Source organism: Cedecea davisae DSM 4568 (assembly GCF_000412335.2).
Classification (GTDB): domain Bacteria; phylum Pseudomonadota; class Gammaproteobacteria; order Enterobacterales; family Enterobacteriaceae; genus Cedecea; species Cedecea davisae.
The window spans coordinates 2,518,526-2,631,337 of record NZ_KE161030.1; the positions used below are offsets into that span (position 1 = coordinate 2,518,526).

The 112,812-nt window shown below is 55.3% G+C and carries 107 protein-coding genes and 1 riboswitch (1 of these 108 running past the window's edge); of the genes, 42 read left to right on the top strand and 65 right to left on the bottom strand.

What is annotated here, in order from left to right; genetic code table 11:
• Positions 1 to 229 precede the first annotated feature (229 nt).
• From tli1a to HMPREF0201_RS11495, 14 genes are all read right to left on the bottom strand, one after another.
• Entirely contained in the window at positions 230 to 766 is a 537-nt protein-coding gene (tli1a, locus tag HMPREF0201_RS11430; RefSeq protein WP_039898309.1) for a Tli1a family immunity protein, read from the bottom strand.
• A gap of 23 nt (positions 767 to 789) precedes the next feature.
• Entirely contained in the window at positions 790 to 1,008 is a 219-nt protein-coding gene (locus HMPREF0201_RS11435; protein ID WP_016536816.1) for a YceK/YidQ family lipoprotein, read from the bottom strand.
• The gene (gene tla1 / locus HMPREF0201_RS11440) at positions 1,008 to 1,784 is read right to left on the bottom strand and encodes a toxin Tle1 chaperone Tla1 (RefSeq protein ID WP_016536817.1); all 777 of its coding nucleotides are present in this window, start codon (positions 1,782 to 1,784) and stop codon (positions 1,008 to 1,010) included. The genes HMPREF0201_RS11435 and tla1 overlap by 1 nt, the downstream gene beginning before the upstream one ends.
• A gap of 3 nt (positions 1,785 to 1,787) precedes the next feature.
• Positions 1,788 to 4,166, bottom strand: coding sequence for a type VI secretion system Vgr family protein (locus HMPREF0201_RS11445; RefSeq protein ID WP_016536818.1), 2,379 nt, complete (start codon positions 4,164 to 4,166; stop codon positions 1,788 to 1,790).
• Positions 4,163 to 6,817, bottom strand: a complete 2,655-nt coding sequence (gene tssH, locus HMPREF0201_RS11450; RefSeq protein WP_016536819.1) for a type VI secretion system ATPase TssH — start codon at positions 6,815 to 6,817, stop codon at positions 4,163 to 4,165. Before tssH ends, HMPREF0201_RS11445 begins: the two co-directional genes overlap by 4 nt.
• Before the next feature lie 170 nt (positions 6,818 to 6,987).
• Entirely contained in the window at positions 6,988 to 7,479 is a 492-nt protein-coding gene (gene hcp / locus HMPREF0201_RS11455; protein ID WP_016536820.1) for a type VI secretion system effector Hcp, read from the bottom strand.
• A 5-nt stretch (positions 7,480 to 7,484) separates the two neighbouring features.
• Positions 7,485 to 9,194: an OmpA family protein gene (locus tag HMPREF0201_RS11460; protein ID WP_016536821.1), complete on the bottom strand. Its 1,710-nt coding sequence runs from the start codon at positions 9,192 to 9,194 to the stop codon at positions 7,485 to 7,487.
• Complete coding sequence (tssL, locus tag HMPREF0201_RS11465) at positions 9,191 to 9,880, bottom strand: type VI secretion system protein TssL, short form (RefSeq protein WP_016536822.1); 690 nt, start codon at positions 9,878 to 9,880, stop codon at positions 9,191 to 9,193. Before tssL ends, HMPREF0201_RS11460 begins: the two co-directional genes overlap by 4 nt.
• Entirely contained in the window at positions 9,877 to 11,217 is a 1,341-nt protein-coding gene (tssK, locus tag HMPREF0201_RS11470; protein WP_039898311.1) for a type VI secretion system baseplate subunit TssK, read from the bottom strand. Before tssK ends, tssL begins: the two co-directional genes overlap by 4 nt.
• A gap of 11 nt (positions 11,218 to 11,228) precedes the next feature.
• Entirely contained in the window at positions 11,229 to 12,776 is a 1,548-nt protein-coding gene (tssC, locus tag HMPREF0201_RS11475; RefSeq protein WP_016536824.1) for a type VI secretion system contractile sheath large subunit, read from the bottom strand.
• 33 nt (positions 12,777 to 12,809) lie between these two features.
• A complete protein-coding gene (gene tssB / locus HMPREF0201_RS11480; protein WP_016536825.1) occupies positions 12,810 to 13,307 on the bottom strand; it encodes a type VI secretion system contractile sheath small subunit in 498 nt (165 codons plus the stop codon).
• 537 nt (positions 13,308 to 13,844) lie between these two features.
• Positions 13,845 to 14,723, bottom strand: a complete 879-nt coding sequence (locus tag HMPREF0201_RS11485) for a cycle-inhibiting factor (RefSeq protein WP_039898312.1) — start codon at positions 14,721 to 14,723, stop codon at positions 13,845 to 13,847.
• Between the two features lie 100 nt (positions 14,724 to 14,823).
• Positions 14,824 to 15,531, bottom strand: coding sequence for an SDR family oxidoreductase (locus tag HMPREF0201_RS11490; RefSeq protein WP_016536828.1), 708 nt, complete (start codon positions 15,529 to 15,531; stop codon positions 14,824 to 14,826).
• 92 nt (positions 15,532 to 15,623) lie between these two features.
• On the bottom strand, positions 15,624 to 16,991 hold the full coding sequence (locus HMPREF0201_RS11495; protein ID WP_016536829.1) for a formimidoylglutamate deiminase: 1,368 nt from the start codon (positions 16,989 to 16,991) through the stop codon (positions 15,624 to 15,626).
• Between the two features lie 107 nt (positions 16,992 to 17,098).
• Here HMPREF0201_RS11495 and hutC point away from each other — a divergent pair, with 107 nt between their 5' ends.
• Entirely contained in the window at positions 17,099 to 17,860 is a 762-nt protein-coding gene (gene hutC / locus HMPREF0201_RS11500) for a histidine utilization transcriptional repressor HutC (RefSeq protein WP_016536830.1), read from the top strand.
• Positions 17,857 to 18,411: a HutD/Ves family protein gene (locus HMPREF0201_RS11505; protein WP_016536831.1), complete on the top strand. Its 555-nt coding sequence runs from the start codon at positions 17,857 to 17,859 to the stop codon at positions 18,409 to 18,411. The genes hutC and HMPREF0201_RS11505 overlap by 4 nt, the downstream gene beginning before the upstream one ends.
• A gap of 31 nt (positions 18,412 to 18,442) precedes the next feature.
• Here the strand turns inward: HMPREF0201_RS11505 and HMPREF0201_RS11510 are convergent, their stop codons facing one another.
• The 8 genes from HMPREF0201_RS11510 to HMPREF0201_RS11545 are packed head-to-tail and all read right to left on the bottom strand — an operon-like array spanning position 18,443 to position 26,215.
• Positions 18,443 to 19,210: an enoyl-CoA hydratase-related protein gene (locus HMPREF0201_RS11510; protein ID WP_016536832.1), complete on the bottom strand. Its 768-nt coding sequence runs from the start codon at positions 19,208 to 19,210 to the stop codon at positions 18,443 to 18,445.
• Positions 19,203 to 20,099, bottom strand: a complete 897-nt coding sequence (locus HMPREF0201_RS11515; protein ID WP_016536833.1) for a 3-hydroxyacyl-CoA dehydrogenase family protein — start codon at positions 20,097 to 20,099, stop codon at positions 19,203 to 19,205. Before HMPREF0201_RS11515 ends, HMPREF0201_RS11510 begins: the two co-directional genes overlap by 8 nt.
• 16 nt (positions 20,100 to 20,115) lie before the next feature.
• Positions 20,116 to 21,312: a CaiB/BaiF CoA transferase family protein gene (locus tag HMPREF0201_RS11520; RefSeq protein WP_016536834.1), complete on the bottom strand. Its 1,197-nt coding sequence runs from the start codon at positions 21,310 to 21,312 to the stop codon at positions 20,116 to 20,118.
• Entirely contained in the window at positions 21,305 to 22,864 is a 1,560-nt protein-coding gene (locus tag HMPREF0201_RS11525; RefSeq protein ID WP_016536835.1) for an HAL/PAL/TAL family ammonia-lyase, read from the bottom strand. Before HMPREF0201_RS11525 ends, HMPREF0201_RS11520 begins: the two co-directional genes overlap by 8 nt.
• 10 nt (positions 22,865 to 22,874) lie before the next feature.
• Positions 22,875 to 23,759, bottom strand: a complete 885-nt coding sequence (locus HMPREF0201_RS11530) for an ABC transporter substrate-binding protein (protein WP_016536836.1) — start codon at positions 23,757 to 23,759, stop codon at positions 22,875 to 22,877.
• Between the two features lie 33 nt (positions 23,760 to 23,792).
• The gene (locus tag HMPREF0201_RS11535) at positions 23,793 to 24,473 is read right to left on the bottom strand and encodes an ABC transporter permease (protein WP_016536837.1); all 681 of its coding nucleotides are present in this window, start codon (positions 24,471 to 24,473) and stop codon (positions 23,793 to 23,795) included.
• Positions 24,474 to 24,476: 3 nt separating this feature from the next.
• Complete coding sequence (locus HMPREF0201_RS11540) at positions 24,477 to 25,121, bottom strand: ABC transporter permease (RefSeq protein ID WP_016536838.1); 645 nt, start codon at positions 25,119 to 25,121, stop codon at positions 24,477 to 24,479.
• The gene (locus HMPREF0201_RS11545) at positions 25,118 to 26,215 is read right to left on the bottom strand and encodes an ABC transporter ATP-binding protein (RefSeq protein ID WP_016536839.1); all 1,098 of its coding nucleotides are present in this window, start codon (positions 26,213 to 26,215) and stop codon (positions 25,118 to 25,120) included. Before HMPREF0201_RS11545 ends, HMPREF0201_RS11540 begins: the two co-directional genes overlap by 4 nt.
• 495 nt (positions 26,216 to 26,710) lie before the next feature.
• Here HMPREF0201_RS11545 and hutU point away from each other — a divergent pair, with 495 nt between their 5' ends.
• From hutU to gap, 5 genes are all read left to right on the top strand, one after another.
• Entirely contained in the window at positions 26,711 to 28,384 is a 1,674-nt protein-coding gene (gene hutU, locus HMPREF0201_RS11550) for a urocanate hydratase (RefSeq protein WP_016536842.1), read from the top strand.
• A 50-nt stretch (positions 28,385 to 28,434) separates the two neighbouring features.
• Complete coding sequence (gene hutI / locus HMPREF0201_RS11555; protein ID WP_016536843.1) at positions 28,435 to 29,643, top strand: imidazolonepropionase; 1,209 nt, start codon at positions 28,435 to 28,437, stop codon at positions 29,641 to 29,643.
• Positions 29,636 to 30,433 carry an N-formylglutamate deformylase gene (gene hutG, locus HMPREF0201_RS11560; protein WP_016536844.1) on the top strand — a complete coding sequence of 266 codons (798 nt, stop codon included), beginning with the start codon at positions 29,636 to 29,638 and terminating at the stop codon, positions 30,431 to 30,433. Before hutI ends, hutG begins: the two co-directional genes overlap by 8 nt.
• A gap of 41 nt (positions 30,434 to 30,474) precedes the next feature.
• On the top strand, positions 30,475 to 31,455 hold the full coding sequence (locus HMPREF0201_RS11565; RefSeq protein ID WP_016536845.1) for a GlxA family transcriptional regulator: 981 nt from the start codon (positions 30,475 to 30,477) through the stop codon (positions 31,453 to 31,455).
• Between the two features lie 78 nt (positions 31,456 to 31,533).
• Complete coding sequence (gap, locus tag HMPREF0201_RS11570) at positions 31,534 to 32,544, top strand: type I glyceraldehyde-3-phosphate dehydrogenase (RefSeq protein ID WP_039898315.1); 1,011 nt, start codon at positions 31,534 to 31,536, stop codon at positions 32,542 to 32,544.
• Positions 32,545 to 32,591: 47 nt separating this feature from the next.
• On the opposite strand, the gene HMPREF0201_RS11575 is transcribed toward gap, so the two are convergent.
• From HMPREF0201_RS11575 to HMPREF0201_RS11585, 3 genes are all read right to left on the bottom strand, one after another.
• Positions 32,592 to 33,902, bottom strand: a complete 1,311-nt coding sequence (locus tag HMPREF0201_RS11575; RefSeq protein WP_016536847.1) for a serine hydrolase domain-containing protein — start codon at positions 33,900 to 33,902, stop codon at positions 32,592 to 32,594.
• A 183-nt stretch (positions 33,903 to 34,085) separates the two neighbouring features.
• Positions 34,086 to 35,744 (bottom strand): malate dehydrogenase (quinone), encoded by a 1,659-nt coding sequence (gene mqo / locus HMPREF0201_RS11580; RefSeq protein ID WP_016536848.1) that lies wholly within the window; start codon positions 35,742 to 35,744, stop codon positions 34,086 to 34,088.
• Between the two features lie 298 nt (positions 35,745 to 36,042).
• Positions 36,043 to 36,603: an NADPH-dependent FMN reductase gene (locus tag HMPREF0201_RS11585; RefSeq protein WP_016536849.1), complete on the bottom strand. Its 561-nt coding sequence runs from the start codon at positions 36,601 to 36,603 to the stop codon at positions 36,043 to 36,045.
• A 98-nt stretch (positions 36,604 to 36,701) separates the two neighbouring features.
• Here HMPREF0201_RS11585 and HMPREF0201_RS11590 point away from each other — a divergent pair, with 98 nt between their 5' ends.
• Positions 36,702 to 37,472: a helix-turn-helix domain-containing protein gene (locus HMPREF0201_RS11590; protein WP_115586360.1), complete on the top strand. Its 771-nt coding sequence runs from the start codon at positions 36,702 to 36,704 to the stop codon at positions 37,470 to 37,472.
• Here HMPREF0201_RS11590 and HMPREF0201_RS11595 read toward each other — a convergent pair.
• Complete coding sequence (locus HMPREF0201_RS11595) at positions 37,436 to 38,857, bottom strand: MFS transporter (protein ID WP_039899334.1); 1,422 nt, start codon at positions 38,855 to 38,857, stop codon at positions 37,436 to 37,438. The genes HMPREF0201_RS11590 and HMPREF0201_RS11595 overlap by 37 nt on opposite strands.
• A gap of 111 nt (positions 38,858 to 38,968) precedes the next feature.
• Here HMPREF0201_RS11595 and HMPREF0201_RS11600 point away from each other — a divergent pair, with 111 nt between their 5' ends.
• The 6 genes from HMPREF0201_RS11600 (at position 38,969) to HMPREF0201_RS11625 (ending at position 47,692) form a co-directional block, all read left to right on the top strand.
• The gene (locus HMPREF0201_RS11600; protein WP_016536852.1) at positions 38,969 to 39,844 is read left to right on the top strand and encodes a helix-turn-helix transcriptional regulator; all 876 of its coding nucleotides are present in this window, start codon (positions 38,969 to 38,971) and stop codon (positions 39,842 to 39,844) included.
• A gap of 502 nt (positions 39,845 to 40,346) precedes the next feature.
• Positions 40,347 to 40,841 (top strand): SH3 domain-containing protein, encoded by a 495-nt coding sequence (locus HMPREF0201_RS11605; RefSeq protein ID WP_016536854.1) that lies wholly within the window; start codon positions 40,347 to 40,349, stop codon positions 40,839 to 40,841.
• 123 nt (positions 40,842 to 40,964) lie between these two features.
• The gene (locus tag HMPREF0201_RS11610; RefSeq protein ID WP_016536855.1) at positions 40,965 to 41,927 is read left to right on the top strand and encodes a hypothetical protein; all 963 of its coding nucleotides are present in this window, start codon (positions 40,965 to 40,967) and stop codon (positions 41,925 to 41,927) included.
• A gap of 38 nt (positions 41,928 to 41,965) precedes the next feature.
• Positions 41,966 to 43,348: a serine/threonine protein kinase gene (locus tag HMPREF0201_RS11615; protein ID WP_016536856.1), complete on the top strand. Its 1,383-nt coding sequence runs from the start codon at positions 41,966 to 41,968 to the stop codon at positions 43,346 to 43,348.
• Between the two features lie 177 nt (positions 43,349 to 43,525).
• Positions 43,526 to 45,265 (top strand): alpha,alpha-trehalase TreA, encoded by a 1,740-nt coding sequence (gene treA, locus HMPREF0201_RS11620; protein WP_016536857.1) that lies wholly within the window; start codon positions 43,526 to 43,528, stop codon positions 45,263 to 45,265.
• A 249-nt stretch (positions 45,266 to 45,514) separates the two neighbouring features.
• Positions 45,515 to 47,692 (top strand): TonB-dependent siderophore receptor, encoded by a 2,178-nt coding sequence (locus HMPREF0201_RS11625; RefSeq protein ID WP_039898319.1) that lies wholly within the window; start codon positions 45,515 to 45,517, stop codon positions 47,690 to 47,692.
• 63 nt (positions 47,693 to 47,755) lie between these two features.
• Here the strand turns inward: HMPREF0201_RS11625 and HMPREF0201_RS11630 are convergent, their stop codons facing one another.
• On the bottom strand, positions 47,756 to 48,007 hold the full coding sequence (locus HMPREF0201_RS11630) for a GlsB/YeaQ/YmgE family stress response membrane protein (protein ID WP_016536859.1): 252 nt from the start codon (positions 48,005 to 48,007) through the stop codon (positions 47,756 to 47,758).
• 236 nt (positions 48,008 to 48,243) lie between these two features.
• On the opposite strand from HMPREF0201_RS11630, the gene ycgR reads away from it, so the two are divergent.
• Positions 48,244 to 48,975, top strand: a complete 732-nt coding sequence (gene ycgR / locus HMPREF0201_RS11635) for a flagellar brake protein YcgR (protein ID WP_016536860.1) — start codon at positions 48,244 to 48,246, stop codon at positions 48,973 to 48,975.
• Here ycgR and emtA read toward each other — a convergent pair whose 3' ends face one another.
• Complete coding sequence (gene emtA, locus HMPREF0201_RS11640) at positions 48,976 to 49,587, bottom strand: membrane-bound lytic murein transglycosylase EmtA (RefSeq protein WP_039898321.1); 612 nt, start codon at positions 49,585 to 49,587, stop codon at positions 48,976 to 48,978.
• Between the two features lie 95 nt (positions 49,588 to 49,682).
• Between emtA and ldcA the strand changes: the two genes are divergently transcribed.
• Positions 49,683 to 50,594 carry a muramoyltetrapeptide carboxypeptidase gene (ldcA, locus tag HMPREF0201_RS11645; RefSeq protein WP_016536862.1) on the top strand — a complete coding sequence of 304 codons (912 nt, stop codon included), beginning with the start codon at positions 49,683 to 49,685 and terminating at the stop codon, positions 50,592 to 50,594.
• A gap of 105 nt (positions 50,595 to 50,699) precedes the next feature.
• Entirely contained in the window at positions 50,700 to 52,430 is a 1,731-nt protein-coding gene (locus tag HMPREF0201_RS11650; RefSeq protein ID WP_039899335.1) for a potassium/proton antiporter, read from the top strand.
• Positions 52,431 to 52,527: 97 nt separating this feature from the next.
• On the opposite strand, the gene dadX is transcribed toward HMPREF0201_RS11650, so the two are convergent.
• Entirely contained in the window at positions 52,528 to 53,601 is a 1,074-nt protein-coding gene (dadX, locus tag HMPREF0201_RS11655; RefSeq protein WP_016536865.1) for a catabolic alanine racemase DadX, read from the bottom strand.
• 11 nt (positions 53,602 to 53,612) lie between these two features.
• Positions 53,613 to 54,911 (bottom strand): D-amino acid dehydrogenase, encoded by a 1,299-nt coding sequence (locus tag HMPREF0201_RS11660; RefSeq protein WP_016536866.1) that lies wholly within the window; start codon positions 54,909 to 54,911, stop codon positions 53,613 to 53,615.
• 325 nt (positions 54,912 to 55,236) lie between these two features.
• Between HMPREF0201_RS11660 and HMPREF0201_RS11665 the strand changes: the two genes are divergently transcribed.
• Complete coding sequence (locus HMPREF0201_RS11665; RefSeq protein WP_039898323.1) at positions 55,237 to 56,769, top strand: SpoVR family protein; 1,533 nt, start codon at positions 55,237 to 55,239, stop codon at positions 56,767 to 56,769.
• 48 nt (positions 56,770 to 56,817) lie between these two features.
• Here HMPREF0201_RS11665 and fadR read toward each other — a convergent pair whose 3' ends face one another.
• The gene (fadR, locus tag HMPREF0201_RS11670; protein ID WP_016536869.1) at positions 56,818 to 57,537 is read right to left on the bottom strand and encodes a fatty acid metabolism transcriptional regulator FadR; all 720 of its coding nucleotides are present in this window, start codon (positions 57,535 to 57,537) and stop codon (positions 56,818 to 56,820) included.
• 228 nt (positions 57,538 to 57,765) lie between these two features.
• Here fadR and nhaB point away from each other — a divergent pair, with 228 nt between their 5' ends.
• Both nhaB and dsbB read left to right on the top strand, forming a co-directional pair.
• The gene (nhaB, locus tag HMPREF0201_RS11675; RefSeq protein ID WP_016536871.1) at positions 57,766 to 59,331 is read left to right on the top strand and encodes a sodium/proton antiporter NhaB; all 1,566 of its coding nucleotides are present in this window, start codon (positions 57,766 to 57,768) and stop codon (positions 59,329 to 59,331) included.
• Positions 59,332 to 59,476: 145 nt separating this feature from the next.
• Complete coding sequence (dsbB, locus tag HMPREF0201_RS11680) at positions 59,477 to 60,007, top strand: disulfide bond formation protein DsbB (protein ID WP_016536872.1); 531 nt, start codon at positions 59,477 to 59,479, stop codon at positions 60,005 to 60,007.
• Positions 60,008 to 60,057: 50 nt separating this feature from the next.
• Here the strand turns inward: dsbB and HMPREF0201_RS11685 are convergent, their stop codons facing one another.
• From HMPREF0201_RS11685 to HMPREF0201_RS11705, 6 genes are all read right to left on the bottom strand, one after another.
• Complete coding sequence (locus HMPREF0201_RS11685) at positions 60,058 to 60,297, bottom strand: putative hemolysin (RefSeq protein WP_016536873.1); 240 nt, start codon at positions 60,295 to 60,297, stop codon at positions 60,058 to 60,060.
• 24 nt (positions 60,298 to 60,321) lie between these two features.
• Positions 60,322 to 60,564 carry a cold shock small protein YmcF gene (ymcF, locus tag HMPREF0201_RS23365; RefSeq protein ID WP_371810769.1) on the bottom strand — a complete coding sequence of 81 codons (243 nt, stop codon included), beginning with the start codon at positions 60,562 to 60,564 and terminating at the stop codon, positions 60,322 to 60,324.
• A gap of 71 nt (positions 60,565 to 60,635) precedes the next feature.
• Positions 60,636 to 61,082, bottom strand: coding sequence for a YcgN family cysteine cluster protein (locus HMPREF0201_RS11690; RefSeq protein WP_016536875.1), 447 nt, complete (start codon positions 61,080 to 61,082; stop codon positions 60,636 to 60,638).
• 89 nt (positions 61,083 to 61,171) lie between these two features.
• Positions 61,172 to 61,831 carry a fumarylacetoacetate hydrolase family protein gene (locus tag HMPREF0201_RS11695; protein ID WP_016536876.1) on the bottom strand — a complete coding sequence of 220 codons (660 nt, stop codon included), beginning with the start codon at positions 61,829 to 61,831 and terminating at the stop codon, positions 61,172 to 61,174.
• A gap of 90 nt (positions 61,832 to 61,921) precedes the next feature.
• Positions 61,922 to 62,989, bottom strand: a complete 1,068-nt coding sequence (locus tag HMPREF0201_RS11700) for a lytic murein transglycosylase (RefSeq protein WP_039898324.1) — start codon at positions 62,987 to 62,989, stop codon at positions 61,922 to 61,924.
• Positions 62,990 to 63,064: 75 nt separating this feature from the next.
• Entirely contained in the window at positions 63,065 to 63,340 is a 276-nt protein-coding gene (locus tag HMPREF0201_RS11705; RefSeq protein ID WP_016536878.1) for a YcgL domain-containing protein, read from the bottom strand.
• A 126-nt stretch (positions 63,341 to 63,466) separates the two neighbouring features.
• On the opposite strand from HMPREF0201_RS11705, the gene minC reads away from it, so the two are divergent.
• From minC to minE, 3 genes are read left to right on the top strand one after another with little or no spacing between them, the layout of a single operon-like run.
• Complete coding sequence (gene minC, locus HMPREF0201_RS11710) at positions 63,467 to 64,177, top strand: septum site-determining protein MinC (RefSeq protein ID WP_039898325.1); 711 nt, start codon at positions 63,467 to 63,469, stop codon at positions 64,175 to 64,177.
• Positions 64,178 to 64,201: 24 nt separating this feature from the next.
• On the top strand, positions 64,202 to 65,014 hold the full coding sequence (gene minD, locus HMPREF0201_RS11715; protein WP_016536880.1) for a septum site-determining protein MinD: 813 nt from the start codon (positions 64,202 to 64,204) through the stop codon (positions 65,012 to 65,014).
• A gap of 3 nt (positions 65,015 to 65,017) precedes the next feature.
• Positions 65,018 to 65,293 (top strand): cell division topological specificity factor MinE, encoded by a 276-nt coding sequence (gene minE, locus HMPREF0201_RS11720; RefSeq protein ID WP_016536881.1) that lies wholly within the window; start codon positions 65,018 to 65,020, stop codon positions 65,291 to 65,293.
• 143 nt (positions 65,294 to 65,436) lie between these two features.
• Here minE and rnd read toward each other — a convergent pair whose 3' ends face one another.
• The 5 genes from rnd to yoaA form a co-directional block, all read right to left on the bottom strand.
• A complete protein-coding gene (gene rnd / locus HMPREF0201_RS11725; protein WP_115586359.1) occupies positions 65,437 to 66,558 on the bottom strand; it encodes a ribonuclease D in 1,122 nt (373 codons plus the stop codon).
• A gap of 69 nt (positions 66,559 to 66,627) precedes the next feature.
• Positions 66,628 to 68,313, bottom strand: a complete 1,686-nt coding sequence (fadD, locus tag HMPREF0201_RS11730) for a long-chain-fatty-acid--CoA ligase FadD (protein WP_147293949.1) — start codon at positions 68,311 to 68,313, stop codon at positions 66,628 to 66,630.
• A 203-nt stretch (positions 68,314 to 68,516) separates the two neighbouring features.
• A complete protein-coding gene (locus tag HMPREF0201_RS11735; RefSeq protein ID WP_016536884.1) occupies positions 68,517 to 69,107 on the bottom strand; it encodes a Slp family lipoprotein in 591 nt (196 codons plus the stop codon).
• A gap of 40 nt (positions 69,108 to 69,147) precedes the next feature.
• A complete protein-coding gene (gene tsaB, locus HMPREF0201_RS11740; RefSeq protein ID WP_016536885.1) occupies positions 69,148 to 69,843 on the bottom strand; it encodes a tRNA (adenosine(37)-N6)-threonylcarbamoyltransferase complex dimerization subunit type 1 TsaB in 696 nt (231 codons plus the stop codon).
• 68 nt (positions 69,844 to 69,911) lie between these two features.
• The gene (gene yoaA, locus HMPREF0201_RS11745; RefSeq protein WP_016536886.1) at positions 69,912 to 71,822 is read right to left on the bottom strand and encodes a DNA repair helicase YoaA; all 1,911 of its coding nucleotides are present in this window, start codon (positions 71,820 to 71,822) and stop codon (positions 69,912 to 69,914) included.
• 128 nt (positions 71,823 to 71,950) lie between these two features.
• Here yoaA and HMPREF0201_RS11750 point away from each other — a divergent pair, with 128 nt between their 5' ends.
• A complete protein-coding gene (locus HMPREF0201_RS11750; protein ID WP_016536887.1) occupies positions 71,951 to 72,295 on the top strand; it encodes a RidA family protein in 345 nt (114 codons plus the stop codon).
• A 21-nt stretch (positions 72,296 to 72,316) separates the two neighbouring features.
• Here HMPREF0201_RS11750 and HMPREF0201_RS11755 read toward each other — a convergent pair whose 3' ends face one another.
• Entirely contained in the window at positions 72,317 to 72,517 is a 201-nt protein-coding gene (locus tag HMPREF0201_RS11755) for a YoaH family protein (RefSeq protein ID WP_016536888.1), read from the bottom strand.
• Positions 72,518 to 72,588: 71 nt separating this feature from the next.
• Between HMPREF0201_RS11755 and pabB the strand changes: the two genes are divergently transcribed.
• The 4 genes from pabB to HMPREF0201_RS11775 all read left to right on the top strand — a co-directional run bounded on the left by pabB (position 72,589) and on the right by HMPREF0201_RS11775 (position 77,868).
• Positions 72,589 to 73,947: an aminodeoxychorismate synthase component 1 gene (pabB, locus tag HMPREF0201_RS11760; protein ID WP_039898329.1), complete on the top strand. Its 1,359-nt coding sequence runs from the start codon at positions 72,589 to 72,591 to the stop codon at positions 73,945 to 73,947.
• A 3-nt stretch (positions 73,948 to 73,950) separates the two neighbouring features.
• Complete coding sequence (locus HMPREF0201_RS11765; protein ID WP_016536890.1) at positions 73,951 to 74,547, top strand: CoA pyrophosphatase; 597 nt, start codon at positions 73,951 to 73,953, stop codon at positions 74,545 to 74,547.
• A gap of 183 nt (positions 74,548 to 74,730) precedes the next feature.
• On the top strand, positions 74,731 to 76,095 hold the full coding sequence (sdaA, locus tag HMPREF0201_RS11770) for an L-serine ammonia-lyase (RefSeq protein ID WP_039898330.1): 1,365 nt from the start codon (positions 74,731 to 74,733) through the stop codon (positions 76,093 to 76,095).
• A gap of 174 nt (positions 76,096 to 76,269) precedes the next feature.
• Positions 76,270 to 77,868, top strand: coding sequence for an EAL domain-containing protein (locus tag HMPREF0201_RS11775; protein ID WP_016536892.1), 1,599 nt, complete (start codon positions 76,270 to 76,272; stop codon positions 77,866 to 77,868).
• Here HMPREF0201_RS11775 and yoaE read toward each other — a convergent pair whose 3' ends face one another.
• Entirely contained in the window at positions 77,869 to 79,431 is a 1,563-nt protein-coding gene (yoaE, locus tag HMPREF0201_RS11780) for a CNNM family cation transport protein YoaE (RefSeq protein ID WP_016536893.1), read from the bottom strand.
• 475 nt (positions 79,432 to 79,906) lie between these two features.
• Between yoaE and manX the strand changes: the two genes are divergently transcribed.
• The 5 genes from manX to mntP all read left to right on the top strand — a co-directional run bounded on the left by manX (position 79,907) and on the right by mntP (position 84,079).
• Complete coding sequence (gene manX / locus HMPREF0201_RS11785) at positions 79,907 to 80,869, top strand: PTS mannose transporter subunit IIAB (protein ID WP_016536895.1); 963 nt, start codon at positions 79,907 to 79,909, stop codon at positions 80,867 to 80,869.
• 63 nt (positions 80,870 to 80,932) lie between these two features.
• Positions 80,933 to 81,730 (top strand): PTS mannose/fructose/sorbose transporter subunit IIC, encoded by a 798-nt coding sequence (locus HMPREF0201_RS11790; RefSeq protein WP_016536896.1) that lies wholly within the window; start codon positions 80,933 to 80,935, stop codon positions 81,728 to 81,730.
• A gap of 12 nt (positions 81,731 to 81,742) precedes the next feature.
• A complete protein-coding gene (locus tag HMPREF0201_RS11795; RefSeq protein WP_016536897.1) occupies positions 81,743 to 82,594 on the top strand; it encodes a PTS mannose transporter subunit IID in 852 nt (283 codons plus the stop codon).
• A gap of 61 nt (positions 82,595 to 82,655) precedes the next feature.
• Complete coding sequence (locus HMPREF0201_RS11800) at positions 82,656 to 83,114, top strand: DUF986 family protein (RefSeq protein ID WP_016536898.1); 459 nt, start codon at positions 82,656 to 82,658, stop codon at positions 83,112 to 83,114.
• Between the two features lie 198 nt (positions 83,115 to 83,312).
• Positions 83,313 to 83,500: riboswitch (yybP-ykoY riboswitch) on the top strand.
• Between the two features lie 6 nt (positions 83,501 to 83,506).
• Positions 83,507 to 84,079: a manganese efflux pump MntP gene (gene mntP, locus HMPREF0201_RS11805; RefSeq protein WP_016536900.1), complete on the top strand. Its 573-nt coding sequence runs from the start codon at positions 83,507 to 83,509 to the stop codon at positions 84,077 to 84,079.
• Here the strand turns inward: mntP and rlmA are convergent, their stop codons facing one another.
• The 7 genes from rlmA to mgrB form a co-directional block, all read right to left on the bottom strand.
• Positions 84,080 to 84,883, bottom strand: coding sequence for a 23S rRNA (guanine(745)-N(1))-methyltransferase (gene rlmA / locus HMPREF0201_RS11810; protein ID WP_039898332.1), 804 nt, complete (start codon positions 84,881 to 84,883; stop codon positions 84,080 to 84,082).
• Positions 84,884 to 84,938: 55 nt separating this feature from the next.
• On the bottom strand, positions 84,939 to 86,684 hold the full coding sequence (gene ftsI, locus HMPREF0201_RS11815) for a peptidoglycan glycosyltransferase FtsI (RefSeq protein ID WP_039898333.1): 1,746 nt from the start codon (positions 86,682 to 86,684) through the stop codon (positions 84,939 to 84,941).
• Positions 86,685 to 86,915: 231 nt separating this feature from the next.
• Positions 86,916 to 87,125 carry a transcription antiterminator/RNA stability regulator CspE gene (gene cspE / locus HMPREF0201_RS11820; RefSeq protein WP_001062678.1) on the bottom strand — a complete coding sequence of 70 codons (210 nt, stop codon included), beginning with the start codon at positions 87,123 to 87,125 and terminating at the stop codon, positions 86,916 to 86,918.
• Positions 87,126 to 87,138: 13 nt separating this feature from the next.
• Complete coding sequence (locus HMPREF0201_RS22535; protein ID WP_016536904.1) at positions 87,139 to 87,282, bottom strand: DUF2627 domain-containing protein; 144 nt, start codon at positions 87,280 to 87,282, stop codon at positions 87,139 to 87,141.
• A 546-nt stretch (positions 87,283 to 87,828) separates the two neighbouring features.
• Positions 87,829 to 88,824: an MBL fold metallo-hydrolase gene (locus tag HMPREF0201_RS11825; RefSeq protein ID WP_016536906.1), complete on the bottom strand. Its 996-nt coding sequence runs from the start codon at positions 88,822 to 88,824 to the stop codon at positions 87,829 to 87,831.
• 16 nt (positions 88,825 to 88,840) lie between these two features.
• Positions 88,841 to 89,125: a YebO family protein gene (locus tag HMPREF0201_RS11830; RefSeq protein WP_016536907.1), complete on the bottom strand. Its 285-nt coding sequence runs from the start codon at positions 89,123 to 89,125 to the stop codon at positions 88,841 to 88,843.
• Between the two features lie 55 nt (positions 89,126 to 89,180).
• Complete coding sequence (gene mgrB, locus HMPREF0201_RS11835; RefSeq protein ID WP_016536908.1) at positions 89,181 to 89,324, bottom strand: PhoP/PhoQ regulatory lipoprotein MgrB; 144 nt, start codon at positions 89,322 to 89,324, stop codon at positions 89,181 to 89,183.
• A gap of 159 nt (positions 89,325 to 89,483) precedes the next feature.
• Between mgrB and HMPREF0201_RS11840 the strand changes: the two genes are divergently transcribed.
• A complete protein-coding gene (locus HMPREF0201_RS11840) occupies positions 89,484 to 89,723 on the top strand; it encodes a YobH family protein (protein WP_016536909.1) in 240 nt (79 codons plus the stop codon).
• A gap of 42 nt (positions 89,724 to 89,765) precedes the next feature.
• On the opposite strand, the gene kdgR is transcribed toward HMPREF0201_RS11840, so the two are convergent.
• On the bottom strand, positions 89,766 to 90,557 hold the full coding sequence (gene kdgR / locus HMPREF0201_RS11845) for a DNA-binding transcriptional regulator KdgR (RefSeq protein ID WP_016536910.1): 792 nt from the start codon (positions 90,555 to 90,557) through the stop codon (positions 89,766 to 89,768).
• Between the two features lie 177 nt (positions 90,558 to 90,734).
• Between kdgR and HMPREF0201_RS11850 the strand changes: the two genes are divergently transcribed.
• Positions 90,735 to 92,108, top strand: coding sequence for an MFS transporter (locus HMPREF0201_RS11850; protein WP_016536911.1), 1,374 nt, complete (start codon positions 90,735 to 90,737; stop codon positions 92,106 to 92,108).
• A 45-nt stretch (positions 92,109 to 92,153) separates the two neighbouring features.
• Here HMPREF0201_RS11850 and htpX read toward each other — a convergent pair whose 3' ends face one another.
• The 4 genes from htpX to HMPREF0201_RS11870 all read right to left on the bottom strand — a co-directional run bounded on the left by htpX (position 92,154) and on the right by HMPREF0201_RS11870 (position 96,573).
• Positions 92,154 to 93,035: a protease HtpX gene (htpX, locus tag HMPREF0201_RS11855; RefSeq protein WP_039899336.1), complete on the bottom strand. Its 882-nt coding sequence runs from the start codon at positions 93,033 to 93,035 to the stop codon at positions 92,154 to 92,156.
• Between the two features lie 192 nt (positions 93,036 to 93,227).
• Positions 93,228 to 95,276, bottom strand: coding sequence for a carboxy terminal-processing peptidase (gene prc / locus HMPREF0201_RS11860; protein ID WP_016536913.1), 2,049 nt, complete (start codon positions 95,274 to 95,276; stop codon positions 93,228 to 93,230).
• A 20-nt stretch (positions 95,277 to 95,296) separates the two neighbouring features.
• On the bottom strand, positions 95,297 to 95,980 hold the full coding sequence (gene proQ / locus HMPREF0201_RS11865) for an RNA chaperone ProQ (protein ID WP_016536914.1): 684 nt from the start codon (positions 95,978 to 95,980) through the stop codon (positions 95,297 to 95,299).
• Positions 95,981 to 96,084: 104 nt separating this feature from the next.
• A complete protein-coding gene (locus HMPREF0201_RS11870) occupies positions 96,085 to 96,573 on the bottom strand; it encodes a GAF domain-containing protein (RefSeq protein WP_016536915.1) in 489 nt (162 codons plus the stop codon).
• 146 nt (positions 96,574 to 96,719) lie between these two features.
• On the opposite strand from HMPREF0201_RS11870, the gene yebS reads away from it, so the two are divergent.
• The 5 genes from yebS (at position 96,720) to HMPREF0201_RS11895 (ending at position 102,877) form a co-directional block, all read left to right on the top strand.
• Entirely contained in the window at positions 96,720 to 97,964 is a 1,245-nt protein-coding gene (yebS, locus tag HMPREF0201_RS11875; protein WP_371810706.1) for a membrane integrity lipid transport subunit YebS, read from the top strand.
• Positions 97,933 to 100,566: a PqiB family protein gene (locus HMPREF0201_RS11880; RefSeq protein ID WP_016536917.1), complete on the top strand. Its 2,634-nt coding sequence runs from the start codon at positions 97,933 to 97,935 to the stop codon at positions 100,564 to 100,566. Before yebS ends, HMPREF0201_RS11880 begins: the two co-directional genes overlap by 32 nt.
• A 75-nt stretch (positions 100,567 to 100,641) precedes the next feature.
• Positions 100,642 to 102,090, top strand: coding sequence for a 16S rRNA (cytosine(1407)-C(5))-methyltransferase RsmF (gene rsmF / locus HMPREF0201_RS11885; protein ID WP_016536918.1), 1,449 nt, complete (start codon positions 100,642 to 100,644; stop codon positions 102,088 to 102,090).
• 105 nt (positions 102,091 to 102,195) lie between these two features.
• On the top strand, positions 102,196 to 102,435 hold the full coding sequence (locus HMPREF0201_RS11890) for a YebV family protein (protein ID WP_016536919.1): 240 nt from the start codon (positions 102,196 to 102,198) through the stop codon (positions 102,433 to 102,435).
• Between the two features lie 250 nt (positions 102,436 to 102,685).
• Positions 102,686 to 102,877: a YdfD/YebW family protein gene (locus HMPREF0201_RS11895; RefSeq protein WP_016536921.1), complete on the top strand. Its 192-nt coding sequence runs from the start codon at positions 102,686 to 102,688 to the stop codon at positions 102,875 to 102,877.
• A 26-nt stretch (positions 102,878 to 102,903) separates the two neighbouring features.
• Here HMPREF0201_RS11895 and HMPREF0201_RS11900 read toward each other — a convergent pair whose 3' ends face one another.
• From HMPREF0201_RS11900 to yobA, 7 genes are all read right to left on the bottom strand, one after another.
• On the bottom strand, positions 102,904 to 103,434 hold the full coding sequence (locus tag HMPREF0201_RS11900; protein ID WP_016536922.1) for a GNAT family N-acetyltransferase: 531 nt from the start codon (positions 103,432 to 103,434) through the stop codon (positions 102,904 to 102,906).
• 17 nt (positions 103,435 to 103,451) lie between these two features.
• A complete protein-coding gene (locus tag HMPREF0201_RS11905) occupies positions 103,452 to 104,699 on the bottom strand; it encodes an MFS transporter (RefSeq protein ID WP_016536923.1) in 1,248 nt (415 codons plus the stop codon).
• A gap of 256 nt (positions 104,700 to 104,955) precedes the next feature.
• On the bottom strand, positions 104,956 to 106,452 hold the full coding sequence (locus HMPREF0201_RS11910; protein ID WP_016536924.1) for a SulP family inorganic anion transporter: 1,497 nt from the start codon (positions 106,450 to 106,452) through the stop codon (positions 104,956 to 104,958).
• A 144-nt stretch (positions 106,453 to 106,596) separates the two neighbouring features.
• Complete coding sequence (locus HMPREF0201_RS11915) at positions 106,597 to 107,052, bottom strand: hypothetical protein (RefSeq protein ID WP_016536925.1); 456 nt, start codon at positions 107,050 to 107,052, stop codon at positions 106,597 to 106,599.
• A gap of 535 nt (positions 107,053 to 107,587) precedes the next feature.
• On the bottom strand, positions 107,588 to 107,932 hold the full coding sequence (locus tag HMPREF0201_RS11920) for a YebY family protein (RefSeq protein ID WP_016536926.1): 345 nt from the start codon (positions 107,930 to 107,932) through the stop codon (positions 107,588 to 107,590).
• 29 nt (positions 107,933 to 107,961) lie between these two features.
• Positions 107,962 to 108,837 (bottom strand): copper homeostasis membrane protein CopD, encoded by an 876-nt coding sequence (copD, locus tag HMPREF0201_RS11925; RefSeq protein ID WP_016536927.1) that lies wholly within the window; start codon positions 108,835 to 108,837, stop codon positions 107,962 to 107,964.
• Between the two features lie 5 nt (positions 108,838 to 108,842).
• Positions 108,843 to 109,217, bottom strand: coding sequence for a CopC domain-containing protein YobA (gene yobA / locus HMPREF0201_RS11930; protein ID WP_016536928.1), 375 nt, complete (start codon positions 109,215 to 109,217; stop codon positions 108,843 to 108,845).
• A 141-nt stretch (positions 109,218 to 109,358) separates the two neighbouring features.
• On the opposite strand from yobA, the gene HMPREF0201_RS11935 reads away from it, so the two are divergent.
• The gene (locus tag HMPREF0201_RS11935) at positions 109,359 to 109,589 is read left to right on the top strand and encodes a DNA polymerase III subunit theta (protein ID WP_039898338.1); all 231 of its coding nucleotides are present in this window, start codon (positions 109,359 to 109,361) and stop codon (positions 109,587 to 109,589) included.
• A 113-nt stretch (positions 109,590 to 109,702) separates the two neighbouring features.
• Positions 109,703 to 110,362, top strand: a complete 660-nt coding sequence (exoX, locus tag HMPREF0201_RS11940) for an exodeoxyribonuclease X (RefSeq protein WP_016536930.1) — start codon at positions 109,703 to 109,705, stop codon at positions 110,360 to 110,362.
• Here exoX and ptrB read toward each other — a convergent pair.
• Together ptrB and HMPREF0201_RS11950 are read right to left on the bottom strand one after the other, a co-directional pair.
• Positions 110,359 to 112,416, bottom strand: a complete 2,058-nt coding sequence (gene ptrB, locus HMPREF0201_RS11945) for an oligopeptidase B (RefSeq protein ID WP_039899337.1) — start codon at positions 112,414 to 112,416, stop codon at positions 110,359 to 110,361. The genes exoX and ptrB overlap by 4 nt on opposite strands.
• A 128-nt stretch (positions 112,417 to 112,544) precedes the next feature.
• Positions 112,545 to 112,812 carry the 3' portion of a tellurite resistance TerB family protein gene (locus HMPREF0201_RS11950; RefSeq protein ID WP_016536932.1) on the bottom strand. The gene runs 404 nt beyond the window's last position, so the window shows 268 of its 672 coding nt (coding positions 405-672); the start codon falls outside the window, past its right edge — the gene reads right to left on this strand; it ends in the stop codon at positions 112,545 to 112,547.

The window sequence follows — 112,812 nt, forward strand, 5'->3', positions numbered from 1 at the left end:
CCGCCGCCGCTTTGTGTCTCCGCATGCGGCTGGCTGCAGCCGCCAAGTAACGCGATGCTCAGTACTATGCCGTAGCATTGTCTCTTCATTACCCTCTTCCTTTTGTTGTGCTGTCCGGTATCTGGAAAATCCTTTAACCCTGCCCGCTGCCGCAGGCACGGTTAAAGGATCTGGCTGACGTATTCAGCTATTGCCGGGAAAGGCGGCGGGTACCAGGCCAGATCTGTCGTTACCTTGGGCATACCTTCGGCTCCTTCATCTCAAGCGGCAGTTTAATTGGGTAGTTTGCATTGGTCGGCGACCAGCAGCTGGTGGTTACTTTCACCTCATCGCAGGGTAAAAAATGAACGGTAATGCCGCATACTTCCTGCCTGGTATAATCAGGTACTGGTACTGTTTTGCTGTGCTGACGACGTTGCGCCTTTATCTTTTCTGCCCATTCCAGAAATTTTTTTTCGTCAGCAAACCCGGGAAATCCGGCCGATGACCCTTGCCCAGTCTCCCAGTCAATCCGCACCGTCATACCCGGCTTCCAGACGCCAGGCACCCCGTAGCAGCAGCCTCCGCCCCCGCCATCGAATGGCCCGATAATATCGATCCCCGACTGGCCGTTAACGCTGAAGTTGTTGATGGCCCATTTGGTATGGTTTATCGCTTTGATTGTTCCGCCACCGCCGCCGCTTTGTGTCTCCGCATGCGGCTGGCTGCAGGCAGTAAGAGAGCAAATGCAAAGCACTGCGCTAATGATTTTTATATTCTTTACCATTACCTTGCTCTCCGCTGCGGTATTCAATGAGTGCCGATACAAACAGCGTCAACAGGTAAAGTCAGGGTGTCGACAACGGCAGAAAAAGGGACATCAATCCAGAGGATCCAGGCCCAGTGGCCCAGGTTTACCATCCTTTCAGTTCCCTGATAATATTCCCGGTAACAGCCTTCCGAATGGGTGGCTATAGAACCGCACCCGCTCAGAAAAAATACCGTCGCCAGTACAATAATGTTTTTCATCAATGAATAACCTCTTCCTTTTGGTGTTTACAAAGGTGTTCCATAACCCAGGTGTCTCGTTCCTCCTCAAAGAGGATCCTTTTTTTAGTTGCCGCCTGCATCGCGTTAAAACATGCTGAAAATGCCGCCTCTTTGGTTGCAAAGATATGAGCAGGCAAACTCTGAGTACTTAAAAAATTCTCGGCATCGCACAGGCACATAAACGCTTCGAACTGAGCGTCGCTAAAATCGATTTTCTGACATGTTTCCTTAGACGCGACTGCGCCATTTCCCTCAAGCATCGCGGGCCGCCGGTCCCTGTCCATCCAACTCCAGAAAAGAGCCGGCCGTTTAAGCTGCGCTTTCCCCGCCTCATCAAGAATATCGGTAAATAATTCAGGGAAAACACGCGTATCCCAGAAGCGGAACACTCCGGGTCGCCCTTCATGGCTGGCGTCTATACACCGCCTTAGCCAGTCCGCAAGGTCGGAAAACGGCCAGCAGGAAACCACCACAAGCAGGGGAGCCTTGAGCGAAACCTCCCGTGCAAGCTCATACAGCCAAAGAACCTGCTGCTGCTCAGCAAGATCGATGCGAATTAATAACGGTGCCTGCTCCCTGTAGATATCTTCAGGCAACCCTTCATAGAGGGAACACCATGTTATCTCTGGGGAAAACCCGGATAATGCCGGGATAACGGAGATCTCGCATTGATCAACGATGATGTCGATATACCCCTGGCCAAATTGCCTGCAGGTATGCTGAATTTTATCCAGCCAGATTTTCGTGCTGTCCATCAGTTAGCCCTCCCTTGTGACAAACCCCTGAGCGCGCTCCTGCGCTCGCTTCAGGCACTCTTTGCAAACAGACGATGGCAGCTCGGGGAGCGGAAATTCCTCGCTCGCCGGTGCCTCCATTTTGTGCTGCCCTTTGAAACTAAGAAGACCAGGGCCATGAATTTCCACCTCTCCCCCCGGAGCCAGGCGGATATATGCGCCGCCACAGCCCAGGGTGATGCCATTTTTTGCAGTAAGCTGCAAATGCCCCTGGGTAGATTGCACAACAACGTCTTTCAGGGAGGTCAGGGAGAGAGTATCGGCATGTGACTCAATGGCCAGAGGCCCCTTGCCTGAAACCAGCCGCATTCCCATTTGCTGCGCAAGAAGAGAAATTTCTTTACTTGAAACAACAGAATGCCGCTGAGCGGTAGTAATATTGACTTCGCCCAGACTTTGGAGGCTTAGCCCTTTACCGCTGTGTAACAGCGTTGACTGCGGCGTAACCGCAGCTATGCCATCTGGCGCGCTCATTAACAGCGCCGCCGACTTCAGGTCAGTTGCCCCTTCAACCAAAGCCTGAAGAGGCCCTTTATCGGGCACCACATTGTTATGCGACTGGGCAATGCTTCCCCATTCCGTTAGTTGATTGAGCGCACCTTTGAGCAGGCTAATAGCCGCCCCCATCTCCAGCGCTTCCCCCTGCGCTTTTTCCTGCCCGTCCGCGCTGATGAACATGCCGTTGCGGGCGCGGATGGCCCCCCAGCTGTCGGTTCTTAGCTCGAAGCCCTCGCCGCGCTTTTGTTTCTCGCTGTCGACAAGGTGGCCGAGGTTTAGCTGGCTCTTACCCCCGTATTCGGTCGAAACCTTAATGTGCTCCTGACCGCGGTTATCATCGAGGCGGATTTTGTTATTGGACGGGGTGCGCAGCACGTTGCGCTTATAGTTACGGATGGTGACATGGTCGCCGTGCGCCGAGTCGTGCAGCACGCCGGTGATGTATGGCCTGTCCGGGTTGCCGTCTTCAAACCCAATCGCCACCTCTGTGCCCGCCAGCAGCGGCAGATGCAGGCCGTAAGTGTCTCCGGCATACGGGCGGGACTGGCGTACCCACAGGCTTTCAAACCCGGTTTCCCAGTTGTCGCGGTCAAACAACATGTTAACGCAGTAGCGGCCCTCTTTGTCGATATGGCCATAGGTATCATTTTCGGTGGTGCTGGTGACGCGAGCGGGCAGCGTGCCCGCCATCACCGGTCGCCTGCCCGGCCGAGGGCGAAAGCCGTAGTCACCGCCGGCCGGAATAGCGCTGAAATGAACGTCAAAATCGCTGTCGCGCCGGGCGTGGCTGCTCATTCCGGTGATAACCACACCTTTAGCAAATACCTCCGTCACTTCATCCCCACCGCTGACTGCCAGCACCGCGCCCGGAGAGAGCGTCGGGCAACTGGTTATCCCTGCCAGCTTCGTCTGTCCGTTAAGGTAGCGCTCATGCCGCAGCCGGGCGTAAAACGCCCCCGACTCCGGGGCGGGGTTACGTTCCTGCGGGCTGCCCGGCGTCAGATAGTTGTCGGCATAATGGTAGGCGTCTCCGTAGGTTGTGCTGTCATCCCGGGTGGCATCCACCTGCACATTCATATCTTCGGTCGCCAGACGGTAGTTATAGTCCCGGGTGCTGACCTGCTTCTCGACCACATGGTAATGGCTCTCCATCCCCCACACCGAGTCCACGCCTTTAGCATGTTGCCCCGAAGGCGGAACGGACGGCAGCGCCAGGCTCTTCTCGTAACCCTGCTGGCTGTCGTAAAACTCAACCACATCAATATTAAGGCGGGTATCCGCGGTAAAGCGGAACCAGATACCCACCTCTCCCAGAAGGCGGGTGATGAAGTGCAGGTCATCCTCGCCGTACTGCATCACCTGCTCCCGCCGCGGGTACTCTTTGCTGAGAGAAAACAGAAAGTCCTGCCCCTGCATGCCGTGCCGCTCGCGGAGGATTTTCTCCACTATCTGCGGCACGGAAGCATCCTGGTAGATGGCGTTCTGGTGCGAGCGGCTGAGCAGCGCCAGGCGTGGCTGGAGCGTGAGCGCATAGTGCGTTTGATCTTCTGAGGTGGCAAAACGCTCGAAAGCCGTCACCACACCCTGAACCACTCTTACGGGCTGCTGGATTTTAATGCCCGCCCCCTGATCAACCGGGGCCTGCAGCGTCAGAGAAGCGGTTTTCATCAGCATGGCTTCCCGGCTGATGGCGTGATCCGGGCTGGTAAACTCTATGCGGTAGCTGAACGGCAGGCTCAGGTCTTCCCGGCCTTCAAACGCCAGCACGTCAAGAGAACCGTCGTAATCACGCACCGCAAGCAGGTGGTGGCTATGGCTGAACATCACTAAGGGATGGGTACTCATACGCTTTCATCCTCCGAAGGATCGAACTCCAGCACAATGCCCTGTTCTTCATCCCAGCCGAGCGCCAGTGATTTTGGTTTTTGTTTTGCCGCCATCCAGGTGAGCAGTTGCTGGCTAAGTACCGGCAGGATTTGCTGATTAAGCAGGCTGTCTACGTTGCGCGCTCCGGTGTCAGGCAGCAGGCAGGCGTCGGTCAGGGCGCCATACAGACTCTCTTCAATATGGGTTGCCAGACCGTAATGGCGATTCAGGCGTTTACTTACCTGCGCCAGCTTCATTTCGACTATGGTGCGCATCGCCGCCCGATCCAGCGGGCGGTAAATTACCGTCTGGAAGCGGGCAAGCAACGCGGGCTGGAAGTGATCCCTGAGGAGGGGGCGCAGCAGCTCCTGGAGATCTGACTCACCCGCTTCGGGCTGCTCATCCAGAAGCTGCATCAGGTGGTCACCGCCGAGATTGGAAGTCATCAGAATAACGGTGTTACGGAAGTCGATCTCACGCCCTTCGCCGTCGCGCATAAAGCCGCGGTCGAATACCTGATAAAAGAGGTTCATCACGTCGCGGTGCGCTTTTTCCACCTCATCCAGCAGCACTACGCTGTAAGGCCGCTTGCGCACGGCCTCGGTAAGAATGCCGCCCTGGCCGTAACCCACATAGCCAGGAGGCGAACCTTTAAGCTGGGAAACGGTGTGCGGCTCCTGGTATTCAGAAAGGTTGATCGTGATAAGCGATTTTTCACCGCCGTACAGGGCATCCGCCAGCGCCAGCGCCGTTTCCGTTTTACCCACGCCGCTAGGGCCAACCAGCAGGAATACGCCCTGCGGTCCGTTTTCCGAGGTCAGACCGGTTTTTGCGGCACGCAGCCGTTGAGCAATAGCGTTGAGGGCAACATCCTGGCCCACTACGCGCTTGGCGATTTCATTTTCCAGCGTCAGCAATTCCGTCTGCTGGTCCTTCATCAGCGAAGACAGCGGTACGCCCGTCCAGTCGGCAATCACGTTGGCCACCGTGCGGGTGTCCACATCCACGGAAAGCAGCGGGTTACCGGACTGCATCTCGTTCAGCTGTTGTTGCAGGCGGTGAGTTTCGCTCTGGCGGGAGATATCCTGTCGGCTTTCCAGCAACTGTTCCGTCAGCTCCAGCGCCCGGCCGTACTGCGTCTCCAGCTCATCCAGCTCAACAATCAGGCTCACTTCTTCCTGCTCGATTTCCGCCAGCCGTTCGCCACAGGCATCGTTGCCCACGGCAATGTCCTCCAGCAGCGCCTGTTTTTCTACTTCCAGGGCGGTGATCTGCACGCGGATTCGGGTTAGCGGTTCCGGCACGGTATCAAGGCTCATGCGCACGCGAGCGCTGGCGGTATCGAGCAGATCAACGGCTTTGTCCGGCAGCTGGCGGCCTGTTAAATAGCGGCGTGATAACGTAACGGCCGCTTTTACCGCGTCGTCGGTTATGTGCACGCCGTGGTGCTCCGCATAGCGGGATTTCAGGCCCCGGAGCATCAGGCAGGCGGTGTCGTCGTCCGGCTCATCCACTTTCACCATCTGGAAGCGGCGCTCCAGGGCAGCATCGCGCTCAAAATATTGTTTGTATTCGCTCCACGTCGTGGCGGCGATGGTCCGCAGCTCACCGCGAGCCAGAGCTGGTTTCAGCAGGTTTGCCGCATCCGCGCCGCCCGCCTGGTTGCCCGCGCCGATGATAGTGTGCGCTTCGTCGATAAACAGCAGGACGGGCGTGGGGGACTGCTGCACGGCATCAATCACGTTTTTAAGCCGCTGCTCAAACTCGCCCTTAACTCCGGCCCCGGCCTGCAAAAGACCGAGATCGAGAGTACGCAGGCTGACGCTTTTCAGGCTTTCCGGCACATTACCTTCGGCGATACGCAGCGCCAGCCCTTCCACCAAAGCCGTCTTGCCCACGCCGGGTTCGCCCACCAGAATGGGGTTGTTTTTACGGCGACGGGAAAGAATATCCACCATCTGGCGGATTTCCGTATCGCGGCCAAACACAGGGTCAATTTTGCCTTCTTTCGCTTTAGCCGTAACATCCAGAGTGAACTTGTCCAGCGCGTTTTGCAGCGCCGGGTTCAGTTCACCCTCTTTGATTTCCGCCCCCGCCGGGCGGCCAACAAACTCAACTTCACCGCCGTAGTTTTGCGCCAGTTCCGCTTCCTGCTGTACTTCAGGGCGTTCGTCCGACTGCATATCCAGCAGCGGGCGCAGCCGCTCCAGCTGGCTCTGCCCGAGGCTCAGCATCGGCCACAGGCCGTCGCAGCGCAGCAGTTTGGGTTTATCGACCAGCGCCATCAGCAGATGCACGCTGCGAATTTGCTCTTCCCCCGCCAGGGAAGCCCGCAGCCAGGCTTCCTGCATCAGAGCCTGAATGCCGTCCGAGAGTTTCGGGCGGCCGCGCACCGAACGAGGCAAATTATTCAGCCAGCCCAGCAACTCTTGCCAGAGCGTATCCATATTCCATTCGTAACGCCGGGCCAGTACCGTCAGGTCGCCTTCGCCCTGTTCCAGCAATTTCAGCAGCCAGTGTTCGGGCTGGATCTCAGCATGAGCGCGGGTCTGGCACAGGGAGGCGGCACCTTCCAGCGCGCGGGCGCAGTAAGGGTTAAGGCGGCGTAGCAGGATGGCTGAATTTTCCATAATTCTCTCTCTTTCTCGGTTCCGGGCACGCTACCGCCCATCGCTTTCCCGGTAATCAGGAACCCAAGCGCATCAGGTCAGGCAGGTGGAATGATGTGATTTTTTGCTCAACATCCGCACGGCAGACGCTGGGGAAAAAACTGCGGACGGGCTGCCCCGTCCGCATCGGCTTACGCGGTAGCGCGTTCGTTCCAGGAGTCGGAATGAATGATGTTGCCGTCTTTGTAGGTCCAGGTGATTTTTTCGTAACGCAGTTCAATGCGCTCGAGGTGGTTGTGTTTCTCTTTCGACGGGTCTTTCACGTCGTACATTTCAGGATTCACTTTCACCACCTTCACGTTTTCCAGTTTGGTGTTGAAATACTCCACTTCCTGGCCCGCATCGTTAATTTTGTACCACTTGAATTCAGCAGACTTGAGGGTCTGGCCGGTGGTTACCGCTTTGTAGAGATACGGGCTGGAAGAGTCGATTTCCTTGGTGAACAGGAAAGGCGTGTGGATACGGGTGCCGGTCAGCTTGCCGGTATTGTTGTCGGTTGGGATATACAGCTTATGCTCCTGAGCGACTACCTCGATGCTGCCCTCGCGGTCCTGCACATCAACGGACCCCTTAATGTCCGCACCGCCGTCGTCCTTCAGCCAAAGATAAACAGGAATTGCCATGAGATTTACTCCATTTCGTTTTTTAATACGCCATCATCCTGCGATAGCGCGAGGGTTTCGCCCGGTAACCGGCAGGCATCCGCCTGCGGAACCAGACTGATTTCGACACGGCGGTTAAGCGCGCGGCCTTCCGGCGTGTCGTTGGTTGCGGCAGGGCGGCCTGCGCCATAGCCCTGAACCGCAAAACAGCTTTCCGGTACGTCTCCGGTGTCACGCATCCAGTCACGCACCGCTTCGGCACGCTTCAGGGAAAGCGTCTGGTTCAGCTTTGCATTACCGGTATTGTCGGTGTGGCCGCTGACCACAATCAGCCAGCCGGGTTTGGCTTTAATGCCCACCAGCGAGTTAACCAGCAGCTTCGTGGAGCCGGGTTTGAGCAATGCTTTACCCGAGTCGAAAAGCGACATACTGTCCAGCCGGATGATTGCCGGAGCCGGTTTTGGCTTCGGCGCCTTAGGTGGCGGAGGCGGCGGAACGTAGCCGCGTAGAGCGTTAACCAGCGGCAGGCGCAGCTGTTCGCCCCTGTACAGCCCTAACCCCAAATGGACGGGAAGCCCGTTGCGCGCATAGTTATCAAACTGAAACGCATGCTCGCGCAACCGACCGACCGCCAAGGCCTTCGGGTCATAATCATTCATGGGGATCTGGCTGTAGTGCTGAATGTCGAAGCCCACCCGCAGCAGCAATTGCCGATTATTCCAGGCACTACCGCAAAGCGCCGCAATGGCGGCCAGGGTGAAGATCGCCCCGGCCCAGCAAAAAGCCCTCTCTGCGGGCGTAATGCTTCTGCGTACGGGCAGCAGGGGCAGGATAAAATCTGGCAAAATTGCTGCATCTGCCGCCCCGGACTCCACGGGATGCCAGCCCGCCACGTTTGGCATAGCCGTCTGCATGGTTAACCAATCGGACCATGACGAAACGCTCAGGCCGCGGGCAAGCACGGGGAATAACCCCCATAATTTTGCCGCAGGCGGGAGCACGTCAGCGTCCTGGTTTTTATCCGTAAAGATGCTTTCGACATAACGATGACACCAGGCTACCAGGCTATTTATCAGCACCTGAGATGAAATCTCCATCACGTTGCCAGTCGTTATCAAAGCAGCGGAAGCACCCGGTAATGAAGACGCTCTCCATACGCTGGCTCCTTCGCCCGGCACCACTGCCTGCCAGAGAACATCCTTAACAAGGGGGGTTCCGGCGTAGCAGCTAAGCACCAGCGGAAACGCATGCCCCGTATCGCGGCGGAGTTTGGCTATCTGCCAGCGCACCGCCAGCAGTTGGCTGGTAAGAGCCTCCGTATCGTTATGCCTCTGCGGGCAAACGTTAACCATTATCGAAAGCTGGCCGCCCCAGCCCGGCCGCCGGTAGAGAACCTGCCGTGCAGTCTCTGCCAGGGCCTGAGCCTCTTCGACCCGAACCCAACACCCCTGAGCCACCGTCAGGACGCTGCCCCCTTCCGGCCAGCCGTGCGGTAAATCACCGCAGACCAGAACGACGGGCTGCCTGTAGGTAGCGTCCGGCAGGTTGTCCAGTTGCTCCGTCTGAGCGGGCTTCGTTTTGCGGCTTAGCGCGAACCAGACCAGCGCCACGCAGGCCCAGGCAGCAAGCAAAATTAAAACTTTTGCCAGCACGGAGACCGTCAGGTATCCAACGCAAACGCAGCCAGCCAGCAACGCGGCCCACAAAGCCAGGAAACGGAGTTGATTTTGGCTCATCCCACTATTCCCGGTAGCAATGCGGCCAGAGTCCTGTCCAGCCAGCTATCCAGGCCCCACCACACCCCAACGAGCACCAGCACGCTCAGGAAAATCACCGCAGGCCATGAAGTGAGCCAGCCGCTTCGCCCTAAACTCAACGGGCTTTCCACCATAACCGGGTGGCTTTGCGGTAATGAAAATGGCGTCACTTTAGCTTCCAGGGCTTTCACCAGCTTGCTGCGTTCCGGGTCGTTCAGAGAGCTAAAATCGCCCACCAGGCCCAACATCATCACGCGATGAAAACAGGTCAACACCCTGTCGTTTGGCTGCGGCTCACGCAGAACTTCGCGCATTCGGGTAGACAGCGTGTCTCCGGATTCAATGGTGCCCAGAAAGTGGCCCTGCAAAGGAATGTCATACCACTGAACGCAGGCATCATCCTGGGTCCCACGGGTTTTGACTGCCTCATCCAATAAAGCGCATTGCGCCAGCAGAATATCCTTGCGGCTGACTTCATCCACGCCTTGTTCTTTTAGCGACTGCTGAATGTGCTCAACATTTGCCACGCAGCGATCCCAAAGCACTCGCCCTTCGCCATCCTGAAATACCGCCCCTTTCCGCAGGCTGATGACCTGTAACCAGGTATCCTGTAGCAGCATATCGATATCGCCATCGGCGGTTGTCGCTCGTTTGTTCTCTTTCATGATCTGAGTACCGCAAAGAGTTCAAGGCCAACCTCGCCAAGCGTACCGGGGGTGTAGAACATACAGTTGCCCTCCTCAAGCATTGCCTGTGCCGACGGATGAGAGAGATCCAGCGAGAAATACTGATTTTCCAGGCGCAGCGGGATGGCCGCAGGCACGTGCTGCATAGGTTTGAGCAAAATGCCCTGCCGGGAGGAATTGACCAGGCTTGTCACCTCGTCCGGGCTCCCAACTTTACATTGACGCGGGAACTGCTCTTGCAGTTGCGCCACCGGCAAAGAAGAACGCACCGAGACATAGTAATCAGCCCCTTCACGCAGGCGCGGCTCCTGAAGGCGAGCCAACCACTGGCGAAGACGTTTATCGTGAGTGAGTTCAATAGAAACCACGCGCGAAGGCAGGCTCGCTTCCAGCAGAGTACCGAGCAAATCGAAGAGCGGAGGAAATGTCGCATTCAGCTGTTCATGCTGGTAGACAGGAATGGCGCTGACCTGATGCTCCAGAGAGAAAGTCAGCAAGCTCCCCGCCAGCCGGGCAAGTTCAGTGAATAAACGCTCACTGGAACTTTGAGGGGCACGCTGGAACTGCCCCAGTACCGGCTCGGCGCTGTTAAGCGCATTCAGCAGCCAAAAAAGAGACACATCAGCGACGGCAAAATCGGCCATGCGCTCATTGCTTTCTCTACGCATAGCCATCAGCCGCTTAAGGCGCGCGCGTAACTGAGTCATCAGCTGTTCTAGCTGCATCATCAACCAGTGGCTGCTTTGTACCATCAGCACAGGGGGCAGGAAATGGCTATCCAGCTCCCAGCTTCCCTGCGAGTTCTGCCTCAAACGGGCAACGGGACAGGTCAAGTAATCACTGTTATTTTGATGAGCGTAGCGCAGCGTCAGCTCAGGCTGGAGAACGGCAATTTGCCGCGTATCTTCGCCAAATTGGTTGCGAACATCACGCCAGCGCTGGCGATAACGGATTGGGCGTTCGGCAACCTCATCGGTTCTCAGGCAGTTGCCACCGTTGGCGCGCAACAAAGGGAGCGCCAGCACAACCAGAACGTCCTGCTGTTCAGCGTTAAGCTGCAACGCCTCAGGGAGCGCGTCGGCATTGTCGGTATCAACCAGCGTTCCGTCCTGAAAACGCAGATGCAGCCTGCGGGCATGCAGGCGCCCCAGCTTCAACGCATCCGGTTCAAATGAAACATCAATCACCCCCCAGGGGTGATTGAGGCCCATCTGCGCAATGCATTCGGTGAACCAGGCCGTGTGGGCGGCCTGTTGTTGAAAATGCTGGGGCGAGACCATGATCCCTCTCCCCCATAGCGGCTGTTCTGTCTTCACAAGTAGCCGCCTTACGCTTTCGCTTTCGGCATTTGAGAAACCAGCGACAGGTTGACGTCCATCCCTTCCACCTGGAAGTGCGGCACGGCGTAGAGTTTCACGCGGAAGAAGCCCGGGTTGTCTTCGATATCTTCTACGGTCACTTTGGCATCGCGCAGCGGGTGGGAAGCCTGCAGGTCGTCGCCCGGGTCGGTCATCTCGGTTACCAGACTGCGAACCCAGGTGTTCAGCTCCAGCTCAAGCAGGCGGCGGTCTTTGGTGGTGCCGATATTTTCACGCTGGATAAGCTTCAGGTAATGCGCAATGCGTGAGAGCAGGAAGATGTACGGCAGGCGCGCGTTGATCCTGCTGTTAGCCGTAGCATCCGCCGTGTCGTACAGCGCCGGTTTCTGCGTGGAGTTAGCGGAGAAGAAGCACGCATAGTCGCGGTTTTTGTAGTACGACAGTGGGATAAAGCCCAGGTTAGCAAACTCGAATTCGCGGGTTTCCGGGATCATCACTTCAGACGGAATTTTCACCTGGTTGCCGGTGCCGAGATCGTAAAGGTGAATCGGCAAGTCCTGCACCGCACCGCCGGCCTGTGGGCCACGAATTTGCACGCACCAGCCGTTATTGATAAAGCTGCGCACCATATTGGCAGCAAAGGCAAACGAGGCGTTGGTCCACAGGTATTTATCGTGATCCGGGCCTTTGACCTCTTCCACATAGTTAAAGCTGCGCACCGGAACGGTATCCGGGCCATACGGCAGGCGGCCCAGCACGCGCGGCATCACCAGGCCGATGTAACGGCTGTCATCGGTGTCGCGGAAGGACTTCCATTTAATGTATTCCGCACGGTCGAAATAGTTGCCGATGTCTTTAATGGCCGCGACGTCTTCCATATTGTCTTTAAGGAAGAACTGCGGCCCGGCGGAGCCGATAAACGGCATATGGGCAGCGGCAGAAACTTTAGAAATATTACGCAGCAGCGCCACGTCCTGAGCGGAGGCGTCGAACTCATAGGCTGAGATCAGCGCGCCAATCGGCTCCCCGCCCGGGGTGTCGTATTCTGCCACATAGGTTTGCAGGTAGAGACCGCTCTGGATAATTTCCGGACTGTCTTCAAAGTCCTGACGCAGCGCGTCTTTAGACAGATCGAGCAGTTCAATTTTCACGTTCTGGCGGAAGTCGGTTTTATCCACCAGCGACTTCACGCCACGCCACAGGGACTCAACGGCCTGGAAATCGTCATGATGCATCACCGCGTCCAGCTGGCGACCAATTTGCTGGTCAAGCTCGGCGATATGATGGTCAATCAACGTCTTGTCCAGCTTATCCACTTTAGTACCCGCTTTGCTCAGGCACTCCAGGAATACCTGCATCCCGGCGGTAAGGCGCTCGTCGGCGGTAGCGTCAGACATCGCCTGGCTGTCCTGCCAGATATCCAGCGCGCTCAGCTCGGAAACGGGGCTAAGGTTAATTTTTTCAAACAGGGAAGCATAAACGCCGCCCGCTTCCGGGCGTTCCAGAACCACGCTTTCGCCGGAGGTTGCATTTTCATTTTTTACAGACATCAGCATTTTCTCTCGTTAATCCGTTAAACATCGCCGCCGCTATGCCTGTTTTGGCGCCAGGGCAGAAAGCTCGCTGCGCAGTTCTGCGCTCAGGGAAGAGTCGAGCAGGATTTTTTCCAGCTCTTTACGGAAAGCCTGGTTGTCCAACAGGTTGGCTTTTAAATCACGAAGGAGATTGCGCATGGCAAGCATGGCTTTTAATTGCGGGATCTGGCGGGCAACTTGCTCGGGTGTGAAATCATTCATATCACGGAAGTTCAGATTTACATTTTCTTCGCTACCGTCACCTGCCAACGTATTTTCAACCGTCAGGTTCAGCGCAGGAGAATAATCTGCCAGAACGCTGTTAAAGTTATTTTTATTAATGTTCATCTTGCTGCGTTCGGATAACGGAGCCGTTTCTCTTCCGTTACTGAAATCACCGGTAACCAGCAATTTCAGCGGCAGTTCAGTTTTTTTCTGTGCGCCGCCGGTATGTAAATCAAGTTTTAAATTAATACGCGCCTTGGGTATCTCTCTCTGGAAGCTGTCGCTCATAGTTCCCTCTTTTCATCGCCATGTGGTAGCCGTCTGACTACATTTCTTTACGCGCCGATGATAGAACATTGCTCTGCCAATGATAAAATACAAAGATCTAAGATCTGACATTTCACTTTATTAAGAATTTTCCACCAACAAGTGAGTAAATGATCACCAGATGAGACGCTTTTCATGGCACTTATCACCATAATGAAAATAAATAGCAGCAGACTAAGCTATAAAAAATCACAATACCGGAGAACAAAGCTTAACTTCACTTTTACTTGATCTAAATCAAAGATATATCCTTTCAGACATCAGAGTTAGGAATTATCTTAATATTTCCAGGATAATTACCGCCGAAAGAATAAAAACCATGAAACATCCGAACAAAAATGTGCAATGGATAAGCGTTTTTATATAGCTTCAGGAAATAACAGGATTAAAAACTCCAATAAAAATAACCTCAACGTTTCCACAAATAAATTTAACCCGCCACTTCCGCCATAAAAAAATCCACGCCAAAACGTGGATTTTTTCAGAGGTGATTAAAAATCAGGCGCAGCGGGCTTTAATTAATGTCATATTCTTTTCAAGATTTTTAGGAGAATATTCGGCCAGCTGAAAGTTGAAACTGTTGTTCTTATGCACGTTGAGGCGTTCCGGGCGCAGCATCTTCACGTTGCCGTCAATATCAAACAGCTTTGCGATATGCTCGGGATCCACCTTGCCGCTCGCCATGTTATTGAAATGCTTATTGATATCGTTAAGAGCGATTGGATGGGCGGCTTTGCGGCTCATCCAGTCCTCCAGACGAAGCGGCCGGGTAGCGCCGTCACCGAGATCGGACTGATAAAGAAAAGCGTCACGATGAGGTTTTGCGCTGGCCGGGAGATCGATAACGTAGGCGTGTCCCATCCCGCCGTCGTTTACCCGCAGAATAAAATGCTTATCGGCCGGCAGCTTCGCCAGCTGGTGTTGCAGTTGAGAAAGCGAAATAGAATGCCCTTTTTCAAAACTGTAGCTGTGCCGATCGTCATCAAGAAACAGTTTCATCACGTTGTTGGCGGTCACCCCACAGACCGGCGCGTTAAAGCGCTTACTGCTGCCCAGCATCGCCTCAACCTCCGGTTTGGAGCATCCCCAGTCGCGGGCGGTTTGTTCAATATTGTCATCAATGGCTTTCAGCAACGCTGAAGGGCTTTTGCGATGAATCGGCGTATCGCCGTCGTCGCTATTTAGCAATACGTTGGCCCTGAGGCTGGTAGCGCTCAGCTTTGCAAAGTCCTGCAAATGCCGGGTTGAGGGGTTATTGGCGCTCCGCGAAGCGGATGCCGGAGCGTTGGTACGGCCAACACGGCTATGCTGGCCGCTCTGGGTTTGCAGGCGTGGGTCAGGTTGCGATGGGCGAAAAGTGTTAATGAAGTTTCTCATAAGGTGGATTCCACTCGTTGTACTTGTCAGGCTGAGTGGAGTCTTGCCGGGGCAGGTTCCCGGCGGGAGAAACTAAAAAGCCACGCCGAAGCGTGGGCATCTAACGTAGGGTGTAACCGCCGTCGCAGTACAGCGTGCTGCCCGTCATGTTGCCGTTATCGAGTAAAAACAATGCCGAGGCGGCCTGCTCCTGCACGCTGGCCGGGCGGCCAACCAGCGCCAGGCTGTTCCAGTATTGATAAGCGGACTCGCGCTGCGCCGCATCACGGTTACGCCAGAGTTCGCTGTCGGTAGTCCCGGGAGACAGGCAGTTTACCCTGATGGGGTTAAGTTCAACCGCCAGCCCGCGAGCCAGCCCCTCTAACGCCGCATTACAGGCCGCATAGGCGGGTGCGCCAATAGGGCGAGCGGACGCCGCACCGGACATAAGCACCACCGCAGCAGACTCCTGCAAATAGGGCAAAGCTTCATAGACCGCCCAGTATTGAGCCCAAAATTTTGCCTGGAATAGAGCTTCAGAAGTAGCGATATCGCCGTCGCGGAAGTTACCGGTGGAGTAGGAAGCGGCGGGGGTAAACAGGCCGGTCAGCGTTGCGCTTCCGGAAAAGAAAGCTTTCAGAGAATCCCGGTCGGTGATATCAACCGTTTTCCCTTCCGCCAGCGGGCCAAGCTGCTCTATCGCGGCGTTCAACTTGCCTTCAGAGCGGCCACCAAGCAGCACTTTGTTACCGCGGGCGATGAGTTTATGCGCCAGCGCCAGCCCAATGCCCGAGCTGCCGCCGACGATAGCGTAAAGAGAGTCTGCCATGTTTGCTGCCTTGTTGAGTCGCAAGGCAGCATTAAAACCTGAAACCGGGAGGCGGGATATCTCAATAACGGATAAGCATTTTTACCCGCAGACTAACGGGTCAGCTGTTTCAGAACCAGGGTAAAGTCAGCTTTTATCTCTTCATCTTTTGCATGACGCCCATCGCGGATAACCCAGCTTCCGCCGGTCATCACATCCTTAATCGGGTTAGCCGCGCAGGCAAAAATCCAGCGATTAAGCAGCTCGCTATCCTGGGCGGTAGCAAGGAACGGGTCACCGCCGTCCAGCACCAGCAGGTCGGCGCGCCCGCCCACGGCCAGCTCGCCAATATTCTGGCCCAGCGCCATTTTCCCGCCTCGTAATGCCCCCTGGTACAACACGTTGCCCACATAAGGCTCGTTTGCCAGGTGGAGCAGGTTGCGGCGGCGGTTATTCAACCGCTGCCCGTATTCAAACCAGCGCAAGTCTTCGCTGACGCTGACGCTAATGTGGCTGTCGGAGCCGATGCCCCAATTCCCGCCCTGGTGCAGATAAGCCTGCCCCGGGAAAATGCCGTCACCCAGGTTTGCTTCGGTCGTCAGGCAAAGCCCGGCCACCGTACCGGAGTCAGCGATGAGCTTAGTTTCGCTCCCGGTAATGTGCGTGGCGTGTATCAGACACCAGTTTTCATCGACAGGCATATTCTCATAAAGCCACTCCACCGGGCGCAGGCCGGACCAGGCCAGGCAGTCGTCCACCTCTTTTTGCTGCTCGGAAATATGGATGTGAACAGGCTGAGGATGCGGCTGGCTTTCCAGTACGGCCCGCATTTGCTCGGGCGTAACGGCGCGCAGCGAATGGAAGCACAGCCCGGCGCGCTGCATGGGCTCGGCGGCAAGCTTAGAGACAATGCTGTCGTACAGCTTAAGGTAACCGTCAGTCTGGTTGATAAAGCGGCTTTGCCCCGCAGAGGCAGGCTGCCCGCCGAAGCCGGAATGGGTATAAAGTACCGGCAGCAGGGTCAGGCCAATTCCACTAGTTTTTGCGGCCTGAGAAATACGCAGCGCCAGTTCGGCAGGCTGGGCGTAGGCTTTGCCGCCGCTGTCGTGGTGCAGGTAATGAAACTCGGCCACCGAGGTATATCCGGCTTTAAGCATTTCGATATACAAATAGCTGGCGATGGTTTCCAGCTGTTCCGGAGTGATTTTACCCACCAGCCGATACATCAAATCTCGCCAGGTCCAGAAGCTGTCCGCCGGGTCGCCGACCACTTCCGTCAGTCCCGCCATTGCGCGTTGAAAGGCGTGGGAATGGAGGTTAGGCATACCGGGAACCACAAAGCCTTCCAGCCGGATGCTTTCGTCATCCGCTTTGGCGTTAACTTCAACGGCGGTGATAGTGCCCTGCCCTGAAACGCTTAATTTGACATTCTCTGCCCAGCCCTGCGGCAGAAGCGCCTTCGCCGCGAAATATACCGCCATATCAGCACCCCGGTTCGATGTTAATCAATTGTATATACATGCATGTATATATACATCCAAATAACGGTAGAGTAAACTTTAAAGCATACCCGGGCGAGGAATGATGAATGGCACAAAGCGACGTTTTTAAAGCAGCGGCAGAGACGGAAAGTCTGGAGCAGCCGGCCCCCTATTATGAGCGGGTCAAAAGCATCATTAAGACCAATATTCATAGCGGACTTTGGCCGGTAAATTACCGCGTGCCGTCCGAAAGCGAGCTGGTGAATCAGTTCGGTTACAGCAGGATGACCATCAACCGCGCCCTGCGCGAGCTGACCTCCGAAGGCCTTCTGGTGCGCATGCAGGGCATCGGCACTTTTGTAGCCGAAGTCCGCGGGCAGTCTGCGCTGCTGGAAATCAATAATATTGCCGACGAGATTGCCAGCCGTGGCCACCGCCACCACGCACGCGTTCTGGAGCTGACTCAAGTCTATGCCGACGCGCAGCAGGCGCTGGCGTTCAACCTGCCAAAAGGCAGCCGCCTGTTCCACTCGCTGATTTGCCACTACGAAAACGGCGTGCCGGTGATGCTGGAAGACAGGCTGGTTAACTCGCTCATCGTACCCGACTATTTCCAGCAGGATTTCACCCGCATTACGCCAAACGCCTATCTTTCTTCTATCGCGCCTATTGTCGAAGGTGAGCACATCATCGAGGCGGTAAACGTTACGCGCGAAGAGTGCGTTTATCTGGAGATAGACGAGCAGACTCCGTGCCTGCAAGTTAACCGCCGCACCTGGACCGGGCGGCAAAATAAAAAAATCGTCACCAGCGTGCGCCTCGTATATCCCGGCTCGCGCTACCGCCTTGAAGGGAGCATGCACAAATGATTCGCCTGCTGCCCTATGCCGACAGCCCGGAGATGCCGTGGAAAAACGGCCTGGGCGTAACGCGCGAGATCTCTCGCCATCCGGCTGTGGAGGCCTATGACTGGCGTATTTCGGTCGCCACTATTCGCGACGATGGCCCCTTCTCTCGTTTCAGCGGCTATCTGCGCAATATCAGCGTGCTGGAAGGCGAAGGCATGTTCCTGACTATCGACGACGAAGAAAGCGGGTTAATTGCGCCGTTTCAGGCCACCGACTTTAACGGCGAGAGCGAGGTTTCCTGCAAAATTCACGGCGGCCCGCTGCTGGACTTCAACGTTATCTATAAATCAGAAACAACTACGGCCGCCGTAAGCTGGCTGCGAGACGGAGAGTGGTCAGAGCAACAAAATACCCAGTTGCTGTTCAATGCCGGAGAAACTCTGGAGCTTGAGGTGAACGGCCAGCATTATGCTCTGGGGCATTATGACAGCCTGCTGATTGGCGCTCCGGCAAGCGTGGCGGTCGCATCAGGCCAGAATGCCCGGTTCGCCCGCGTAGTCATCGGGCAGTAAATACCGGCAGCCAGGCTGCCGGGCGCAATCTTCAGCGGCCTTTGAACTCGGGCCGCTGTTTGCTTTTAAACGCTTCAAGCCCCGCCGTGCGGTCCTCGCTGTCGGCAATCAACGCCGAAAGCACTCTTTCATAAGCTACGCCCGCGCTGAGCGGCATTTCGTAGCTGGCGGCCACCGCTTTTTTAATCATTACCGCAGCCAGCGGAGCCGCTTTTGCAACCTGCCCGGCGAGCGCCAGCGCCTGCTGTTCAAGTTCATCGGCGGCAACAATGCGGCTCACCAGTCCGGCCTGAATAGCCTCCTGAGCGTTGATCCTTCTGCCGCCGAGCAGCATCTCCATCGCCAGCGACTTGCCCACCGCCCGCACCAGCCTTTGCGTGCCGCCCGCGCCGGGGATAACGCCGATATGGCTTTCCGGCAGCCCGAACTGCGCCGCCTCGTCGGCGATGATGATATCGCACAGCAGCGCCAGCTCCAGCCCGCCTCCCAGCGCATAGCCGGAAACGGCGGCAATCAGCGGTTTTTCAATTTCCCCAACCCGGTCCCATTTTTCACTAAAGCCGCTGCGCCATAACTCAGTGGCGGAAGCGGAGGCCAGGGTGCCGGTGTCCGCTCCGGCGCTAAAAGCCTTCGGAGAGCCAAGCAGCACAATTGCCCGGACTTCCGGCTGCCCATCCAGCTGCTTTAAGGTGTTTACCAGCTCGTCCAGCATGTCAGCAGTCAGCGCATTGTATTTCTGCGGGCGATTAAGCGTGACGACGGCAACCGCGCCTTCGAGGCGGCATAAAATGTCACTCATCTGCCGCGCTCCCGCCGGTGAGTCCCTTCACAGTTTCATCACGCTTGCGCATTGCGGCGGCGGCCGTTTCCGGCGTCCAGGCGTAGAAACCTTCCCCGCTTTTGACCCCAAGCTGATTATCCGCAACCTTTTGCTTCAGCCACGCGGGCAGGCTGTCGCTATTGTCCAGCGCCGGAAGCAGAATCCCCGCAACCTTCTCAACCGTGTCCAGACCGGCAAAATCCATCAGCTTCATCGGCCCCATCGCCGCCCAGCGCGGAGCCAGCGTGCGCTGTACCGCCCGGTCAACGTCCTCGACCGAGCCGATCCCCGCATCCACCAGATACAGCGCCTCCCGCAGCATCGCGTATTGCAGCCGATTGATGATAAAGCCGGGAATATCCTGGTTAACGGTAATCGTCTCTTTACCCAACTGGCGGCAGATATCACGTATCCGCTCGCAGACCTCATCGGCGGTTTTCTCGCCGCGAACAATTTCAATCATCGGCATGGTATCCGCCGGGTTAAACCAGTGCATACCGATAAGCCGCTGCGGCTGGCTAAGGCCCGAAGCCAACAGCGTGATAGAAACGCTGGAGGTGTTGGTCGTTATCAGGCACTCAGGGCCGACCAGCTGTTCGACGGTTTTCAGCACGCTTTTTTTGAGCGCCACGTCTTCCGCCACGTTTTCAGAGACCAGGTCGGCCCCGGCGAGGCAGCTTTCAAGCCCGGTGGTAAACTCAACGCCGCCCTGCGCGCCGAGCGATGCCACAATCGAGCGAGCTTTATCCAGCGTCTGCTCCGAGCGTGACCACAGGCTTACGCTAAACCCCGCGCGGGCCATCACTACGGCAATCCTGGCGCCCATCGTTCCGGCACCCACAACCGCCACCTTTTTCATTTGAGCCATTTGCTTTCTCCGCCGCTTAAATCACGCCCTGCGCTCTTAGCTGAGTAAGAGTGGCCTGGTCGATAGCCAAAATTTCACTCAGCACGCTGTCGGTGTGCTCCCCAAGAGACGGCGGAACCAGGGACGGCTCGACCGTTACCGCGCTCATTTTTACCGGCTGCGGCACGATAGCGATATCACCCGCGGTTGGGTGCTGAACCCGCTTAACCAGTTCGCGCTCGCGCGCATAATCGCTGGTAAGGATCTCCTCAAGACGCAGAACCGCAGAGGCAGGAACCCCCGCGTTATCCAGCAGGGCCTGAGCGTCGCTAACGGTTTTATCTGCCAGCCAGCGTTCAATTTCTTTACGCAATGGCTGCTGGTTAGCCAGCCGCAGCGGATCGGTAAGGTAGAGCGGATCGGCTGCCAGCTCCGGCCTTTCCATCGCCGTACACAGCTGGCGGAACAGCTTGTCGTTAGCCACGGCAATTACGATATGCCCGTCCTGAGCCGGATAGCTGTCCATCGGGGCGCTGATGGGGTGCGCGTTGCCCAGCCGCCCGGCGGAAGGCTGGCCGCCAATCCACTGGGTCAGGGAAACCATTTGCAGCGTCACCATGGTGTCGAGCATTGAGACATCCAGATGCTGGCCTTTACCGCTAATTCCGCGCTGCAACAACGCGGCAAGTACCGCCCAGCTGCCGTATAGCCCGGCGACCACATCCCCGATGGCGTCGCCCACTCGGGTCGGCTCGCCTTGCGCCCAGCCGGTCACCTGCATAATGCCGCCGTAAGCCTGCACAATGTGGTCGTAGGCGGCCTTATGCGCCATCGCCCCCTGCTGGCCAAAGCCGGAAATACTGGCGTAAACCAGCCGCGGGTTAATCTCCTGAAGCGTCTGGTAATCAATGCCGAGACGCTTAGTCACGCCTGGGCGGAAGTTCTCCACCAGCACGTCGGCTTGTGCCACCAGCTGTTTAAGAATTTCCAGCCCTTCCGGCGTTTTTAAATCCAGCGTGACGCTTTTTTTGCCGTGGTTGAGCTGCATAAAATAGCTGCTCTCCCCGGCGATATGCGGGGTAAAGCTGCGCGAGTCGTCGCCGCTGCCCGGCATTTCAATCTTAATAACCTCGGCACCGAGGTCATTGAGCAGCGAGGCGCACCACGGCCCGGCCAGCACGCGGGACAAATCAAGCACCCGAATGCCCTTCAGCGGCTGCAAAGCTTCACTCATTTTCGTTCTCCTCAATCAGGGAGCACAGCCTGCGGCTGAGTTCACCGGCCGCAATCAGGTCGCGAACGGCATGCATATCAGGATAAAGCGCGGTGTCCGTTTCGCGGAACGGGACGCGTTCACGAACCATACCCAGCGTCAGCTCGCTGCCGACGGAAGCCCGCAGCGGCCGATGAAACTCCAGCGCCTGGCAGGCGCACAGCAGTTCAATGGCGACAATATCGACCGCATTCGAAACGCCCAGTAAAGCCTTACGCGCGGAGGAAACGCCCATGCTGATGTGGTCTTCCTGCCCGGCGCATGTGGTAACGGTATGCACGCTGGCGGGCGCGGCCAGGCTGCGGTTATCCCCGGCAAGCGCGGCGGCAACATAAGGCGGGATCATCATGCCCGAGTTGGCACCGCTTCTGCCGACAAGAAAGGCGGGTAGCCCGCTGAGATGCACGTTGGTAATGCGGTCGGAACGAGCCTGCGAAGCGGTACTGACCTGCGCGATAGCAACCGCCAACGAGTCCAGCGCCAGAGCCAGCGGTGCGCCGTGCCCGTTGCCGCCCGGCAGAATAACCAGCTCGTCGTGCTCAATTAAAAATACCGGGTTATCGGTGACCGAGTTCAGTTCGATTTCAACAATACGGCGGCAATGAGCCAGCTGGTCGCGCACCGCACCGTGAATTTGCGGAATACAGCGCAGGCTGAGGGCGTCCTGCACGCGGTGGTCGCGGTAACGAGCAAAAATTTCACTGCCGTCCAGCAGGCGGCGCAAAATAGCGGCCGTTTGCCGCTGCCCGTCATGGGGGCGCAGAGCGTGCAGCCGCGCGTCGTAACCGCGAGTATTGCCCTTCAGCGCCTCCAGGCACATGCCTCCGGCCATATCGGCCACCGGCAGCAGGCGTTCAAAATCATGTATCGCCAGGCAGGCAAGACCGGTTATTTCATAGGTGCCGCTGATAAGCGCATGCCCTTCACGCGGGCCGGGAATACGTGGCGCAATCCCCGCTTTTTCCAGCGCTTGGGCAGAGGGCAGCAGCTCGCCCTGATACCAACATTTTCCTTCGCCAAACAGCGACAGGCCAATATGCGCGGTAGCAATCAGGTAACCCACGGAGCCGCTGGCAGGTGACCAGGGCGTCACCCTGCGGTTAAGCATTTCGGCCATACGCTGTACCAGCTCAGGGCTAACCCCGCTGTACCCCTGCAACAGCGACTTAAGCATCACCGCCATCATGGCGCGCACCTCGCGCACCGGCAAATCTGGCCCCATCCCGCAGGCGTGGCTGCGCAGCATATTGAGCTGCACGCTGGCAATTTGGTCCGCAGAAAGTCTTTCCGTGACCAGGTCGCCCACCCCGGTGGTCAGCCCATAAATGACCTTCCCTTCATCAATTGCCCGGCGAATATAGCCGCTCACATTCTCCATGTTCGCCAGCGCGTCAGGCGCGAGTGCAACCTGCGCGCCGTCGGCAATGCGTACCAGCTGTTCGATGGTGGTCGGTGTGATGCCCAGGGTTACGGCATTATGCTGCTGCCCGGAGGAGCCAGTTTGTGTTGTCATCTTGCTGTCCTTACTTGCTCAGGCCGTGTTTAACCAGCCACTGGTGAGCCACGTCATCAATATTCACAAACTCGGCAAGCTGCCCGTTCATGGCGATTAAATCGGCGGTGGTCAACTGGGCAGAGACTTTGTTCAGGGTATTTTCAATCGTCGGATTGAGCGTGGCGCTGGCCACGATCGGCACAATATTCTGAGCGGCAAACAGGTTTTTAGGGTCACCCAGCGCCACCAGATGATCTTTCTGGATTTCCGGCGTGGTGGACGTTAAGTCCGCGGCCTGAATCTGATTGTTTTTCAGCGCGGTCAGCGTCAACGGCCCCGCCACGTCCAGCACTTTGAAGTTTTTGAAATTCAGACCATAGACTTCTTTCAGCCCCGGCACGCCTTCATGGCGAGTCTTCCACTCCGCGGGGCCGCCCAGTACCAGCTCGCTGGCATAAGGCTTCAGGTCTTCAATGGTTTTGAGCTTGTATTTATCCGCCGTTTTTTTGGTTACCGCGATAACGTCGCTGTTTTGCGCCACCGAGGTGTTCAGCATCTTCACGTTAGCAGGCAGTTTGGCCGCCAGCGCGCTCGCCACTTCTTCTGAGCTATGGGCTTTGTTATTGGCATCCAGGTAACTAAGCAGCGCGCCGCTGTACTCCGGGATCACGTTGATGGAGCCGTCCAGCAGCGCCGGGATATAAACTTCGCGGCTGCCGATGTTGAGTTTTTTCTCCACCGGAATGTTTTGCGCCTCCAGCGCTCCGGCGTAGATGGTCGCCAGCAGCTGGTTTTCAGGGAAGTCAGCCGAGCCGATAATCACTTTCTGAGCGGAGTCTGCCGCCCAGGCGGAGGAGACAACGGACAGCATCGCGGCACTTAACAGCGTCAAACAACGTTTCTTCATATTCATCGCATTCACCTTGTGTAATTAACGGGCTGGAGATCACTGGGTTTTGATACGTCGGGAAATGCCGCGCGACACAACGAATTTCACCGCTACTGAAAAGAACACGTCAACAAACAGCGCCAGCAGGGCAACCAGCAGCGCACCGGCGGTCATTTGGGCAAAATCGTTCGCCGCCCTGCCGTCGATAATCAGGCGGCCAAGACCGCCCAGAGAGACATAGGCCGCGATAGTGGCGGTAGAAATAATTTGCAGCGTGGCGCTTCGAATGCCGGAAAGGATCAGCGGCGTGGCGCACGGCAGCTCAACCTGGGTCAGGATCTGGAAAGGCGTCAGGCCGATGCCCTTTGCCGCATCATGAACGCTGGGGTCTACGGAGCGAATTCCGGCGTGAACGCCGAGCGCAATCGGCGGCAGCGCCAGCACCACCAGCACGATGATACACGGCAGGATAAACGCCATATCCGACTCAAAATAGCCCGCCATCACGATGACCAGCAGGATTATCAGGCCAAAGGATGGCAGCGAGCGCAGCGCGTTAGTGGAGCCGATCAGCAAGGCTTCCCCCTTCCCGGTGTGGCCGGTATAGCAGCCAACCGGGAAAGCAATAGCGATAGCAATCGCCAGCGCGGCGGCGCTGTAGCCGATGTGCTGCGCCAGCAGAGGAAAGATGCCGTCGTCGCCATACCAGTGGCTAAGCGTGAAGAACCAGTCAGACATACGTTATCCCCTTACCGGCTGCCAGCGGCTTAATGAGCGGGTGCCGGCGACCACCAGGCAGTCCAGTACAAACGCCAGCACGATACACAGCACGATGCCGGCGATGATTGGCGTAAGAAATTGCAGCTGGAACCCCTGAGTAAACAGCGAACCCAGCTGCGGCGCGCCGATGAGTGCGGCAACGGAAACAATGCTGACGTTAGACACCACCGCCACGCGCAGCCCGGAACCGATAACCGGCACCGCCAGAGGAAGGTCAACCTGGAAGAACTGATGAATCGGCTTATAGCCCAGGGCAAACGCCGACTGCCGGGTGTCGGTTGGCACCGAGTCCAGCCCGTCGCACACCGTTCTCACCAGCAGCGCAAAGCTATAAATGGTCAGCGCCACCACCACATTTATCGGGTCGAGGATCTGCGTATTCAGCAGCGGCGGGAGCAGCACAAACAGCGCCAGGGACGGAATGGTGTACAGCAGCCCAAACAGGTTGAGCACCACGCCCTTCACTCGCGGCATGCTGTTGACCAGCCAGCCCACGGGAATAGCCAGCAGCAGGCCAATCAGAATCGGCGTTACCGACAGATAGAGATGCCACAGCAGCAGATTGAAGATCTTGTCGCTTTGCGACCACAGCCAGTCAAACCTCATACCGCCTCCCGGGCCATGCTCTTGCAGGCGTCCAGCACATGGTCGAGCGCGAGGGTGCCCAGCACTTCGCTGCGCTCGCCAATCACTACCGCCCGGTGGCAGGGGGAGCTAAGCGCGGAGTCCAGCATCTGGCGCAACGTGCCGCTTTGCGGGTAGAAGGTCGCCCCGAGGTTAACGTGTTCCGGCACAACGGCCTCAACCTGCTGATGGGTGTCGAACCAGCCGCAGGCTTTCCCCTCGCGGGTGACCAGCAGCCAGCGCTGGTCGGCAATATTACGCGCCATCTCAATTGGCGTTCCCAGTTCGGCGGTGGGTTCCATCAGCATTGAGGCCAGCGGCCCGGAGTTGTAGAAGCTCAGCTTGCGGTAGCCGCGGTCGCGGCCGATAAAGTCCGCCACAAAATCGCTCTGCGGGGCATTAAGCAGCTCCCCCGGCGAAGCCAGCTGCCCGAGTTTGCCGCCGGGTTTCAGCACCGCCACCAGGTCACCCAACTTCATCGCTTCATCGATATCGTGGGTGACCATAATGATGGTTTTACTCACCTCTTTTTGAATACGCAGAAACTCTTCCTGGAGCTGCTCACGCACGACCGGGTCTACGGCGCTGAAAGGTTCATCCATCAGCATAAACTCCGGGTCGGCGGCCAGGGCTCTGGCAACGCCAACGCGCTGCTGCTGCCCGCCCGAAAGCTGCCACGGGTAACGCTTTGCCAACTGCGGCGCAAGGCCCACCACTTCCAGCAGTTCGGCCGCTCTGGTCCTGGCCTTGTTTTTGCTCGCACCATTGAGGATTGCCGTGGTGGCAATGTTGTCGATGATGTTTTTGTGCGGAAACAGTCCCGCGTTCTGGATGACATAGCCGATACGCCGCCGCAGCTGCACCACATCCATTCCTGAAGTGGACTCGCCGTTAAGCAGGATTTCACCCGATGAAGGCTCAATCAGCCGATTGATCATGCGTAATGACGTCGTTTTGCCGCAGCCGGAAGGGCCAACCAGCACGGTGATTTTGCCCCCGGGAGCGACCAGGTTCAGGCCATCCACCACTACCGTTCCGTCGTCGTAAAACTTGGTCACATTGTTGAAAGTAATCATCGCTACGCCTCATGGTCATCTGGCTGCCGAATAAATGAACGGCTGCGTAAAAAAGCTATGTATAGCATTGTATGTACAATCTGCAAAGCCTGTGCCATAACAAAATAGCAACATCAGTAAAAACAAATAATATTGTTTTAAAACATGCAGATAATTATTTTTAGTAATTTTAATTGTGATCAATACGTGATTTTCATCAGGATTAAACGGGGTATGAAGAGTGATTTACCAGCTATCTGAACTGCTATTTTTGCCCTAAAAAGGATCAATCTCTTTGTAAAGCGCGCCAAATTGGTGCGTAAAGGGGGCTTAACGAAAGCATATATGATGTACACACAGCCACAATCAGAAATAACCGCATGTTTTTATTGATAAATAATTTCAATATTGCACCCGGCACGAAATATGCTAATCATGTATATACAAGCAGACGAAAAAATGACATGTTATTTTTCGTGAGCATTTCTCCCGCTATTCCTAAACAAGGTGAACCCCATGAAGAGTGAGTTTTCTCGTTACCGCGATGTTGAAATCAGGGCGCCGCGTGGCACAAAGCTGAACGCAAAGAGCTGGCTGACCGAAGCCCCGCTGCGCATGTTGATGAATAACCTCGATCCCGACGTCGCCGAAAATCCAAAAGAACTGGTGGTGTACGGCGGTATTGGCCGGGCGGCGAGAAACTGGGAATGCTTCGATAAAATGGTTGAAGCTCTTAAAGAGCTTAATGATGACGAAACCCTGCTGGTGCAGTCGGGCAAGCCGGTCGGGGTATTTAAAACCCATACCAACGCGCCGCGCGTGCTGATTGCCAACTCCAACCTGGTTCCCCACTGGGCAAACTGGGAGCACTTTAACGAGCTGGACGCCAAAGGGCTGGCGATGTACGGGCAGATGACGGCAGGCTCCTGGATTTACATCGGCAGCCAGGGGATTGTGCAGGGTACTTACGAAACCTTCGTTGAAGCTGGTCGCCAGCATTTTGGCGGCAGCCTGACCGGGCGCTGGGTACTGACGGCGGGCCTCGGCGGCATGGGCGGCGCTCAGCCGCTGGCCGCAACTCTGGCCGGAGCCTGCTCCTTGAATATTGAGTGCCAGCAGTCGCGCATCGACTTCCGCCTGCGTACCGGCTACGTGGACGAGCAGGCCAAAGATCTCGACCATGCGCTGGCGCTTCTCAAACGCTACACGTCCGAAGGCAAAGCGGTTTCTATCGCCCTGCACGGCAATGCGGCGGAAGTTTTACCCGAGCTGGTTAAGCGCGGCGTACGCCCGGATATCGTCACCGACCAGACCAGCGCCCACGATCCGCTCAACGGCTACCTGCCGGTTGGCTGGAGCTGGGAAGAGTACCGCGAGCGCGCCGCCGCTGAACCTGCGGCAGTGATTCAGGCGGCTAAAGCCTCTATGGCGGAGCACGTCAAAGCGATGCTTGCCTTCCAGCAGCAGGGCATTCCGACCTTCGATTACGGGAATAATATCCGCCAGATGGCAAAAGAGATGGGCGTCAGTAACGCCTTTGACTTCCCCGGCTTTGTGCCGGCCTATATTCGCCCGCTGTTCTGCCGCGGCATCGGCCCGTTCCGCTGGGCCGCGCTGTCCGGGGATCCGGAGGATATCTACCGCACGGACGCTAAAGTGAAAGAGCTGATAGCGGACGACAAGCACCTGCACCGCTGGCTGGATATGGCGAGAGAGCGCATCAGCTTCCAGGGTTTACCGGCCCGCATCTGCTGGGTAGGCCTGGGCCAGCGCGCGCGCCTGGGTCTGGCGTTTAACGAAATGGTCAGAAGCGGCGAGCTTTCTGCTCCGATTGTTATCGGCCGCGACCATCTGGACTCCGGCTCCGTTGCCAGCCCGAACCGCGAAACCGAAGCCATGCAGGATGGCTCCGATGCGGTTTCCGACTGGCCTCTGCTGAACGCCCTGCTGAATACCGCCAGCGGCGCAACCTGGGTTTCTCTGCACCACGGCGGCGGCGTAGGCATGGGCTTCTCCCAGCACTCCGGGATGGTCATCGTTTGTGACGGCACCGACGAAGCGGCAGAGCGAATCGCCCGCGTGCTGAATAACGATCCTGCGACCGGCGTAATGCGCCACGCGGACGCTGGCTATGAAATTGCTATCGAGTGCGCAAAAGAGCATGGCCTGAATCTGCCTATGCTTAAGTAATGTCCCCGTGGCGCGGCAGATGTCGCGCCACATCCTCAAGAGAGAATGCTATGCGGATTTTATGGCACAACTGCCAAATCGTCACCATGGCCGAAGGCCGTTACAACCTGATAAAAGAGGCATCACTGATTACCGGAGACGGCAAACTACTGTGGCTCGGCGAAGATGCCGGGCGGCCTGACATTGCCGTTGATGAACACAAAGATTTGCAAGGCAGGCTGGTGACACCGGGGCTTATCGACTGCCATACCCACAGCGTGTTTGGCGGCGACCGCAGCCAGGAATTCGAAATGCGCCTTAACGGTGCAACCTATGCCGACATTGCCGCAGCCGGCGGCGGCATCGCCAGCACGGTGAAAGCCACCCGCGAGGCCAGCGAGCAGCAATTGCTGGAAAGCGCCCGCCGCCGCATTAACGCCCTGCGCAAAGACGGCATTACCACCCTTGAAGTGAAATCGGGCTACGGCCTGAGCCTCGAAGATGAACGCAAAATGCTGCGCGTTATTCGCCAACTGGGGCAAAGCCTGCCGTTAACGCTACACAGCACCTGCCTTGCCGCCCATGCCCTGCCCCCTGAATTTAAAGGCCGCAGCGACGAGTTCATCGCCGAGATTTGCGACAGCTGGCTACCGGCGCTGCACGCCGAAGACCTGGTTGATGCGGTAGATGCCTTCTGCGAACACCTTGCGTTCTCCGTTGCCCAGGTTGAACGTGTGTTTATTAAGGCCCGCGAACTTGGCCTGCCGGTAAAACTGCACGCCGAACAGCTCTCGTTGCTGCACGGAGCCGGGCTTGCCGCCCGTTACAATGCGCTTTCTGCCGACCATCTTGAATACCTGTGCGAAGAAGATATTGCCCTGATGGCCGAACACGGCACCACCGCCGTGGTGCTGCCGGGTGCATTTTATTTCCTGCGCGAAACCAAAAAGCCGCCGATTGAGCTGCTGCGCCAATATCAGGTGCCGATGGCGATTTCCAGCGACCTTAATCCCGGCACTTCTCCGGTGCTGTCCCTGCGGCTGATGATGAACATGGCCTGCACGCTGTTCGGGCTAACGCCGGAAGAAGCCCTGGCTGGCGTTACGTTGCATGCGGCACGCGCGCTTGGCGTCAGCGATACCGCAGGCTCGCTTGAGCCGGGGAAAGAAGCGAACTTCGTGGCGTGGGAAATCGACCATCCCGCAGAGCTTAGCTACTGGCTGGGCGGCACATTGTCAAAACAGGTTATTTATCAGGGTAAAGAGGTGTGGAATGACTAACGCATTTGAGCTACACAAAGGCAACCTGCCGCTGCTTATCAGCATGCCGCACCCCGGCACTCGCCTGACGACGGAAGTAGCAAACGGGCTAACCGAACGAGCCAAAAAGCTCGAAGACACCGACTGGCATATTCCGCAGCTTTATCAACCCATTCGCGAAATGGGCGCCAGTATTCTTAGTGCCGGTTATTCACGCTATGTGGTTGATCTAAACCGCCCTGCCGACGATAAACCGCTTTATAACAGCGCAACCACCGGCTTATTTACGGATATTTTCTTTGACGGTGAACCGCTGTTTGAGGCCGGTAAAGCGCCAGATGAACAGGCCAAAGCGGCAATCTTAGAAAACATCTGGCAGCCCTACCATCAGGCTCTGGCTCAGGAACTGGCGCGGCTGCGGGAAACCTTTGGCTATGCCCTGCTCTGGGATGCACATTCGATAAAATCCGTGGTGCCACGCCTGTTTGAAGGCCGCCTGCCGGACCTTAACTTCGGTACCGCCGACGGCACCAGTTGCTCCCCGGAACTCAGCGATGCCCTGCTGCACGCCAGCGCTGACTTTACGGATTACAGCAAGGTGCTGAACGGGCGCTTCAAAGGCGGCTATATCACCCGGCATTACGGTTCGCCGCAGAACAATATTCATGCGGTACAGCTTGAAGTTGCCCAGTGTTGTTACATGGATGAAGAAACCTTCGTTTACTCCGACGAGAAAAGCGTTCCGTTCCAGCAGTTGCTGACCCGTTTGATTGGCACCGCGCTCGACTGGGGAAAACGGCACTACGGCTAACCGCTATTGACTTAATTTGTCAAAAGAGTACGTTTCAGGACATGAAAACGATTCTGATCATTGTTCCTGACGGCGGCATGCTGTTCGAGGCCGCCGGTATCGCCGATATTCTGATGCAGGCTAACTGCCTGCATGTGGATGAATCCGCCCCGCCGCGCTACCGGGTAAGCATCGCCACCACTCAACCCCACCACGTAGTTCATGGCCGTTCGGGACTTAACCTGCTGGCCGACCACCGGCTGGCGGATCTCGACCCGAATGAGCCGCGCGATACCATCATGATAACCGGCAAAGGCCTGAGCGAGCCGGAGGGCAGCGAGGTGGTTAGCTGGCTGAAACGAGCAGCGCCAAACGCAGAGCGCATCGCCTCTATTTGCGGTGGCGCGATTTTGCTGGCCCAGGCGGGGCTGCTGGACGGCCGCAGGGCTACCACCCACTGGCGGCTACTCGAGAGCATGCAGGCCAGCTGGCCGAAGGTAAAAGTGGAAGCCGGGCCGCTGTATATTCAGGACGGCCCCGTCTGGACATCCGGCGGCGTCAGCTCCGGGTTTGATCTCACCCTTGCGCTGGTTGAAGCCGATTACGGCTTTACCCTCGCCCGCGACGTAGCGCAGGATCTGGTGATGTTTCTGCATCGCCCCGGCGGGCAGCTACAGTTTAGCCGCTACCATCTGCGGCAGGCGGCAAACTCAGGGCCGGTATCTCAGTTACAAGACTGGCTGCTGGATAACCTGACCGAAGACCTGTCGGTGGAGAAACTGGCGGAGCGCCTCGCCATGAGTCCGCGCAATTTTACCCGCGTGTTTACCCGTGAGACCGGCGTATCGCCCGCCCGCTATGTTGAAGAGGCCAGGCTCGCCGCCGCTCGCCATCGTCTCGAGCAAACCAACGAAACCCTGGAGCGGGTTGCCATTGCGGCCGGTTTTGGCAGCGCGATTAATCTGCGCCGCGTTTTCGAGCGCCATCTCCACCTGACGCCGGGTGAGTATCGCGAGCGTTTTCACTGCCGCAGAATGGCCTGAATTGATCCTTTTTCGTCGTTTACGCCACCGGGCTCCGGGCATACAGTGACTCCAGACATTAAAGAGAAGGAGTCAATCATGGTTAAGGTCGGCATTAATGGTTTTGGCAGGATCGGACGCAACGTACTGCGTGCCGCGCAGGGTAACCCGAATATTCAAATCGTGGCGATTAATGACCTGACGGACAGTAAAACGCTCGCTCACCTGCTGAAGCACGATTCCCTGATGGGGAAATTCCCTGCTCCGGTTGAGGCGGGTGTTGGCCAGTTGCTGGTTGACGGTAAACCTGTCCGCGTATTTAGCGAGAGAGATCCTGCGCGTATTCCGTGGCACGAAACCGGCGCTGAAATCGTTATCGAAGCAACCGGCTTCTTTACCTCCCGCGAACAGGCGGCGGTGCATATCACCAGCGGCGGAGCAAAACGCGTCATTATTTCCGCTCCCGGAAAAGATGATGACCTCACTATCGTCCTGGGCGTGAACCACGACAGCTACAACCCTGAAAAGCACTTTGTCGTCAGCAACGGCAGCTGCACCACAAACGGCCTGGCCCCGGCGGCTCAGGTGCTGCATCAGGCATTCGGCATTGAGCACGGACTGATGAACACCACCCACGCCTATACCAACAGCCAGGCACTGCATGACCAGCCTGAAAAGGATTTGCGCGGCGCTCGCGCGGCGGCACTCTCCATCGTGCCCTACTCCAGCGGTGCGGCAAAGGCGCTCGGCAAGGTGATACCGGAGCTGGACGGCCGCCTGACGGGTTATTCCCTGCGCGTGCCGGTACCGGTGGTCTCTATCGTGGATTTGACCGTAACGCTTAAACGCGACGTCACGGCTGAAGAAGTGAATGCGGCATTCAAAACAGCGGCTCAATCCGGCCCGCTGAAAGACATTCTCGGCTACAGCGACGAACCGCTGGTGTCCAGCGACTATCAGGGCGACCCGCGCTCGTCGATTATCGACGGGCTTTCTACCCTGGTGATTGGCGGCAACCTGGTCAAAATCCTGGCCTGGTATGACAACGAATGGGGCTTCTCGAACCGCCTGGTTGACCTGGCGGTGCTGATGGAAAAACGCGGGCTGTAATTCACCCGCACGTTGAGAAAAGCCAGTCATTTGACTGGCTTTATTTTTTATTTCAGATGGTTGGCAATGGCGTTAAACATCAGCGAAGCCTCAAGCGGCTGAGCGCTGAAGGAAGGTTCCGCCTTCGGCCAGGTTGACCACTGCACGATGACCAGCTTCTCTTTCTGGTTAACCATAATTATCTGCCCGTAGATGCCAAGCGCCCACATGGAGTCTTTACTTTCCAGGCCGTGCTTCGGCCCCACATCGCCCGCATTAGCCGGGACGCTATTGTTCCACCACTCATAGCCGTAGCTGCCGTCCGGATGCGCGGCGGTGACGGATTTCTCAGCTTTATTCCAGCTTCGAGCCTGCTCAACCCAGTTATCCGGGAGCATTTTCTTGCCGTCCGGCAAGACGCCGTTATTCATAATGAACAGGCCAAATTTGCCCCAGTCTTCAAGAGTGGCGTTGAAGCCGTGCGCGCCCACGTCGTGTTTGCCTTTCAGGTAGCTGTGCCAGACGCCGTCATTCGTCATGCCGTACGGCTGCCAGATAGCGTCCTGCAGGTTCTGCGCCAGAGACTTGCCGGTGGCTTTTTCCAGGGTATCGCCCAGCAGCCACGCGCCGCCGGAAGAGTAAGACCAGGCCTCGCCGGGCTTAGCGTAAGCTTTACGCTGAGGATCTTTTACCAGCTTATTCACGCAGTCGTAAGTATTGCTGCTGGCTTCGCACTGGGTGAGTTTGGCAAAGTCGGACTCTGGATTAGTGTAATCTTCACCCCAGGTCACGCCCGAAGTGTGCTGCAACAGCTGGCGCACGGTGACGTGCTCCCAGGCTGTCCCTTTGACGTCAGGATTATATTTAACAATTTCGTCGTCCAGCGAGGCGATCTTGCCCTCTTTGAGCGCCACGCCCACCAGCGTGGAAACCACCGACTTACCTACCGAGCGTGAGGTCCAAAGCGTGGTCGGCGTATTTCCCTCAGCGTAATAATCCGAGACAACTTTACCGTCTTTAATCACCATCATGCCGGTCACGCTGTTGCGCTTGAGGTAATCCGCCAGTTTAAAATCGTGCCCCTGGTATTGATAACTTACGCTGGATAAATCCTGCCCGGCACGCGGGATTGGCACCGCCTTTCCGGCTTTAAAGACATCGCCTTCATAAGAGCGATAGTCATTGCGAAAACCAATCACCCGCTGCTGTTGGTTCCACGTCAGCATATCTTTTACCGCGGGCAGCTGAGAGTCAGCCGGTGCCGGGCAGTGGGTCAATTGCAGAGTCTGGCAGTCGCTCGTTGCGGGAGCCGCATTTGCCTGCATGGCGGCACCCAGGCAGAGGGCAAGCAGGCAAATTCCGGTTTTCATTTTAGTCATAGTGTTTTCCTTCAGATTGGCGTAATGGCCTGTTAACCCGAGGAACTTTAGGGCAGAGATCTCAATAATTGATATCGGTTAGCGGGGGAATATCCCCCGCCAGATAGCGTTGTCGAGTCTGAGGGGCAAAAAAAAGCCCCCGCGCTGGCGGAGGCTTGATTCAGTTCGCTATAGCGCGGAGGTTTAGAGCGCCATATCGTGCTGCGGGGATGCTTCAGCTTTTGGCTCCGCCGGTTTGGCCTGCGGGAGCGCGCTCTGGTCGTTCATCTGAATAACCGGAGGTTTGGTCAGTTGCAGCGTCGCCGCAGTGTCGTTCCAGACCTTCTGGGTCAGTTCAACATTGCCGTTCATCTCCTGGCCGTAGCTTGGCACCACGGAGCGGATTTTGCTCTGCCATTCCGGCGAGTTGAACTGCTCAGGGAACATTTTCTTAAGCACGTTCAGCGTAATTGGCGCTGCGGTAGAAGCACCAGGAGATGCGCCCAGCAGTGCAGAGATGGTTTTCTGCTGGTCAACAACCACTTCGGTACCCAACTTCAGCACGCCGCCTTTATCTTCATCTTTTTTGATGATCTGTACGCGCTGGCCCGCCTGAATAAGTTTCCAGTCTTCTTTACGCGCGTCCGGGTAGTACTCTTTCAGCGCTTCAAAACGGTCTTCATCGCTCAGCATAACCTGGCCAATCAGGTATTTAACCAGATCGAAATTATCCAGGCCCACGTCGGTCATCGGCATAAAGTTGCTGGTGGTCGTGGTGCTCAGCAGGTCAAAGAACGAGCCGTTTTTCAGGAACTTGGTTGAGAAGGTTGCGAATGGCCCGAACAGCACCACGCGCTTGCCGTCGATAAAGCGGGCATCGATATGCGGGACGGACATTGGCGGTGCGCCAACGGAAGCCTGGCCGTATACTTTTTCCAGATGCTTGCTTGTCACCGCCGGGTTTTCGGTCATCAGGAACGAACCGCCTACCGGGAAGCCAGCGTAATTTTTAGATTCCGGAATGCCGGTTTCCTGCAATAATTTCAGCGCGCCGCCGCCGGCACCGATGAACACATATTTAGCGTCGATAGCGTGCTCTTTGCCGCTATTTACGTCTTTAATAGTGACGTGCCAGGAATTGTCGCCATTGCGTTTGAAGTCGGTAACTTCAGAAGAGGTTTGCAGCGCAAAGTTCGGGCTTTTTTTCAGGCTGCCGATCAGCTGGCGGGTAATTTCGCCGTAGTTAACGTCGGTGCCTACCGGCGTCCAGGTGGCGGCGACTTTCTGGTTTGCGTCGCGGCCTTCCATTACCAGCGGAGCCCATTGCTTAATTTGCTGGTGATCGGTGGAGAATTTCATCCCCTGGAACAAGGTTGTTTTTTGCAGCGCATCATAACGTTTGGTCAGATACTCGACGTTTTTATCGCCCCAGACAAAACTCATATGCGGAGTGGAATTAATAAACGAATGCGGGTCATTCAAAATACCGCGCTGAATTTGCGCCGACCAGAATTGTCGGGAAATCATAAACTGTTCGTTAATTTCCAGCGCTTTGCTCACGTCGATAGAACCGTCCGGACGCTCCGGCGTATAGTTCAGTTCCATATTCGCCGAGTGGCCCGTACCGGCGTTATTCCAGCCGTTAGAGGACTCAAGCGCAACGCCGTCCAGCTTCTCAACCATGACCTGTTTCCAGTCCGGTTGCAGCTCCTGAAGCCAGGTGCCAAGGGAGGCGCTCATGATCCCACCGCCAATTAGCAGGAAGTCGGTTTTTTGCGCGGCGTCGTCTTTAGCGTAGCTAGCTGAGCTTGCCAATAACGCAAGTGTAGTCAGGGAAATAATTGTCTTTTTCATTGCAGGCATAATATTAATATTGCATCGCAGGTGAATGAAGTCATTCTATGTTAACCCAGTTTCACGATATTTTAAAATCTCATTCACAATTTTAATAGTCCATACAATTAATACCGATGATTTTTTTAATTAAAAAAACCAAATATCTTTCAGTAATTTGATTTAATATTCCGGTAAAATATATCCTGTAACGTTGCGTTATTATCGGCTAATTCGCTTATTTATCGGGATGTTATTAGCAAAAAATCCACGCCGCGGCATGGATTCTGAATCCCGAATACAGGACATTAATGATTTGCTTTCAGGGTTAGCCGTTTGTGCTATTTTTCTCTACCACGTTTAAAAACACCTCCAGCTGAGCGCGAATATGCGCCCTCGTCACCGGGTCGGTCAGACGGCCATTCTCAATTTTTTGTTCGGCAAAACTGATCGCGATTTCCGGCAGCGGCACCATATTGCACAGCATGGATGCCAGCGTTTCACGCAGTTGATACTGCGCGCGAACCCCGCCCAATGCCCCCGAGGACTGCGAAACAAAGAAGACATATTTGCCCATCATGCAGCTGGCGCGCACGGGCCGTGAGAGCCAATCAAGCGCGTTCTTTAATACTCCCGGCATGCCGTGATTGTATTCCGGTAGCGTAATAATGACGGCGCCGGCCTCTTCAACCCGCCCTCTCGCGGCGATGACGGCCGCCGGAAGTTCACCTTTTTCCAGATCCTGACAATAATGCGGTAAAGCACCGATATCGAGCGCATCGAGGCTTACCTGCGGCGGCAGGCACTCGCCAATGCTGGTCAATATCGCGTGGGAGGCAGAAGCCGCCCGCAGGCTGCCAGCCAGCCCAATAAATCGTAATGTTTTCATATTTATTCTCCTTAAATATTATCGATGGGCGTATTATCTGCGAAAGAAACACGAACTTCTTTCGCCAATCCGCCATGATTATTTGCTGGAGCGCCACTATGTCAGGATCGCCGCTGCCGACCATCGTCGCTTCGGGAATGTCCCATCCCCGGGGAGATGAGGTAACCTTTCATCACCATTCACAGGGGCAATTGAGCATTGCGCTGCAAGGCACCATCAGGCTGCAAACCGAAAGCGGATGGTGGCTGGCAACGCCGGGTAATGGCATCTGGGTGCCGCCGGGGGTTCCACACAGGGCTGTGTATGCCGAGCAATCGCGGCTCATTAATCTACGCTTTGCCGGAGGGTTTGAGAGCCAGTTGCCCCAGCTTTGCACGCTGGTAGTGGCGTCTACGCTATTAACCGAACTGGCGAAAGAGGCGCTGGCTATTTACGAAACGGGCGAAGCTGACGCTCAGCTCGAGCCTATTTCTCAGTTAATTCACTTTCAGATCCGCAAACATGTGCTGAAAGTGGAGCTGTTTGTGGCCGAAGGGAAGGATAAGCGATTGAGGATAATCACTCAGTTGCTCAGGGAAGATCCGGCCTGCAATAAGACCCTTGATCAACTGGCCGCTCAAGCATTTACCAGCCCACGGACGCTCGGCAGGCTGTTTGAGAATGAAACCGGCATGAGCTTTACCCGCTGGCGCGAGCGGCTGAGGATGATCGGTGCCGTAGAAAAATTGGTTAATGGTGAGCCCATCATCCGGGTGGCCGGAGATATGGGCTATCAAAGTGCCAGCAGCTTTACTACCGCTTTTACCCGAATAATCGGCTCACCGCCTGCACGTTACCTTAAAGCGACCTTAGGGCCAGATAAGAGCTGACGCCGGGTAATGGCCGCAGCGCCCAGCGCGAGCATCATCACAACTTCCACGGCCAGGAAGCCAATCATCGCCAGCGAATAATCCCCGCTTTGCTGGTGCAAATGCAGGAATAATGCCCCGAGAATGGCAGGCCCAAGGCCCAGAGCCGACTGCTGTAAAGTGCTGAGGATGGCGCTCGCCGCTCCGGCATCATTTAGCTCGATGTCACGCATCCCGATGCGGTAGAAACTGTTGACTATCAGCGCCTGCCCGTAGCCCACCACCAGCGTGGCGGGCGCAATGGCCAGCGGCCCGGCATGAACGCCAAAGTGATAAAGCGTCGCTATCAGCCCCAGCAGGCCAGCCACCTGAATGGCTACCCCGCTAAGCAAAATCGTGCTTAGCGAATGGCGAACAATCAGCCTTGGCGCAAACCAGGCCGAGACAAAATAAGAGATACCCATAGCGATAAAACTGTTGCCCGACTGCCAGGGTGCCATGCCCATTCCAGACTGCAACGTCAGCGCCATGCAGAACATAAAGCCCGACCAGCAGGTGAAGAACAGCAGCGCAATCAGCAAGCCGAAGCGAATGCTGCCCAGTTTGAGCAGGCGCGGCGGCAGTAGAGGCTGCAAGCCGCGCTGCTGCTGGCTAAGCGCGCCGACGCGCATCAGATAGCCCAGCGGGAGCGTCGCCGCCAGCATCAGTTGCAGCTGCCACGGCCAATGTAGCTCCGGTCCGAGCGCCATCGGGAACAGCAGGCAGCAGAGCATCAGCGCCAGAGTCAATGTGCCCTGCCAGTCGATACGAGAATGAGCGTCACTCCGGGTTTCGGGAATATAGAAACGGCTAAGCAGCAGCACCAGCAGGCAAATCGGCACGTTAATAAAGAAAGCGTTACGCCACCCCAGCCCGGCAATATCCGCCGAGACCAGCCAGCCGCCGCCCATCTGGCCGATAATAAACGCGATACCGCCTATTCCGCCGTAGAGACTAATGGCGCGGGCGTGCGCCGTCCCCTTCAATGTAACGTGCAGCGTGGCGAGGATCTGCGGCACGATAAGCGCTGCCCCCATACCCTGAAGCGTGCGCGCCGCCAGCAGTTCGCTTACCGACCCGGCTATCCCGCATAGCAAAGAAGCAATGCCGAACAAGGCCACGCCCCAAAGCAAAATGCGCCGCCGGCCGTGGTTGTCGCCCAGCTTGCTGCCTACCGCCAGGCTAACGGCAAACGCCACGCCGTACAGCGCCACAATTAGCTCCAGCTGGGTCGGCGTGGTGCCGAGTGACTGGGTAATAGAGTCCAGCGCAACGTTGGTTATCGAGGTGTCGATTAGCGGCAGCATCTGGCCCGTTAACAACAGCACCAGGCCAGCGCGGCCGGGTGAAACAGGCGAATTATTCATCAGGGACTCCATTGCATAGTTCGGGATACCGACGTAGCATTCCTGATAATTTAACCGGGTACCAGTTCCTGCTTATACTGGTACTGGCACTACTATTCTGGAGTATTTGTGATGCTGCTCACTCAACCGGAGATGCGAACCGGCCCGCTGGACGACAGTCGAAAAATGCTGGCGCTGTTTTTACGCACCCGGCGCGAAAGCCTCGATCCCCAGCGGCTCGGCCTGCCGCGCAGCGGGCGGCGGCGGACGCCGGGTCTGAGGCGTGAAGAAGTTGCGCTACTCGCCGACATCGGCGTGACCTGGTATACCTGGCTTGAGCAGGGGCGTGAGGTAAACCCTTCTTCCGTCGCCATGGCGGCCATTGCCAGCGCGCTCCAGTGCTCCCCGGCGGAAACCCGCCACCTGTTTATTCTCGCCGGATTACCGCCTTCCGAAGCGCCCGCGGCAGCCCAATGTGAAAACCTGAGCCACGCCTCTCGCCGTATGCTGGACGCGCTGATGCCCAACCCGGCCAGTATTCAGAAGCCAAACTTTGACATCCTTGGCTATAACACGCACTTTTGCCGCCTGATGGGCGTTAATCTTGACGACGTTGAGCCGGAACATCACAACTGCATTTATCAGTATCTGACCAATGAAACCTGGCGCAGCCGGGTAGACTGCAATGAAGATGTGCTCCCGAAGTTCGTGGGCTGGTTCAGGGCGGGAATAACCGAGTATCGGGGCGATCCCCGCTGGGAGGCGCTGCTGGAGCAGTTTTTCAGCGTCTCGCCGGCTTTCCGGACGCTCTGGGAGCAGCGCTACGAAATTCGCAATATTGAAAACCACATTAAGCACTATACACACCCGCAGATTGGCACTTTCGGTATGCAGCAGGTTAACTGGTATTCAGCCCCGCGCGACGGCTCGCGCCTGCTGGTTTATTTACCGATAGATGAAGTTGGAGAGCGCGCTTTGCGGCTATTTTCGGAATTGAAAGACGTTTAGCGATCCGCGCCGGGGCCAAATCGTTTCTGCACTGACCTTTAGACGACAAATCCCGGCATTTTTTTTGATTTAAGAATAACCTCAGGGAAACCCGCCCCGCCCGCAGAGATTGACCAAAGAATGAAATTTATGCCACGGCGAAATAGTTAAATTTATCAAATAAATTCAAAAAATTAGCCTTATTTCACTGTTTATCGCCGCCGTTAGCCAAACCGCCGTTCAATTTTACAACAGGCAAAAATTCCCCTTCGCCCTCACGGCGTGAAACATGCATCCGGCTTATAGGTTACTCAGGTGTTATCTCGCCATTGAATTGTTAACCAGGCTATGTAAAATCACGCTACTATGCTGAAACCACGTAAATTCCTTTAACGCGACGAGCCGATAAAGCCGTTGCACGGTTTTGCGTGGCCGTATCTCACGTCGTGGACCATTTTCCTGTGCGGCGCTCCTGGCATCCCGCGGCGGTTGGGTTTTAACCTTTTTCTCAGGGAACGTCTCAATGAAATTGCGAAGCCTGTTAGTCCTTCTTGTTGTCACTACGGTTGTCGGCTGCAAAGCGCCACCGCCTAAGATGACCGACGACACCATTGTGACCAGCACGGTGAACGGCGTCACCCTTACACACCGCTATATTGTCGAAGCTCCTGGCGAATTTACGCCGGTTGATGCCAGCTATCGCGCACTTTATCCCGGCTCCATTATGAGCAAACCTGACTTTAGCGGTAAGGTGATTGGCCAGCTTGAGAACGGCCAGAGTTATACGGTACTTGGCGAAGTTGAAAATCATTGGTTCGCTATAGCCGAGCAGGATAAGCAGGAGCTGCTGGGCTACGTTCCGCTAAGAGCGCTGGTAAAAAGCGAGCTGTACGCCCAGGCTCTGAAGAAAGATCGCCCACGCCCGCGTCGCGCATCAAAAAAATCAACCTGCGTTGCGGTAGATGACAAAAGCAAAGCGTGCCAGAACGCGGATAGCGGAACCTGGATTATTAATTAAGCTTCCCGCAGGGGAAGCTGATAAAAAGTTGTTTCCGTGAGAGCACGGCGACGGTCAGCCAGGCAGTCTGAGCAGGCATTGATTGTAGCCCTCCCCCCTACACACAGGCTAACAAGGATTTTTATGAAACTCTGGCTTTCGGGTATGGCGCTGCTGTTTGCCTCCACTACCGTTTGGGCAGGGAACTACCGCATCGTTCAATCCCCGTCACAGAAGCTGGACGTCTGGATAGACAACGTCAAAAGCAACTCTCCGCAAAGCTGGTGCGGCAGTGAACTCCCGCTGCGCATCGTGGCCAACGGCGATAAAAACCCTCAGGTTCTGAAAAGCTTTATGCCCCGCCTTGGGGTTTTGCTGGAAAACCAATGCAGCGAGATTGAGCGCGTAAACTGGCAGTTGGAAGATACCGGCGGCACCACCGTCGCCCACGGTACGGCCAGCAAAGCTAAAGATTGGGAGCTCTCGGTTGACTCGCAGCTCTCTTCCCTTGCCGCTACCAGCGAGCGCCCTGAAGATCTTTCTACGCCGTTGGACCGCACGCCGTGGCTGGAATTTACCCTGCAGGATGGCTGCCATTTGCGCACCTTCTGGCAGGGCGATGCCAGCAGCAGCGCGCTGTTTATTCCGAGTAAAGTAAACGGCAAATGTGAAAAGGGCGGCTGGCTAAACGGCAGCAGCGAAGTGGTGCAAAACGCCAGCAACGGCGCACAAAAGCGCATGACGATGTCCTTTGTACACGGTTTCCCGGTGAGCGGCCTTAATCCGGCGGCAGATGCCGACAGCCTGCTTATCACCAGCGTGAATAATGAGCGTATGGTGGTCAGCAATGAGCATGCCCCGCAGAGCTGGCTGATTTTGCCCTACCGCCCGGAAATTAACGGCTGGAAAACCAGCGGCACCGTCGCCGTCGAAGTGCCTCGCGACATGGCTCTCGATGAACAACGCCTCCAGGCGAGGCTAAACGACGTGCGTAAGCTATGGGCTGGCTGGCTGACTCCCAATACCACCATTACGCTGGTGTTGATCGAGTCTCTGCATCCGCAGCTGCGCGATCCGGCAGCCGGTGCGTGGCGCGTCCAAAAATAATCATTTTGCATGTTGCACGATTTCGCGCAGAGAACATCATGACAGATAACGATTTTATTCCCAAAGTGCCCAACGCCCTGCCGCCAGGCTATCGCTTTGATGAATTCGAAATTCAGGAAGCTATCGACGCCAGCATGACCAGCATTTTGTATCGGGCGTGGGATAGCCAGCTCGAGCGGGTAGTCGCGATTCGCGAATACATGCCCAAAGCCTACGTCACGCGCAATGACGTAATGGAACTGGTGCTGCACAGCGAGCGCGATCATCTGGTCTTTGCTACCGGGCTGAACGAATTTATCCAGGAAGCGCGCCAGCTGGCGCATTTTAATCACCCTAATCTGCCTCAGGTATTACGGGTCTGGAGCGATAATAATACCGCCTATCTGATTACGCTTTTCTACAGCGGAGTGAGCCTCGACGAACTGCAAAAACAGCAACCTTCGGTCATCAATGAGGCATGGATCCGCCGCATGCTGCCGATGTTATGCGGCGCGCTGGCCACGCTTCATTCGGCAGATCACCTGCACCGTAATGTGTCGCTAAAGAGCATTCTGATTCAGGATAACGGGTTGCCTATTCTGCTCAATGCCGGGGCTACGCGCCGCGGCCAGGGGGCTTCTCTCGATGAGGGCAACACCTTGCTCCATCCCGGTTTCGCCCCGCTGGAGCAATACACCGGCGATTTGGCAAGCCAGCTTGGCCCGTGGACAGATATCTACGCCGTTGGCGCGGTGCTTTACACGCTGATTGTCGGCAGTGCGCCTCCGGCAAGCGTCGCCCGCAGCATCCAGGACAGTTGCCTGATCCTCGCGGAAAATCACCCTGAAGGTTATTCGCTTAATCTATTGCAGGCGATAGATAAGGCGCTGTCGCTTAAGCCGGAAGACAGACCCCAATCCATCGATGAGTTCGCCGCGCTGCTGGATATCCCGGTTGGCGACGTGCGTGAACTGGTTAGCAATAAAAAAACCGGCACCGCGCTGGTCGCCGTTGAAGAGCCGGAAACCGCAACGGCCCTTCCGCTCTGGCAGCGCCATCGGTCAACGCTGCAAACTGCCGCTGCCGCCGTCGCTGGCCTGGTGGTTGGCGCTCTGCTATTTGGCCGTAGCCCGGAGCCTGCCGCGCCGCAGGTGAGTTCAGCCGAGCCTGTTGTCGCCGCCAGCACAGCGCCTGCCAGCCCGGCACCTGTCGCCGCCGCTCCTGACGGCTCTCTTGCGCGGATTTATATCCGCATGAACGACGGTGAGCAGTTGCTGATTAATGGTAAAGAGCAAAAAGTCACGCCTGCGGCCAACGGTTTCGCCTCATTACAGCTACCCGCCGGGAAGTACCTGCTGACGCTTAGCGGTGGCGAGCAAACAAGAAAGCAAACCATCGTGGTGGCTAACCCCGGCACCTGGTTGGTTAATCCGCAGGGGTGATGATTCGCCACCCGACTTTTTACTCAGCCCCGCATGCGGGGCTTTTTTACGCCGGTAAATAGTCTGGATTTTGCTATTTTGCCACCCACACCCCGCGAAATTCGGAAAATTCAGCTAAGGTTTTCAGAGGGTTGATCGCAACTTACTTGCGTTGCGTCCCGTTAAGGAGATTTCAAGATGATAAAACCCGTTTTGCGCCGATCCCACACGCTATTTCTTGCCGTCCAGGTGGCGCTTACCGGCGCCGTTTTTAGCTTCACGCCGCTTACCGTTAATGCCGCTGAAGAGAGCAAGCCTCAAACCCAGCCCCAGGGGCCTGATGAGCTATTTGGCCCGCTGTTTGTTGATGTTCAAACGGCAAAACTGTTCCCTGACCAAAAAACCTTTGCCGATGCGGTGCCCAAAGGCGACCCGCTGATGATCCTTGCCGATTACCGCATGCAGCGGCGGCTCTCCGGGTTCGATTTACGTCATTTTGTGGAGGTTAACTTTATTCTGCCTCAGGAGCCTGAGAAGTACGTTCCTCCTGCCGGGCAAAGCCTGCGCGAGCATATTGACGGGCTGTGGCCGATACTTACGCACCCGGCAGACAACGTGACTAAATGGGACTCTTTGCAGCCGCTTCCGAAGCAGTATGTGGTTCCCGGCGGGCGCTTTCGCGAGGTTTATTATTGGGACAGCTACTTTACCCTGCTTGGCCTGGCGGAAAGCGGCCAGTGGGATAAAGTGCAGGATATGGTGGACAACTTCGCCCACGAAATTGATAGCTGGGGACATATTCCTAACGGCAACCGCAGCTACTACCTGAGCCGTTCCCAGCCGCCGTTTTTCGCGATGATGGTCGAACTGCTGGCGCAGAAGAAAGGCGATGAGGTCTACAGCACTTATCTGCCGCAGTTGAAACAGGAATATGCTTACTGGATGGAAGGCGCAGACGCCCTGAAGCCGGGGGAAGCCCACGAACGGGTGGTAAAACTTAAAGATGGCTCTCTGCTGAACCGTTACTGGGATGACAAAGACACGCCGCGCCCGGAAGCTTACCTCGATGACGTCGCCACTGCGAAAAATACCCCAGCCAGACCGGCAACCGAGATTTATCGCGACCTGCGGGCTGCCGCGGCCTCGGGGTGGGACTTTAGTTCGCGCTGGATGGATAACCCGGCCCAGCTCGGCACCATTCGCACCACCAGCATTGTGCCGGTTGATTTGAACGCCCTGCTCTACCAGCTCGAACAAACTCTCGCTCACGCAAGCCTGATAGCGAAAGATGACGCCGCCGCGAATACCTATAAGCAAGCAGCCGCCGCTCGCCAAAAAGCTATCGAAGCAAACTTGTGGAATGCAAAAGAAGGCTGGTACGCAGACTACGATCTTAAAAGCCATAGCGTGCGTAATCAGCTAACCGCCGCGGCGTTATTCCCACTTTATGTTCATGCGGCTTCCCAGGAGCGGGCGGATAAAGTGGCTAAAGCAACGCGCCAGTCTCTGCTCAAAGCCGGCGGTCTGGCCACCACCAGCGTCAAAACCGGCCAGCAGTGGGATGCGCCAAATGGCTGGGCGCCGCTGCAATGGGTCGCAACCGAAGGCTTACAGAACTATGGGCATAAAGACCTGGCGCTGGAAGTCAGCTTCCGCTTCCTGAACAACGTGCAGCAGGTCTATAACAGCGAACAGAAGCTGGTTGAAAAATATGATGTGTCCACCGCAGGAACCGGCGGCGGCGGCGGTGAATACCCTCTTCAGGACGGATTCGGCTGGACCAACGGCGTCACCCTGAAGATGCTGGATTTACTCTGCGGCACGCAAAAACCGTGCGACAACGCCCCGGATAAATTACCTTCCGCAACTCCGGGGCCGGTAACAGACGCGGCTGCCGGGAAGCCTGCTGCGGCTACGGAACCGGCTCCCACTCGTTAATAATACGGCGGCTGAGGCCGCCTTTTCCTTCCTGAACTATTTCATTTTCAACAATCAGTGGCCTAAATCACCAATCATTTCATGGACTTTACGCGCAAAAAAGATCATAACTTCGCTTGAATGAGATAATAATAACGATAATAATTCGCATTCGAAATCGCATGTAGATACTTTGCGCTTTCCCGCCTTCCGGCACGGCGGTGGAATTCCATCAGGATGATGACCCCAATACTTCCCTGGACAAATAAAATGATAAAGGCTTTTACCGTAAAGCGCTCCGCTTTACTCTGCGCGCTCGCCCTCATCGCCCCTGCATCCGCGCTGGCTGAAGAGACTCTGGTTGTCACGGCGAAACCCGCCGATACCGCTACCTCCCCAACGCTCGGCTACACCGCTACCACCACCCGCGGCGCAACAAAAACCGATGAGCCGCTGATAACTACCGGGCAAAGCATCTCCGTGGTCACCCGTCAGCAGATGGAAGACCAGGGCGCGATGACGATTAACAGCGCCCTTAACTACACGCCGGGCGTGTTCACCGGCTTCTCCGGCGGCGCAACCCGCTACGATACCGTTGCGCTGCGCGGATTCCACGGCGGCGACGTCAACAACATCTTCCTCGACGGCCTGCGCCTGATGAGCGATGCGGGCAGCTTTAACGTCGTTCAGGTCGACCCGTGGTTCCTTGAGCGCCTCGACGTGATTAAAGGCCCTTCTTCCGCGCTCTACGGCCAGACCGTGCCGGGCGGCCTGGTGATGGAAACCTCTAAGCGCCCACAGTTTGTTGAAGAAGGCCACGTACGGGCGATGTACGGCAACCACAATACCAACGGCACCGCTTTCGATTACACCAACGCCATCAACGACCAGTGGGCCTTCCGTATTACCGGCCTGACCAAAAATAGCGATACCCAATACGAAAACACCCGCGACGAACGCTACGCTATTTCACCTTCCTTGCTGTGGCAGCCGGATGATGCAACTTCGCTGGTGCTGAGAGCTTATCTGGAAAAAGATCCTTCAGGCGGTTACCACGGCTCGGTGCCGGGAGACGGCAGCCTGTACACCACCACCGGGCGCAAGCTTGATACCGGCTTCTCCGACGTGCAGCCCGGCGATGACGCCTTCAAGCGCCACCAGCAGATCTACAGCTATGAGTTCGCCCACGCCTTCGACAGCGTATGGTCGTTCCGCTCTAACGCCAGCTACACTCACTCCAACGTAGCGCTGCGCCAGGCTTACCAGATTGGCTGGGCGGATACTCAACACAATGAACTCAACCGCTATTACAGCAGCGAGAACTCATCCCTCGACGCCTGGGCCATCGACAACCAGCTGGAAGCGGACTTCGCCACCGGCGACCTTCAGCATAAAGTTGTGCTGGGCGGCGAATATCATCGATTCACCAACGACCTGACCGACGGTACGGGCTACACCACTAAGCTGAATCCATGGACCGGCGTTTCCGGCGGGGTTGGCGGCTACTATTATTACGATCCGCGCGACACTAGCTACGCGACGATTAATCAGGGGCTGCTGGTGAAATCTGGCCGCCGCCAGTATGAGCAAACCGGGGCGTACCTGCAGGACGAAATGAAGTGGGATCGCTGGCATATGACGCTGTCAGGCCGCTACGACCATCTGACCACCAAAAGCCACCTCGTGGCCCCGGAAATCGACAGCGACGTAACGGATAACCGCAGCGATAACCACTTCAGCGGACGCGCCTCCCTGCTGTATGCCTTCGATAACGGTATTTCGCCTTACGTGAGCTACAGCCAGGCCGTGACGCCGCAGGTGCTTTCCGATGCCCAGGGCAAGCTGCTGAAACCGACAACCGCCGAGCAGTATGAAGCGGGGATTAAATATCAGCCGGTGGGAACCAGCGACCTCTACAGCGCGGCCGTTTACGACCTGACTCAGAAAGACGTCGGCAACCGTAACGTTCAGGGCGGCTACTTCGAGCCTGCCGGGAAGGTTCATTCCCAGGGGCTGGAGCTTGAGGCCCGAACTCAGTTGACCTCTCGCCTGTCCACTATTGCCAGCTATACCCTCAACCGCGTGCGCTACAAAGATGCGATTGACGGCAACGACGGCAACACGCCTTACGTGACCCCAAACCAGATGGCCAGCCTGTGGAGCACGTTCAAAGCAGATTACGGCATCAGTTTCGGGGCTGGTATTCGCTATATTGGCCGCCAGTGGGCCGACAACGAGAATACCCTGCGCGTGCCTTCTACGACCTTATTGGATGCGATGGTTCGCGCCGATATGGGCGCGTGGACGCCGTCGCTGAAAGGCGCGTTTGTGCAGCTTAACGCCACCAACCTGACCGGCCGCGATTATGTTGCAGGCTGCTACGGCACGGGCTATTGCTACTGGGGCGCAGAGCGCTCTGTAATGGCTACCGTTGGCTACGACTTCTAACGCCCGGCGCTAAACGTAAAAACGGCCCCGAAGGGCCGTTTTTTTATAATGTATGACCCGCTGTTACCGTCGAACCATCCTGAAAATTGCCAGCACAATAATGGCGCCAATCACCGCAACAAAGAAGCTCGGCCAGTTGAAGCCGGTTACCGGCCCGCCAAGGTGCAGCGCGGTTGCCACCCAGCCGCCAACTACCGCACCCACTATCCCCAGAATACAGGTAAGGATAATGCCGCCGCCGTCTTTACCAGGCATAATCAGCTTAGCAACCACACCCGCGATGAGACCAAAAATAATCCAGGCCAGGATACCCATTTTAGAACGTCCTCTTCTATATTGTGAGCGTTAGCAGGCTCGCCCTGACGCCATACGCGTCGAGGAAGCCGCCTGCTGTCAGAATGATTATAGCCCTGTTGGCAAAAAATGTGATGCATCTCACCTGGTTATGCTCATTTTCAGACAAAAAAAATCATAAATTTGTATTAAGTTTTACCCGATTTTGCCGATAAGCTTCGATACCACAACCTGAAAACACAACAAGGACTTGAGCCTTGAGTCACTATAACGAGCAGTTTTTGAAGCAGTCCCCTCTGGCTGTATTAGGTGTGCTACGAGACTTACACAAACAGCAGGTTCCTGTCCGGCTTGAATGGTCGAACGGCCAGTTCATCAGCAAAATTCTCGACGTTTCGGCCCAGGGTCTGGTGCTGGACTTCGGTAGCCAGGCGCAGGAAAACCTTTCCGTGCAAAAGGCCACCCACATCGAATTTATCGCCGAAACGCAGGGCGCAAAGGTGGAGTTTTCCCTGCCGGGCCTGAAGGCGATGGAATATCAAAAATTACCGGCGTTTACCACGCCGCTGCCGCCGTCGCTGTGGTTCGTTCAGCGCCGCGAATACTTCCGCATCAGCGCCCCGATGCAGCCGCAATATTACTGCCGTACCGAGCTGCCGGACGGTTCTCAGTTCGCTTTCAGAATGTGTGACCTTTCGCTGGGAGGCCTGGGCGCGCTGGTTGAGGGCGCGCTGCCGCCGGGGCTTTCACCGGGCCTGCGCTTTGGCCGCGTAGAGATGGATCTCGTCGAATGGGGCAAGTTCTATTTTGACATGCAGCTGGTGATGGTGTCGGAGCGTAAAGTGGTGGACAGCAAAAATGAAACCATCTCTACGCCGCGCCTGAGTTTCCGCTTTTTGAACGTCAACCCGGCGGTTGAGCGGGAATTGCAAAAGATTATCTTTTCACTGGAGCGGTCGGCCCGGGAAAAGGCCAACCGCGTTAAATAATCAGATAGCGTTCATGGCCCGCGTCACCTTATACAGGTAGCGCGGTGCCTGCGGCGCAGGGTGATTAGTCTCAATGTGTCGGTAGAATTCGTCCGGGCTGAGGCGGTTTATCTTGTCGATAGCGTCCTGCCGGTCTGAGTCGAAGGTTCTGAGCAGCGCGCCCGCCCCGTTCACGTATGAAACGATCAGCGCATACTGCATCACCTGCGGATCGTTAATCCCTCGCAGAATTCCGTGCTCCAGAATGCTAAGATACGCCGTACCGATATCAATATTGCGCGCCGGATCTCTCAGTTCGCTGTTGGAGGGCTGCCCGCTAAACCCCTGATTGCGATAAACATCTTTACCGGCAGTCGAGGCTTTGATCTGCATCAGGCCGATCGCGTTCGATCCGCTAACCAGTTGAGGATTGCCGCCGGACTCAACGGCGATAATAGCGGTGATCAGACGCGGGCTTACGCCCCACTGCTGCCCGGACTGCTCGGTGAGCGGCATCCACGTCAGCGCTCGCTGGGTGGGAATGGTCGGGTCCCACGGCGCCTGCTGCTGCGGCGAATGGCTGGAACAGCCGGCAAGAAATAGCACCAGAACGATAAACCATCTTAATTTCACGCATCTATCCTTATTGATATGGCTCGCCATAACGGCGATGACAAGCGCTCTCGATAGCGGCATGATAACCAATTCATATTCAGCAAGGAAATGCCATGTCTCTGATTCATTTAATCGCCCCGTCGGGCTATTGCATCAACCAGCAGGCCGCCGCGCGCGGCATCCGCAGGCTTGAAGAGGCCGGGCATCAGGTAACGAATCAGCAGGCCGTAACGAGACGTTTTCAACGCTTTGCCGGAACCGATAGCGAACGCCTGGCAGAGGTAAATCAGCTGGCCTGCCTGCCGCCGGAGACTGATATTGTGCTGGCGGTGCGCGGCGGTTACGGAGCCAGCCGCCTGCTTGAAAGTATTGATTTTGCGCGCATTGGTGCCGCGCTGCGCGCCCGCCCGCAAATTATTTGCGGCCATAGCGACTTTACCGCCATCCAGCTTGGACTACTGGCCCAGTGCGGAGCTATCACCTTCAGCGGGCCAATGCTGGCCGGAAATTTTGGCGCTGATGAGGTGGATGAATACACTTTGCGCCATTTCTGGATGGCGATGCGCGACCCGGAGTTCACCGTTACCTGGCAAAGCGATGCCCCGGCAACGCAAGCCGCTGGCACGCTCTGGGGCGGCAATCTGGCGATGCTAATCTCTTTGATCGGCTCTCCCTGGCTGCCGACGATTCACGGCGGTATCCTGGTGGTCGAGGATATTAATGAGCATCCGTTCCGCGTCGAGCGCATGCTTTTGCAGCTGCACCACGCCGGAATACTGGCGCGCCAGAAAGCGATTATTTTAGGAAGCTTTAACGGTACAACGGCAACGGATTATGACGCAGGATATGATTTCGACGAGATGCGCCGTACCCTACAGCAGCGCTTAAGGGTGCCTATTCTTTCCGGGCTGCCGTTTGGTCACGAACCGCAAACCGTAACGCTGCCTCTCGGTGCTTTTGCCGAACTACAGCACGACGGCCACACCGCCCGCCTGAGCGTTAGCGGCCACCCGGTACTGTGCTAAAGAAAAGAGCTTTAAGCGCCCTTTTTGGGCGTTTAATCCGCAACTTACGTGTTAACCTTTTGCAACACGCTAAACAGAAATATTAGATGAAGGAGAGTGATGATTTTGGACGCAGGGGCGATAGTCAGTCTGTTTATTTTGGGTTCCGTTCTGGTAACTTGCAGTATTTTATTAAGTTCTTTCTCCTCTCGTCTGGGCATCCCCATTCTGGTTATCTTCCTGGCTATCGGCATGCTGGCCGGTATTGATGGTCTGGGCGGTATCCCGTTTGATAATTATCCCTTCGCTTATCTGATAAGTAACCTGGCGCTGGCAGTTATCCTGCTTGATGGCGGGATGCGCACTCAGGCAAGCTCCTTTCGCGTTGCCCTGGGCCCTGCGCTTTCGCTGGCGACCGTTGGCGTACTCATTACCTCGGGGCTGACCGGCCTTGCCGCAGCCTGGCTGTTTCATCTCAACCTGATAGACGGCTTGCTGATAGGCGCTATCGTCGGCTCTACCGACGCTGCGGCGGTGTTTTCGCTGCTGGGTGGGAAAGGCCTGAACGAGCGCGTGGGCGCTACGCTTGAGATTGAGTCCGGCAGTAACGATCCGATGGCGGTATTTCTTACCATCACGCTGATTGAGATGATCCAGCAGCACCAGACGGGCCTGAGCTGGCTTTTCCTGGTCCATATTATTCAGCAGTTCGGCCTGGGTATTGCGCTCGGCCTCGGCGGCGGCTACCTGCTGTTGCAGATGATTAATCGCATTACCCTGCCCCAGGGGCTGTACCCAATGCTGGCGCTCAGCGGCGGTATCATGGTGTTTGGCGTGACCACGGCCCTGGACGGCAGCGGCATTCTGGCGGTTTATCTCTGCGGCTTTGTGATGGGCAACCGCCCAATCCGCAACCGCTTTGGCATCCTGCAAACCTTCGATGGCCTGGCGTGGATGGCGCAAATCGGTATGTTCCTGGTGCTCGGCCTGCTGGTTAACCCCTCCGACCTGCTACCGATTGCGGTTCCGGCGCTGCTGCTTTCTGCCTGGATGATTTTCTTTGCCCGCCCGCTGTCCGTTTTCGCCGGACTGCTGCCGTTCCGCGGCTTTAACCTGCGCGAGCGCGTGTTTATCAGCTGGGTTGGCCTGCGCGGCGCGGTGCCTATCATTCTTGCGGTTTTCCCGATGATGGCCGGGCTGGATAACGCGCGTTTGTTCTTCAACGTGGCATTCTTCGTGGTACTGGTTTCCCTCCTGCTTCAGGGCACATCCCTTGGCTGGGCGGCCAAAAAAGCGAAAGTTGTGGTGCCGCCCGTCGGCTGGCCAGTTTCCCGCGTAGGGCTGGATATTCATCCTGATAACCCGTGGGAGCAGTTTGTTTACCAGCTTAGCGAAGATAAATGGTGCGTGGGCGCGGCGTTACGCGACCTGCATATGCCCAAAGAGACGCGAATCGCGGCGCTGTTCCGGGATAACGCCCTGCTGCACCCGACGGGCAGCACCCGGCTGCGCGAAGGCGATGTGCTCTGCGTCATCGGCCGGGAACGTGACCTGCCTGCGCTCGGCAAGCTATTTAGCCAGTCACCGCCCGTCGATCTCGACCAGCGCTTCTTCGGCGACTTTATTCTGGAAGCCAGCGCGCAGTTCTCTGACGTCGCGATGATTTACGGCCTGACGCTGGATGAGACCGTTGATACTCAGCAGTCGCTGGGTGACTTTGTTCTGGGCATGCTGGGCGGTGCGCCGGTCGTGGGTGACCAGGTAGAGTTTGCCGGAATGATTTGGACGGTTGCCGAAAAAGAAGACAATCTGGTGCGCAAAATTGGCGTCCGCGTGATGGAAGAGGAAGAGGAGTAACATCCCCTCGGCCAGCTCGGGCTCAGGAGAAAACGGCACCTACTCTTCCAATAAGGATTTCATTTAGCCCCCTCTCCCTCACGGGAGAGGGTTAGAGTCACAGACTTACCACCACAGGCACACGCGGCGCTAACGCACACATCAGCTCATAGCCAACGGTTCCCGCCGCGCTGGCAACATCGTCAATCTTGACGTTTCTCCCCCACAGTTCAACCGGGCTGCCGATCCCCGCCTGCGGGCAAGGGGTGAGATCTACGGTTATCATATCCATCGAAACTTTACCCACCACGCGGGTCATTACGCCATCTACCATGATCGGCGTTCCATCCGGTGCGATACGTGGATAACCGTCCGCGTAGCCGCCGGCGACGATGCCGATTCGCTGCTCGCCGCCTGCGGTATAACGGCTGCCGTAGCCTACGGTATCCCCGGATTTTAAGTTCTGAACGCCAATAATTTCGCTGCTCAAAGTCATCACAGGCTGAATGCCGCTGGTGGCAACATCCTGCCACTGGCCGCTCGGGGAGGCGCCATAAAGAATAATTCCGGGGCGAACCCAGTCAAAATGCGCTTCGGGGTGCCACAGGGTCGCCGCCGAGTTAGAAAGCGAGCGCGGGGCGTCGATGCCTTCCGCAGCCTGCTCTATACGCTTCATCGGCTCGATGATGCCTTCCGGCAGCTCCGCATCGGCAAAATGTGCCATCAGCGTAAGCTGCCCAACGTTGTCAACGGAACGCAGCTTCTGCCAGATACCGTGAACGCGATCCGGCGTAAAGCCAAGGCGATTCATCCCGCTGTTGATTTTAAGGTAAACATCCAGCGGCGCGCTTAACTTCGCGTTCGCCAGGGCCTTCACCTGCCAGTTGCTGTGCAGGCTGGTGGTCAGCCGGTACTTATCAAACAATTCGAGTTCGTCGGCGTGGAAGAAGCCTTCCAGCATCAGAATTGGCCCTTTCCAGCCGCGCTCACGCAGCAGGATGGCTTCTTCGAGGTTAAGCATCGCAAAACCATCGGTAGCGCCAAGCGCGGACCAAATCCTGTCCAGGCCGTGCCCATAGGCATTGGCCTTCACGACCGACCAGACCCGGGAATGAGGCGCGGCTCTGCGCACCACATCGAGATTATTGCGCAGCGCGCTGAGACTCAGCGTCGCCACCACAGGACGGGACATGACTGCTCCTTTTAGTTATGTGCGCCGTGAAGATGTTGAGCACCTGACGGCGTAAAGCCCGGCGCATAGCGTGCAACACCCAGATCTTCGCTCGGGATAGCCGGAGTACGCCCGGAAATCAGGTCACTCAGCATCTGGCCGGAACCGCAGGCCATGGTCCAGCCAAGCGTGCCGTGGCCGGTGTTGAGCCACAGATTTTTAAACGGCGTACGGCCTACAACCGGCGTGCCGTCCGGCGTCATCGGGCGCAGGCCGGTCCAGAATGTCGCCTGCTCTACATGCCCGCCGCGCGGATACAGGTCGCGCACCACCATTTCCAGCGTTTCACGGCGAGGTTGCAGCAGTTTGGTATTAAAGCCGACGATTTCCGCCATGCCGCCGACGCGGATTCGGTTATCGAAGCGGGTAATGGCGATTTTGTAAGTTTCATCGAGGATAGTCGAGACCGGCGCGCCCTGCTCGTCGGCAATGGGAATAGTGAGAGAGTAGCCTTTTAGCGGGTAAACAGGGATATCGACAATCCCTTTAAGTAGCCCGGTGGAATAAGAGCCGAAGGCCACGACGTAGGCATCTCCCTTAACCACTTCCTGCCCACACTGTACGCCTGAAATCTGCTGATTTTCACACAACAGACGGTCAACCGGCGTATTGAAACGGAACTCAACGCCCGCCTCAGCCGCCATACGCGCAAGGTTTTGGGTAAACAACTGGCAGTCGCCGGTTTCGTCATTGGGTAAGCGCAGGCCGCCTGTGAGTTTGTGGGCAACATCCGCGAGCGCCGGTTCAACCCGATTCAACTGGCTGGCTTCCAGCAGTTCATACGGCACCCCAGCCTCTTCCAGCACGGCGATATCTTTTGCCGCGCTCTCATACTGCTGCGCGGTGCGGAACAGCTGCAACGTGCCGCCCTGGCGGCCTTCATACTGAATGCCGGTGCTGTGACGTAGCTCTTTCAGGCAGTCCCGGCTGTATTCCGCGAGGCGCACCATGCGGCCTTTGTTTTCCATGTAGTGACGGGTGTCGCAGTTGCGCAGCATCTGCCACATCCATTTGAGCTGAAACTGCGTGCCGTCGAGGCTGATGGCCAGCGGAGCATGGCGCTGGAACATCCACTTGATGGCTTTTAGCGGCACACCAGGAGCCGCCCACGGCGCTGCGTAACCCGGTGAGATTTGCCCTGCATTGGCGGCGCTGGTTTCCTGCGCCGGACCTGATTCGCGATCGATGACGGTGACTTCATGCCCGGCCTGACGTAAATACCAGGCGCTTGCCACGCCGACAACACCACTTCCCAGCACCACAACACGCATATCTGCTCCGCATTTAGCTAAAAGAATAATCTTCTGATTACATATTGATAACTCAGTTGAAAATGTTATTCAACATACGGCTTTATTATGGTGACTAAACTCACATCTTTGCCCGCCAGGACTGGCACGAGATAATTAGCATCTCCTGCGATGGAAAATATTTTCGCCAAAATAAAATGCTGGGCATGCGGCTGAAATCGCGTCATCGGGATCGATAAATCGTGCAGAAAAAATTTTACTTGTCGGCGCTATCTTTCAGGAGTTGTCTATTCTTGAAAGTGAGGCTTTCCATCCAGAGAGAGCCGTAAACAATGAGGGCGCGCTGATGGCTACCGTAACTGATTTCGCCACAAAGGATCCCAACCGTCTGAGTGACGGCCCCGACTGGACGTTCGAGCTACTGGACATCTACCTGGCCGAGATTGACCGGGTAGCAAAGCTCTACCGGCTCGATACCTATCCCCATCAAATTGAAGTGATTACCTCGGAACAAATGATGGACGCCTACTCCAGCGTCGGGATGCCGATTAATTACCCGCACTGGTCTTTTGGCAAGAAATTCATCGAAACCGAGCGCCTGTATAAGCACGGGCAGCAGGGGCTGGCGTATGAAATCGTCATCAACTCTAACCCTTGTATCGCTTACCTGATGGAGGAGAACACCATCACCATGCAGGCGCTGGTCATCGCGCACGCCTGCTACGGCCATAACTCATTCTTTAAAAACAACTATCTGTTCCGCAGCTGGACCGATGCCAGCTCGATAATCGACTACCTTATTTTTGCCAAAAACTACATTACCCAATGCGAAGAACGTTACGGGGTGGATGAAGTTGAGCGCCTGCTTGATTCCTGCCACGCGCTGATGAACTACGGCGTTGACCGCTATAAACGCCCGCAGAAGATTTCTCTGCAGGAGGAGAAGGCTCGCCAGAAGAGCCGGGAAGAGTATCTGCAAAGTCAGGTGAACACGCTGTGGCGTACCCTGCCGCGTAAGGAAGAAGAGAAAACCGCCGAGTCCGCCCACCGCTTCCCTTCAGAGCCGCAGGAGAACCTGCTGTACTTTATGGAGAAGAATGCGCCGCTGCTCGAGCCATGGCAGCGCGAGATCCTGCGCATCGTGCGTAAGGTGAGCCAGTATTTCTATCCGCAGAAGCAGACCCAGGTGATGAACGAAGGCTGGGCGACCTTCTGGCATTACACCATCCTCAACCATCTTTATGATGAAGGAAAAGTCAGCGAGCGTTTTATGCTGGAGTTTCTCCACAGCCATACCAACGTGGTGTTCCAGCCGCCCTACAACAGCCCGTGGTACAACGGCATTAACCCGTATGCTCTTGGCTTCGCGATGTTCCAGGACATTAAACGAATTTGCCAGACGCCGACCGAAGAAGACCGTTACTGGTTCCCGGATATCGCCGGTAAAGACTGGCTGGAAACTCTGCATTTTGCGATGCGCGACTTCAAGGATGAAAGCTTTATCAGCCAGTTCCTGTCGCCCAAGCTGATGCGCGATTTCCGCCTGTTTACCGTGCTGGACGACGACCGCAATAACTATCTCGAGATTGCGGCTATCCATAACGAAGAAGGCTACCGCGAGATCCGCGCCCAGCTTTCGGCCCAGTACAACCTCAGCAATCTTGAGCCGAATATTCAGGTGTGGGATGTGGATCTGCGCGGCGACCGTTCGCTAACGCTGCGCTATATTCCGCATAACCGCGCGCCGCTGGACAAAGGCCGTAAAGAAGTGCTCAAGCATGTGCATCGCCTGTGGGGGTTTGACGTGATTATGGAGCAGCAAAACGCGGATGGCAGCGTGGAGTTGCTTGAGCGTTGCCCGCAGCGAACGTCGCTTTAAGAGACAAAAAAAACGCTTCCGTCTGGAAGCGTTTTTTATTTCAGGCTATTAGCGACCGTGCATCGCTAAGTCACCCGGCAGATTCTTCTGCATCCTGTGCCAGATCTCACCGCTCTCGCGACCGTAGTTACGCACGGTATCAAACACCTGATCGTGAAGGCTCTGCTGGCAGATTTCCGCCAGACGATGATAGAAACCAAGCGCCAGGCTGCGGGCTTCCGGGTTAGAGAAGTAGTGCCGCCCGATACGGGTATACAGCCCTTTCATCCCGTTGAGGATCAGGCCGTAAATTGGGTTCCCGGAGGCAAACGCCAGGCCACGGAAAATGTTGTAATCAAGATCGGCAAACGCATCGGCATGGTCTTCAACCTGGTTGGCTGTCGCCAGCACTTCCTGCGCTTTATCAGGGTGTTGGCGGATCGCCGTGCGGATAAAGATGGTTGAAATATTGGTACGCACCGACAGCAGGTTATCAATAAGCTGCGGCACGCTGTCATGATCGAGACGGGCCAGAGTTTCCAGAATATTCAGACCTGAAGTTTCCCAGAAATTGTTAACCTTGGTCGGCTTGCCGTGCTGGATAGTCAACCAGCCGTCACGGGCAAGGCGCTGTAACACTTCACGCAATGTCGTTCGGGTTACGCCAATAAGCTCTGATAATTCACGTTCTGCCGGGAGAATTGACCCCGGAGGAAAACGACTATTCCAGATGCTTTCTATAATATACTCTTCCGCGAAACCCGCTGGGCTCTGCGCCTTAATGACCATAGTAAGATTTCCATTACTCAGGTTTTGCAAATTGGACTCATCATACCAGATGCCATACGCTCCAGATAGCGGGGGCAAGGGGCAAATGCGGGATCGGTGTTGAATTTTGAGGATAAATGCCTTAACTCGGGATTTTCTGCGGCTTGATAGCCCACCCCATATAGGAGTAACCTGAGAGGTTATTTTCCTATACATCAATATAATACAACGGATAACGGTAACTTAACGATGGAAATGTCTGCGGGGCGGGCTTTGTACCGCAATTTTCTGGGTCAATCTCCTGACTGGTACAAATTAACGCTGATTCTCTTTTTAGTGGTTAATCCGCTGGTCTTTTGGTTTGTCAGTCCATTTATCGCGGGCTGGATGCTGGTTGTGGAGTTTATTTTTACGCTGGCGATGGCACTCAAGTGCTACCCGCTGCTGCCGGGCGGCCTGCTGGCCATCGAAGCGGTTATCGTCGGTATGACCAGCCCCGACCACGTTCGCGCCGAGGTTGTATCTAACCTTGAAGTCCTGCTGCTGCTGATGTTTATGGTCGCCGGGATCTATTTTATGAAGCAGCTTCTGTTGCTGTTGTTCACCCGCCTGCTGCTGGGTATTCGTTCAAAAATAGCGCTTTCGCTGGCCTTTTGCGTGGCTGCCGCTTTTCTCTCCGCTTTCCTCGATGCCTTAACCGTTGTCGCCGTGGTCATCAGCGTCGCGGTCGGCTTCTACAGCATTTACCACCAGGTGGCCTCTGAAGGCACGGAAAGCGGCAATTTGCAGGATGACAGCCGGATTAAAACCGAAAACCGCGAGGTGCTTGAGCAATTCCGCGCCTTCCTGCGCAGCCTGATGATGCATGCGGGCGTGGGAACCGCGCTCGGCGGCGTGATGACGATGGTAGGAGAACCTCAGAACCTTATCATCGCGAAGAATGCCGGCTGGCACTTTGGCGATTTCTTCCTGCGGATGATGCCGGTCACGGTTCCGGTGCTGGTTTGCGGCCTGCTGACCTGCGTGCTGCTGGAGTACTCTAAAGTGCTGGGCTACGGGCAAGTGCTGCCGGAAAAAGTGCGCGGCATTTTGCAGGAGTTTGATACCCGCAGCGCTCAGAAACGTACCCGGCAGGATAAAATGAAACTGCTGATTCAGGCGCTGATCGGCGTCTGGCTAATTATCGCCCTTGCCCTGCACCTTGCGGAAGTCGGCCTGATTGGCCTGTCGGTGATTATCCTGGCGACTTCGCTGTGCGGTGTTACCGACGAGCACGCCATCGGCAAAGCTTTTACCGAGGCGCTTCCGTTTACCGCCCTGCTGACCGTGTTCTTTACCATTGTGGCAGTGATTATCGACCAGCATCTGTTTAGCCCGATCATTCAGTACGTGCTCGCCGCTTCTCCACACTCTCAGCTCTCGCTGTTTTATATCTTTAACGGCCTGCTTTCTTCAATATCGGATAACGTGTTTGTCGGCACCGTTTATATCAATGAGGCAAAAACCGCGCTGCAAAATGGCGCTATCGATATCAAGCAGTTTGAACTGCTGGCGGTGGCTATCAATACAGGTACAAACCTGCCGTCGGTAGCTACGCCGAACGGCCAGGCCGCGTTCCTGTTCCTGCTGACTTCCGCCCTTGCACCGCTGATTCGTCTCTCTTACGGACGAATGGTCGTTATGGCGCTGCCGTATACGCTGGTGCTGACTCTGGTCGGCCTGCTCTGCGTTGAATATACGCTCACGCCGGCAACGGACTGGATGCTTGCCAGCGGCTGGTTAACCACCCCGGAAACCGTGGTTGCACCGCACTAAGGCAATTTAACGGGAAGTCCGCTTCCCGTTACATTTTTTTTCCTTATAAACATCCGATTAGTACGTTATTTTCATCTACGCTACTGGCGCAGAAAAGGATTTGGTTTACACTGCCGATTCTACGCATGCTGCAGGGAAACTGATTATGTTGCGATATTTAAACCAATGCTCCCAAGGACGTACCGCCTGGCTGCTTCTGGCCTTTACGGCGTTTGTTCTTGAAATGGTGGCATTGTGGTTCCAGCACGTTATGGGGCTGAAACCTTGTGTGATGTGTATTTATGAACGCTGCGCGCTGTTCGGCGTGATGGGTGCGGGTCTGGTTGGCGCAATCGCCCCAAAAACGCCGCTGCGCTATGGCGCACTGGCTATCTGGCTGTACAGCGCAGGGAAAGGCGTTCAGCTCGCGTGGGATCACACCATGCTTCAGCTTCATCCGTCGCCGTTTGTGACCTGTGATTTCTTTGCTCGTTTCCCGAGCTGGCTGCCGCTGGATAAATGGCTGCCGCAGGTATTTGTTGCTAACGGCGACTGCTCCGTTCGTCAGTGGGAGTTCCTGTCGCTGGATATGGTGCAGTGGCTGCTGGGGATCTTTGCCGTGTTCCTGGTGATTGCGGTTCTGGTACTGATTGGCCAGTTCTTCAAACCGAAACGCCGCGATTTGTTTGGCCGCTAATTTAGCCGCCCGCAGATAACAATAACCCACCTTTCGGTGGGTTATTGTTTTTATGAATGATCGCGTCGGTACAGCGCCCACTCGTCGATTCGTTCGCCGCCCGGTAGCAGGCAATCGGCTCGCTCGCCCTGCGGCGTTTTCACCGCAATGGATTTTCCGCCTTTCTGCTGGCAGTAAACCGATGCCGGGTTAGCCATTCCGATACTGCCCGGTGGTTTTGGCGCTTCTCGCTCGGCGGTTGCACAGCCGCTTAACAGCAGCATGCCCATTATTATCGTCAGTTTTTTCATTATCCCTCCTGTGAAGAAGGAATATTAGCAGCGAGGCTGGGAAGAAGGCAAAGCCTGTTGCGCCAGCGGGCTAAAACCGGAGAAGGTCGCATTTAACGGACGATGAGCGGAAACCTGCATTGCGGATTTGCAAAAGATACAGACTGCGCCATGGGGATTTGATTCTCGGACATCGTAGGAGGAAGTGCGATACTGCGATCCGCCGCATGACGGACACTGGAATAATAAATTCAGGATAAAACTCTCTTGTTTTTGGTTATTGAAAATCCATCCTATCACAAAATTAGTTATAAGAAGGATTTATTTATCTGCCGACTCGCGCCGGCAGAAGCGGGCTATCAATCAGCCCACTCGGGCTTGTTCAGGATATGGTCCTGCCAGTCGCGAACTTCGGACTCTTTCACTGCGATATGGCGTACAGAAATACGCTCGCCGTGCATTGCAGCCTTTGAGCCGGTAATCAGCGGGTGCCACTCAGGCAGCGGTTTTCCTTCGGCCAGCAGGCGGTAAGCGCAGGTATGCGGCAGCCACTCAAAGGTCGGCAGATTGTCACGCGTGAGCTTGATGCAGTCCGGCTCATATTCAAAGCGGCGGACGTAATTTTTGCACTGACAGGTTTTGATGTTGAGCTGCTTACAGGCGACGTTGGTGAAATAAATTTCGTCGGTATCTTCGTCCATCAGCTTATGCAGGCAACACTGGCCGCAGCCATCGCACAGTGATTCCCACTCGGCGTCGCTCATTTCGTCGAGAGTTTTACTTTGCCAGAAGGGAGTGGGTGTCATAGCGGTTCCTGCATTTAAAAATTAAGCTGCACCTTATAAACAGTCTGACACCCGGATGCAAGTTTTGCCGCCCTGAAGCGGCAAATTGTTTACAGCACGCGCGTCGTCAGAGCATGTCCGGCAAAGCAGACTTCCAGCTCGTCGCCGCTGTTTAGCGGGCCAACACCTTCCGGCGTCCCGGTGAGGATAACGTCTCCGGCGCGCAGGGTGAAGAATTTGCTCATATAGGCAATAAGCGGCACTATCTTGTGGATCATGTCTTCGGTATTGCCCTGCTGGCGTACTTCACCGTTAATTTTCAGCTCAAGCGGCGTATTTTGCGGATCGTGAGTGAATTGCGCGGCCGGAATAAAACCGGAAATTGGGCATGAGTTATCAAAGCCCTTGGCTTTTTCCCACGGCTGGCCTGCCTTCTTCATTTTGGCCTGCAGCTCGCGCAAAGTGAGATCCAGCGCGACGCCATAACCGGCAATCGCTTTGCGCACATGCTCTTCACTCGCCTGTTTCAGGGTCGAACCAATCAAAACTGCCAGCTCAACCTCGTGATGCACTGAACCAAAGTCATGCGGCAGCGCCAGCGGCTGGCGGATGTCGCACAGCGCGCTTTCAGGTTTGATAAACACCACCGGTTCGTCCGGGGTTGCACTGCCCATTTCTTTAATATGTTTGGCATAGTTGCTGCCAACACAGACTACTTTATTAACCGGAAAATCCAGCAGCGCACCCTGCCAGTTATGATGTTGATACATGCCTTTCCTCTGCGTCGTTTGTGTTAACTCAGCTTGATACTAGATAAAAAAATCCCCGGTGAATACCGGGGAAGTGTTTCTAACCGTAGCTTATTTAGCAATCGCGTCCGCCATCTTGCCGATGCTGATGGCGAAGTAATAAGAGCGATTCCAGTGCATCAGAGTGCGGAAGTTGTTGAACACCAGAAACGTTCGCCCCTGGCTATCATCCGGCGTCACCAGCCAGCCTTTTTGCGAGGAGGCAGGCAGCATTAAACCGCCCGGCAGCGTTACCCCCAGTTTTTGCCAGCGGGCTACGGTTTTCCCCTGCCCCGGCCGGGTTCCCGCCAGCGCGCTGTTAAAACCGGAGGGAAGCCTGACTTCAAATCCCCAGTTGCCTCCAGAGCGCCATCCTTCGGTCGCCAGATAGTTGGCCGTGGAGGCAAAAACGTCGCTGGTGTTGTTCCAGATATCAATCTTGCCGTCTCCGTCGCCGTCTTTGCCATAGCGCAGCAGGGAGCTGGGCATAAACTGGTTTTGCCCCATCGCCCCGGCCCATGAACCTTTCATCTGCTCCGCGCTAATATCGCCACGCTGAATAATTTTTAGAGCGGCTATCAATTCTTTAGTGAAAAATGCCTCGCGTCGACCTTCAAAAGCCAGCGTTGCCAGGGCGGAGATAACATCCTCTTTGCCCTGAAGCTTGCCAAAGTGACTTTCCATCGCCCATAACGCGACAATGTAGTTACTCTGTACGCCGCTTCTGGCGCTGACTCTGGCAAGCTCTTCACGGTGCTGTAACGCCAGGCTTCGCGCCTGCTTTATTTTTGCCGGAGTAATAACCCGCTTCAGGTAATCATCAAGAGTTATTTTCTTCTCCAGCTGATTACGGTCGGATTTAATTACCCGGTCAACAAAATGAATATGGGCAAAGGCCGACTTCAGGGTGGCATTACCGATCCCCTGAGCTTTGGCTTCGGTTTTTAGTTTTGCTACAAAGGCCGGGAATTCAGCGGGGTCGCGCCCCTGTTCGGCCAGTGTGGTAACGGACGGCGCGGGAGATGCTTTTGCCTGAGGAGTCGCGGAGGCGGCGGGTGCCGCCTCTGCTTTAGACGTTTGGCCGTAACAACTGGCAAGCATTAAGGCGCTGAGGGTCAAACAAAATGCCGAAGTTTTCATCATCCTTCCCGCGATTATTTGTTTTACACATCTTCATGCTTAATGCCCGGAAAAGATTTACCGGCAGTCCGAATTTTATTTTTTAGGACTATTTTCCAGGTGCATTGTCAGCAAACTTTCAATCGGCGGCGGCAGCTGCAAATAATAACCTTCACTTTCCAGTGCCTGTTTAACTTTTTCAAGATCGGCGTTAACCAGTTTCTTACTGCCATCCAGCGGCAGCAGCATCGACAGCACGGGTTTACCAAAGCCTTTCATCAGTTCTTCCGGCACGCGGGAGAAATCGTCCTTTTTTTCGACATAAAGATAAGTCTGGTCACGTTTGGTACTTCTGTAGATCACACAAAACATTTTTTTTACTCTATTTTCGCCAGCTTGTGGCTTGCCTGAATATAAGCTGGACTATAACATGCCTGGTGTACTTCGGAATATCGTCCCACAATTGTGGGGATTGAAACTGAATTGAGTAAGGCCAGGATGTCAAACACGCCAATCGAGTTAAAGGGCAGCAGTTTTACCTTATCTGTGGTTCATTTGCATGATGCACAACCCGAGGTTATTCGCCAGGCTCTGGAAGACAAAATCGCCCAGGCGCCGGCGTTTTTAAAAAATGCCCCGGTAGTGGTTAACGTCGCCAGCCTCGATGGTTCCGTCAACTGGAAAAAAGTACAGCAGGCCGTGACTTCCACCGGCCTGCGCGTGGTGGGGATCAGCGGCTGTAAAGATGAGGCCTTAAAAGCCGAAATCGAGCGGGCTGGCCTGCCATTGTTAAGTGAAGGGAAAGAAAAGGTTGTCAGAACGCCAAAGGCCGCCCCCGCTGAGCCGGTGGTGGTCGCTGCGCCAACTGTTACCCCTGTCACAAAAACACGCTTAATTGATGCCCCCGTGCGTTCCGGGCAGCGCATTTATGCGCCAAACTGTGACCTGATTGTGACCAATCATGTTAGCGCCGGTGCAGAACTGATAGCAGATGGTAATATTCATATCTACGGCGTGATGCGTGGCCGTGCGCTGGCCGGTGCCAGCGGCGAACGTGATGCACAAATATTTTGTACTAACCTGGTAGCAGAGCTGGTCTCTATAGCGGGCGAATACTGGCTGAGTGAGCAGATCCCAGCCGATTATTATGGAAAAGCGGCCCGCCTTAGCCTGGCGGGTGGCGCACTTTCCGTTCAACCTTTGAATTAAGCCCTTTTAACAAGGAAATCCTTTATGGCACGCATTATTGTTGTTACATCGGGTAAAGGGGGCGTCGGTAAGACCACGTCCAGCGCGGCCATCGCTACGGGTTTGGCCCAAAAGGGAAGAAAAACCGTGGTTATCGATTTCGACATCGGCCTGCGTAACCTCGACCTGATTATGGGTTGTGAGCGCCGCGTGGTGTACGACTTCGTTAACGTTATTCAGGGTGACGCGACGCTTAACCAGGCGCTGATCCGCGATAAACGTACCGAACAGCTTTATATCCTGCCTGCTTCACAAACCCGCGATAAAGACGCACTGACCCGCGAAGGCGTGGCCAAAGTGCTGGAAGACCTGAAAAACATGGACTTCGAGTTTATCGTTTGTGATTCCCCGGCAGGCATCGAAACCGGTGCGCTGATGGCGCTCTATTTTGCAGATGAAGCTGTTATCACCACCAACCCGGAAGTCTCCTCGGTGCGTGACTCAGACCGTATTCTCGGCATCCTTTCTTCCAAATCCCGTCGCGCTGAAAACGGTGAAGATCCGATTAAAGAGCACCTGCTGTTAACCCGTTACAACCCGGGCCGCGTCAGCAGAGGCGACATGTTGAGCATGGAAGATGTGCTTGAAATTCTGCGTATTCCGCTGGTTGGGGTTATCCCGGAAGACCAGTCGGTGCTGCGCGCGTCTAACCAGGGCGAGCCGGTTATTCTTGACGCCGAGTCTGATGCGGGTAAAGCCTACTCAGATACCGTTGAACGCCTGCTCGGAGAAGAACGCCCTTTCCGCTTCATTGAAGAAGAGAAGAAGGGTTTCCTGAAACGCCTGTTCGGAGGATAAGTTATGGCATTACTCGACTTTTTTCTGTCACGAAAAAAGAACACCGCCAACATCGCCAAAGAGCGTTTACAGATTATCGTGGCCGAGCGCCGTCGTAGTGATGCAGAGCCGCACTACCTGCCTCAGCTACGCAAAGATATTCTTGAGGTGATTTGTAAATACGTGCAGATCGACCCGGAAATGGTCAGCGTACAGCTGGAACAAAGGGACGGTGATATTTCGATCCTGGAGCTGAACGTTACGCTGCCGGAAGCGGAAGAAGCAAGCAAGTCTGCCTGAATTAAAAAACCCCCTGCATTTGTCAGGGGGTTTTATTTTTCAGAGATCGCTAAAATCTTATTAAGATCTTTCTTAGCAACACCCTGCCAATATATTTCGACCTGAAAATAATACTGTGATTATTTCCAGGTGACGAGACTTTCTTAATAATCAGCCAGCAGTTTTGTTAACGCTTCGGCCATTAATTCAGCGCGCCAGCCGCTAATTAATTCCGGCTCAACGGCCTGTGGCTTCAATTTCCAGTGCCAGTTCAGCAGCTGGTTTATTTGGCGGCGTGAAGCCAGCAGCTCGGCGCTAAGCCCTTTTGCTTCGCTAACTTCCTGCACCAGCGCCTTGATAGCTTTAAATACCCGGCGGTAACCCGGCATATCTACCAGATTTTGTAACGGCTCCGGCAATTCACTCTCAGGCAACGCCTGAGCTTCGGCTACCATCGCCACCAGCGCTTTACCGTGGAAGCGGATTTCGCTGCCGCTAAGGCCCAAAGCGTCCAGCTCTCCGAGCGAGCCAGGCATATAACGCGCAACCTGCCAGAGATTTTCCTCGCGTACCACGAAGTTGACCGCCATATCACGCTCGCGCGCCTTACGCAGACGCCAGGCCGCCAGCTTTTTGAGGCAGGCAAGCTGGCGAGTGCGCAGCTGCCACGCGTTGCTAATTTCGCGCCATGCCTCTTCCGGATCCAGCTGATCGCGACGGCGAGTACACATCAGGCGGCATTCATCCAGAGCCGCGCTCATCCAGCCTGCCGCTTCGGTTTCTGCCATCAGCTTTTGCGCGATCGGCAGCAGGTAAAGCACGTCCGCTGCGGCATATTCACACTGGCGCTCGGTCAGCGGGCGTGCCAGCCAGTCGGTGCGGGATTCGCTTTTGTCCAGCGCGATGCCGGTATATGACTCAACGATGGTAGCGAAGCCGCAGGAGAGCGGGCGCCCGGTGAATGATGCAAGAATTTGGGTATCGATAAACGGATCCGGCAACATGCCAAAAGCGTTCAGGAAGACTTCGAGATCTTCGCTACCGGCGTGCAGGTATTTAACCGTATCGGGATCCTGCAGAAGCGCTTTAAACGGCGACCAGTCGCTAATGGCTAGCGGGTCTATCAACGAGGCCTGCTGGCCGTCATAGAGTTGGATCAGGCCCAGCTGCGGGTAATAAGTACGGGTGCGGACAAATTCGGTGTCCAGCGCCAGCGCGGGGAACTGACGAGCGGCCTGGCAGACGGCGGCCAGTCCTTCATCGGTAGTAATCATCTGGTAGGTCAAATTCAGTTCTCTTAGGTTGCGCCCATAAAAAATGCCGGCGAACCGGCATCAGGACGAGTGACTTGGAGCTCAGACGTTATTGTTGCCTGTCTTGCTCGCTTCGTCACGTAGTTCTCGTCGTAAAATCTTCCCGACGTTAGATTTAGGCAGTTCCGTGCGGAATTCTACCAGTTTCGGCACCTTATAGCCGGTCAGTTGGCGGCGGCAGAAGGCAATCAGCGCCTCTTCGGTCAGGGCCGGATCTTTCTTCACCACGAAGATTTTTACGTTTTCGCCGCTAACGCCAGCAGGAACGCCCACGGCCGCAACTTCCAGCACGCCTTCGTTCTGCATCACCACATCTTCGATTTCGTTTGGATAAACGTTAAATCCGGAAACGAGGATCATGTCTTTTTTGCGGTCAACGATGTTCATAAAACCTTCGTCGTTCATTACCGCAATATCGCCGGTGCGCAGCCAGCCATCCTTGAGGATCTCATCGGTCTCTTTAGGGCGCTGCCAGTAGCCAAGCATCACCTGCGGGCCTTTAACGCACAGTTCGCCAGGTTCGCCCGTCGGCACTTCGTTGCCTTCATCATCAATGAGCTTCACGTCGGTTGACGGCACGGGCAGGCCGATAGAGCCGCTGTGGTAATCAATGTCGTGCGGGTTTGCGCTGACCAGAGGCGCGCACTCCGTCAGCCCGTAGCCTTCAAGCAGGTAACGGCCGGTAAGCTTTTCCCAGCGCTCGGCAACGGCATGTTGAACCGGCATCCCGCCGCCTGCCGAAAGATGCAGGCTGGAGAAGTCGAGCTGCTGGAAGTCTTTATTATTCAGCAGCGCGTTAAAGAGCGTGTTTACGCCGGTCATGGCGGTGAACGGATATTTCGCCAGCTCCTTCACCAGGCCCGGAATATCACGCGGGTTGGTGATTAGCAGGTTTTGCCCGCCGATGTCGATAAACAGCAGGCAGTTAATGGTCAGAGCAAAGATGTGGTACAGCGGCAGCGGGGTCACCACCAGCTCCTTGCCTTCGTGCAGCAGCGGGCTGTATGCCGCCCTCACCTGTTCGAGGTTCGCCAGCATGTTGCGGTGGGTAAGCATTGCGCCCTTCGCCACGCCGGTGGTGCCGCCGGTATATTGCAGGAAGGCAAGATCGTCATTGAGGATCTCAGGCTTGATGTACTGCATGCGGTAGCCGCTTTGCAGCGCCCGGCGGAAGGAAATAGCGTGTGGCAGATGGTATTTTGGCACCAGACGCTTAATGTACTTCACCACAAAGTTAACCAGCGTGCCTTTTGCCCCGGAGATTTGATCGCCAAGCCGGGTCAGGATCACATGCTTAACCTGCGTTTTTTCGACAACTTTTTCCAGCGTGTGGGCAAAGTTCGACACTATAACGATAGCGCTGGCGCCGCTGTCGTTCAGCTGGTGCTCCAGCTCGCGCGGGGTATAAAGCGGGTTAACGTTAACCACCACCATTCCGGCACGTAAAATACCAAATAGCGCCACCGGATATTGCAGCAGGTTTGGCATCATCAGCGCTACGCGGTCGCCTTTCTTAAGACCCAGCCCCTGCTGCAAGTAAGCGGCAAATGCCCGGCTGCGCTCTTCCAGTTTACGGAAGGTCATCACCTCACCCATATTGATAAAGGCGGGCTTATCGGCATAGCGAGTCACGGCCTGCTCAAACATATCAACCAGGGATTGATAGCGATCGGGATTTATTTCAGCCGCAACGTCGGCCGGGTAGCGGTTAAGCCAAACCTTATTCAAGGATCCACCTCTGAAATTATTATTTGTCGTCATCACAACCCCAGGCAACACACATTTCGTTAACATAATATTAACTCAGCGTACCAGTTTATTAATTAGCCTGATTAAAGGTTGCGAAGCGCATCACTAAATTTTTTCATCCGTCCTGGATAAAAACAAACAGCGGCCAGGCCGCTGTTTGAAAGTATTTTTAAAACAACAGATTATTCGGTTACAACGGTTTGCACCTGTGCGGGCCCCGGGTTATACCATCCGCCCCACATGCCGTAGTGGCCGCGGTACGGGTAAGGCCCGCCCCAGAACCACGGGTCAATTGGCTGCGGCGGCATCACCACCTGCTGGGTAACGTTCCAGCGTTTATAGCCGATGGCCTGCATGGTCATAAACTTATAAGGCGTCTGGCCGATTTTCCCCTCGGTGGTGCCGGTAATCGGCCCAACTACGGTCACCAGCTGGTTTCGGAAGTCTACCGGATCGAGGAAACCGTTCACGTCCGCATAAATGCGGCCATGAGAAGGCTCGTTCAGGGCCGGCCGGGCACCTTCATCCAGGCTAACGGTGGCAATCTCCAGACGGGTTTTCCCCTTCAGATTATCCACATTGACCACCCGACCACCGAAGCGAGCTTCCTGCCCTACATAAAGATTTGGAGCGCTCATTACCGCCGTCAAATCTTGCTGAGGCGTCGCGGAAGTCCCTTTAATGGCATCCGGCACGCTAACGCAGCCGCTTAAAACCAGCGCTGCCGTGGCGGCAAGCAGCCAACTGCACTTTTTAACATTACGAACAGCCATACCTCATCTCCTTACCTCTGCCCCGTTCAGGGCGCGGGCATTACTCTCTGCCGGGAAGCTTTTTCCAGGTCACTTCATTGCGCAGATAGACCGGCTCGGCGTGCTCAACGGCGACGGTTTGCCCGGCGTTGAAGGCCAGCAGCGCGAGCGGCAGCATATCTTCCGCTTCGGGCAGCGTGGTTTCACCGTCCTGCAATATAAGCCCGCTATCCTGAGCCATATCAGGCCAGGCCTGCCAGCCTGTACCGACTGTAGCCCAGCTCCCGCTGAGTTGTTTCAACCGGGCGGCAACGGCGTCCGGCTTAAGCACGGCTTCACTTTCTTCACCGTGCCAGACGCCCTGCTCGTCTCGCTGATATTCGGCCCAGTAAACTTCACCCATGCGGGCGTCGATAGCCGCCAGCACGCGGGTCGCCCCGGTACGGCGGAACGCACCCTGTGCCATTGTGGCAAGCGTAGATACGCCAATCATCGGCAGTTCGGCACCCAGCGCCAGTCCCTGCGCAATACCAATACCAATTCGCACGCCGGTAAAACTCCCCGGGCCGCGCCCGTAGGCGAGTGCGTCCACATCAGACAAAGTAATTTCGCCCTGGTTCAGGATGTCCCGCACCATTGGCAAAATTCTTTGAGTATGCTCGCGCGGGCAGAGTTCGAAATGGGCGTACGACGCCGCGTCGTTTTGCAGGGCAACAGAACAAGCTTCTGTTGCGGTATCGATGGCTAAAATTCGCATGGACTTGCCAACCTCTGGCGGAGATAAGGTCAAAAAACGGCGCGCATCATACCATAGCCTGGCACAAATTACTGCCGGGCTGTGGCATTGAGGAACTCAACTGCCCGATTTATGTCCCGCGTGCGGGGCGTCGGCGGCAGGCTATTGAGGAAAACCGCGCCATAAGGACGCATTACAAGGCGGTTGTCGCAGATAACCAGCACGCCTCTGTCTTCCACGTCGCGGATCAGGCGGCCAACACCCTGTTTTAGCGTGATAACCGCATCCGGTAGCTGGACGTCGTCAAACGGCTCGCCGCCGCGCAGGCGGCAGTCTTCCATGCGCGCTTTAAGCAGCGGATCTTCCGGCGAGGTAAACGGCAGTTTGTCGATTATCACCAGCGAGAGCGCGTCGCCTCTTACGTCAACGCCTTCCCAGAAGCTGCTGGTCGCCACCAGCAAAGCGTTACCGGCCTCCACAAACTGCTGTAGCAGCTGCCCTTTACTGGTTTCGCCCTGCAACAGTACCGGCAGCGTCATGGTCGCGCGGAACTGCTCGGCAAGGTCCCGCATCATCGCGTGGGAGGTACACAGCATAAAACAGCGCCCGTTGTTGGCTTCGATAAGCGGGCGCAGCAGATTTGCCAGATGGCGAGCGCCGTGCGGCTGGTTTGGCGTTGGCAGCCCTCGGGGGACGCACAGCAGCGCCTGCTTTGCATAATCAAACGGGCTTGCCAGCAACAGCGTTTCCGCCTCTTCTATCCCCAGACGCTCGGTGAAATGGCTCATCTTGTCATTCACCGACAGCGTGGCCGAGGTGAATATCCAGCAGCCGGACTTCTCTCGAATCACTTCTTTGAACTTGTCGGCGACGGAAAGCGGCGTTAACGCGAGGGTAAAATGGCGCGAGTTGCATTCGTACCAGTAGCTGTAGCCCGGCTGGTTAATCTCTTTCAGGCGCTTGATGCGCCCGCGGTAAACTACCGCTCGCTCGAAGGCGGCATCCAGCAGCGCTGAGCGCCCAAGGGAGAGCTTCGCCACATCGTAGCAAAGCTCCAGCGCGTCATCTAACAGCAGCAGCGCACGCTGAATGGTAGGTTCGGCCAGCAGCTCGCGCAGGTTGCCCCGGTAGCCGGGGTCGCCGAGCTGGAGCCGGAAGTCCTGGGTACGCTGCGCCAGGCTGTCGGCGCTTTTTTGCAGTTGCTGAGCGTCACGCACCTCGGTGCGGTAGGCAATTGAGATATCTTTGGCAAGGTCCAGAAGCTGGCGGCTGGAGATCGACTGGCCAAAATACTGGCTGGCGATATCAGGAATTTGGTGCGCTTCATCGAAGATAGTGACTTCTGCTTGCGGGATAAGCTCCGCAAAACCGCTCTCTTTCACCACCATATCGGCCAGATAGAGGTGATGGTTTACCACCACTACGTCAGCTTCCATCGCTTTTTTGCGCGCCTTCACCACAAAGCAGTCCTGATACTGCGGGCAGTCCTGCCCCAGGCAGTTATCGTTGGTGCTGGTGACCATCGGCCAGACGGTGGAATCCTCGGCTACCGAGCCGCAGGTGCTGATATCGCCGTCTACGGTTTCAATCGCCCAGTTGCGCAGATGAACAACGTCGCTTAGCGCCTGTACCGGGAGATCGCCCCCCGCCAGCGCCTGCTGTTCAAGCCTTTCAAGGCAAAGATAGTTGGAGCGGCCTTTCAGCAACGCCACGCGCCCGTTGAATTTCAACGCGCCCGAAATGGTTGGCAGGTCACGGGAGAACAGCTGATCCTGTAACGCCTTGGACCCGGTGGAGATAATGACTTTTTTACCAGAGCGCAGCGCGGGAGCAAGATAAGCGTAGGTTTTACCCGTCCCGGTTCCCGCCTCGACTACCAGCTCGCTGCCGGCTTTAATTGCTTTGCTTACCGCCTGCGCCATCTCGCGCTGGGCCTCTCGCGGCCTGAAGCCGGGGATCACCGTAGCCAGTTGGCCGTCTGCTGCAAAATCGTCCGTCACGTTACCCCCTGGTTAAATTGCCAGTGATTATGTCAGCCCCGGCCCGGTTAATCCAGCAAGCCGGTGGAACCCAAAGCGGGATTGTGGCAGGCTGTGCACCACATATCGTTTGTTGTTAAGGAGTTGCCATGAGTATTGTGCGTATAAAACCTGAAGCCCGCTGGTCTGATGCTGTTATTCATAACCAGACCCTGTACTACACCGGCGTACCTGAAAACCTCGATGCCGACGCCTACCAACAGACGGCCAATACCCTGGAACAGATAGACACCCTGCTGGCAGAACTGGGGAGCGACAAAACGCGCATTCTCGATGCCACCATTTTCCTGCCGGACGGCGCGGATTTTGCTGCGATGAATAAAGCGTGGGATGAGTGGGTGGTGGCAGGTCAGGCGCCGGTACGCTGCACCGTACAGGCTAAATTGATGAACCCGCGTTACAAAGTGGAAATCAAAATCATCGCAGCAGTGTAACGCAGAGCCGTTGAGGCCCGGCTAGTCCTGCGGGTCTTCTTCTTCGTCGTCCTCGTCTTCAAAACGTGCGACGACGTTACCGCCGGTATGGGAGGCACGGATTTCACTGGCAACAAGAGCGATAGCTTCGCCGCTGCTCATGCCATCGGCCATCAGTTCGTGAATACGATCGACAGCCTGCTGCTGCTGTTCGTGGCTAAGTGCCGGTAATCCTGAAATCATGTTGAACTCCTGTTACATTGCACACTCCGCCATTTTACGCCGCATCCACCTACACCACCAAGATGAAAGTTATGATGTTTCCTGCTTTTCATGAACTTTGCTGGCAACCCGACGCCGTACAACACTATTTTCGCCCCCTCGCTCATCAACCGTGGGCGATGATGCTGCATTCTGGTTTTGCCGACCACCCGCATAACCGTTTTGACATTATGGTGGCAGAGCCGCTTGCCACCCTGGTGACCCGCGGGCAGCAAACCGTTATTGAACAGCATGGCACCACGACGACGCACGAAGATTGCCCCCTCGCCCTGCTGCAAAAAACTCTGGACGGTTTCGGACTTAAGGCTCAGCCCCGTCCGGATATTCCGTTTTGCGGCGGCGCGCTGGGGTTATTGGGTTACGATCTTGGCCGCCGCTTTGAAAAGCTGCCGACATCCGCCGGGCAGGACTTATGCACGCCGGATATGGCGGTGGGCATTTATGACTGGGCGCTGATTGCCGACCACCAGTTACAGCGGCTGACGCTGGTAAGCTGGGGAGATATAGACAGCAGGCTTGCGTGGCTCAACTCGCTCTCCGGGCCTGAGGCAGGCGAACCTTTTCGCCTCACCGGCGAATGGCAGTCGAATATGTCCCGCGAGGAATACGGCGTGAAATTCCGCCGGATTCAGGAATATTTACGCAGCGGCGACTGCTACCAGGTCAACCTCGCCCAGCGCTTCAGCGTTGGCTATGAGGGCGACGAATGGCAGGCTTTTGAGAAGCTCAACCTGGCAAACGGAGCGCCTTTCAGCGCATTTTTACGCCTGCCGGAAAGCTGTATTCTTAGCCTTTCTCCGGAGCGCTTTGTGCTGCTGGAAGGTCAACAAATTCAGACTCGTCCCATCAAAGGAACGTTGCCGCGCCTGCCCAGTCCTGACGCGGATGCAGAACAGGCCCGCAGGCTGGCCAACTCGCCAAAAGATCGCGCCGAAAACCTGATGATTGTCGATTTGCTGCGCAACGATATTGGCCGCGTGGCGGTGCCGGGCAGCGTGAAAGTGCCGGAGCTGTTCGTGGTTGAACCCTTCCCTGCGGTTCACCATTTGGTTAGCACCATTATCGCCGAACTTCCTGCTACGCTTAGCGCCTGCGATTTGCTTAGGGCCACTTTCCCCGGCGGGTCCATTACCGGGGCGCCAAAAGTCCGTGCGATGGAAATTATCGAGGAACTTGAGCCGCAGCGCCGCAATGCCTGGTGCGGCAGCATCGGCTACATTAGCTTCTGCGGCAATATGGATACCAGCATAACCATCCGTACGCTCACGGCAGAAGGCGGGAAATTATACTGCTCTGCCGGAGGCGGTATCGTTGCCGACAGTAACGAAGCGGCGGAATATCAGGAAACCTTCGATAAAGTTAACCGCATCCTGCCCCTACTGGAGAAATAATGCATGGCTGGTTCGCCCCTGACGCTGAATGACTTCCTGGCTCGTTTTCAACTGCTGCGCCCGGCCGCTGCCCTGCCTGTCAGCAATAAACGTCAGGCTGCGGTGCTGGTGCCGATTGTGCGTCGTCCTCAGCCGGGGCTATTACTTACGCAGCGTTCAATCATGCTGCGTAAACATGCCGGGCAGGTTGCGTTCCCGGGCGGCGCGGTTGACGCCAGCGATAGTTCATTGATTGCCGCTGCGCTGCGAGAAGCACAGGAAGAAGTCGCCATTCCCCCGGAGGCGGTTGAAGTGATTGGTATTCTCCCGCCGGTAGACAGCGTAACAGGTTTCCAGGTCACGCCGATTGTCGGCATTATCCCTCCCGATTTACCCTGGCGCGCCAGCGAGGATGAAGTTGCGGCGGTTTTCGAGATGCCGCTGGCCGAAGCGCTTAGCCTGGGCCGCTACCATCCGCTGGATATTCATCGCCGGGGCAATGCCCACCGGGTCTGGCTCTCCTGGTATCAGCACTATTTTGTCTGGGGTATGACGGCGGGCATCATTCGCGAGCTTTCTTTACAAGTAGAGAGCGATCCAGGCGACACTTTAAATCGCTGAAAATGGCTATATTAAAAGGACATAAAGGCCATAAACTGCCTGCTATTAGGTGGTTTATCGTTAAGCATTAGTTTAAATCATGTGAATAGTTTCCTGGTGGAAGCAATAAATTTTTAAACTAGCGCATAGCCATTTCAAAGCATCATGTTCCATGAAACAGGGTGCTATCAGAGGAGTTCCAGAGTGATTAGTATATTCGACATGTTCAAAGTCGGCATCGGGCCATCCAGCTCCCATACCGTCGGGCCGATGAAAGCCGGGAAACAGTTTGTCGATGACCTGGTCGAAAAAGGATTGCTGGACGCCACCACCCGCATTGCGGTGGACGTCTACGGTTCCCTTTCCCTCACGGGTAAAGGCCACCATACCGATATCGCCATTATTATGGGCCTTGCCGGTAACCAGCCTGACAACGTTGATATCGACTCCATTCCCGCGTTTATCCGCGATGTCGAAGCCCGTGGCCGCCTGCTGATTGCTCAAGGCCGCCATGAAGTCGACTTCCCGCAGGATAACGGCATGCGCTTTCGCAGCGACAACCTGCCGCTGCACGAAAACGGCATGCAGATCCACGCCTATAGCGGCGATAAAGAGATCTACAGCAAAACTTATTACTCCATCGGCGGCGGTTTTATCGTTGATGAAGAGCATTTTGGTAAGGACTCGGTAAACGAAGTCAGCGTGCCTTATCCGTTCAACTCCGCGCAGGAAATGCTCGATCACTGTAAAGAGACCGGCCTTTCGCTCTCCGGCATGATAATGCAGAACGAACTGGCGCTGCACAGCCGCCAGGAGATTGACGATTATTTCGCTAATATCTGGCAGACCATGCGCGCCTGTATCGACCGCGGCGTTAACACCGAAGGCGTGCTGCCTGGCCCGCTGCGCGTGCCGCGTCGTGCTTCTGCGCTGCGTCGCCTGCTGGTATCCAGCGATAAACTCTCCAGCGACCCGATGAACGTTGTGGACTGGGTAAACATGTTTGCCCTGGCGGTTAACGAAGAAAACGCCGCCGGTGGCCGCGTGGTCACAGCCCCGACCAACGGTGCATGCGGTATCGTTCCTGCGGTGCTGGCCTATTACGACCACTTTATCGAACCGGTCACACCTGACGCCTGGACCCGTTATTTCCTCGCCTCCGGCGCAATCGGCGTGCTGTACAAAATGAACGCTTCGATTTCCGGTGCCGAAGTGGGCTGCCAGGGTGAAGTCGGCGTAGCCTGCTCAATGGCGGCCGCAGGCCTCGCGGAACTGCTTGGCGCAAGCCCGGAGCAGGTGTGCGTGGCGGCAGAAATTGGCATGGAGCACAACTTAGGTCTGACCTGCGACCCTGTTGCCGGGCAGGTACAGGTGCCGTGCATCGAACGTAACGCCATTGCGTCGGTTAAGGCTATCAACGCCACGCGTATGGCAATGCGCCGCACCAGCGCCCCACGCGTTTCCCTCGATAAGGTTATCGAGACGATGTACGAAACAGGTAAAGACATGAACGCCAAATACCGCGAAACCTCCCGCGGCGGTCTGGCGATTAAGGTGCAGTGCGACTAATCCCCCAGGCCCTCCCTTTCGGGAGGGCCTTTTACCACCCGTACTCACGTCATTCCCTCAGCGGCGCTTTTTCCCCATTTCGCCCCCTTTATTTCTTTGCCACCCTGATATCCCACTACACTTTGATGATAACGTTACGCATCACAAATTGCGGCGAACACCAGGGACACACGGATGCAAACGGCACAGAGGATTATTTCTGACTATCGCCGCAGGCGAGTTATTGTCTGTGCCACACTGGCCATTATGGTTTTGCTGGTCACGCTTGGCGTGAGGTATGTCACCGAGCGCAATCTTAATGAGCAACGAATCACCCAGTTTAACCAGCGCATCATTACTACCCTTGATACCCTCCTCTCGCCGCTAAATTCCGTGAGTGATGACGTGATGCAGATGGTGGGATCCCGCTGCGAAGACGCACAGTTAAAAATCCGCGAGCATGCGGCAAAAATGCAAACGGTACGCGCCATCGGCCTAATTAAAGACGGGATACTTTATTGCTCCAGTATTTACGGTTCGCGAAACGTTGCCATCCACCAGCTGCACGCCAGGCTGCCGTCCACTACCCCGCTGCTTTTTCTATCGCGTGACAGCTCATTGCTGAAGGGGACGCCGGTGCTTATTTACTGGCGGCCGCTGGCAGGCCAAACGGCCGATGGCGTGATGCTTATCGTCAATATCCAGATGCTAACCAGTTTAGTGCTCAAACCCGAGCACCCGTGGGTTACCCGGGCGATGCTGAATGTTGAAGACTCGCATCTGGAATACGGTGCGGGTCTGGACGGCGAAATTAAGCTCGCCGACGGAGAAGTGATGCACCGAACGGCATCACACCTTTACCCATACTCAATCACCGCAATTGGCCCTTCGCCAAATAGCCTGACGCTCGAAAACCTGCCGGGGCAACTCCCGCTGGCGCTGCTCCTCAGCCTGCTGGTGGGCTACATCGCCTGGCTTGCTACGGCTAACCGTATGAGTTTTTCATGGGAGATAAATCTCGGCCTGGCCGCACGCGAGTTTGAAGTATTTTGCCAGCCGCTCGTCAGCGCGCGCGATTTGCAATGTGTTGGCGTAGAGCTGCTATTACGCTGGAATAACCCGCGCCAGGGCTGGATTTCTCCTGAGGTCTTTATTCCGCTAGCCGAGCAGCAGGAACTGATCGCCCCACTTACCCGCTTTGTTCTGGACGAAGCGGTGAAAAACCTCGACCTATTCCCAAAATCATCGCAGTTCCACATCGGGCTTAACGTCGCCGCCAGCCATTTCCACGACGGAGCGATTATCGATGATTTAAAACGGTATTGGTTCCCAGCCCGCCCGATACAAAAATTAACTCTTGAGCTTACCGAGCGAAACGCCTTGCCGGAGATGGATCATCGCGTAGTGAATGAGCTGCACCAGTTGGGAATCGATCTGGCGATTGACGACTTCGGCACCGGGCATAGCTCGCTGGCCTATCTCGAAACGCTCATTCCAAACGTGCTGAAGATAGACAAGTCGTTTACCGCCGCCATCGGTACCGACGCGGTGAACTCCACGGTAACGGATATTATTATTGCTCTGGGGCAAAGGCTGGGTATTGATTTAGTGGCGGAAGGCGTGGAGACGCAGCAGCAGGCGGACTATTTGCGCCGCAATGGCGTGACGGTGTTGCAGGGTTTTTTATATGCGAAACCAATGCCGTTGCAGGATTTTGCCCGTTGGCTCGAGGGCAACTCGCCGCCGCCCCCTCGCCACGAAGACCGGACTATTCCGGCCTTCCCTCAAGGCTAATTACTCTTCTTCATCCTCGTGTGGAGAACGTTCTTTCTCCACCCGCACCAGATCAACGCGATAATCATTCACTTCAATGATTTGGATGCGCAGCGGCGGAACTTCCACCACATCACCCTGTTTCGGGATGTGTCCATTCACCGCGATAACCAGACCGGCGATAGAGGCAATATCCTCCTCGTTATGGATCAGTCGGGGAATGTCCAGGCGCTGCTGCAACGCGTGCAGATCGGTGGAACCTTTTACCAGCCAGCCGTCTCCGTCGCGAATGATTTCCGGCGTCTCATCGGCATCCGGGAATTCCCCTGCGATGGCTTCCAGTACGTCCAGAGGCGTAACCAGCCCCTGCACCACGCCAAATTCGTCGTTGACGATAACAAAGCTGCCGCGAGCGCGACGCAGTACGCCGAGCAGGTTGATCGGATCCAGCGTTTCCGGCACGACAATAGCCGGTGACTGCGCGGCAATCGCCGCCACATCAGCGCCTTCATCCAGAGCAACCAGCAGCTCTTTGGCACGCACAATGCCGATAATTTCGTCCAGTTCGCCCCGGCACACGGGGAAGAGGCTGTGCGGTGACTCCAGAAGCTGGGCACGGATTTCAGGAATACTTTTCGAGGCGTCAACCCAGGATATCTCACCGCGCGGCGTCATGATGCTGCGCAGGGAGCGAGAGGCCAGCGTCAGCACGCCGTTTATCATGTAGCGCTCTTCTTCAGCGAAGGACTCCGCTTCGATTGGCGTCATGGCTTTGCTGTCTTCGCGATTCTGCACACGTTCCTGACGCTTGCCGCTCATCATGCGCAAAATCGCGTCAGCCGTACGGGCACGCAGCGGCAGGTTGGACTGATGGCGAATAAAGTTGCGGCGCGCAATCTGGTTAAACAACTCAATAATGATTGAGAAGCCAATTGCCGCGTACAGGTAACCTTTCGGAATATGGAAACCAAAGCCTTCCGCGACCAGGCTTAAACCAATCATCAGCAGGAAGCTCAGACAGAGCACAACCACGGTCGGATGTTGGTTCACAAAGTTGGTCAGCGGCTTCGACGCCAGCAGCATCACGCCCATAGCAATGACAACCGCGGCCATCATCACCGGCAGATGGTTAACCATACCCACGGCGGTGATAACCGCATCGAGGGAGAAGACCGCATCCAGCACCACAATTTGCAGCACCACCACCCAAAAGCTGGCGTAGCCTTTACCGTGGCCACCATCGTGCTGGCGGTTTTCAAGCCGCTCGTGCAGCTCGGTCGTCGCCTTAAACAACAGGAAGAGACCGCCCACCAGCATAATTAAATCACGCCCGGAGAAGGTCACGTCCGCAACGCTAAACAGCGGCTGGGTAAGGGTCACCATCCATGAGATCAGCGACAGCAGCCCCAGTCGCATAAACAGCGCCAGCGACAGGCCAATAAGTCGCGCCTTATCGCGCTGCTTTGGCGGAAGTTTATCCGCAAGAATGGCGATAAAGACCAGGTTGTCGATACCCAGCACAATTTCCAGCACCACCAGCGTAAGCAAACCGACCCAGATTTGCGGGTCCATTAACAATTCCATGTCAGGCTCCTGGTTGTGATGTGACAAATCGGCATCCCGTCAAATGAGGGCGCGAAGTGGCTAATTAACTGTGTTTTCGGGCGCGAAACGCCTCTGAGATGGGGGGATTTAACGATCCCGGCAGTGAAAAGACGTCGGTGACGGTCCATACGGTGGGCTACTGCCCTCTACTCCTGAAAATTAATCGGACGCTAACATTATCAAAGGAAAACGGGTTTTGGCAAAGATTTACCTCTCTTTGCAATTTTTTTGCAACTTACGCTGACCATATTTTACAGCGTAATTGTTCGCATCCGTAACAAAGTTAAATTACGGATCTTCATCACATAAATTATTTTTTCACTGTCTAAAATAATTCCGGCAAATGGTTTGTTCTTTTTTGAACGTGTTATCTGAATCGATTCGCTAAGAGCGACTCCGAAACACCACCGCACCCTTCAAGGGGTGATGTAATGACAAAAACAGGAGGTAGCAAGTGACTATTGCTATTGTCATAGGCACACATGGCTGGGCAGCGGAACAATTGCTGAAAACCGCCGAAATGCTATTGGGCGAACAGGAAAACGTTGGCTGGATAGATTTCGTCCCGGGTGAAAATGCTGAAACCCTAATCGAGAAATATAACGCTCAGCTGGAGAAACTCGACACCAGCAAAGGCGTGTTATTCCTCGTGGATACCTGGGGGGGCAGCCCGTTTAACGCGGCAAGCCGAATCGTTGTGGATAAAGAGCATTACGAAGTGGTCGCCGGGGTTAACATCCCGATGCTGGTAGAAACGCTGATGTCGCGCGACGACAACCCAACCTTCGACGACCTGGTCGCCCACGCGGTAGAAACGGGCCGTGAAGGCGTGAAGGCGCTGAAAGCTAAAGTGCAGGAAAAAGCCGCTCCGCCAGCTGCTCCCGCGCCAAAAGCTGCCGCACCGGTTAAACCCATGGGGCCAAATGACTACATGAATATTGGCCTCGCGCGTATCGATGACCGCCTGATTCATGGCCAGGTCGCCACCCGCTGGACCAAAGAAACCAACGTCACCCGCATCATCGTGGTAAGCGATGAGGTCGCGGCCGATACGGTTCGTAAAACGCTGCTGACCCAGGTCGCGCCTCCTGGCGTAACCGCGCACGTTGTCGACGTGGCGAAGATGATCCGCGTTTACAACAACCCGAAATATGCAGGCGATCGCGTGATGCTGCTGTTTACCAACCCTACCGATGTTGAGCGCGTCGTGGAAGGCGGCGTAAAAATCACCTCCGTCAATATCGGCGGCATGGCATTCCGCCAGGGTAAAACCCAGGTGAATAACGCTATTTCCGTGGATGAAAAAGATATCGAAGCTTTCAAAAAACTGAACCAACGCGGTATCGAACTTGAAGCGCGTAAAGTCTCTTCCGATCAAAAACTGAAAATGATGGATCTGATCGCTAAAGTTAAATGATTTTAATTACTTACTATATTGCTCAGATTTCACACATAAGTCATCGTCAATAGGAGAAGTACAATGGAGATTACCACTCTTCAGATTGTGCTGGTGTTTGTCGTAGCCTGTATCGCCGGTATGGAGTCGGTGCTCGATGAATTTCAGTTCCACCGTCCGCTTATCGCCTGTACCTTAATTGGCGCCGTACTCGGCGACATGAAAACCGGCATCATCATCGGCGGTACGCTGGAAATGATCGCCCTGGGCTGGATGAACATCGGTGCAGCCGTAGCGCCCGATGCCGCTCTGGCATCTATTATCTCAACCATCCTGGTTATTGCCGGTCACCAAAGCATTGGGGCGGGTATCGCACTGGCTATTCCGCTTGCCGCGGCAGGCCAGGTACTGACCATTATTGTTCGTACTATCACCGTAGGTTTCCAGCACGCAGCGGATAAGGCAGCCAATAACGGCAACCTGACGGCGCTTTCCTGGATCCACGTTTCCTCTCTGTTCCTGCAGGCTATGCGTATCGCTATTCCGGCGGTTATCGTGGCGATTTCCGTAGGCACCAGCGAAGTCCAGAACATGCTGAACGCCATTCCTGAAGTGGTGACCAGCGGTCTGAACATCGCCGGCGGTATGATTGTGGTTGTCGGTTATGCGATGGTCATCAACATGATGCGCGCAGGCTACCTGATGCCGTTCTTCTACCTCGGTTTCGTTACCGCGGCGTTCACCAACTTCAACCTGGTGGCGCTGGGCGTGATTGGCGCAGTGATGGCCATTCTCTACATCCAGCTGAGCCCGAAATATAACCGTAGCGCGGGTGCTCCACAGGCCGCTGCCGCTAACGATCTTGATAACGAACTGGACTAACAGGTGAGCGAAATGGTTGATACCACTAAATTAGCGACTGAGAAGAAAATCACGCAAAGCGATATCCGTGGCGTATTCCTGCGTTCCAACCTGTTCCAGGGTTCATGGAACTTCGAACGTATGCAGGCGCTGGGCTTCTGCTTCTGTATGGTTCCGGTTATCAAGCGTTTGTACCCGGAAAACAACGAAGAGCGCCGCCAGGCGATTAAACGTCACCTTGAGTTCTTCAACACCCACCCTTACGTTGCGGCCCCTGTACTGGGCGTTACGCTGGCGATGGAAGAACAGCGTGCCAACGGCGCGGAGATCGACGATGGTGCCATCAACGGTATCAAAGTCGGTTTGATGGGGCCGCTGGCCGGTGTCGGTGACCCTATCTTCTGGGGCACCGTGCGTCCGGTATTCGCCGCCCTCGGCGCGGGTATCGCGATGAGCGGCAGCCTGCTCGGCCCGCTGCTGTTCTTTATCCTGTTCAACGCGGTACGCCTGCTGACCCGCTACTACGGCGTGGCCTACGGCTACCGTAAAGGTGTCGATATCGTTAAAGATATGGGCGGTGGCTTCCTGCAAAAACTGACGGAAGGGGCGTCAATCCTCGGCCTGTTTGTCATGGGGGCGTTGGTTAACAAGTGGACCCACGTTAACATCCCGCTGGTGGTGTCGAAAATCACCGACCAGACCGGGGCGGTAAAAGTGACCACCGTGCAGACAATCCTTGACCAGCTGATGCCGGGTCTGGTGCCGCTGCTGCTGACCTTCGCCTGTATGTGGCTGCTGCGCAAAAAGGTCAACGCGCTGTGGATCATTATGGGCTTCTTCGTCATCGGTATTGTCGGTTACGCTATCGGCCTGCTGGGTCTGTAATCGGTTTTTAATAACCGGGGGCATATCGCTCCCGGTTTTTTTATCTCTAACGGGAGGTGTCATGACGTTAACGGATGTCGTACTGGTCGTTTTTATCGCTCTGCTGCTGGCTTTTGCTATCTATGATGAGTTTGTAATGGACAAGCTCAAAGGTAAAACCCTGCTGAAAATCCCTCTTCTGCGCCGCAACCGCGTCGACAGCGCTATCTTCGTTTTCCTGGTTGGCATTCTTATCTACAACAACGTTACCGCTCAGGGCACCCCGCTGACCACATGGTTATTATCTGCTCTGGCGCTGATGGCCATTTATCTGTCGTGGATAAGGCAGCCGAAGATATTGTTCAAAAGCCATGGTTTTTTCTTCGCCAATGTTTGGGTGGAATATAACCGTATTAAAGAGATGAATTTATCGGAAGATGGCGTGCTGGTGATGCAATTAGAGCAGCGGCGCTTACTGGTGCGGGTAAAGAATATTGATGACCTTGAGAAGATTTACAAGTTAATGGTTAAAACTCAATAAGTTAAAATTATAGCAATGTCTATATTTGTGGGTTATTTTTCACCATTAAAAACATAGCCTTGGCTATTTCATAAGCTTTGTGTGTCTATATTTTTAACTTTATTTTAGCATCTGCATTTAAATGAAAATCGTTATCAACTAATTGTCGATAAATTAAAATTCAAAGATTGTTTTAGTTTAAAAAAATATGTTAAGGTTGCGCCCGTCGTTGGGGAGTAGCCGATTTCCATGCTGGATGGAAATGTACATGTCAACATACTCGTTATATCCGCTTAAGAGATAAACGTGGCATGTACGCCTCAGAGTTCTGAGTAGGCGAGACCATAGGCACGCGCCATCGTAAAGTTGGGGATGGTTTGCGTGTATATGGATATCCCAACTGAGGCGCACCGATGAATATCTCCGCAACAATCCTTCTTGCTTTTGGCATGTCCATGGACGCTTTCGCGGCTTCCATTGGTAAAGGCGCCACGCTCCATAAACCCAAATTTTCCGAAGCACTTCGCACCGGCCTTATCTTTGGCGTCATTGAAGCCATTACCCCGCTTATCGGCTGGGGGCTTGGCCTGCTGGCAAGCCAGGTGGTGCTTGAGTGGAACCATTGGGTGGCCTTTATTCTGCTGGTATTTCTCGGCGGGCGTATGGTACTGGAAGGCTGCCGCAACGTGGGGCCGGAAGACGCACCCAAAATTCACCGTCACGGATTCTGGCTACTGGTAACTACCGCCATTGCCACCAGCCTTGATGCAATGGCCGTCGGCGTGGGCCTGGCCTTCCTTCAGGTGAATATCATTCAAACGGCTTTAGCCATCGGCTGCGCAACCGCCATTATGTCTACCCTTGGCATGATGGTTGGCCGCTTTATTGGGCCGATCCTCGGCAAACGTGCCGAGATCCTCGGCGGTATCGTGCTAATTGGTATTGGCTGCCAGATTATGTACAGCCATTTCGCGGCGTTTAGCTAATCAGTCGCGCTGCCAGACCCGAATAACAAAATCCGTTTCACAGATAAACGCCGCCTGGGCCTTGAGCTGCTCCCATACTTCGGGGCGGGCGCGCCAGGCAAACGGCGTCATTTGCAGCAGGGCTGCCGCTTCATCACCGTTCAGGGTCATCGGCCAGGCGGGTTGAAGCGTCTGCTGTAGCGTAAAGCCCGGCATTTCTTCAACTTCCTCGCTGTGCAGCACGATATCCTGGTAGATAAGCCCTTTTAGCTGCATCAAATGGCGCGGGCCGGGTGTTGCCGTAATAACCACGCCTCCGCTTTTAACCACTCTCGCCAGCTCCTGCGGTTTGCAGGGGGCAAAGATACGCACGATAGCGTCCATACTCTCGTCGGCAAAAGGCAGACGATGGCTTGAAGCCACGCAGAAATGAACGTCCCGGTAGCGTTTAGCGGCATAGCGAATGGCGACTTTTGATACGTCCAGCCCCCAGGTTTCCCCGCCCTGCTCCGCGACGACATCAGCGAAGCCCGCGGTGTAATAACCTTCACCGCAGCCGATATCCAGCAAAGCAGCAGGCCTAACTCCGGCTAAAATCCCACAAATTGCGTCACGTAATGGCTGGTAATGCCCGGCATCCAGGAAGGCGCGTCTCGCCTGCATCATTTCACCGCTGTCACCGGGGTCTTTCGAACGTTTATGCTGAACGGGCAGCAAATTAACATAGCCTTCTTTGGCGATATCAAATTGATGCCCCTGAGGGCAGCGATAGCTGTTCGCGCTGTTGGCAAGCACGGTATGACAAAGCGGGCAAAGCCAGGACATAAAAAACTCCGGAGGCAATAAAGGGCGCAAGTGTAACGCCCCGTTTGCCAAACCGCTACATTGCCGCGCGATCGTTGGTTATTTTGTTCAGCACCATCATGCTGTTGTCGCCTGCGGGCAGGCCGTCTGGCTCAATGTTCTCCAGCCGCAATACGTCGCCCATGATCTGGCTAAAGACCGGGGCAGAAACCGCGCCGCCGTAATATTTGCCGTTTGACGGGTCGTTAATGACAACCACCAGGGCATAACGCGGGTTGCTGGCAGGTGCCACGCCCGCCGTGTAAGCGATGTACTGATCGACATACTTCCCGTCAGGGCCGATTTTCTTGGCAGTACCGGTTTTTACCGCCACACGATAACCATGAACCGCGGCCTTGACGCCGCCGCCGCCAGGAAGAGCAACGCTTTCCATCATATGCTCGACCTGGTGAACTATCTCTTCCGACATCACTCTTTTGCCTTCAACCGGGGGATCGACGCGCGTTATCGACAGCGGGCGCGAAATACCGAAACTGCCGATGGTGGCGTAGACGTGCGCCAGTTGAAGCGGCGTCACCATCAGGCCGTAGCCAAAGGCGAAAGTTGCCCTGTCCAGTTGGCCCCAGCGCTGGCGCACCGGCAGCAGGCCACGGCTCTCACCGGTTAGCCCGATAGCGGTTGGTACACCAAAACCGAATTTGTGGTAGGTATCCCAGATATCCTGAATCGGCATCGCCAGTGAAAGGCGAGACACGCCGGTATCGCTCGATTTTTGCAGCACGCCGGTGAGAGTCAACTGCGGATAGTAGCCCACGTCGCGGATATGGTGGCCATCAAGGGTGAAAGGATGCGTGTCGATAACGCTGTCCGGCCTGACAATGCCCTGCTGGAGCGCGGTCATTACCACCATAGGTTTCACCGTCGAACCGGGTTCGAAGGTATCGCTGATGGCACGATTACGGAAGTCATCCAGCTTCGCGTTATCGCGGTTGTTAGGGTTGAAGGTTGGATAATTTGCCATCGCCAGCACTTCACCGGTTTGCACATCGATGACCACCGCCGCGCCGGACTCCGCTTTGTTCCATGAAACGGCGTTGCTCAACGCATCTTCGGTGACGGTTTGCAGGCGCTCATCAATGCTGAGCATAATGTTGTGGGCCGGGCTGGCTGGCGTTTCGGTAATATTCTCCACAACATGACCATAGCGATCTTTGCGCACCAGGCGCTCGCCTTCTTTCCCGGTCAGCTGTTGATTAAAGCTTTTCTCAATCCCTTCAATGCCCTGGTCGTCGATATTGGTGAAACCAATCAGGTTCGCCCCCACGCGCCCGGCCGGATAAAAACGCCGCGACTCGTCACGCAGGGCAATACCGGGAATATTGAGCTTATCAATATAGTGAGCCTGCTGGGGATCGAGCTGGCGGGCCAGATAAATAAAGCGGCCGCGCTCGTTGCTATGAATACGGGCGGAAATTTCGCTGAGGGGAACGTGCAGCGCCGATGCCAGAGCCTGCCAGCGGCTGTTCACCAGCACGCCGCCCTTCTCCATCACCGTTTTTGGGTCAGCCCACACGGCTTCTACCGGCACACTCACCGCCAGAGGTTTACCGTTGCGGTCTTCAATCATGCCACGAGGGACGTCAATCGGCTCTTCGCGCAGGGAGCGCATATCCTCCTGCTTAACCAGATTATCCGGAGAGATGATTTGCAGCCAGGCAATACGCCCGAGCAAAAACACCAGGCTCACGGTGATGGCTACGCACAGCAGCCCAAATCGCCACTGGATAAAATTACCGGTTAACGCCGGAATACCCTTCTTCACAACCACTCCTTGCACGACCTAAGCAATTGAAAGATTTAACCAGATTGGAGGGATTTTACCGGGGTAACAGTGCTAAAACCTTCGCAGGTTTGCAACAAGAGGCAACAAATGCGTCAGTTTGTTAATATTTTGAAAAACAGAGGCTTAACAACAGGCATGAAAAAGCCCCACCGAAGCGGGGCTTTTATCTCAATTCGGCGTTATTCGCGCCTGAGCTCTAATCCAGCAGAATTAGATGGCAGTCACGTTAACTGCAGCAGGGCCTTTCTGGCCGTCCTGGATTTCGAATTCAACGTTCTGGCCTTCAGCCAGAGTTTTGAAGCCGTTACCCTGGATAGCAGAGAAGTGTACGAATACATCTTTGCTGCCGTCTGCAGGAGTAATGAAGCCAAAACCTTTAGACTCGTTGAACCACTTAACTTGACCTTTAATCTTTGCCATTTTGCAAAATTCCTTAGATTGTATTCTTCGCCCGCAGGCATAACATAGATAAAACAGAGACGTTACTGCATGAGGCACTAATATAAGGCTCGGCAGAGAAGCGGTATTCAACGACAACGTGTTTACTCAGGACTTCTTTACTGAAAATGCCACACATAAACAGAACTGTACCTCGTTTAACCCAACGTGTTATCACACACAACGTAAACAATGGCAAGCCATTTTTAAGCATGTGTCGATCTGCCGCACAGATTCAGAAAGTTACACGGTTGCTTTAAGTAATCAACTCGCGCTTTTTGAATATAAATTTCACCATAAAAAGTTGCCGCAACAGACTGTGTTACAAGAAAATTTTGGCAACTTTTGAACCTTAGCTTAAACCTTACTTTTCGTCCAGATGTCAGGCCAACAAAATCATATTTTGAGAATATATCTTTATGATTTTTTATGCATATCTATGCACAAAATGACCTAACGCAAGTCACAGCGAAACGCGGGCCAATTTCACCGCTGTGTTTTTTCTGAACAAAGGAATAAAACATGCGCAGTCGGCTAATAATACTGCACCAAAATAATGAAAGTTTAATGACATATTGCCCCATGATAAGGCAATAAAAACGTTTCGATGAATTATCCCGCGATTACGGAAGGTGATTTAATTTAACAAAATAGAATAGTGATGACGGGGAATAATATTTAATCCTTATTTCTTCAATAAGGGCAAACTTTGACCAATGCGCAGCGGCGAAAAGCCTTCCGGGCTTTCCCCGGCCTGTTCCAGCGCTTCGCGCAATTCCTGCGGCGGTTTATCCAGCGACTCATCGGCTAATTCAAACACACCCCAGTGGATTGGAATCGTGGTCGGTTTACCCATCGATCTCCACAGCTTCACCGCCTGCTGCGGGTCCATATGGTGGTCGCCCATGAACCAGCGCGGCTCGTAGGCTCCAATCGGCAACGCCGCCATATCAAACGGCCCAAGCCGCCGGTAAATTTCCTCCAGCGATTCGGTATAACCCGAGTCGCCGCTAAACCAAAACCGCAGCGCGCCCCGCTCCACTACCCAGCCGCACCACAGCGAGCGGTTCCTGTCCCAGAAACTCCGCATACTCCAGTGCTTTGCAGGCACGGCGGTGAAAGCCATCCCTTGCCAGTTAAAACTTTGCCACCAGTCCAGCTCCGTTACCTGCTCAATTCCGCGTTTGCTGAACCAGGATTTCAGGCCGAGCGGCACGAAGAAATGCACGTTCGGGAAACGACGCACCAGTTGGCGAACGGTTTTAGTGTCCAGATGATCGTAGTGATTATGGGAGATGAGGACCACATCCAGCTGCGGTAGCTGTTTAATATTTAGCGGAACTTCGGTTCGCCGGGCGGGGCCAACGAAGGAAAGCGGCGATGCCCGGCGAGAAAAAACGGGATCGGTCAGTAAATAGTTGCCATTAAGTCTTAATAACAGGCTGGCATGCCCCAGCCACCAGGCACGGTCATCGCTGCCGCTAAGGCTTACCTGTTGCCACCAGTTTTGTATAAAAGCGGAGTAGCCTGAAGCGGGAGGTTTTGGAAGCTGCTGCGCTTTACGTTCCTGACGCCAGCGCTTTACGGCGCCCGGCTGGCGAACAGAGGGCTCCGGATTGCGGAACCCATCGGGAAGATGGTGGGATAACTGCGGATTATACCAGGGGTTTTTCCAGCTCATCCCACCTCCGGTGCGCTTAGCGCTCTGCTACCAGACGAACAAAATCGTCGTCAACGTCTTCTTCCTGCGCTTTTGCAACAGGCTTTTGCTCCTGCTCCGGCTCGTTTGCTTCACACAGACGGCGCAGCAGCGCGTTTTGACGTTTTTGCAAGTCAACCAGCTCTTCGAGCAGCGCGATTTGCTCGTTTGCACGACCGCTGGCTCGATTCACAAAAAACCACAGTACAAGGCCAATAATCAGCGTCACCAGCGAGATAGCCAGCGGCATGAAACTCAAAGCACCAAAACTCAATTCGTTCATCTTACCACCTCAATAAAAAAAGCATTCTACACCTGAGGCAGGGAGAGAAAAATCACTACCAGGGGATAAATTTGTTAATGGTACAAATGCCGCTGAAAAACTGCACATCCTGGTCGCACATCACATTTATCATTTGAGTCCATAACAGCAGGCAGGCAACGACAATAACTAAAACAATCACCCATCTGTACTTTCTCACTGCTACGCCACCTTTTGACCGTATAATTTCGCCAATTTAACACCATCCACATAAACTATAAGTAACGATTCCTGCTTTTTTATTTCAGAATCATCAGATTGTGACGCCTATAGATCAAAGTAAGATGTTTACTGTTCCTGATTGATACATGAGGTATCTATGCGCTTTATTATCCGTACTGTTGTCGTTATCGCATTGATCTGGATTGGATTATTGCTATCCGGCTATGGCGTTCTCATTGGCAGCAAAGAAAATGCCGCAGGGCTTGGATTGCAGTGCAAATATCTGACCGCACGTAATACCGTTACCGCGCAGTTTATTCACACAGACAGCGGTATCATCGGTTTAACCGACTGCCCGATACTACGCAAAACTGATACACCCATTGATAACGGCTAATAATGAAGCCGCCGCGCTGCACCGCGCGGCTTAGCCAGACGCTCAGAAAGGATAGTGATTGTAGCCCAGCTCCCGGGAGACGCTGCCGGCGGCCTGATGAAGAATTTTAACGTACTCCTCCAGCCGCTCTTCACTGTAGCGCAACGTTGGGAAAGAGATGCTCATACCCGCCGTCACTACGCCAAAACGGTCAAATACCGGCACCGCCACGCAGCGAATGCCCTCCTCCTGCTCTTCATTATCTTCGCCGTAGCCCTGTTCGCGAACGATATCCAGCACCGGTAATAATGCTTCAGTGCTGCAAATCGTGCGATCGGTACTGCGGAAATATTCCACCGGGCTGAGAATATCAAGCACCTCAGGCCGCTCGCGCCAGGCCAGAAGAACTTTGCCAATCGCGGTACTATAAAGCGGGTTGCGTCGCCCTACCCTGGAGTACATACGCAGGTTATAGAGCGAATCGATTTTGTGAATATAGACGATGCTGCTGTCATCCAGCGCCCCAAGGTGAATGGCCTCTCTGGTCTGGCGGGAGAGTTCTCGCATTTGCACGTCGGCGCTGCGAATAAGATCGACATTCTGCAATGCGCTGCTGCCCAGTTCGAACAGCTTGAGGGTAATAGAGTATTTTTCCGACTCATCTTCCTGGGCAACGTAGCCAAGGGATTTCATGGTTTGCAGGAAGCGATAGACGGTGCTTTTGGACATCATCACGCGCTGAGCCAGCTCGGTGATCCCCATTTCTTTCTCTTCGCCGAGGGCCTGCAAAATGCCGAACACTTTCAACACGGAAGAAACTGAATCTGGTTGCTTATCGGGGTCTACAAGCGCCATTCATCACCTCGATCTTGTTTATTTTATAAAAATCGGAACTGCTTTTTAGTATATGCGTCGCCCCGCGAGCACCGCAATCAAAGCCTGCTGATTCGTTACAAATCTGCGGCATAACGCGAAGGGATTAATGATAAATTAACTACTCTCCTGACGAATTTAGACAGCACAATTTATAGTATGGATAAACTCTTGTCCGACGGCATCCCTGCGCCTCAGCGCTATGGCGCAATACTCACCATCGCACTGGGTATCATGATGGCCGTTCTGGATGGCGCTATCGCCAACGTTGCCCTGCCCACGATTGCACACGATCTTAATGCCAGCCCGGCTGAATCAATCTGGGTGGTAAACGCCTATCAAATTGCGATTATTGTCTCCCTGCTTTCGCTCTCTTTCCTTGGCGATATCTTTGGTTACCGGCGTATTTATCAATGCGGGCTGATGCTGTTCTGCCTGACGTCGTTATTTTGCGCGGTTTCTGACTCTCTGCCGATGTTAACCTTTGCGCGCGTATTGCAGGGCTTTGGCGGTGCGGCATTAATGAGCGTCAATACCGCGCTTATCCGCCTGATCTATCCCCAGCGCCAGCTTGGCCGTGGCATGGGTCTGAATTCGTTTATTGTTGCCGTATCCTCCGCAGCCGGGCCGACCGTGGCCGCCGCCATCCTCTCCGTTGCCTCCTGGCAGTGGCTGTTCTTGATTAACGTACCGATTGGTATTGTGGCTCTGGTTCTGGCGCTGCGCTATTTGCCGCCTAATCAGCAAAAATCTCAGGGCCAGCGTTTCGATATGCCGAGTGCGATAATGAATGCCCTGACCTTTGGCCTGCTGATTTCAGCTATCAGCGGATTTTCTCAGGGTCAGCCCGCCCCGTTGATCATTGGCGAACTGGTCGCGCTTGCGGTCGTGGGTTATTTCTTTATTCGCCGCCAGCTCAAACTCCCTTTCCCGCTGCTGCCGGTTGATCTGCTGCGCATCCCAATTTTTTCACTGTCGATAGGCACATCCATATGCTCGTTCGCCGCGCAAATGCTGGCCCTGGTTGCTCTGCCCTTTTTCCTGCAAACCACCCTCGGGCGCAGTGAAGTGGAGACGGGGCTGCTGCTGACTCCGTGGCCGCTGGCAACAATGGTGATGGCTCCGCTCGCGGGCTACCTGATCGAACGCCTCCACGCCGGGCTGATGGGGGCCGTGGGGCTGGCCGTTATGGCTTGCGGATTATTCGCCCTGGCGCTGCTGCCGCATAATCCGTCCGATATCGATATCATCTGGCGCATGGTGCTTTGCGGGGCGGGTTTTGGCCTGTTCCAGTCGCCTAACAACCACACTATTATCTCTTCGGCTCCTCGTCACCGCAGCGGCGGAGCCAGCGGAATGCTGGGCACGGCGCGTCTGCTCGGCCAAAGCTGCGGCGCTGCGCTGGTGGCGCTTATGTTCAACCTGTTTACCACCGGCGGCACTCACGCTTCGCTGGTGCTGGCGGGTATTTTTGCCACCGTTGCCGCCATCGTCAGCGGATTACGAATGTCCCAGCCCCGCGCGCAGGCATAAAAAAAGCGTGCCGCTCAGGGCACGCTTTTTACTTCAAGACTTCGTTTATTTCAGGTATTCGCCGCTGCGCAGCGCTTCGATACGTTTGTCCAGCGGCGGGTGAGTCATAAACAGCTCGCTCATCGACTTCGCCTTACCATTGATGCAAAACGCCATCATGCTGCTGGCTTCCTGCGGCTCATAGCTGGTTTTCAGACGCTGCAACGCGGCAATCATCTTCTCACGACCTACCAGCTTCGCAGAGCCTGCATCCGCATGGAATTCACGGTGACGTGAGAACCACATGGTAATGATGCTGGCCAGAATACCAAACACCAGCTCCAGCACCGTAGCGATAGCGAAATAGACCATCGGGTTACCGTTGCTACTTTCGTTATCATCTCTGTTCCCGGACAGGAAGCCGGAAGCCACCTGAGCGATGATACGAGAGATAAAGATAACGAAGGTGTTCACTACGCCCTGAATCAGGGTCATGGTCACCATGTCGCCGTTGGCGATGTGGCTAATTTCGTGGGCGATAACCGCTTCGGCTTCGTCACGACTCATGTTCTGCAACAGACCCGTGCTGACCGCCACCAGGGAGGCGTTACGGCGCGCCCCGGTAGCAAACGCATTGATATCCGGCGCGTGATAAACCGCAACCTGCGGCATCGCGATGCCCGCCTGCTGCGACTGCTGGCGCACGGTTTCAACTAACCAGCGCTCAGTTTCGTTACGAGGCTGCTCAATCACCTCCCCCCCTACCGAACGTAATGCCATCCATTTTGACATCAGCAGGGAAATAAATGAGCCGCCAAAGCCAAACAGCACCGCCATGATCATCAGACCCTGAACGCTGCTCGACTGGATCCCCGTCAGGCTTAGCACCAGCCCGAAAACGACCATCACCGCAAGGTTGGTCAACAGGAAAAGCCCGATACGCATCATAATTTTCTTTTTACCTCGGTTAAAAACACGCTCTTTGCGCTCCACAACATCGTAGGGGCGCGCCGCCTATTTTCAAGCATCTCGAGCCGCCAAGTGATTAATAATACATAACTTTACATTTTGTATGCATTTGTCTTACATCGCTGGAGACAGATAAAAAAATGGGCACCGTTTCGGGTGCCCATCGGGGAGTTATTTCGCGGGAGCCGGCTGCTCTGCCGGTCTGTCCTGCTCCATACCGGCAAGATCGATGGCGATATGAACCGTTTCATCAAGATACGGATCGGGCTCCTGGTAATCCTTAGGCAGATCGTCCAGTTTCTTGAGCGGTGCCTTGCCTTCGCGTTTATAGCGGTCATTGATACGAGCCAGGCGGGTAGCATCGTCTTCCAGGTTCTCTTTTTCACGCTGGGCGTAATTAAGGGAAACGATGTTGCGCTTCTCTTTCAGGGCATTGAAACGGGCAATGTCCTTCACGATGTACTGGAACTCAGGATCTTTAGCGATGCGATCCTCATGCTGCTTCAGAAGCTCCGGCTCAAATGGCGTTAAGTCACCGGTCTTGACGTAGGTCGCGGCATTGATGCTATCCCACGGCAGGGCGTTATCTTCAAACTTCTCGCCGGTTTCCGTCTGCTCGGTGCCGGTAGGCATCATGATGTCCGGAGTAACACCTTTACGTTGGGTACTGCCGCCGTTGATGCGGTAGAACTTCTGAATGGTGTACTGAACAGAGCCAAGCGCAGGCCATTCCGGGCGCAGCATCTGATCGTAGATGCGGTTCAGGGAACGGTACTGCTGGACGGTGCCCTTGCCAAAGGTCGGCTCGCCGACAATCAGCGCACGGCCATAATCCTGCATCGCGGCGGCAAAGATTTCCGAAGCCGAGGCGCTGAAGCGGTCAACCAGCACCACCAGCGGCCCTTTGTAGTAAACCACGCCGTCGGTATCGCTATCTTCACGGACTTTACCGTTGTTGTCGCGAACCTGAACCACCGGGCCACTCGGAATAAACAAGCCGGAGAGCGAAACCGCTTCAGTCAGCGCCCCGCCGCCGTTGGAGCGGAGATCGATTATCACGCTCTTAACGTTCTGTTTTTCCAGCTTCTGCAGCTGAACTTTGACGTCATCCGTCAGGCCAACGTAGAAGCCTGGAATATCCAGCACCCCAACTTTGTCCTTGCCGACGGTTTTTACAGACATTTTCACGGCGCGATCTTCAAGACGGATGCGCTCGCGGGTCAGCGTGACGATACGCGTTTTAGTGCCTTTGCCTGCGGGCAGGATCTCAAGGCGAACCTTGCTGCCTTTCGGGCCTTTAATAAGCGCAACCACGTCATCCAGACGCCAGCCGATAACGTCAACCATCGGCTTACCGGTCTGGCCAACGCCAACAATGCGGTCACCCACGGTAATCGATTTGCTCTTCGCCGCCGGACCACCGGCAACCATAGAGTTAATCAGCGTATAGTCATCATCCATTTGCAGAACGGCACCGATCACTTCCAGAGAAAGGCTCATTTCGGTGTTGAACTGCTCGGTGCTGCGCGGAGAAAGATAGTTGGTATGCGGGTCGATTTCGTGCGCAAAGGCGGTCATTGCCAGCGAGAACACGTCTTCGCTGTTGCTTTGCGCCAGGCGGCGAATCGCAAACTGATAACGCTTGGTCAGCGTTTCACGAATTTCCTGCTCGGTTTTACCCGTCAGCTTCAGGCTTAACTCGTCGTATTTAACCTTTGCGTCCCAGAGCTTATCCAGCTCATCAACGCTGGTTGGCCACGGCAGCTTACTGCGGTCCAGGTTTATGGTGTCGTTGCCGGTGAAGTCCATCGGCTTAGCCAGCACCTTCAGCGCGTACTGATAACGTTCAAAACGGCGCTTCTGACCCAGATTGTATAAATCGTAAAACACATCGAGCTTGCCGGAACGTAACTCATCGCCAATCTGCCCCTTTCTGGCGGCAAACTGCGCTACGTCACTTGCCAGCAGCACGTTGTGGCTGTAGTCGAGCAGGTTCAGGTAGCGGTCAAAGATTTTTGCCGAGAAGTTAGCGTCCAGATCGAACTGACGATAATGCGAGCGGGTGAAGCGAGAGGTAACACGCTCGCTCACCGTCGCGTGCTGAGGCTCTTCCTTTAACTGCGGAATTTGGTCAGCACGGGTGATGTTGTCCAGGGCCAGGGCACTGCCTGCCACGAACAGCAGGCTGGCGATAGCCGTAAGCTTAAAGAGTTTGTTCATGCCTGAGTCAGGCCTCCGTTTCAGAACTGCAAGTGTTCTGCGCGTACGATCATTGCCATACCAGAAGTCAGCTGTACACGGACGCCATCTTTGGTAATTTCCAGGACGGTTGCATCCATTGCGTTGTTGCCTGCTTTGACTTTAATGGCCTGTCCAACCTGCAGAGCTGAAATATCGGTCACCGGCGTACGGCGCTCTTCGCGCACTGCCTTAGGAGCCGGTTTTTCTGCGCGAGGTTTGCGCTCTGCACCTTCTTTACGACGCGGTGCAGCGGCCGGGCGCGGTTTGCGTTCGCGGCGTGGCGCTTCTTCCGTTACGCCAGCGGCGGCGGCAGCTTCACGCTTCTTCGCCTGCTGTTCGGCGCGCTGTGCCTGCACGCGAGCTTTTGCTTCTTCAAGCTGCTGGCGAGCGTGCTCTACGTGCTGCTCATCCAGCTCACCGCACGGGTTGCCATCAAGATCTACGCGAGTCGCGCCAGCCTTGATGCCGTACAGGTAACGCCAGCTTGAGGTATAAAGACGTAATGCCGAGCGAAGCTGAGTTTTGCTGAGGCTCATTTCGCCTTCAACACGAGAGACTAAGTCCTGGAAGATACCAATCTTCAGAGGACGTGCTTCACCTTCAGCACTAAAACAGTGCGGAAAACGCTCTGCCAAAAATGCGATAACTTCTTTACTGCTATTCAACTTAGGTTGATTTTCCATGAAATTTCCTGATTACAACGGAATTGCCAATAAGCCGCAGGCATGAACAGGCGACATTATAATGACGCCATCGCTAAATGCCACGTTATCCGTTGCTTATCATGCTATCGGGAGAAGAATTTTTTAAAATCGGTGCCGCTAAGCACATCTGAAAGCAGAGAAACCAGGGTTTTTAAGCCGATTTCGTCTTCTTCTGAAAAACGCCCAAACTCGGTGCTGTCGATATCAAGCACGCCGATAACCTGGCCGTCTACCGCCAGCGGCAGCACGATTTCAGAATTACTGGCAGCGTCACAGGCGATGTGGCCGTCAAAGGCATGTACGTCTTCAACACGCTGGATGGTGGCTGTCGCTACCGCGGTGCCGCATACGCCTTTACCTACCGGGATGCGCACGCAGGCGATTTTGCCCTGGAACGGGCCAAGTACCAGCGTGTCTGCTTCAAGAAGATAGAATCCTGCCCAGTTCACCCCTTCCAGGCGCTCAAACAGCAAGGCACTGGTATTGGAGAGGGTTGCGAGAAAACTGGTTTCTCCTGCCATTAACGCACTAAAATCGCGGTTCAAATCCGCGTAAAATTGCTCTTTGTTCATTTAATAACCGTTATGTTGTCTTACTCAACTTCATAGCATACTAAAATAAGCATTAAATGCGCTGTGCCACAAGGTGTATCATTTTATGAATTACTATAGGCTAAATGAATAATTCAGATAACAACGCTCCCGGCTTACGACGCAACATGAAAATATACGCCATCAGTCAGGTTCTGCCGCAGGCACGTTATCAGCGTTGTCCTCAATGCGATACCCTTTTCTCACTGCCGCCGGTCAAATCAACACAAAGTGCCTATTGCCCCTGCTGCAACGCTCGCGTCCACCACGGCCGCGACTGGTCATTAACTCGCCTCGGGGCGATGGCGATTGCCATGCTGGTACTGATGCCCGTCGCCTTTTCCGACCCGCTTTTACGCATTTATCTACTTGGCACCCGCATTGATGCCAACGTGTTCCAGGGGATCTGGCAAATGGCCAACCAGGGCGATGTGCTGACCGCTGCCGTCGTTTTGTTCTGCGTAATAGGCGCTCCGGCAACGCTGGTGGCGGCGATTGCTTATCTCTGCTTTGGCAATATCCTCGGCATGAATCTGCGTCCGGTGCTGCTGATGCTGGATAAGCTCAAAGAGTGGGTGATGCTCGATATCTATCTGGTGGGCATCGGCGTCGCGTGCATTAAAGTCAAAGAATATGCGTTTATCCAGCCGGGGCCGGGGCTTGTCGCTTTTATCGCGCTGGTGATCCTCAGCCTGTTGACCATGATCCACCTGAATATTGAGCAGCTCTGGGAACGCTTCTATCCCCAGCGCGCTCCCCGCGCCTTCAACGCCCAGCTGCGCGTCTGCCTCGGCTGCCATTTTACCGGCATCCCGGACGCCCGCGGCCGCTGTCCGCGCTGCCATATTCCAATGCGTCACCGCCGCAAGCAGAGCTTACAAAAATCTTGGGCGGCGCTGATAGCCTCTCTGGTCTTCTTGCTTCCTGCCAACCTGCTGCCTATTTCGATTATCTACGTCAACGGGGCGCGCCAGGAAGACACGATTATGTCGGGCATACTGTCATTAGCTCACAGTAATATCGGCGTGGCTGCGGTGGTATTTATCGCCAGTATCCTTGTGCCGTTTACTAAAGTTATCGTATTGATTACGCTTCTTATCAGTATTCACTTTAAATGCCAGCAGGGGTTAAGAACCCGCATGCTGCTGCTACGCTTTGTCACCTGGATTGGCCGTTGGTCAATGCTCGATCTGTTTGTTATCGCCTTAATGATGTCGCTGGTTAATCGTGACCAGCTATTAGCTTTTACGATGGGCCCCGCCGCGGTGTTTTTCGGCGCGGCGGTTATATTAACTATTCTTGCCGTTGAATGGCTGGATAGCCGACTACTTTGGGACGCACATGAGTCAGGAAACGCACGCTTCACCGACTGAGGCGCGAATTAAAACAAAACGCCGGATCTCACCCTTCTGGCTGTTACCTATTATTGCGTTACTGATAGCCAGCTGGCTTATCTGGACGACTTACCAGGAACGTGGCAACACCGTTACTATCGACTTTATTTCCGCCGATGGCATCGTCGCTGGCCGAACGCCGGTGCGCTACCAGGGCGTGGAAGTCGGCACGGTACAAAGCATTAGCCTGAGCGATGACCTGCGTAAAATCGAAGTTAAGGTCAGCATCAAAAGCGACATGAAAGACGCGCTGCGTGAAGATACTCAGTTCTGGTTGGTGACGCCAAAAGCTTCGCTCGCCGGCGTTTCCGGCCTCGATGCGCTGGTCGGCGGGAACTACATCGGCATGATGCCGGGTAAGGGAGAACCGCAGGATCACTTTACCGCGCTCGATACCCAGCCTAAATATCGGCTGGATAACGGCGAGCTGATGATTCATCTCCACGCCCCGGATCTCGGTTCGCTCAATAGCGGCTCGCTGGTTTATTTCCGCAAAATTCCGGTTGGCCGGGTGTATGACTACGCCCTCAATAAGAACAAACAGGGCGTCACCATCGACGTGCTTATCGACCGCCGCTTCACCAATCTGGTGAAAAAAGGCAGCCGCTTCTGGAACGTTTCTGGCGTGAAGGCAGACGTGGGCCTGGGCGGGGCGAAAGTGCAGCTTGAAAGCCTGGCGGCGCTGGTCAACGGGGCTATCGCCTTCGACTCGCCGGAGCAATCCGCCCCGGCGAAAGCCGATGACGAGTTCGGTCTGTATGAAGACCTGGCCCACAGCCAGCGCGGGGTGATAATCAAACTCGGCCTGCCGGGCGGCAGCGGCCTCAAAGCGGGTTCGACCCGGCTGATGTACCAGGGCCTGGAAGTCGGCTCGCTGACCAAACTGAACCTCAATCCTGAAGGCACGGTAACCGGCGAGATGACCGTTGACCCGGGCGTGGTTAGCCTGATGCGCAGCGGAACGCGTATCGAGCTACGCAGCCCGAAAATCTCCCTCGATAATCCAAACATCAGCAGCCTGCTTACCGGCAGCACCTTTGAGCTGGTGCCGGGGGAAGGTGAACCGCAGGACCACTTCACGGTATTGCCGAGCGATAAAACGCCGCTCCAGCAGCCGAATGTGTTAACCCTCTCGCTCACAGCGCCGGAGAGCTACGGCATCGACGCCGGGCAGCCGGTTATTCTGCACGGCATTCAGATTGGTCAGGTGCTTGAACGCAGCCTGACGGCGAAGGGGGTCACTTTCTCCGTTGCCATCGACCCGCAGTATCGCCATCTGTTACAGGGCGACAGCAAGTTCGTTGTTAACAGCCGTATCGACGTCAAACTCGGTATGGACGGCGTTGAATTCCTGGGCGCCAGCGCCAGCGAGTGGGTCAACGGCGGTATTCGCGTACTGCCCGGCAGCAAGGGTGAAATGAAAAGCAGCTATCCGCTGTTTGCCAACATTGATAAAGCGGTTGAAAACAGCCTGAGCGATCTCCCGACCACCACGCTGACCCTCACGGCCAGCAGCCTGCCTGACATCCAGACCGGCTCCGTGGTGCTGTATCGTAAGTTCCAGGTTGGGGAAATCATTACCATTCGCCCACGCGCCAATAATTTCGATATCGACGTACACATCAAGCCCGAGTATCGCAGCCTGCTAACGCCGAACACCGTGTTCTGGGCTGAAGGCGGCGCTCGCGTTCAGCTCAACGGCAGCGGATTGACGGTTCAGGCCTCGCCGCTTTCCCGTGCGCTGAAAGGTGCCATCAGCTTTGATAACCTCTCAGGCGCAAGCGTCGGGCAGGTGAAAGGCGAGAAACGCGTGCTTTATGCATCAGAAACCGCCGCGCGGGCGGTAGGTAGCCAGATAACGCTTCACACCTTTGACGCAGGGAAACTCTCCGCCGGCATGCCAATTCGCTACCTGGGGATTAATATCGGCCAGCTTGAGTCCCTGAATCTTACCCAGTCGCGTAGTGAGGTTGAAGCCAAGGCAGTGCTGTACCCGGAATATGTTTCCACCTTTGCCCGGGCAGGTACGCGCTTCTCGGTAGTGACACCGCAAATCTCTGCGGCAGGCGTCGACCATCTGGATACCATTTTCCAGCCTTACATCAACGTAGAGCCGGGCAATGGCGGCCCGCGCCGCGACTTCGAGCTCCAGGAAGCTTCGATTACCGACTCCCGTTATTCAGACGGCCTGAGCATTGTGGTCGAAGTTCCGGAAGCTGGGGCGCTGAGCATCGGCACGCCGGTTCTGTTCCGCGGCATTGAAGTCGGGACGGTAACCGGAATGACGTTGGGCAACCTCTCCGACCGCGTGATGGTTGGCCTGCGCATCAGCAAGCGCTTCCAGCATCTGGTCCGCGACAGCTCGGTATTCTGGCTGGCTTCTGGCTACAGTCTGGACTTTGGCCTGACCGGCGGCGTGGTGAAAACCGGCACCTTCAATCAGTTCATTCGCGGCGGTATCGCCTTTGCAACGCCGCCGGGCACGCCGCTGGCGCCGAAAGCCGAGCCGGGCAAACACTTCCTGCTGCTGGAAAGCGAGCCAAAAGAGTGGCGTCAGTGGGGAACCGCTCTGCCGCGTTAACCCTCAGGCCCCGGTGCTCAACCGGGGCGATTCCGTGCTAAACTGCGCCCCTTATTTTTTCCAGGGGCGTTTTTCATGGCTCAACCTACTGCCGTTTATCTTCCGCAAGCTTTCCTCGACGCTATTCGCGAGGCGCTTCCCGCCGACCAGACGCTGGAAAGCTTTATCGAATACTGCCAGCTACCGCTGCGCCGCAGCCTTCGGGTGAACACGCTGAAGATAACCGTGAGCGACTTTTTAGCGCTTGTTGCGCCTTACGGCTGGCGGCTGACGCCGGTTCCGTGGTGCGAAGAGGGCTTCTGGATTGAGCGCGATGATGAAAATACGCTTCCCCTGGGCAGCACCGCCGAACATTTAAGCGGCCTTTTTTACATCCAGGAAGCCAGCTCGATGCTGCCGGTTGCCGCCCTGTTTGCCGATGGTAACCAGCCGGAACGCATCATGGATGTGGCCGCTGCCCCGGGATCCAAAACCACCCAAATAGCCGCCCGATTGGGCAACAATGGAGCGATCCTCGCCAACGAGTATTCGGCCAGCCGGGTAAAGGTGCTGCACGCCAACATCAGCCGCTGCGGCATCAGCAACGTTGCCCTGACCCATTTTGACGGCCGCGTTTTTGGTGCAGCCCTGCCGGAAGCTTTTGACGCTATTTTGCTGGACGCCCCCTGTTCCGGCGAAGGCGTGGTGCGTAAAGACCCCGATGCGCTTCGCAACTGGTCACCGGAAAGCACGGCAGAGATTGCCAATACGCAGCGTGAGCTGATTGAAAGCGCGTTCCATGCTCTTCGCCCAGGAGGCACGCTGGTTTACTCTACCTGCACGCTAAACCGCGAAGAAAACCAGGAAATCTGCCAGTGGCTACTGGACACTTACCCGCAGGCGGTTGAAATTGCGCCTCTTGGCGAGCTTTTCCCCGAGGCGAAACGCGCTCTTACGCCGGACGGTTTCCTGCACGTCTTCCCGCAGATCTACGACTGTGAAGGTTTTTTCGTTGCGCGCCTGCGCAAAACCGCATCTATCGAACAACTTCCCGAGCCGGGTTATAAAGTAGGGAAATTCCCCTTTGCGCCAATGAAAGGCAAAGCGGCAGCCGATGTTACGGCGGCGGCTGAAAAATCGGGCTTAATCTGGGGAGACCAGCTTCGCCTGTGGCAGCGGGATAAAGAGATCTGGCTGTTCCCGACTGAAATAGAGCCGCTTATCGGCAAAGTGCGCTTCTCCCGAATTGGCCTGCGCCTGGCTGAACAGCACAATAAAGGCTTCCGCTGGCAACACGAAGCGGTGATTGCCCTGGTAAAAAGTGACAATCCGCTTTGCTTCGAGCTGAGCGAACCGGAGGCCGAAGAGTGGTATCGTGGGCGGGATATTTATCCTGAAGTGACACCGTCACGCGATGAGGTGATTGTCACTTTTCAGAGGCAACCGCTCGGCCTGGCGCGCAAAGTGGGTTCACGCCTGAAAAACAGCTACCCGCGGGATCTGGTGCGCGACGGTAAGTTATTTGCCGCACCCCGGGCCGAATAAAGAAATAAGCACTTTTTAATTTGGCAATTTGTGCTGCCTTGACTACGCTGAAAATGGGGCGACCTACTGGTCATACCACCTGCCGCAGATAACAAGGAGCGCAAGATGACAAAAACCAATGTCCGAATCGGTATATTCGAAATCGACGATGCCGAATTACACGGTGAACAGCAGGGGGATCGGACGTTAAGCATCCCCTGCAAATCCGACCCTGACCTGTGCATGCAGCTGGATGCGTGGGACGATAAAACCTCTATTCCCGCCGTACTGGACGGTGAACATTCCGTTCTTTACCTTCAACATTACGACCAGCAGCGTGATGCCTGGGTCATGCGCCTTGCCTGACTCAAGATGAACCCGTCTCCCGGACGGGTTATTTCCATGACAAACAGCCGAAAAACGTGGTTTTCGACCATTTGGGGCAAGTCAGAAAACATTATTCATTGTTTTTGTCAGACCGAAGTTCAGGATTTTTAAATCAATGAACTTTATCGGCAGTCTCCCCGTCCTCATGACGGGTTATTTTAAAGGTTTATTCCCCCTATCCTGCCAGCTCCCCTACACTTAAACCAAACGAAGCGGTTCAGAGGCGCTAATGTTTGCTTTGGTTTTATTCGTTTGTTACCTGGATGGCGGCTGCGACGATCTGGTTCTTGAGGTGTTTAATACCGAACGCCAGTGCCTGAGCGCGATGAGCGAGCAGCGCATGCGCCACGGCGGCTGTTATCCGGTTGAAGAGTTTATCGATGGGTTCTGGCGGCCTGCTCAGGAATACGCTGATTTCTGAGTGGATTCAGGCCGCCTGTTAAGGGATTAGCGGTTAAGCGGGCGAACCAGCATTCTTACCTGCTTATTGTGATAGCCCACATAGTGCTGAAAACGGAAGCCAAAACGCTCCGCCAGCCGAATCGAGCACTGATTGTCGTCGTCAATAATGCAGCATACCGGCACATCGAAGCACTCATCCGCCCAGCCCAGCACCGCTTCCAGAGCTTCTACCGCATAACCTTTGCCGTGAGCCGTTGGAATTAACGTCCAGCCCGCCTCAGGGTATTCCAGCTCAGGAGTCAGGTCGCGCTGAGCATTCTGAAAGCCGAACGCCCCGACAAAATGGCCGCTTTGCTTCTCAAACAACGCCCAGTAGCCATAGCCCAGAGCCTGCCAGTGGCCGATGTAACGCAGCAGCCTTCCCCAGCTCATTTCTTTATCCTGTGGTTTGCCGCCGCCGATAAACTTCACCATTTCCGGGTCAGACCAGCAGGCAACCAGGGCCGGGTAATCGTCCAGCGTAAAATGACGCAGGATCAGACGCTCTGTTTCAATTCGTGGTGCTTCGGTAAACATAATAACTCCCGCAAAATTTATTCTTGTAATCGCTGCCGTATGCCCGCTTTGCTGGCGTAGATAATAGCGCACAGCAGCAGGCTAAACAGCGCGGTGCTGAGAAAAACGCCCGCCCCGGTCAGGGTTAACATCACTCCGCCGATTAACGGCCCCAGCGCAATACCAAGCGTGGACAAAGTGGAAGCGCCCAGATAAGCCCCCCGGTGTTCATCCGGCGCAAGCTGATCCAGCAGGATGTTCAGGTTCGGCATCAAAATCGCCTCTCCAATACTGAAAACGATAGTCACGCCCACCCATAGCAGAGCATCCGGGGCGCGCACCGACCAAAACAGCAGTTGGGAAAGCGCGAAAATAGCCCCGCCCAGCAGAATACGGTTAGGCAAGCTAACCCGGGCCAGGAAGCGCACCAGGAAAAGCTGAGCTATTAGCACGGTACAGGCGTTAGAAACCAGGATCAGCGTGATGAGCTTCACCGCGGCCTCCGCGTCGAGCGTCAGCAGGTAAAGCGGCACCACGGACTCATAGTGAACAAACACCACGGCGCATAAAATACTGCACATCAGCGCGGCGACAAAAAGTTTATCGCGGGCGATGATAAGCATAATATCCCTCAGCCTTATAGTCGGCGCTGACTGCGTTTTATCACTGATTAACTTTCCCGCAGGAATATAAAGCAAGGTATAAACCAGCAGCGGCAAATAGCTTATTGCGGTAATTACGAAGGTGCCTTTTTGCGACGTAAGCCCAAATGCTATTCCCACCAGCGGGCCGGTTACCGCGGCAACGTTGACGAGGTAATAACGTATTTGCAGCGCCAGCGCGCGGCGGCGGCGGTCGCCTAATAAATCGCTCATCAGGGCTCTGATCGGCGGCTCAACCCAGGCGAAGCAGACCCCGACAATCATTAATCCCATGATAAATAGAGTCATCCCGCCCGCCAGCCCCAACAGGGCATAACCGACAAAAGATAAAGCGCACCCAAGAGACAATATGCCGCGCCGCCCCAGCTTGTCAGACAGCTGGCCGCCGTACATGCCCAGCCCTACGGCCAGCAGCGCGCTGCTGGTCATCGCTATTCCGACCGAAACCGGCGACAGATGGTAATTACGGGTCATTATCACCGTCATAAACGGCCATGCCATAAAATAACTGAAGCGAATAACCAAAGTAAAAAACAGCAGCGCAATCACCGTAGACGGGAAGGTTTTTAGCGTTTGAATAAAACCCGGCGTAGCGTCCTCCCGGACGGCATATTTTGTCGTCATAATTTTTCCTGTTAATTATCGTTATAGTGGAGGCGGGGCCGCTTGCAGATAAATAAGCGGTTAAATAGTAATAAGATATTCCGAAAGGTGCCGCAACGGAAATGTTGCAGGATTGTTTAATTCCCGAGCTTATGATTCAAAGGGTCTGGAAGGCAGCGAAATGTAGTGAAAAATTGTGACGTACTGCTCAAAAAGTGGTGTTTAATTCTGCATCAATAAAAAGTGAAATCGGCAACCAAAAGCTGCCGATTAAATACTAAAGCTTGCCGCTTAAACGCTGATGGAAATCGGCGCTGCGTACATCCAGGCCAATAATCTCGACGTCGGCATTGTAACGCCGGTATCGGGTTTCAACCGCATCCAGGACGGCAACCGTTGAGGCGTCCCAAATCTGAGCATGGGTCAAGTCGATAATCACCCGCTGCGGATCGTCGGCATAGTGAAAATGCTCCACCAAATCATTGCTGCTGGCAAAAAATAGCGGGCCACGGACCCGGTAGGTCACCGCGTTTCCATCATCAGAAAGCTGACGCTCCGCTTTTACCACATGCGCAATGCGGCGAGCGAACAGCATCATAGCGAAAATCACTCCGCCCAGCACGCCCAGGGCCAGGTTGTCCGTATAAACGGTGACAGCGACGGTGGTCAGCATCACCAGCGTTTCAGGGACCGGCATCCTGCGCAGAGTCGCGGGCGAGACGCTGTGCCAGTTCAGCGTTTTCACCGCAACAATCATCATGATTCCGGCCAGCACCACCATAGGAATTTTTGCCATGACGGAGCTTAACGCCGTGACCAGGAGCAGCAGTACCAGCGCCGCAGACAGAGTAGAAAGCCGCGTGCGCCCTCTCCCCAGCTCTACGTTAACAATGGTTTGGCCAATCATCGCGCAGCCCGCAATCCCCCCATAAAAACCAGCAAAGATATTGGACAGGCCAAGCCCCCAGCACTCGCGGCGTTTACTGGAAGGCGTATCGGTCAGCTCATCCACCAGTTTGGCCGTGAGCAGTGACTCCATAAGCCCGACGAAAGCGATGCTCAGCGCGCAAGGCCAGATAATGTGCAGCGTCTCCATATTGAGCGGAACCAGCAGTTCAGTTAACCCCGGCAGCCCTGCCTTCATTGGCCCGCTGTCGCCAACGGTAGGCAGCGTCCAGCCCATTGCAACGCTGGCGGCGGTCACCAGCACAATCGCCACCAGCGGCGAAGGCACGGATTTGAGCACTCTGGGTAGAAGTAAAACCACGGCAAGCGTAATAGCGAATAGCACCCAGACCAGCTGGCTTTGTCCCCATACGTGCGGCACCTGAGCAAAGAAAATCAGTATCCCCAGAGCGTTTACAAAACCGGTCATCACCGACAGCGGAATATAGCGCATCATGCGCGCCAGGCCCGTCACGCCGAACAGGATCTGAATACCTCCGGCCAGCACAACCGCGGGCAGGATGTAGCCCACGCCATACTGGTGCACCATCGGCCCAATAACCAAAGCTACCGACCCGGCAGCGGCGGTAACCATCGCCGGACGTCCGCCAAGTATCGACATCGCCAGGCACAAGACAATGGAAGCGATTAGGCTGACTTTGGGGTCAACTCCGGCAATCAGCGAGAAAGAGATAACTTCGGGGATTAGCGCCAGGGCAGTGACCACCCCGGCTAAAATTTCGCGCTGGATCAGGCGCGGCGAACGAAGCACGGCGCGAAGACTATTTTCACGCGCATGTTGAGCGGCAAGCTCGGTTTGGTTTGTCATAGTGAAATGCAGGCTTATTTGTTATGAACGCCGCGCCTCTACTGGAACGCGGTCAGCAAGGCGGGGATTGTAGCTTCGTCCCGGGCGTGATGCGAATTTTTGTGACCGGCATCATACTCCAATGCCGGAAAGCAAAGCACGAATTTAAAGACGCGGGCCGACGCCAAATTTCGGAGACTTAACGTTTGCCGCCCACAGCTTGATGTCCTTCTGAATTAACACCGTAAAATCTGAAGTCAGCCGTTCGACCACATAATTGGCCTGCGCGGCTTCGGCTATAACAAAATGCTCGAGAATTTTATCTTTGAGTGGAAAACAGCGATATTCCGCAGGAACAATTTTGCCGTCAATTTCCAGTTTTGCGCTGCGCCCGGCTTCGTCACAATTACCGCTTCGCGTATACGAAACAACCATATTTGCCGATTCAAACCCGGCGTTACCGATACTGACCAGCACCGGCTCGTGCTCGGCGGTCTGCGTCATGCCATACAGAACGCCATTCTTTTTATGCCAGGTATTATATTCTCTTTGCTGCTCTGCGCCGTGGGCGCCTGAAAGCGAAGCCGCCAAAAGCCCCACGGTAAACATTATTATTTTCATTACTCATCCTTACGCTCTCCTCCCTGAGACAGACAAACTAAAAAAACCACCAAGTCCGATATGATAAAACTTAGCGATGAAAAAAGTTGAATAAAAGCCCTACTCTTTTAGGTAGGTTCCCCCTCATACGACAGAATCTCTTGCGCAACAAATAATTAACAAAATCAGAAAAAAACGCTGGACGAAAAGCCCGCAAGTTATGGTATGGTTTTAGCGCACAGGTGGGGTCAGGAAGGTGATGGGAAATCTTTCTCGCGCAAGCAGCCTCGCCGGTTTCCGGGCAAAAAAAAGACCGAACACGATTCCTGTATTCGGTCCAGGGAAATGGCTCTTGGGAGAGAGCCGTGCGCTAAAAGTTGGCATTAATGCAGGCTAAGTCGCCTTGCCTCTTAAGAATAGATTACCGACGCAGGTTTTCCAGTCCGCAGCAAAAGTGGTCAGAAAAAAGCCGCATTTAAGGTGACTGTTTATGCAAAAACAGCAATATCCCCTTGAGGTTATTGCTGTTTTTTTATGGCGAGATTTTATGCGGTTTTTAGCTTTTACACAGCTTCTGAGCGCGTTCTACAAATGGCTCAAGGCTCATTTTCTGCCCCGGATGCTGCGGGTCATCAACCTGAATCACGCCGATCGGCTGCCCGGTAGTTTTACCGCTTTTCACCTGCTGTTCCGCAACATCGTTCAGCGGATACTGCATCAGGGTGCTAGGGTTAATAGCAAACAGGGCGTTACCCGCGCGGCAGCTGAGCATCACCTCTTCGCGGTTGAACGCCCATTTGTCTTTACCCACCTCAAAGCGGCTCACGGTGATAATTTGCGGGGCGGCAAGCGCGGAACTGGCGCAGGCCATCAGCAGTAAAGTCAAAATGCTCTTTTTCATGAATCTCTCATCTAACCAGTTCGTTGCCGTCAGAACGGCTCCCAGGTCGCGAATATACTGACTAGCAGAATTACCGCCACCGATAAAATAACTTCCAGCCAGGTCAGCTGGATGAAACGTTTTTGCGCCCCGGCCCGTGCGGAATCAAAACGCGGCACCAGCAAATAACGGTTAACCAGCGCCAGAATGACCATCACCGCCACCAGCGCTACTTTCAGCGCCAGCAGTCGAAAATACCCGCTTTCCACAGGCAGAGACCAGCCCAAAATGAGCAGGCCGTTGACAATGCCGGTGACCAGAACGGTCGCCACGGCAAGGTGCCCATAACGGGAAAAACGCATCATCGCCGTAATTGCCGGGCCTCGCCAGCGTGGTTTGCGCGCCATGTGCATACAGACCAGCAGCGGCAGAAGACCACCCGCCCACCAGGCCGCGCTCAGAAGATGAATAGCGTGATTGATGCGTTGAAAAGCGCCGAGAGCGCCGTCGTGCATTGCGGCATGCCCTGCTCCGGCCAGTAAAATGAGCTGGGCGGCGGCCAACAGCAATAATAATCCCTGTAGCGCACGAGGCCTGAGCAGCACCACGCCAAAAGTAGCCACCGCCAGCAGCAGCTGCCAGATCCACACCGAGCCAAAGCGGGTGCCCGCAACCGCGAGCCAGACATCCGGGGAGAACACATCCGCCCAGCCGTCGCCCATCAGCCCGGCCTGAGCCATAAACAGCAGGCAGGCGCTGAGCAGAGAGAGCCAGACCGCCGGCCGCCACTGCATTTGCAGGCGGCGCACCAGTACCGGTTTAAAACGTTGCGGAGCCAACAGCGAGCAGCAAATGGCGCTGCCAAGCAGCACCATCAACGCGGTGAAATGGACAAAGCGCAGCGCGATGTAAAACGCCGACAGCATGGCGGTTACTTCACGGAGAAGTGGTAGTTGCCTTTAGTTTTGTGCCCGTCAACCGACACTACATGCCAGTCCACCGAATAATCACCCGGCTTTAACGCCTCTTCTACCGGCACAATAAGCTGTTTGTTATCCGTTGCATTGAGCTTCACTTTGCCGGTTTTTACATTCGCCTGCTGCGGGCCGGTAACGGTCACGCCGCTAAAGCCTGGCTCCACGCCTTCAGAGAAACTCAGCGTCAGCGCCTGCGGCGAAGCGGTAACCGCGGCATCGGCTGCCGGGGACTGCTGCTTTAAATGTGCGTGAGCAAGGACGGCAGGGGAAACGGCCATTGCGGCAACAAACGCGGCCACGGTTGCGATGCGGGAAGAGATGAACGCCATATTAACTATTCCTTTTTGTTATGTGATAAGGCGGAAAGGATAACTCCCCCCCGATATCAAGTCGAGACGGGATAAGCTATTGTTACTTGTCATCCGTGGCGCAAAACAGTAACTTCTGCGCTGACATTGCAGGAGGATATGATGAGCTACAATCTCGCCGATTTGCCCCAGGAAGAGATGGACAAAGTCAACGTCGATCTCGCCGCCGCGGGCGTGGCCTTTAAAGAACGTTATAATATGCCGATCGTTGCCGAAGTGGTTGAGCGCGAACAGCCTGAACACCTCAGAACCTGGTTCCGCGAGCGGTTAATTGCCCACCGGCTGGCTTCGGTAAAACTCTCTCGCCTGCCGTATGAACCCAAGCAAAAATAAATCATTACCACTGCTCAACAAGTGACGAAATGGATATTACTCTGTTTCTTGTTAGGGTACGGAAACGTTACGCCTGTATGGCAGGATGCTAAAACCTGTTAATGGAGCCTCGAATGCTGCGCATTATCGATACCGAAACCTGCGGATTGCAGGGCGGCGTGGTGGAAGTGGCCTCGGTAGACATTATCGACGGCCAGATAGTTAACCCGATGAGCGATTTGGTACGCCCCGACCGCCCCATCAGCCATCAGGCGATGGCTATTCATAAAATCACCGAACAGATGGTCGCCGATAAGCCGTGGATTGAAGATGTTATCCCTCGCTACCACGGCAGCCCTTATTACGTCGCCCACAATGCCAGCTTCGACAGGCGAATGCTGCCGGAAATGCCGGGTGACTGGATATGTACCGTCAAGCTGGCTCGTCGCCTTTGGCCGGGGATCAAGTACAGCAATATGGGGCTGTATAAATCGCTGAAGCTTGAGGTAGAAACGCCTGCCGGGCTGCATCAGCACCGGGCGCTGTTTGACTGCTACATCACCGCGGCGCTGCTGCTGAAAATAATGGAAGTTTCCGGCTGGAGCGCCGAGCAAATGGTCACCGTTACCGGCCGCCCGGCGCTGGTGACCACCATGATGTTTGGCAAATACCGCGGCAAGCCTATCGCGGAAATCGCCGAGGACGATCCGGGTTATCTTCGCTGGATGCTGAATAACATCAAAGAGCTGGCCCCGGATCTGCGGATGACGCTAAAACATTATCTTGCCGATTAATGCATTCGCCCTGGCAGAGTTCCCTGCGCCAGGGCTATCAGGAAGGCAAACTCCAGCGCCACGCCCTCATAGGCTTTGAAACGCCCCGATTTCCCTCCGTGCCCTGAGTCCATATCGGTACACAACAGGAGCAATGTATCGTCCCGCTTGTGATCGCGAAGTTTAGCTACCCACTTAGCCGGCTCCCAGTATTGAACCTGCGAGTCGTGCAGGCCGGTCGTCACCAGCAAATGCGGGTAAGCCTGCTCGCTAACCTGGTCATAAGGGCTGTATTGCTTCATATAGCGGTAATATTCTTCATCCTGCGGATTGCCCCACTCTTCAAATTCGCCGGTCGTCAGCGGGATAGACTCGTCCAGCATCGTGGTAACAACATCGACAAACGGCACCTGGGCCACCACGCCGTGAAAAAGCTCCGGGCGTAAATTAATCGCCGTGCCCATCAACATTCCGCCCGCGCTACCGCCCATGCCATAGAGCAGGTCAGGATCGCCATACCCCAGCTTTAATAGCTCATCGCAGACGTCGAGGTAGTCGTTGAAGGTGTTCATCTTCTTCAAATATTTACCGTCTTCGTACCACTGCTGCCCCAGCTCACCGCCGCCGCGTACGTGAGCGATGGCGTAGACAAAGCCGCGATCCAGAAGACTCAGGCGGCTGCCGCTAAAATCGGCATCCATGCTGCTGCCGTAGGAGCCATAGCCGTAAACCAACAGCGGATTTTTGCCGGGCCGGAAGTGCTTGCGGTGGTAAACCAGCGAAACCGGTACCTGAACGCCATCCCGCGCCGTTATCCAGAGATGCTCGCTGCGGTAGTTGCTGGCCTCAAAGCCCGCAACTTCGGTCTGCTTGATGACCCTGCGTTCGCCGCTATCCATATTTAGCTCAAACAGCGTGTCCGGCGTGGTCATGGAAGAGTAACCATAGCGCAGGCACGCGGTCTCCGGCTCCGGGTTGTAGCCAAGCCAGGTCACATAGGCCGGGTCATCAAAAGCAATCCCGGTGGATTCTCTGGTGTGGCGGTTAATCTGGCGCAGGCTGGTCAGCCCCTGCTGGCGCTCCTCGACAACCAGCCAGTCTTTGAACAGGGTGAAATCTTCGAGCATCACCTGCTCGCGTGGGGCAATCAGCGTCTCCCACTGTTTTTCATCCCTGACCGCGCTGCGGTAAAGACCAAAGTTTTTCCCGTCTTTATTGGAGCGCAGGTAAAAATTATGCTGGTAGTGGTCGAGCGTGTATTCGTGATCTTTACGGCGGGGGGCAAATACCTGCGGCTGGGCATCCGCCAGTTCGGCATCCAGCAGCAGTGCCTCGCTGGTGGTCGCGCTGGCAAGATGAATCACAATAAAGTGCTTAGACGTTGTCTTATGCACGCTGACGTAGAAAGTATCGTCTTTTTCCTCATACACCAGTTGGTCATCCGCAACCGGATGGCCAAGCGTATGCCGCCAGACCTGGTAAGGCAGCAGCGTTTTCGGGTGTTTGCGCACGTAGTAAAGCGTTATCGAGTCATTAGCCCAGACAAAGCTGCTGGAGACATTATCAAGCAGTTCCGGGTACCAGTTGCCGGTTTTCAGGTTACGCAGGCGAATGCCAAACTGGCGTCGTGATAAATAATCCTCGGCCAGGGCCATGACTTCATTGTCCGGCGTAATCGCTAAACCGCCCATGGTGTAAAACTCGCTGTGGGCGGCACGTTTGTTGGCATCCAGCAGCAGTTCCCAGGCCTCCCACTCATCACGCATAGCGGACTGGCGCTGATAAATCGGGTACTCATTTCCCTTTTCATACACCTGCCGGTAGCGATAGCCGTTTTTGACATAAGGAGCCGAGACATCATGCGGCGGAATACGCGCGATCATCTCTTCCAGCAGCCTGTCCTGCAACGCCCGCTGGCTCTCCATTATCGTTTTGCCGTAGTCATTTTCCTGGTTCAGATATTCAAGCACCGCCGGGTCGGCACGCTCATCGTCGCGCAGCCAGTAATAGTTGTCCGTGCGGGTATCGCCATGAGTGGTCATAGCGTGGGGAATTTTTTTAGCTTTTGGCGGCATCAGTTTCTTCATTTGTCATTTAACACCCTGTAAGGGTGGCAAATTCAGGCGAGCTTGCAAGCGAAACGTGAGGGATAACACGAAAATGCCGGGAAGCCCGGCACTGTAAAAGCGGAGAAAATCAGGCGTCAGGCAGGAAGAGCCAGCTTCTGCTGCTGAATATCCTGCTCAATGCTCGCCCTGACATCCTGCGGGATATTCAGAGCATCGCCCAGCGCGCTGAGGTAACTGCGCTCCATAAAGTGATCGACGTCGATAGCGGTGCAGCTGAGATAATAAAGCTCCAGCGCTTCCTCTTCGTTTTTCACATCACGCGCCAGCAGTTGCGGATCCAGCGGCCGGTCGATGGCTCGCTCAATCAGGGCTTTGCCTTCGCCGTCGATGCCCGTTTCGCGC

What these genes read in the sequence shown, in the direction of transcription:
- tli1a (WP_039898309.1), bottom strand. Translation starts at nt 766, where the DNA reads ATGGTAAAGAATATAAAAATCATTAGCGCAGTGCTTTGCATTTGCTCT.
- HMPREF0201_RS11435 (WP_016536816.1), bottom strand. Translation starts at nt 1,008, where the DNA reads ATGAAAAACATTATTGTACTGGCGACGGTATTTTTTCTGAGCGGGTGC.
- tla1 (WP_016536817.1), bottom strand. Translation starts at nt 1,784, where the DNA reads ATGGACAGCACGAAAATCTGGCTGGATAAAATTCAGCATACCTGCAGG.
- HMPREF0201_RS11445 (WP_016536818.1), bottom strand. Translation starts at nt 4,166, where the DNA reads ATGAGTACCCATCCCTTAGTGATGTTCAGCCATAGCCACCACCTGCTT.
- tssH (WP_016536819.1), bottom strand. Translation starts at nt 6,817, where the DNA reads ATGGAAAATTCAGCCATCCTGCTACGCCGCCTTAACCCTTACTGCGCC.
- hcp (WP_016536820.1), bottom strand. Translation starts at nt 7,479, where the DNA reads ATGGCAATTCCTGTTTATCTTTGGCTGAAGGACGACGGCGGTGCGGAC.
- HMPREF0201_RS11460 (WP_016536821.1), bottom strand. Translation starts at nt 9,194, where the DNA reads ATGAGCCAAAATCAACTCCGTTTCCTGGCTTTGTGGGCCGCGTTGCTG.
- tssL (WP_016536822.1), bottom strand. Translation starts at nt 9,880, where the DNA reads ATGAAAGAGAACAAACGAGCGACAACCGCCGATGGCGATATCGATATG.
- tssC (WP_016536824.1), bottom strand. Translation starts at nt 12,776, where the DNA reads ATGCTGATGTCTGTAAAAAATGAAAATGCAACCTCCGGCGAAAGCGTG.
- tssB (WP_016536825.1), bottom strand. Translation starts at nt 13,307, where the DNA reads ATGAGCGACAGCTTCCAGAGAGAGATACCCAAGGCGCGTATTAATTTA.
- HMPREF0201_RS11485 (WP_039898312.1), bottom strand. Translation starts at nt 14,723, where the DNA reads ATGAGAAACTTCATTAACACTTTTCGCCCATCGCAACCTGACCCACGC.
- HMPREF0201_RS11490 (WP_016536828.1), bottom strand. Translation starts at nt 15,531, where the DNA reads ATGGCAGACTCTCTTTACGCTATCGTCGGCGGCAGCTCGGGCATTGGG.
- HMPREF0201_RS11495 (WP_016536829.1), bottom strand. Translation starts at nt 16,991, where the DNA reads ATGGCGGTATATTTCGCGGCGAAGGCGCTTCTGCCGCAGGGCTGGGCA.
- hutC (WP_016536830.1), top strand. Translation starts at nt 17,099, where the DNA reads ATGGCACAAAGCGACGTTTTTAAAGCAGCGGCAGAGACGGAAAGTCTG.
- HMPREF0201_RS11505 (WP_016536831.1), top strand. Translation starts at nt 17,857, where the DNA reads ATGATTCGCCTGCTGCCCTATGCCGACAGCCCGGAGATGCCGTGGAAA.
- HMPREF0201_RS11510 (WP_016536832.1), bottom strand. Translation starts at nt 19,210, where the DNA reads ATGAGTGACATTTTATGCCGCCTCGAAGGCGCGGTTGCCGTCGTCACG.
- HMPREF0201_RS11515 (WP_016536833.1), bottom strand. Translation starts at nt 20,099, where the DNA reads ATGGCTCAAATGAAAAAGGTGGCGGTTGTGGGTGCCGGAACGATGGGC.
- HMPREF0201_RS11520 (WP_016536834.1), bottom strand. Translation starts at nt 21,312, where the DNA reads ATGAGTGAAGCTTTGCAGCCGCTGAAGGGCATTCGGGTGCTTGATTTG.
- HMPREF0201_RS11525 (WP_016536835.1), bottom strand. Translation starts at nt 22,864, where the DNA reads ATGACAACACAAACTGGCTCCTCCGGGCAGCAGCATAATGCCGTAACC.
- HMPREF0201_RS11530 (WP_016536836.1), bottom strand. Translation starts at nt 23,759, where the DNA reads ATGAATATGAAGAAACGTTGTTTGACGCTGTTAAGTGCCGCGATGCTG.
- HMPREF0201_RS11535 (WP_016536837.1), bottom strand. Translation starts at nt 24,473, where the DNA reads ATGTCTGACTGGTTCTTCACGCTTAGCCACTGGTATGGCGACGACGGC.
- HMPREF0201_RS11540 (WP_016536838.1), bottom strand. Translation starts at nt 25,121, where the DNA reads ATGAGGTTTGACTGGCTGTGGTCGCAAAGCGACAAGATCTTCAATCTG.
- HMPREF0201_RS11545 (WP_016536839.1), bottom strand. Translation starts at nt 26,215, where the DNA reads ATGATTACTTTCAACAATGTGACCAAGTTTTACGACGACGGAACGGTA.
- hutU (WP_016536842.1), top strand. Translation starts at nt 26,711, where the DNA reads ATGAAGAGTGAGTTTTCTCGTTACCGCGATGTTGAAATCAGGGCGCCG.
- hutI (WP_016536843.1), top strand. Translation starts at nt 28,435, where the DNA reads ATGCGGATTTTATGGCACAACTGCCAAATCGTCACCATGGCCGAAGGC.
- hutG (WP_016536844.1), top strand. Translation starts at nt 29,636, where the DNA reads ATGACTAACGCATTTGAGCTACACAAAGGCAACCTGCCGCTGCTTATC.
- HMPREF0201_RS11565 (WP_016536845.1), top strand. Translation starts at nt 30,475, where the DNA reads ATGAAAACGATTCTGATCATTGTTCCTGACGGCGGCATGCTGTTCGAG.
- gap (WP_039898315.1), top strand. Translation starts at nt 31,534, where the DNA reads ATGGTTAAGGTCGGCATTAATGGTTTTGGCAGGATCGGACGCAACGTA.
- HMPREF0201_RS11575 (WP_016536847.1), bottom strand. Translation starts at nt 33,902, where the DNA reads ATGACTAAAATGAAAACCGGAATTTGCCTGCTTGCCCTCTGCCTGGGT.
- mqo (WP_016536848.1), bottom strand. Translation starts at nt 35,744, where the DNA reads ATGCCTGCAATGAAAAAGACAATTATTTCCCTGACTACACTTGCGTTA.
- HMPREF0201_RS11585 (WP_016536849.1), bottom strand. Translation starts at nt 36,603, where the DNA reads ATGAAAACATTACGATTTATTGGGCTGGCTGGCAGCCTGCGGGCGGCT.
- HMPREF0201_RS11590 (WP_115586360.1), top strand. Translation starts at nt 36,702, where the DNA reads ATGTCAGGATCGCCGCTGCCGACCATCGTCGCTTCGGGAATGTCCCAT.
- HMPREF0201_RS11595 (WP_039899334.1), bottom strand. Translation starts at nt 38,857, where the DNA reads ATGAATAATTCGCCTGTTTCACCCGGCCGCGCTGGCCTGGTGCTGTTG.
- HMPREF0201_RS11600 (WP_016536852.1), top strand. Translation starts at nt 38,969, where the DNA reads ATGCTGCTCACTCAACCGGAGATGCGAACCGGCCCGCTGGACGACAGT.
- HMPREF0201_RS11605 (WP_016536854.1), top strand. Translation starts at nt 40,347, where the DNA reads ATGAAATTGCGAAGCCTGTTAGTCCTTCTTGTTGTCACTACGGTTGTC.
- HMPREF0201_RS11610 (WP_016536855.1), top strand. Translation starts at nt 40,965, where the DNA reads ATGAAACTCTGGCTTTCGGGTATGGCGCTGCTGTTTGCCTCCACTACC.
- HMPREF0201_RS11615 (WP_016536856.1), top strand. Translation starts at nt 41,966, where the DNA reads ATGACAGATAACGATTTTATTCCCAAAGTGCCCAACGCCCTGCCGCCA.
- treA (WP_016536857.1), top strand. Translation starts at nt 43,526, where the DNA reads ATGATAAAACCCGTTTTGCGCCGATCCCACACGCTATTTCTTGCCGTC.
- HMPREF0201_RS11625 (WP_039898319.1), top strand. Translation starts at nt 45,515, where the DNA reads ATGATAAAGGCTTTTACCGTAAAGCGCTCCGCTTTACTCTGCGCGCTC.
- HMPREF0201_RS11630 (WP_016536859.1), bottom strand. Translation starts at nt 48,007, where the DNA reads ATGGGTATCCTGGCCTGGATTATTTTTGGTCTCATCGCGGGTGTGGTT.
- ldcA (WP_016536862.1), top strand. Translation starts at nt 49,683, where the DNA reads ATGTCTCTGATTCATTTAATCGCCCCGTCGGGCTATTGCATCAACCAG.
- dadX (WP_016536865.1), bottom strand. Translation starts at nt 53,601, where the DNA reads ATGTCCCGTCCTGTGGTGGCGACGCTGAGTCTCAGCGCGCTGCGCAAT.
- HMPREF0201_RS11660 (WP_016536866.1), bottom strand. Translation starts at nt 54,911, where the DNA reads ATGCGTGTTGTGGTGCTGGGAAGTGGTGTTGTCGGCGTGGCAAGCGCC.
- HMPREF0201_RS11665 (WP_039898323.1), top strand. Translation starts at nt 55,237, where the DNA reads ATGGCTACCGTAACTGATTTCGCCACAAAGGATCCCAACCGTCTGAGT.
- fadR (WP_016536869.1), bottom strand. Translation starts at nt 57,537, where the DNA reads ATGGTCATTAAGGCGCAGAGCCCAGCGGGTTTCGCGGAAGAGTATATT.
- nhaB (WP_016536871.1), top strand. Translation starts at nt 57,766, where the DNA reads ATGGAAATGTCTGCGGGGCGGGCTTTGTACCGCAATTTTCTGGGTCAA.
- dsbB (WP_016536872.1), top strand. Translation starts at nt 59,477, where the DNA reads ATGTTGCGATATTTAAACCAATGCTCCCAAGGACGTACCGCCTGGCTG.
- HMPREF0201_RS11685 (WP_016536873.1), bottom strand. Translation starts at nt 60,297, where the DNA reads ATGAAAAAACTGACGATAATAATGGGCATGCTGCTGTTAAGCGGCTGT.
- HMPREF0201_RS11690 (WP_016536875.1), bottom strand. Translation starts at nt 61,082, where the DNA reads ATGACACCCACTCCCTTCTGGCAAAGTAAAACTCTCGACGAAATGAGC.
- HMPREF0201_RS11695 (WP_016536876.1), bottom strand. Translation starts at nt 61,831, where the DNA reads ATGTATCAACATCATAACTGGCAGGGTGCGCTGCTGGATTTTCCGGTT.
- HMPREF0201_RS11700 (WP_039898324.1), bottom strand. Translation starts at nt 62,989, where the DNA reads ATGAAAACTTCGGCATTTTGTTTGACCCTCAGCGCCTTAATGCTTGCC.
- HMPREF0201_RS11705 (WP_016536878.1), bottom strand. Translation starts at nt 63,340, where the DNA reads ATGTTTTGTGTGATCTACAGAAGTACCAAACGTGACCAGACTTATCTT.
- minC (WP_039898325.1), top strand. Translation starts at nt 63,467, where the DNA reads ATGTCAAACACGCCAATCGAGTTAAAGGGCAGCAGTTTTACCTTATCT.
- minD (WP_016536880.1), top strand. Translation starts at nt 64,202, where the DNA reads ATGGCACGCATTATTGTTGTTACATCGGGTAAAGGGGGCGTCGGTAAG.
- minE (WP_016536881.1), top strand. Translation starts at nt 65,018, where the DNA reads ATGGCATTACTCGACTTTTTTCTGTCACGAAAAAAGAACACCGCCAAC.
- HMPREF0201_RS11735 (WP_016536884.1), bottom strand. Translation starts at nt 69,107, where the DNA reads ATGGCTGTTCGTAATGTTAAAAAGTGCAGTTGGCTGCTTGCCGCCACG.
- tsaB (WP_016536885.1), bottom strand. Translation starts at nt 69,843, where the DNA reads ATGCGAATTTTAGCCATCGATACCGCAACAGAAGCTTGTTCTGTTGCC.
- HMPREF0201_RS11750 (WP_016536887.1), top strand. Translation starts at nt 71,951, where the DNA reads ATGAGTATTGTGCGTATAAAACCTGAAGCCCGCTGGTCTGATGCTGTT.
- HMPREF0201_RS11755 (WP_016536888.1), bottom strand. Translation starts at nt 72,517, where the DNA reads ATGATTTCAGGATTACCGGCACTTAGCCACGAACAGCAGCAGCAGGCT.
- pabB (WP_039898329.1), top strand. Translation starts at nt 72,589, where the DNA reads ATGATGTTTCCTGCTTTTCATGAACTTTGCTGGCAACCCGACGCCGTA.
- HMPREF0201_RS11765 (WP_016536890.1), top strand. Translation starts at nt 73,951, where the DNA reads ATGGCTGGTTCGCCCCTGACGCTGAATGACTTCCTGGCTCGTTTTCAA.
- HMPREF0201_RS11775 (WP_016536892.1), top strand. Translation starts at nt 76,270, where the DNA reads ATGCAAACGGCACAGAGGATTATTTCTGACTATCGCCGCAGGCGAGTT.
- yoaE (WP_016536893.1), bottom strand. Translation starts at nt 79,431, where the DNA reads ATGGAATTGTTAATGGACCCGCAAATCTGGGTCGGTTTGCTTACGCTG.
- HMPREF0201_RS11790 (WP_016536896.1), top strand. Translation starts at nt 80,933, where the DNA reads ATGGAGATTACCACTCTTCAGATTGTGCTGGTGTTTGTCGTAGCCTGT.
- HMPREF0201_RS11795 (WP_016536897.1), top strand. Translation starts at nt 81,743, where the DNA reads ATGGTTGATACCACTAAATTAGCGACTGAGAAGAAAATCACGCAAAGC.
- HMPREF0201_RS11800 (WP_016536898.1), top strand. Translation starts at nt 82,656, where the DNA reads ATGACGTTAACGGATGTCGTACTGGTCGTTTTTATCGCTCTGCTGCTG.
- mntP (WP_016536900.1), top strand. Translation starts at nt 83,507, where the DNA reads ATGAATATCTCCGCAACAATCCTTCTTGCTTTTGGCATGTCCATGGAC.
- rlmA (WP_039898332.1), bottom strand. Translation starts at nt 84,883, where the DNA reads ATGTCCTGGCTTTGCCCGCTTTGTCATACCGTGCTTGCCAACAGCGCG.
- cspE (WP_001062678.1), bottom strand. Translation starts at nt 87,125, where the DNA reads ATGGCAAAGATTAAAGGTCAAGTTAAGTGGTTCAACGAGTCTAAAGGT.
- HMPREF0201_RS22535 (WP_016536904.1), bottom strand. Translation starts at nt 87,282, where the DNA reads ATGTGTGGCATTTTCAGTAAAGAAGTCCTGAGTAAACACGTTGTCGTT.
- HMPREF0201_RS11825 (WP_016536906.1), bottom strand. Translation starts at nt 88,824, where the DNA reads ATGAGCTGGAAAAACCCCTGGTATAATCCGCAGTTATCCCACCATCTT.
- HMPREF0201_RS11830 (WP_016536907.1), bottom strand. Translation starts at nt 89,125, where the DNA reads ATGAACGAATTGAGTTTTGGTGCTTTGAGTTTCATGCCGCTGGCTATC.
- HMPREF0201_RS11840 (WP_016536909.1), top strand. Translation starts at nt 89,484, where the DNA reads ATGCGCTTTATTATCCGTACTGTTGTCGTTATCGCATTGATCTGGATT.
- kdgR (WP_016536910.1), bottom strand. Translation starts at nt 90,557, where the DNA reads ATGGCGCTTGTAGACCCCGATAAGCAACCAGATTCAGTTTCTTCCGTG.
- HMPREF0201_RS11850 (WP_016536911.1), top strand. Translation starts at nt 90,735, where the DNA reads ATGGATAAACTCTTGTCCGACGGCATCCCTGCGCCTCAGCGCTATGGC.
- htpX (WP_039899336.1), bottom strand. Translation starts at nt 93,035, where the DNA reads ATGATGCGTATCGGGCTTTTCCTGTTGACCAACCTTGCGGTGATGGTC.
- prc (WP_016536913.1), bottom strand. Translation starts at nt 95,276, where the DNA reads ATGAACAAACTCTTTAAGCTTACGGCTATCGCCAGCCTGCTGTTCGTG.
- proQ (WP_016536914.1), bottom strand. Translation starts at nt 95,980, where the DNA reads ATGGAAAATCAACCTAAGTTGAATAGCAGTAAAGAAGTTATCGCATTT.
- HMPREF0201_RS11870 (WP_016536915.1), bottom strand. Translation starts at nt 96,573, where the DNA reads ATGAACAAAGAGCAATTTTACGCGGATTTGAACCGCGATTTTAGTGCG.
- yebS (WP_371810706.1), top strand. Translation starts at nt 96,720, where the DNA reads ATGAAAATATACGCCATCAGTCAGGTTCTGCCGCAGGCACGTTATCAG.
- HMPREF0201_RS11880 (WP_016536917.1), top strand. Translation starts at nt 97,933, where the DNA reads ATGAGTCAGGAAACGCACGCTTCACCGACTGAGGCGCGAATTAAAACA.
- rsmF (WP_016536918.1), top strand. Translation starts at nt 100,642, where the DNA reads ATGGCTCAACCTACTGCCGTTTATCTTCCGCAAGCTTTCCTCGACGCT.
- HMPREF0201_RS11890 (WP_016536919.1), top strand. Translation starts at nt 102,196, where the DNA reads ATGACAAAAACCAATGTCCGAATCGGTATATTCGAAATCGACGATGCC.
- HMPREF0201_RS11895 (WP_016536921.1), top strand. Translation starts at nt 102,686, where the DNA reads ATGTTTGCTTTGGTTTTATTCGTTTGTTACCTGGATGGCGGCTGCGAC.
- HMPREF0201_RS11900 (WP_016536922.1), bottom strand. Translation starts at nt 103,434, where the DNA reads ATGTTTACCGAAGCACCACGAATTGAAACAGAGCGTCTGATCCTGCGT.
- HMPREF0201_RS11905 (WP_016536923.1), bottom strand. Translation starts at nt 104,699, where the DNA reads ATGACGACAAAATATGCCGTCCGGGAGGACGCTACGCCGGGTTTTATT.
- HMPREF0201_RS11910 (WP_016536924.1), bottom strand. Translation starts at nt 106,452, where the DNA reads ATGACAAACCAAACCGAGCTTGCCGCTCAACATGCGCGTGAAAATAGT.
- HMPREF0201_RS11915 (WP_016536925.1), bottom strand. Translation starts at nt 107,052, where the DNA reads ATGAAAATAATAATGTTTACCGTGGGGCTTTTGGCGGCTTCGCTTTCA.
- HMPREF0201_RS11920 (WP_016536926.1), bottom strand. Translation starts at nt 107,932, where the DNA reads ATGAAAAAGAGCATTTTGACTTTACTGCTGATGGCCTGCGCCAGTTCC.
- copD (WP_016536927.1), bottom strand. Translation starts at nt 108,837, where the DNA reads ATGCTGTCGGCGTTTTACATCGCGCTGCGCTTTGTCCATTTCACCGCG.
- yobA (WP_016536928.1), bottom strand. Translation starts at nt 109,217, where the DNA reads ATGGCGTTCATCTCTTCCCGCATCGCAACCGTGGCCGCGTTTGTTGCC.
- HMPREF0201_RS11935 (WP_039898338.1), top strand. Translation starts at nt 109,359, where the DNA reads ATGAGCTACAATCTCGCCGATTTGCCCCAGGAAGAGATGGACAAAGTC.
- exoX (WP_016536930.1), top strand. Translation starts at nt 109,703, where the DNA reads ATGCTGCGCATTATCGATACCGAAACCTGCGGATTGCAGGGCGGCGTG.
- ptrB (WP_039899337.1), bottom strand. Translation starts at nt 112,416, where the DNA reads ATGCCGCCAAAAGCTAAAAAAATTCCCCACGCTATGACCACTCATGGC.